The sequence below is a fragment of the Actinoplanes hulinensis genome (assembly GCF_019429605.1).
Taxonomy (GTDB): Bacteria; Actinomycetota; Actinomycetes; order Mycobacteriales; family Micromonosporaceae; genus Actinoplanes; species Actinoplanes campanulatus.
Map to the genome: position 1 here is coordinate 1 of NZ_JAHXZI010000003.1, position 112,393 is coordinate 112,393.

Annotated in this window: 111 protein-coding genes and 4 pseudogenes (1 of these 115 cut by a window edge); 54 read left to right on the plus strand and 61 right to left on the minus strand. The window is 69.3% G+C overall.

Annotation, left to right across the window (positions count from 1 at the left end):
• Nucleotides 1–17 precede the first annotated feature (17 nt).
• On the minus strand, nt 18–1,181 hold the full coding sequence (locus tag KZ829_RS06365) for an IS110 family RNA-guided transposase (protein ID WP_220142910.1): 1,164 nt from the start codon (nt 1,179–1,181) through the stop codon (nt 18–20).
• Nucleotides 1,182–1,494: 313 nt separating this feature from the next.
• Between KZ829_RS06365 and KZ829_RS06370 the strand changes: the two genes are divergently transcribed.
• Entirely contained in the window at nt 1,495–2,133 is a 639-nt protein-coding gene (locus KZ829_RS06370; RefSeq protein WP_220142911.1) for a hypothetical protein, read from the plus strand.
• A 126-nt stretch (nt 2,134–2,259) separates the two neighbouring features.
• On the opposite strand, the gene KZ829_RS42725 is transcribed toward KZ829_RS06370, so the two are convergent.
• A complete protein-coding gene (locus KZ829_RS42725) occupies nt 2,260–2,415 on the minus strand; it encodes an Imm8 family immunity protein (protein ID WP_246635207.1) in 156 nt (51 codons plus the stop codon).
• A 106-nt stretch (nt 2,416–2,521) separates the two neighbouring features.
• On the opposite strand from KZ829_RS42725, the gene KZ829_RS06380 reads away from it, so the two are divergent.
• The gene (locus KZ829_RS06380) at nt 2,522–2,917 is read left to right on the plus strand and encodes a YaaC family protein (RefSeq protein ID WP_220142913.1); all 396 of its coding nucleotides are present in this window, start codon (nt 2,522–2,524) and stop codon (nt 2,915–2,917) included.
• 90 nt (nt 2,918–3,007) lie between these two features.
• Here KZ829_RS06380 and KZ829_RS06385 read toward each other — a convergent pair whose 3' ends face one another.
• Nucleotides 3,008–3,502, minus strand: coding sequence for an HIT family protein (locus tag KZ829_RS06385; protein ID WP_220142914.1), 495 nt, complete (start codon nt 3,500–3,502; stop codon nt 3,008–3,010).
• 248 nt (nt 3,503–3,750) lie between these two features.
• Between KZ829_RS06385 and KZ829_RS06390 the strand changes: the two are divergent.
• Together KZ829_RS06390 and KZ829_RS06395 are read left to right on the plus strand one after the other, a co-directional pair.
• A pseudogene (locus KZ829_RS06390) lies at nt 3,751–4,032 on the plus strand (NsdA family TPR-like regulatory protein); the annotation flags it as partial.
• A gap of 172 nt (nt 4,033–4,204) precedes the next feature.
• A pseudogene (locus KZ829_RS06395) lies at nt 4,205–4,666 on the plus strand (NUDIX domain-containing protein); the annotation flags it as partial.
• A 357-nt stretch (nt 4,667–5,023) separates the two neighbouring features.
• On the opposite strand, the gene KZ829_RS06400 reads toward KZ829_RS06395, so the two are convergent.
• Nucleotides 5,024–5,164: a hypothetical protein gene (locus KZ829_RS06400; RefSeq protein ID WP_220142916.1), complete on the minus strand. Its 141-nt coding sequence runs from the start codon at nt 5,162–5,164 to the stop codon at nt 5,024–5,026.
• 143 nt (nt 5,165–5,307) lie between these two features.
• On the opposite strand from KZ829_RS06400, the gene KZ829_RS06405 reads away from it, so the two are divergent.
• The gene (locus KZ829_RS06405; protein ID WP_220142917.1) at nt 5,308–5,661 is read left to right on the plus strand and encodes a helix-turn-helix domain-containing protein; all 354 of its coding nucleotides are present in this window, start codon (nt 5,308–5,310) and stop codon (nt 5,659–5,661) included.
• On the opposite strand, the gene KZ829_RS06410 is transcribed toward KZ829_RS06405, so the two are convergent.
• Nucleotides 5,662–6,276, minus strand: coding sequence for a ClpP family protease (locus KZ829_RS06410; RefSeq protein WP_220142918.1), 615 nt, complete (start codon nt 6,274–6,276; stop codon nt 5,662–5,664). It lies immediately after the preceding gene.
• Nucleotides 6,273–6,899 carry a ClpP family protease gene (locus tag KZ829_RS06415; RefSeq protein ID WP_220142919.1) on the minus strand — a complete coding sequence of 209 codons (627 nt, stop codon included), beginning with the start codon at nt 6,897–6,899 and terminating at the stop codon, nt 6,273–6,275. The genes KZ829_RS06410 and KZ829_RS06415 overlap by 4 nt, the downstream gene beginning before the upstream one ends.
• Before the next feature lie 326 nt (nt 6,900–7,225).
• On the opposite strand from KZ829_RS06415, the gene KZ829_RS06420 reads away from it, so the two are divergent.
• From KZ829_RS06420 to KZ829_RS06430, 3 genes are read left to right on the plus strand one after another with little or no spacing between them, the layout of a single operon-like run.
• A complete protein-coding gene (locus tag KZ829_RS06420) occupies nt 7,226–7,555 on the plus strand; it encodes a PadR family transcriptional regulator (RefSeq protein WP_220142920.1) in 330 nt (109 codons plus the stop codon).
• Nucleotides 7,556–7,584: 29 nt separating this feature from the next.
• A complete protein-coding gene (locus tag KZ829_RS06425) occupies nt 7,585–8,859 on the plus strand; it encodes a hypothetical protein (RefSeq protein ID WP_220142921.1) in 1,275 nt (424 codons plus the stop codon).
• Nucleotides 8,856–9,377: an aldo/keto reductase gene (locus KZ829_RS06430; RefSeq protein WP_246635208.1), complete on the plus strand. Its 522-nt coding sequence runs from the start codon at nt 8,856–8,858 to the stop codon at nt 9,375–9,377. The genes KZ829_RS06425 and KZ829_RS06430 overlap by 4 nt, the downstream gene beginning before the upstream one ends.
• Nucleotides 9,378–9,499: 122 nt before the next feature.
• Here the strand turns inward: KZ829_RS06430 and KZ829_RS06435 are convergent, their stop codons facing one another.
• A complete protein-coding gene (locus tag KZ829_RS06435) occupies nt 9,500–10,621 on the minus strand; it encodes a GlxA family transcriptional regulator (protein WP_220142922.1) in 1,122 nt (373 codons plus the stop codon).
• Here KZ829_RS06435 and KZ829_RS06440 point away from each other — a divergent pair.
• Together KZ829_RS06440 and KZ829_RS06445 are read left to right on the plus strand one after the other, a co-directional pair.
• Complete coding sequence (locus KZ829_RS06440) at nt 10,620–11,474, plus strand: SDR family NAD(P)-dependent oxidoreductase (protein ID WP_246635209.1); 855 nt, start codon at nt 10,620–10,622, stop codon at nt 11,472–11,474. The two genes, KZ829_RS06435 and KZ829_RS06440, sit on opposite strands and share 2 nt — an antisense overlap.
• A 49-nt stretch (nt 11,475–11,523) precedes the next feature.
• Nucleotides 11,524–11,721, plus strand: coding sequence for a hypothetical protein (locus KZ829_RS06445; protein ID WP_220142923.1), 198 nt, complete (start codon nt 11,524–11,526; stop codon nt 11,719–11,721).
• Nucleotides 11,722–12,170: 449 nt separating this feature from the next.
• Here the strand turns inward: KZ829_RS06445 and KZ829_RS06450 are convergent, their stop codons facing one another.
• Nucleotides 12,171–12,566, minus strand: a complete 396-nt coding sequence (locus KZ829_RS06450; RefSeq protein ID WP_220142924.1) for a MerR family transcriptional regulator — start codon at nt 12,564–12,566, stop codon at nt 12,171–12,173.
• A gap of 115 nt (nt 12,567–12,681) precedes the next feature.
• On the opposite strand from KZ829_RS06450, the gene KZ829_RS06455 reads away from it, so the two are divergent.
• Nucleotides 12,682–13,755 (plus strand): alkene reductase, encoded by a 1,074-nt coding sequence (locus KZ829_RS06455; protein WP_220142925.1) that lies wholly within the window; start codon nt 12,682–12,684, stop codon nt 13,753–13,755.
• Nucleotides 13,756–13,812: 57 nt separating this feature from the next.
• Complete coding sequence (locus KZ829_RS06460; RefSeq protein ID WP_220142926.1) at nt 13,813–15,936, plus strand: tetratricopeptide repeat-containing protein; 2,124 nt, start codon at nt 13,813–13,815, stop codon at nt 15,934–15,936.
• Nucleotides 15,937–16,008: 72 nt separating this feature from the next.
• Here KZ829_RS06460 and KZ829_RS06465 read toward each other — a convergent pair whose 3' ends face one another.
• Both KZ829_RS06465 and bglS read right to left on the minus strand, forming a co-directional pair.
• Nucleotides 16,009–17,022, minus strand: a complete 1,014-nt coding sequence (locus KZ829_RS06465; protein ID WP_220142927.1) for a LacI family DNA-binding transcriptional regulator — start codon at nt 17,020–17,022, stop codon at nt 16,009–16,011.
• Nucleotides 17,023–17,213: 191 nt separating this feature from the next.
• Nucleotides 17,214–18,017 carry a beta-glucanase gene (gene bglS, locus KZ829_RS06470; protein WP_220142928.1) on the minus strand — a complete coding sequence of 268 codons (804 nt, stop codon included), beginning with the start codon at nt 18,015–18,017 and terminating at the stop codon, nt 17,214–17,216.
• A gap of 390 nt (nt 18,018–18,407) precedes the next feature.
• Here bglS and KZ829_RS06475 point away from each other — a divergent pair, with 390 nt between their 5' ends.
• The 3 genes from KZ829_RS06475 to KZ829_RS43845 all read left to right on the plus strand — a co-directional run bounded on the left by KZ829_RS06475 (nt 18,408) and on the right by KZ829_RS43845 (nt 20,215).
• Nucleotides 18,408–19,466, plus strand: a complete 1,059-nt coding sequence (locus KZ829_RS06475) for a glycoside hydrolase family 26 protein (RefSeq protein WP_220142929.1) — start codon at nt 18,408–18,410, stop codon at nt 19,464–19,466.
• 415 nt (nt 19,467–19,881) lie between these two features.
• Nucleotides 19,882–20,070, plus strand: coding sequence for a hypothetical protein (locus KZ829_RS44815; RefSeq protein WP_246635210.1), 189 nt, complete (start codon nt 19,882–19,884; stop codon nt 20,068–20,070).
• A 16-nt stretch (nt 20,071–20,086) separates the two neighbouring features.
• Entirely contained in the window at nt 20,087–20,215 is a 129-nt protein-coding gene (locus KZ829_RS43845; protein ID WP_281428048.1) for a hypothetical protein, read from the plus strand.
• Nucleotides 20,216–20,272: 57 nt separating this feature from the next.
• On the opposite strand, the gene KZ829_RS06485 is transcribed toward KZ829_RS43845, so the two are convergent.
• Complete coding sequence (locus KZ829_RS06485; RefSeq protein ID WP_220142931.1) at nt 20,273–20,653, minus strand: winged helix-turn-helix transcriptional regulator; 381 nt, start codon at nt 20,651–20,653, stop codon at nt 20,273–20,275.
• Between the two features lie 129 nt (nt 20,654–20,782).
• Between KZ829_RS06485 and KZ829_RS06490 the strand changes: the two genes are divergently transcribed.
• Nucleotides 20,783–21,190 (plus strand): RidA family protein, encoded by a 408-nt coding sequence (locus KZ829_RS06490; RefSeq protein WP_220142932.1) that lies wholly within the window; start codon nt 20,783–20,785, stop codon nt 21,188–21,190.
• A gap of 284 nt (nt 21,191–21,474) precedes the next feature.
• On the opposite strand, the gene KZ829_RS06495 is transcribed toward KZ829_RS06490, so the two are convergent.
• Genes KZ829_RS06495 through KZ829_RS06505 form a run of 3 tightly spaced genes read right to left on the minus strand, consistent with a single transcriptional unit; the run spans nt 21,475 to nt 23,911 of the window.
• On the minus strand, nt 21,475–21,942 hold the full coding sequence (locus KZ829_RS06495; protein ID WP_220142933.1) for a hypothetical protein: 468 nt from the start codon (nt 21,940–21,942) through the stop codon (nt 21,475–21,477).
• Nucleotides 21,939–23,567 carry an alpha/beta hydrolase gene (locus tag KZ829_RS44415; protein ID WP_308285361.1) on the minus strand — a complete coding sequence of 543 codons (1,629 nt, stop codon included), beginning with the start codon at nt 23,565–23,567 and terminating at the stop codon, nt 21,939–21,941. Before KZ829_RS44415 ends, KZ829_RS06495 begins: the two co-directional genes overlap by 4 nt.
• Complete coding sequence (locus KZ829_RS06505; protein ID WP_220142934.1) at nt 23,564–23,911, minus strand: WXG100 family type VII secretion target; 348 nt, start codon at nt 23,909–23,911, stop codon at nt 23,564–23,566. The genes KZ829_RS44415 and KZ829_RS06505 overlap by 4 nt, the downstream gene beginning before the upstream one ends.
• 215 nt (nt 23,912–24,126) lie before the next feature.
• Here KZ829_RS06505 and KZ829_RS06510 point away from each other — a divergent pair, with 215 nt between their 5' ends.
• Nucleotides 24,127–26,310 (plus strand): hypothetical protein, encoded by a 2,184-nt coding sequence (locus KZ829_RS06510; protein ID WP_220142935.1) that lies wholly within the window; start codon nt 24,127–24,129, stop codon nt 26,308–26,310.
• 43 nt (nt 26,311–26,353) lie between these two features.
• Here KZ829_RS06510 and KZ829_RS06515 read toward each other — a convergent pair whose 3' ends face one another.
• Complete coding sequence (locus tag KZ829_RS06515) at nt 26,354–26,791, minus strand: MarR family winged helix-turn-helix transcriptional regulator (RefSeq protein ID WP_220142936.1); 438 nt, start codon at nt 26,789–26,791, stop codon at nt 26,354–26,356.
• A 132-nt stretch (nt 26,792–26,923) separates the two neighbouring features.
• On the opposite strand from KZ829_RS06515, the gene KZ829_RS06520 reads away from it, so the two are divergent.
• The 3 genes from KZ829_RS06520 to KZ829_RS06530 all read left to right on the plus strand — a co-directional run bounded on the left by KZ829_RS06520 (nt 26,924) and on the right by KZ829_RS06530 (nt 29,891).
• A complete protein-coding gene (locus KZ829_RS06520) occupies nt 26,924–28,111 on the plus strand; it encodes an MFS transporter (protein ID WP_220142937.1) in 1,188 nt (395 codons plus the stop codon).
• 26 nt (nt 28,112–28,137) lie between these two features.
• Complete coding sequence (locus KZ829_RS06525; RefSeq protein ID WP_220142938.1) at nt 28,138–28,965, plus strand: aldo/keto reductase; 828 nt, start codon at nt 28,138–28,140, stop codon at nt 28,963–28,965.
• A 287-nt stretch (nt 28,966–29,252) separates the two neighbouring features.
• Entirely contained in the window at nt 29,253–29,891 is a 639-nt protein-coding gene (locus tag KZ829_RS06530) for a DUF4360 domain-containing protein (protein ID WP_220142939.1), read from the plus strand.
• A 414-nt stretch (nt 29,892–30,305) separates the two neighbouring features.
• Here KZ829_RS06530 and KZ829_RS06535 read toward each other — a convergent pair whose 3' ends face one another.
• The gene (locus tag KZ829_RS06535; protein ID WP_220142940.1) at nt 30,306–31,172 is read right to left on the minus strand and encodes a TIGR03620 family F420-dependent LLM class oxidoreductase; all 867 of its coding nucleotides are present in this window, start codon (nt 31,170–31,172) and stop codon (nt 30,306–30,308) included.
• Nucleotides 31,173–31,361: 189 nt separating this feature from the next.
• On the opposite strand from KZ829_RS06535, the gene KZ829_RS06540 reads away from it, so the two are divergent.
• Nucleotides 31,362–31,703: an ArsR/SmtB family transcription factor gene (locus tag KZ829_RS06540; RefSeq protein WP_220142941.1), complete on the plus strand. Its 342-nt coding sequence runs from the start codon at nt 31,362–31,364 to the stop codon at nt 31,701–31,703.
• An 83-nt stretch (nt 31,704–31,786) separates the two neighbouring features.
• Here the strand turns inward: KZ829_RS06540 and KZ829_RS06545 are convergent, their stop codons facing one another.
• Nucleotides 31,787–32,746, minus strand: coding sequence for an SMP-30/gluconolactonase/LRE family protein (locus KZ829_RS06545; RefSeq protein ID WP_246635211.1), 960 nt, complete (start codon nt 32,744–32,746; stop codon nt 31,787–31,789).
• A gap of 106 nt (nt 32,747–32,852) precedes the next feature.
• Here KZ829_RS06545 and KZ829_RS06550 point away from each other — a divergent pair, with 106 nt between their 5' ends.
• From KZ829_RS06550 to KZ829_RS06580, 7 genes are all read left to right on the plus strand, one after another.
• Nucleotides 32,853–33,293, plus strand: a complete 441-nt coding sequence (locus tag KZ829_RS06550) for an Lrp/AsnC family transcriptional regulator (RefSeq protein ID WP_308285362.1) — start codon at nt 32,853–32,855, stop codon at nt 33,291–33,293.
• A gap of 307 nt (nt 33,294–33,600) precedes the next feature.
• Nucleotides 33,601–34,347 (plus strand): class I SAM-dependent methyltransferase, encoded by a 747-nt coding sequence (locus KZ829_RS06555; protein WP_220142943.1) that lies wholly within the window; start codon nt 33,601–33,603, stop codon nt 34,345–34,347.
• Nucleotides 34,344–35,465 carry an NUDIX domain-containing protein gene (locus KZ829_RS42735; RefSeq protein WP_308285363.1) on the plus strand — a complete coding sequence of 374 codons (1,122 nt, stop codon included), beginning with the start codon at nt 34,344–34,346 and terminating at the stop codon, nt 35,463–35,465. Before KZ829_RS06555 ends, KZ829_RS42735 begins: the two co-directional genes overlap by 4 nt.
• 314 nt (nt 35,466–35,779) lie before the next feature.
• The gene (locus KZ829_RS06565) at nt 35,780–36,220 is read left to right on the plus strand and encodes a hypothetical protein (RefSeq protein WP_220142944.1); all 441 of its coding nucleotides are present in this window, start codon (nt 35,780–35,782) and stop codon (nt 36,218–36,220) included.
• A 398-nt stretch (nt 36,221–36,618) separates the two neighbouring features.
• Entirely contained in the window at nt 36,619–37,728 is a 1,110-nt protein-coding gene (locus KZ829_RS06570) for a CapA family protein (RefSeq protein WP_220142945.1), read from the plus strand.
• A gap of 450 nt (nt 37,729–38,178) precedes the next feature.
• A complete protein-coding gene (locus tag KZ829_RS06575) occupies nt 38,179–38,736 on the plus strand; it encodes a dihydrofolate reductase family protein (protein WP_220142946.1) in 558 nt (185 codons plus the stop codon).
• 267 nt (nt 38,737–39,003) lie between these two features.
• Complete coding sequence (locus KZ829_RS06580) at nt 39,004–39,627, plus strand: SLATT domain-containing protein (RefSeq protein WP_220142947.1); 624 nt, start codon at nt 39,004–39,006, stop codon at nt 39,625–39,627.
• Nucleotides 39,628–39,826: 199 nt separating this feature from the next.
• Here the strand turns inward: KZ829_RS06580 and KZ829_RS06585 are convergent, their stop codons facing one another.
• Nucleotides 39,827–40,399: a transposase gene (locus KZ829_RS06585; protein WP_220142948.1), complete on the minus strand. Its 573-nt coding sequence runs from the start codon at nt 40,397–40,399 to the stop codon at nt 39,827–39,829.
• A 475-nt stretch (nt 40,400–40,874) separates the two neighbouring features.
• Nucleotides 40,875–41,906, minus strand: a complete 1,032-nt coding sequence (locus KZ829_RS06590; protein WP_220142949.1) for a LacI family DNA-binding transcriptional regulator — start codon at nt 41,904–41,906, stop codon at nt 40,875–40,877.
• Nucleotides 41,907–42,107: 201 nt separating this feature from the next.
• On the opposite strand from KZ829_RS06590, the gene KZ829_RS06595 reads away from it, so the two are divergent.
• The 4 genes from KZ829_RS06595 to KZ829_RS06610 all read left to right on the plus strand — a co-directional run bounded on the left by KZ829_RS06595 (nt 42,108) and on the right by KZ829_RS06610 (nt 47,749).
• Nucleotides 42,108–43,481, plus strand: coding sequence for an ABC transporter substrate-binding protein (locus KZ829_RS06595; protein WP_220142950.1), 1,374 nt, complete (start codon nt 42,108–42,110; stop codon nt 43,479–43,481).
• A gap of 71 nt (nt 43,482–43,552) precedes the next feature.
• Nucleotides 43,553–44,494 (plus strand): carbohydrate ABC transporter permease, encoded by a 942-nt coding sequence (locus tag KZ829_RS06600; protein WP_220142951.1) that lies wholly within the window; start codon nt 43,553–43,555, stop codon nt 44,492–44,494.
• Nucleotides 44,494–45,315 (plus strand): carbohydrate ABC transporter permease, encoded by an 822-nt coding sequence (locus KZ829_RS06605; RefSeq protein WP_220142952.1) that lies wholly within the window; start codon nt 44,494–44,496, stop codon nt 45,313–45,315. The genes KZ829_RS06600 and KZ829_RS06605 overlap by 1 nt, the downstream gene beginning before the upstream one ends.
• A 22-nt stretch (nt 45,316–45,337) precedes the next feature.
• Entirely contained in the window at nt 45,338–47,749 is a 2,412-nt protein-coding gene (locus KZ829_RS06610; RefSeq protein ID WP_220142953.1) for a glycoside hydrolase family 31 protein, read from the plus strand.
• Nucleotides 47,750–47,838: 89 nt separating this feature from the next.
• Here the strand turns inward: KZ829_RS06610 and KZ829_RS06615 are convergent, their stop codons facing one another.
• Together KZ829_RS06615 and KZ829_RS06620 are read right to left on the minus strand one after the other, a co-directional pair.
• Nucleotides 47,839–48,672, minus strand: coding sequence for an alpha/beta fold hydrolase (locus tag KZ829_RS06615; RefSeq protein WP_220142954.1), 834 nt, complete (start codon nt 48,670–48,672; stop codon nt 47,839–47,841).
• Complete coding sequence (locus KZ829_RS06620; RefSeq protein WP_220143321.1) at nt 48,669–49,970, minus strand: MFS transporter; 1,302 nt, start codon at nt 49,968–49,970, stop codon at nt 48,669–48,671. Before KZ829_RS06620 ends, KZ829_RS06615 begins: the two co-directional genes overlap by 4 nt.
• 121 nt (nt 49,971–50,091) lie before the next feature.
• On the opposite strand from KZ829_RS06620, the gene KZ829_RS06625 reads away from it, so the two are divergent.
• Together KZ829_RS06625 and KZ829_RS06630 are read left to right on the plus strand one after the other, a co-directional pair.
• Nucleotides 50,092–51,048 (plus strand): LysR family transcriptional regulator, encoded by a 957-nt coding sequence (locus tag KZ829_RS06625; RefSeq protein WP_220142955.1) that lies wholly within the window; start codon nt 50,092–50,094, stop codon nt 51,046–51,048.
• 65 nt (nt 51,049–51,113) lie between these two features.
• Entirely contained in the window at nt 51,114–51,326 is a 213-nt protein-coding gene (locus tag KZ829_RS06630; protein WP_220142956.1) for a hypothetical protein, read from the plus strand.
• A gap of 42 nt (nt 51,327–51,368) precedes the next feature.
• Here KZ829_RS06630 and KZ829_RS44820 read toward each other — a convergent pair.
• Nucleotides 51,369–51,461 (minus strand): annotated as a pseudogene (locus KZ829_RS44820) (IS200/IS605 family transposase); the annotation flags it as partial.
• 353 nt (nt 51,462–51,814) lie between these two features.
• Here KZ829_RS44820 and KZ829_RS06640 point away from each other — a divergent pair.
• Nucleotides 51,815–52,030, plus strand: coding sequence for a helix-turn-helix transcriptional regulator (locus tag KZ829_RS06640; protein ID WP_220142957.1), 216 nt, complete (start codon nt 51,815–51,817; stop codon nt 52,028–52,030).
• Nucleotides 52,031–52,138: 108 nt separating this feature from the next.
• Here the strand turns inward: KZ829_RS06640 and KZ829_RS06645 are convergent, their stop codons facing one another.
• Nucleotides 52,139–52,351: a DUF397 domain-containing protein gene (locus tag KZ829_RS06645; RefSeq protein WP_220142958.1), complete on the minus strand. Its 213-nt coding sequence runs from the start codon at nt 52,349–52,351 to the stop codon at nt 52,139–52,141.
• A gap of 390 nt (nt 52,352–52,741) precedes the next feature.
• Here KZ829_RS06645 and KZ829_RS06650 point away from each other — a divergent pair, with 390 nt between their 5' ends.
• Complete coding sequence (locus KZ829_RS06650; protein ID WP_246635212.1) at nt 52,742–53,029, plus strand: hypothetical protein; 288 nt, start codon at nt 52,742–52,744, stop codon at nt 53,027–53,029.
• Between the two features lie 519 nt (nt 53,030–53,548).
• Here the strand turns inward: KZ829_RS06650 and KZ829_RS06655 are convergent.
• The 7 genes from KZ829_RS06655 to KZ829_RS06685 form a co-directional block, all read right to left on the minus strand.
• Complete coding sequence (locus KZ829_RS06655; RefSeq protein ID WP_220142959.1) at nt 53,549–56,332, minus strand: AfsR/SARP family transcriptional regulator; 2,784 nt, start codon at nt 56,330–56,332, stop codon at nt 53,549–53,551.
• Between the two features lie 129 nt (nt 56,333–56,461).
• Nucleotides 56,462–56,845 (minus strand): hypothetical protein, encoded by a 384-nt coding sequence (locus tag KZ829_RS06660; RefSeq protein ID WP_220142960.1) that lies wholly within the window; start codon nt 56,843–56,845, stop codon nt 56,462–56,464.
• Nucleotides 56,846–57,485: 640 nt separating this feature from the next.
• The gene (locus tag KZ829_RS06665; protein WP_220142961.1) at nt 57,486–59,972 is read right to left on the minus strand and encodes an FtsX-like permease family protein; all 2,487 of its coding nucleotides are present in this window, start codon (nt 59,970–59,972) and stop codon (nt 57,486–57,488) included.
• Nucleotides 59,969–60,661, minus strand: coding sequence for an ABC transporter ATP-binding protein (locus KZ829_RS06670; RefSeq protein WP_220142962.1), 693 nt, complete (start codon nt 60,659–60,661; stop codon nt 59,969–59,971). Before KZ829_RS06670 ends, KZ829_RS06665 begins: the two co-directional genes overlap by 4 nt.
• A complete protein-coding gene (locus KZ829_RS06675) occupies nt 60,661–61,062 on the minus strand; it encodes a hypothetical protein (protein WP_220142963.1) in 402 nt (133 codons plus the stop codon). The genes KZ829_RS06670 and KZ829_RS06675 overlap by 1 nt, the downstream gene beginning before the upstream one ends.
• 82 nt (nt 61,063–61,144) lie before the next feature.
• Nucleotides 61,145–61,804: a response regulator gene (locus tag KZ829_RS06680; RefSeq protein ID WP_220142964.1), complete on the minus strand. Its 660-nt coding sequence runs from the start codon at nt 61,802–61,804 to the stop codon at nt 61,145–61,147.
• On the minus strand, nt 61,801–62,970 hold the full coding sequence (locus KZ829_RS06685) for a sensor histidine kinase (RefSeq protein WP_220142965.1): 1,170 nt from the start codon (nt 62,968–62,970) through the stop codon (nt 61,801–61,803). The genes KZ829_RS06680 and KZ829_RS06685 overlap by 4 nt, the downstream gene beginning before the upstream one ends.
• A gap of 132 nt (nt 62,971–63,102) precedes the next feature.
• Here KZ829_RS06685 and KZ829_RS06690 point away from each other — a divergent pair, with 132 nt between their 5' ends.
• Entirely contained in the window at nt 63,103–63,360 is a 258-nt protein-coding gene (locus KZ829_RS06690) for an NADAR domain-containing protein (protein ID WP_281428060.1), read from the plus strand.
• Nucleotides 63,361–63,459: 99 nt separating this feature from the next.
• Here KZ829_RS06690 and KZ829_RS06695 read toward each other — a convergent pair whose 3' ends face one another.
• The 5 genes from KZ829_RS06695 to KZ829_RS06715 form a co-directional block, all read right to left on the minus strand.
• On the minus strand, nt 63,460–64,326 hold the full coding sequence (locus KZ829_RS06695; RefSeq protein ID WP_220142967.1) for an ABC transporter permease: 867 nt from the start codon (nt 64,324–64,326) through the stop codon (nt 63,460–63,462).
• A 270-nt stretch (nt 64,327–64,596) separates the two neighbouring features.
• Nucleotides 64,597–65,607 carry an ABC transporter permease subunit gene (locus KZ829_RS06700; protein WP_220142968.1) on the minus strand — a complete coding sequence of 337 codons (1,011 nt, stop codon included), beginning with the start codon at nt 65,605–65,607 and terminating at the stop codon, nt 64,597–64,599.
• Nucleotides 65,604–66,593, minus strand: a complete 990-nt coding sequence (locus tag KZ829_RS06705; RefSeq protein WP_220142969.1) for an ATP-binding cassette domain-containing protein — start codon at nt 66,591–66,593, stop codon at nt 65,604–65,606. Before KZ829_RS06705 ends, KZ829_RS06700 begins: the two co-directional genes overlap by 4 nt.
• A gap of 44 nt (nt 66,594–66,637) precedes the next feature.
• Nucleotides 66,638–66,841, minus strand: a complete 204-nt coding sequence (locus KZ829_RS06710) for a hypothetical protein (protein ID WP_220142970.1) — start codon at nt 66,839–66,841, stop codon at nt 66,638–66,640.
• Between the two features lie 142 nt (nt 66,842–66,983).
• On the minus strand, nt 66,984–67,409 hold the full coding sequence (locus tag KZ829_RS06715) for a hypothetical protein (RefSeq protein WP_220142971.1): 426 nt from the start codon (nt 67,407–67,409) through the stop codon (nt 66,984–66,986).
• Nucleotides 67,410–67,907: 498 nt separating this feature from the next.
• On the opposite strand from KZ829_RS06715, the gene KZ829_RS06720 reads away from it, so the two are divergent.
• Nucleotides 67,908–68,627: a DUF8817 family protein gene (locus KZ829_RS06720; protein WP_220142972.1), complete on the plus strand. Its 720-nt coding sequence runs from the start codon at nt 67,908–67,910 to the stop codon at nt 68,625–68,627.
• A gap of 166 nt (nt 68,628–68,793) precedes the next feature.
• Nucleotides 68,794–69,243: a hypothetical protein gene (locus tag KZ829_RS06725; RefSeq protein ID WP_220142973.1), complete on the plus strand. Its 450-nt coding sequence runs from the start codon at nt 68,794–68,796 to the stop codon at nt 69,241–69,243.
• A 112-nt stretch (nt 69,244–69,355) separates the two neighbouring features.
• Here KZ829_RS06725 and KZ829_RS06730 read toward each other — a convergent pair whose 3' ends face one another.
• The 7 genes from KZ829_RS06730 to KZ829_RS06760 all read right to left on the minus strand — a co-directional run bounded on the left by KZ829_RS06730 (nt 69,356) and on the right by KZ829_RS06760 (nt 77,782).
• Nucleotides 69,356–69,892, minus strand: a complete 537-nt coding sequence (locus KZ829_RS06730; RefSeq protein ID WP_220142974.1) for an RNA polymerase sigma factor — start codon at nt 69,890–69,892, stop codon at nt 69,356–69,358.
• Nucleotides 69,889–71,334, minus strand: a complete 1,446-nt coding sequence (locus KZ829_RS06735; RefSeq protein ID WP_220142975.1) for a dynamin family protein — start codon at nt 71,332–71,334, stop codon at nt 69,889–69,891. Before KZ829_RS06735 ends, KZ829_RS06730 begins: the two co-directional genes overlap by 4 nt.
• Complete coding sequence (locus KZ829_RS06740) at nt 71,334–73,565, minus strand: Hsp70 family protein (protein ID WP_220142976.1); 2,232 nt, start codon at nt 73,563–73,565, stop codon at nt 71,334–71,336. The genes KZ829_RS06735 and KZ829_RS06740 overlap by 1 nt, the downstream gene beginning before the upstream one ends.
• Nucleotide 73,566: 1 nt before the next feature.
• Nucleotides 73,567–73,866: a hypothetical protein gene (locus KZ829_RS06745; RefSeq protein WP_220142977.1), complete on the minus strand. Its 300-nt coding sequence runs from the start codon at nt 73,864–73,866 to the stop codon at nt 73,567–73,569.
• Nucleotides 73,863–74,687, minus strand: coding sequence for a C39 family peptidase (locus KZ829_RS06750; protein WP_220142978.1), 825 nt, complete (start codon nt 74,685–74,687; stop codon nt 73,863–73,865). Before KZ829_RS06750 ends, KZ829_RS06745 begins: the two co-directional genes overlap by 4 nt.
• A complete protein-coding gene (locus tag KZ829_RS06755) occupies nt 74,680–76,557 on the minus strand; it encodes a dynamin family protein (protein ID WP_220142979.1) in 1,878 nt (625 codons plus the stop codon). Before KZ829_RS06755 ends, KZ829_RS06750 begins: the two co-directional genes overlap by 8 nt.
• Before the next feature lie 94 nt (nt 76,558–76,651).
• The gene (locus KZ829_RS06760; RefSeq protein WP_220142980.1) at nt 76,652–77,782 is read right to left on the minus strand and encodes a tetratricopeptide repeat protein; all 1,131 of its coding nucleotides are present in this window, start codon (nt 77,780–77,782) and stop codon (nt 76,652–76,654) included.
• A 351-nt stretch (nt 77,783–78,133) separates the two neighbouring features.
• Between KZ829_RS06760 and KZ829_RS06765 the strand changes: the two genes are divergently transcribed.
• Nucleotides 78,134–78,757, plus strand: a complete 624-nt coding sequence (locus tag KZ829_RS06765) for a hypothetical protein (protein ID WP_220142981.1) — start codon at nt 78,134–78,136, stop codon at nt 78,755–78,757.
• 119 nt (nt 78,758–78,876) lie between these two features.
• Here the strand turns inward: KZ829_RS06765 and KZ829_RS06770 are convergent, their stop codons facing one another.
• A complete protein-coding gene (locus KZ829_RS06770) occupies nt 78,877–79,851 on the minus strand; it encodes a hypothetical protein (RefSeq protein ID WP_220142982.1) in 975 nt (324 codons plus the stop codon).
• Nucleotides 79,852–80,146: 295 nt separating this feature from the next.
• Here KZ829_RS06770 and KZ829_RS06775 point away from each other — a divergent pair, with 295 nt between their 5' ends.
• The gene (locus tag KZ829_RS06775) at nt 80,147–80,614 is read left to right on the plus strand and encodes a DUF4440 domain-containing protein (RefSeq protein ID WP_220142983.1); all 468 of its coding nucleotides are present in this window, start codon (nt 80,147–80,149) and stop codon (nt 80,612–80,614) included.
• Between the two features lie 278 nt (nt 80,615–80,892).
• On the opposite strand, the gene KZ829_RS06780 is transcribed toward KZ829_RS06775, so the two are convergent.
• The 6 genes from KZ829_RS06780 to KZ829_RS06805 all read right to left on the minus strand — a co-directional run bounded on the left by KZ829_RS06780 (nt 80,893) and on the right by KZ829_RS06805 (nt 86,223).
• On the minus strand, nt 80,893–81,123 hold the full coding sequence (locus KZ829_RS06780; protein WP_372453841.1) for a DUF397 domain-containing protein: 231 nt from the start codon (nt 81,121–81,123) through the stop codon (nt 80,893–80,895).
• 213 nt (nt 81,124–81,336) lie between these two features.
• On the minus strand, nt 81,337–81,555 hold the full coding sequence (locus tag KZ829_RS06785; RefSeq protein WP_220142984.1) for a hypothetical protein: 219 nt from the start codon (nt 81,553–81,555) through the stop codon (nt 81,337–81,339).
• Nucleotides 81,548–81,850 (minus strand): hypothetical protein, encoded by a 303-nt coding sequence (locus tag KZ829_RS06790; RefSeq protein ID WP_220142985.1) that lies wholly within the window; start codon nt 81,848–81,850, stop codon nt 81,548–81,550. Before KZ829_RS06790 ends, KZ829_RS06785 begins: the two co-directional genes overlap by 8 nt.
• Nucleotides 81,847–82,023 (minus strand): hypothetical protein, encoded by a 177-nt coding sequence (locus KZ829_RS06795; protein ID WP_220142986.1) that lies wholly within the window; start codon nt 82,021–82,023, stop codon nt 81,847–81,849. Before KZ829_RS06795 ends, KZ829_RS06790 begins: the two co-directional genes overlap by 4 nt.
• Before the next feature lie 181 nt (nt 82,024–82,204).
• Entirely contained in the window at nt 82,205–83,452 is a 1,248-nt protein-coding gene (locus KZ829_RS06800) for a helix-turn-helix domain-containing protein (RefSeq protein ID WP_220142987.1), read from the minus strand.
• A gap of 128 nt (nt 83,453–83,580) precedes the next feature.
• Entirely contained in the window at nt 83,581–86,223 is a 2,643-nt protein-coding gene (locus tag KZ829_RS06805; protein ID WP_308285365.1) for a transglycosylase domain-containing protein, read from the minus strand.
• A 509-nt stretch (nt 86,224–86,732) separates the two neighbouring features.
• On the opposite strand from KZ829_RS06805, the gene KZ829_RS06810 reads away from it, so the two are divergent.
• From KZ829_RS06810 to KZ829_RS44825, 4 genes and pseudogenes are all read left to right on the plus strand, one after another.
• Nucleotides 86,733–87,284: a phospholipase gene (locus KZ829_RS06810; protein WP_220142989.1), complete on the plus strand. Its 552-nt coding sequence runs from the start codon at nt 86,733–86,735 to the stop codon at nt 87,282–87,284.
• Between the two features lie 143 nt (nt 87,285–87,427).
• A complete protein-coding gene (locus KZ829_RS06815; RefSeq protein WP_220142990.1) occupies nt 87,428–89,146 on the plus strand; it encodes a hypothetical protein in 1,719 nt (572 codons plus the stop codon).
• A gap of 143 nt (nt 89,147–89,289) precedes the next feature.
• Entirely contained in the window at nt 89,290–89,967 is a 678-nt protein-coding gene (locus KZ829_RS06820) for a lysophospholipid acyltransferase family protein (protein ID WP_220142991.1), read from the plus strand.
• A pseudogene (locus KZ829_RS44825) lies at nt 89,934–90,038 on the plus strand (zinc-binding dehydrogenase); the annotation flags it as partial. The gene KZ829_RS06820 and the pseudogene KZ829_RS44825, both read left to right, overlap by 34 nt.
• 26 nt (nt 90,039–90,064) lie before the next feature.
• Here KZ829_RS44825 and KZ829_RS06830 read toward each other — a convergent pair.
• Entirely contained in the window at nt 90,065–91,780 is a 1,716-nt protein-coding gene (locus KZ829_RS06830) for an IlvD/Edd family dehydratase (RefSeq protein ID WP_220142992.1), read from the minus strand.
• Nucleotides 91,781–91,823: 43 nt separating this feature from the next.
• On the opposite strand from KZ829_RS06830, the gene KZ829_RS06835 reads away from it, so the two are divergent.
• Nucleotides 91,824–92,684: an SMP-30/gluconolactonase/LRE family protein gene (locus KZ829_RS06835; protein ID WP_220142993.1), complete on the plus strand. Its 861-nt coding sequence runs from the start codon at nt 91,824–91,826 to the stop codon at nt 92,682–92,684.
• A 2-nt stretch (nt 92,685–92,686) separates the two neighbouring features.
• Here the strand turns inward: KZ829_RS06835 and KZ829_RS06840 are convergent, their stop codons facing one another.
• The 3 genes from KZ829_RS06840 to KZ829_RS06850 form a co-directional block, all read right to left on the minus strand.
• On the minus strand, nt 92,687–94,687 hold the full coding sequence (locus tag KZ829_RS06840) for an ABC transporter permease (protein WP_220142994.1): 2,001 nt from the start codon (nt 94,685–94,687) through the stop codon (nt 92,687–92,689).
• Nucleotides 94,684–96,111 (minus strand): extracellular solute-binding protein, encoded by a 1,428-nt coding sequence (locus KZ829_RS06845; RefSeq protein ID WP_220142995.1) that lies wholly within the window; start codon nt 96,109–96,111, stop codon nt 94,684–94,686. Before KZ829_RS06845 ends, KZ829_RS06840 begins: the two co-directional genes overlap by 4 nt.
• Nucleotides 96,112–96,224: 113 nt before the next feature.
• Entirely contained in the window at nt 96,225–96,995 is a 771-nt protein-coding gene (locus tag KZ829_RS06850; RefSeq protein ID WP_220142996.1) for an IclR family transcriptional regulator, read from the minus strand.
• Between the two features lie 136 nt (nt 96,996–97,131).
• Between KZ829_RS06850 and KZ829_RS06855 the strand changes: the two genes are divergently transcribed.
• Both KZ829_RS06855 and KZ829_RS06860 read left to right on the plus strand, forming a co-directional pair.
• A complete protein-coding gene (locus tag KZ829_RS06855) occupies nt 97,132–98,361 on the plus strand; it encodes a PQQ-dependent sugar dehydrogenase (protein ID WP_220142997.1) in 1,230 nt (409 codons plus the stop codon).
• Nucleotides 98,362–98,656: 295 nt separating this feature from the next.
• Nucleotides 98,657–99,223 carry an NADPH-dependent FMN reductase gene (locus KZ829_RS06860; protein ID WP_220142998.1) on the plus strand — a complete coding sequence of 189 codons (567 nt, stop codon included), beginning with the start codon at nt 98,657–98,659 and terminating at the stop codon, nt 99,221–99,223.
• 65 nt (nt 99,224–99,288) lie between these two features.
• Here KZ829_RS06860 and KZ829_RS06865 read toward each other — a convergent pair whose 3' ends face one another.
• The 3 genes from KZ829_RS06865 to KZ829_RS06875 form a co-directional block, all read right to left on the minus strand.
• Nucleotides 99,289–100,359 (minus strand): cellulose-binding domain-containing protein, encoded by a 1,071-nt coding sequence (locus KZ829_RS06865; RefSeq protein WP_220142999.1) that lies wholly within the window; start codon nt 100,357–100,359, stop codon nt 99,289–99,291.
• A 225-nt stretch (nt 100,360–100,584) separates the two neighbouring features.
• The gene (locus KZ829_RS06870) at nt 100,585–101,178 is read right to left on the minus strand and encodes a hypothetical protein (protein WP_220143000.1); all 594 of its coding nucleotides are present in this window, start codon (nt 101,176–101,178) and stop codon (nt 100,585–100,587) included.
• Between the two features lie 69 nt (nt 101,179–101,247).
• Complete coding sequence (locus KZ829_RS06875) at nt 101,248–102,558, minus strand: amidase (RefSeq protein ID WP_220143001.1); 1,311 nt, start codon at nt 102,556–102,558, stop codon at nt 101,248–101,250.
• Nucleotides 102,559–102,642: 84 nt separating this feature from the next.
• Between KZ829_RS06875 and KZ829_RS06880 the strand changes: the two genes are divergently transcribed.
• Nucleotides 102,643–103,014 (plus strand): iron chaperone, encoded by a 372-nt coding sequence (locus tag KZ829_RS06880; RefSeq protein ID WP_220143002.1) that lies wholly within the window; start codon nt 102,643–102,645, stop codon nt 103,012–103,014.
• A gap of 177 nt (nt 103,015–103,191) precedes the next feature.
• Here KZ829_RS06880 and KZ829_RS06885 read toward each other — a convergent pair whose 3' ends face one another.
• Both KZ829_RS06885 and KZ829_RS06890 read right to left on the minus strand, forming a co-directional pair.
• Nucleotides 103,192–104,025, minus strand: a complete 834-nt coding sequence (locus KZ829_RS06885; protein ID WP_220143003.1) for a hypothetical protein — start codon at nt 104,023–104,025, stop codon at nt 103,192–103,194.
• Between the two features lie 183 nt (nt 104,026–104,208).
• The gene (locus KZ829_RS06890; protein ID WP_220142910.1) at nt 104,209–105,372 is read right to left on the minus strand and encodes an IS110 family RNA-guided transposase; all 1,164 of its coding nucleotides are present in this window, start codon (nt 105,370–105,372) and stop codon (nt 104,209–104,211) included.
• A gap of 404 nt (nt 105,373–105,776) precedes the next feature.
• On the opposite strand from KZ829_RS06890, the gene KZ829_RS06895 reads away from it, so the two are divergent.
• The 5 genes from KZ829_RS06895 to KZ829_RS06910 all read left to right on the plus strand — a co-directional run bounded on the left by KZ829_RS06895 (nt 105,777) and on the right by KZ829_RS06910 (nt 110,365).
• Nucleotides 105,777–106,550, plus strand: coding sequence for a maleylpyruvate isomerase family mycothiol-dependent enzyme (locus tag KZ829_RS06895; protein WP_220143004.1), 774 nt, complete (start codon nt 105,777–105,779; stop codon nt 106,548–106,550).
• Between the two features lie 197 nt (nt 106,551–106,747).
• Nucleotides 106,748–108,199: a Fic family protein gene (locus KZ829_RS06900; protein ID WP_220143005.1), complete on the plus strand. Its 1,452-nt coding sequence runs from the start codon at nt 106,748–106,750 to the stop codon at nt 108,197–108,199.
• Between the two features lie 102 nt (nt 108,200–108,301).
• On the plus strand, nt 108,302–108,613 hold the full coding sequence (locus KZ829_RS06905) for a hypothetical protein (RefSeq protein ID WP_220143006.1): 312 nt from the start codon (nt 108,302–108,304) through the stop codon (nt 108,611–108,613).
• 422 nt (nt 108,614–109,035) lie between these two features.
• Nucleotides 109,036–109,170, plus strand: a complete 135-nt coding sequence (locus tag KZ829_RS43850; RefSeq protein WP_281428050.1) for a hypothetical protein — start codon at nt 109,036–109,038, stop codon at nt 109,168–109,170.
• A 94-nt stretch (nt 109,171–109,264) separates the two neighbouring features.
• Entirely contained in the window at nt 109,265–110,365 is a 1,101-nt protein-coding gene (locus KZ829_RS06910) for a hypothetical protein (protein ID WP_220143007.1), read from the plus strand.
• A 323-nt stretch (nt 110,366–110,688) separates the two neighbouring features.
• Here KZ829_RS06910 and KZ829_RS06915 read toward each other — a convergent pair whose 3' ends face one another.
• The 3 genes from KZ829_RS06915 to KZ829_RS06925 form a co-directional block, all read right to left on the minus strand.
• On the minus strand, nt 110,689–111,210 hold the full coding sequence (locus KZ829_RS06915) for a hypothetical protein (protein ID WP_220143008.1): 522 nt from the start codon (nt 111,208–111,210) through the stop codon (nt 110,689–110,691).
• Nucleotides 111,211–111,386: 176 nt separating this feature from the next.
• A complete protein-coding gene (locus KZ829_RS06920; RefSeq protein ID WP_220143009.1) occupies nt 111,387–111,938 on the minus strand; it encodes a GNAT family N-acetyltransferase in 552 nt (183 codons plus the stop codon).
• 163 nt (nt 111,939–112,101) lie between these two features.
• A protein-coding gene (locus tag KZ829_RS06925) for an immunity 26/phosphotriesterase HocA family protein (protein WP_220143010.1) crosses the window boundary here: on the minus strand, nt 112,102–112,393 show its end. Its footprint extends 623 nt past the window's final position; only the last 292 of its 915 coding nucleotides appear in the window; its start codon lies off the right edge, out of view; the stop codon is at nt 112,102–112,104.

Consider the following 112,393-nt stretch of genomic DNA (forward strand, 5'->3'; position numbering starts at 1 on the left):
CATGGCACCCCTCTGTGTCAAGAGGCGGCGGAGAGGTCTGCTCTAAGGTGGGTTTCGGCGGGTCCGGGTAGTGACTTCTCCGAAGTGTCGATCATGGGGTTGAGGTCGGCCGCGCTGGATTGCAGAGTCGCCCCCACGTGTCCGCCCGGGCCCGTCTCCAGCCGTCTGGCGTCGGCGACCATCCGCTTGTAGACGATGTCGGACAGGCGGCGTTTCAGTGCTCGCATCGCCTCCATCGAGGTCTTCCCGGCAGCGAGTTTGCGCCGGTAATAGCGGCGGCCTTCGGTGTCACGGCGCAGCTGGACGACGGCCATGATGTGCAGGACGCGGTTGATGCGCCGGTTCCCGGCTCGTGACAGCCGGTGGCGGTTCTGGTCGCCGGAGGAGGCGTCCAGCGGTGCGGTGCCGTTCCAGGAGGCGAAGTGGGCGCGGCTGGCGAAGCGGGTGATGTCGCCGATGTCGCCGATCAGCCGGGCGGCGCCGGACGGGCCGATCCCGGTCAGTTCCTGCAGCGTGCTGCCAGTGGAATCGATCAGGTCGGTAAGTTCGGTGTTGGCAATCTTGATCTTCTTGTCGATGACTGTCAGCTCGTGGATCAGCTCGGACGCTAGCCAGCGGCGGGTCTTGCCGACCACGTCCCTCGGCCGGACCGTGTTCAGCAGAGCGCGGGCCTGCTGGGCCGACAGGAACTTCTTCGCTCCGCCGGGGATGAGTTCGAGCAGCAGGTGGTGCAGCCGGGACACGATCTCGGTGCGGCCGCGGCCGAGCTGGTCGCGGCGGTCGACCAGCAGCCGCAACGCGACCGTGGTGTCATCGGCCTGGACCTGCCGCAGACCGGGCGTGCGTAGAGCAGCTACGGCGACGCTGTGAGCGTCGACCGGGTCGGTCTTGCGGCCCTGGCCGGTAGCGAATACCCGTGCTCGCGCGGACAGCTTCGTCGGCACGTCCACGACGGTCTCGCCGTCGGCGAGCAACCGCTGGGCGACGTGCCGGCCGATGCCGTTGCAGCCCTCGACGGCCCAGATCCGATCGCTGTGCTTGCGGCCAGCGGCGAGCATCGCCTTGTAGCCGTCGTGATCAGTGCTGAATCGGTCGCCTGCGAGCACGCGTTCGCGCTGGTCGATGACCTCGATCGTTGCTGATCGCTTGTGCGGGTCCACTCCGATGACGACGTTGGGCATCTGTCTCGTCCTCCCTGCTCCGACCTGGTGTCGGCGGGAGGGCAGCGCTACTTTGAGCTGGGCATACCCCTCTGGAGCCTCTCCGCGCCGCGGTGACCGGCAGGGCGCATGCCAAATGAGAGCCACACCAATTACTTACGGTGGGCAGCCGATGTGAGAGCGTCACCGCCGGTCACCTCGACCATGCCTGGCCGGGCAGCGGTCGTACCACCAGTAGATAAGTAGCCGAGAAGAGCGCGTTCGCCCAGGCAAAAGTAGCGCAGAGAAGCCGTTGCAGTACCTCGAGGCCCTGGCCGGGCGATATCGTCGCCCGATGCATGCGATCGAGATCACCTCGGAGCCGGCAGTCGCGGGGGATCGGAACACCGTGGGTGGCTGGCCGATCCTGGAATCGAAGCAATCCTGGCCGGATTGTTCCTGTGGCAAGCGGATGGTGCTCTTTTTCCAGCTTGACGTCCCGGACGACATCGCCGACTTCGGAGGCGAGCATCTGCTGGTGTTTCAGTGTCCGGTTCACAACGAGGCCTGTTTCGGCCCGGCGCAGCTTCCGGAGCTGTACTGGGAGAAGCCGACGAGCGACTACGAGATGGCGCACTGGCGGATCCTGCGGCACCGCGGCGGCGTCGTTGTTGAGTCAGCGGACGCGTTTTTGCAGCCACGCCGGTTGCTGCTGCGCGACGCCGGCCCGGACGACAAGTGGGCGTTCCGGGTCGGAGGGAAGCCGGCGTGGATTCAGGATGCGGAGGTCTATACCTGTGCCTGCGGCGCGGGCTTGGAGTTTTTGGCCCAGATTCCAGAGAACCTTGGCTTCCCGAAACGGCCCGAGGTGCCGGAGCAGGATGGCGCGTTCAGCGAGGACGAGTACGGCCTGCTCCTGGGAAACATGACCTACCTACTCGCTTGCCCGAATCACTGCGATCCAGCAGCGGCGTGGCCAGTGAATCAGCACTGAATTTCTTTCTCGAAAGGGCTGGTCATCGACGTCCTCTTCTAGCCGCTGTCCGCGCTTGGGCGACCGCCGTCACGACCAGTGGCCGGCAGTGACGGCCTGGCGTCCTGTAGTGCCGATGAGCGGGTGTCAGGAGCGGTAGTCCTCGAACTCCCAGTAGCCCACCTTGCCCAGGCGCCCGCCGATCTCCGACCAGGTGTCGGCCTCTACCTCCTGCACCCTTGCTGTAAGCCAGGCTCGGAGCGCGCGGTCGGGAGGCGGGCTCGGGCTCGCTTGGCGTGGCAAGGTTCAGGACTGTCAGGGCTCGGCGGCTTCCCCAGCGATAGGCGCGAGTGGTCATGCGAGCTATTGCGGTGGACCATGGACGCTGACTTATCCGGCCCTGCGCGGGTTGTCCTGGGCGGTCGGCCAGAAGGTGGCCTGGAACATCAACGGCTTCGCTACTAGCCTCGATGTCCACTTCGAGCTGGTCGACGGCGAACGCCCGCCCGTAATTAAGCCCGGCTCCCGGCTCGGCGCCCGCTACTGCGGCCAGGTTTCCGCGGAGGTGTTCATCACCCCAGCCGTCGGGTCCATGCCAGGGCCGCTGCATCCGATTCTGGCGTGGTGGTCGACCCTGCTGGCTCTGTCGTCGCTGGCTCGCTACGAACCTGCGAACTGGGCCAAGATGATCGACGTCAACGTTTCGCCTCACGCGACAGCAGTAGAGCATTTGCTCGACGACGCCATCGTGCGGATCCCGAGGATGCTGCTGAGCATGCTCACTCACATCGACGACCCCGGTTAGCTCGGAGATCCGCTTCACGCACTGAACATGACGCCGTCGGCGGATCGATAGACCACAATTCGCGTGGCCGACCTGACGGCAGCCCTCTGTCTATAGGTTGCCTCGGATCCGATCGGCAAGGTCGGCCTGGGCGGTCGAGTCGATAGGCAGAACACCGTTCTCGGCCATGACGGCGTGGAACTGCTGCTGTTCGTACGGCACTCCGGGCGGTAGTGGGGCCAGATGCCAGTGCAGATGCGCGTTGCCCTGTTTACTGCCGAGGCTCATCGAGTACATGCGCTCCGTGGGCACGGTGGCCGCGATGGCGCGGGCGACCGTTCGTACGGTGCGCTGAAAGCCGAGGAACTCCTCCTCGGAGAGGTCCTCGTGCCAGTTCTCGACATGTCGCTTCGGAGCGACCACGCAATAGCCGAGCAGAGTAGGAAACCGGGTCAGGAAGGCTATCGAGTCATCATCCTCGTAGACAAGGTGGTGCCGATAGCCGGGATGCCCGGCCAGGTAGGCGCAGACGAAACAGGGACCCTGATGGACACGCCAGGAGTACGCCGCGAAATCGAACGTACCGACTCTTCTCTGATAGCTCACGGTCGCGAAGGGTAGGTCCCACCGTCAACACCGCACCCCGCATCCGAGGATTTGCCGGCGAGAGACTCGCGGCTGGTCGAGCTGCGATCGTTCGTGCCGGTTGTGAGTGCACGTCGGTTCAACTCACATGCCGCGGTCAGCGGCGTCTTCGGTGCGGGGCAGTGTCACGACCTTCACGTCGGTGGGCTGCACCGGGTGCGGGGTGTCCTGCGTGATGAGGACAACCTCATGGCCCTGGCCAGCCGGCGACGTTGACCCAGAAGCTCGCTCAGTCCCTGCACCTACCACACGACAGCCCTCGCACCCGTGCCTTGCACACCGCACTGCTGGCCACGATCCACGCCGCGAAGGGCGATCCCGACGAGGCCTGCCGTTACGGCGACCAGGCCGTCACGCATCTACGCACCGTAGAATCCCGGCGCGTGCGGCGGCACCTCACCGAATTGACCGATCGGCTGAGCCCGCACCGGCGGGTACCGGTCGCCGCCGAATTCTTCGACCACCACCACGGCCTGCTCGTCGTGGCATGAACGGCAGTCGCTCCAGCGGTGGACTACCGTCAATCCGGTGAGTACCTGGATCGAACCGGACCACTGGTATGCGCAGCTCCCCAGCTTCTACGCGACCACCGCGGCGCTGATCACCGAAGCCGGCACCGGCCGGGTGCTGCTGGTGTAACCGAGCTACCGCGACCACTGGGCATTCCCCGGCGGCTACCTCGAATCCGACGAGGACCCGCAGGATGGCTGCGCCCGCGAACTGTACGAGGAACTCGGCCTGCACCTGAAGGTGGGTGCCTTACTCGTGGTCGATTGGGCGCCGCCCGCCGGGCCCCGGCCACGAGCGCTCATCAGCATGGCCTTCGACGCCGACGAGATCCCCCTTCCACAGTGTTGCGGCTGCCCGCCGACGAGTTGTCCGCGTACGCATTCCTCGAACCGGCCGAGGCCGCCGCCCGCCTGCCTGCCGACGCGTCCCGTGTCGAGGCGGCTCCTGCAGCACGCCGTACGGGCAGGGCGGTGTACCTCGCCGCGCGAGAGTAAATGCCTTGTCTTCGAACTCCTTTGCACAGCTCAACCCGCATCAGTGTTGACCTTGCGAGGTGAACCGCGTTCGTTTCGGCATCACCGTGATGCGGAAACGAACGCGGTCGGGATCCATTAGCTCGTCTACAGGGAGAGCGTGCGGACCATGGCGGACGAGACACAGGTTGCGGCGCTGGCACAAGCAGGCATTCGGCGCGGCTGGCCACCTCCACGGCCAGCCGCTGACCTGCGCGAGCTTCGGACGGCCGGCACTTAACCAGGTCGCGGAGATCATTGCGCGCCAGAGCCGTTCCTGACAGACCCCAGCAGGCCGGTCTGGCCAGGTCTTCAACGCTGAGATTCACCGGAAGTGGCCGGCGTGATGGTCATTCCGGCAGGGTGACGGTGTCGCCGTAGAAGTAGAAGTGGTTGATCTGCTGGACGGCCGTCTCGCATCGACATGGTCTTCCCCGGCACGAACGGCACCTTCACTCACCTATCGGCGCAGCTCCCGGGTGACCCGGGCGACGGGTGAACCGACGATCGCGTCCGGGGGCGAGTTGTCGTCGCACGCCGTGGTGGAGAGCGCCGACACCGTGGCCAGTGTGACCCATCGTCGTCGCCTGCTCGTCGTCACACGAGATCCTTTCCGCATTGCCGGAGCCTTCGGGCGGATGATCCGGAGGCTGTGGCCGGACTTCTGCGTGCGGCTCCTACGCTGCTGGCAGAACCGGGCTCGATCGGGTGTCGGCGAGGGCGACGGCTCACTACCGTCGGCGCATGGCAGACGTGACGTACCGACCGCGGCCTCTGTTGCGCACCCTGCTCGGTGAGGTGCTGCGGCGCCGCCGGCTGGAGCAGGAGCGGACCCTTGCCGAGGTCGCCCGGGACGCGTGCGTCTCGGTGCAGTATCTGTCCGAGGTGGAGCGCGGCCGCAAGGAGGCGAGCTCGGAGATCGTGGCCGCTGTCTGCGACTCGCTGGGCATCGGGCTGGCCGACCTGTTGGCCGAGGTGGGGCGTGACCTTACGGCGCATCGCGCCCCGGTTCTCCGGCTGGAGACGGCCCGGCTGCGCCGCGCGGCGCCTGCGCCGCGCGGCTCCCGGTCCGGCGATGTCGTCCTGCTGGCCGCCTGATCAGGCGGCGGTGAGCCGGTAGCCGCGCGGTTCGCGCCGGGTGATGACCCGATCGGCGATGCCGTAGGCGACGGCGTCGGGGGCCGCCAGGGTCATCCGGCGGTCGGTGTCCTCCCGGATTTTGGCGATCGAATGACCGGTGTGCTCGGCCAGGATCTGATCCATCTCGGCCCGGACCTTGGCCACCTCCTTGGCCTCCACGGCGAGGTCCGGCAGCGTGCCCCGGGCGTGGCCGGACGGCTGGTGCAGGGTCACCTTCGCGTGCCGCAGCACCGACCGTTTGCCCGGTGTGCCGGCAGCGAGCAGCGCCGCGGACGCCGACGCGGCCTGGCCGACGCAGGTGGTGGCGATGTCGCATCGTACGAAATGCATGGTGTCGTAGATCGCCGTCAGCGCGCTGAAGGAGCCGCCCGGGGAGTTGATGTAAAGCCCGATCTCCTGTTCCCCGGTCGATTCCAGATGGATCAGCTGGGCGATCACCACATTGGCGACCCCGTCGTCGATCTCGGTGCCGAGGAAGATGATCCGGTCCGACAGCAGCCGGGAGTAGATGTCGAAAGCGCGTTCCCCGCTTGGCGTCTTCTCCACGACGGTCGGGATCGTGTAATGGCTCATGCGTTCAGTCCCATCGGCTGGCGGGTGGTCTCGGGGCGTACGTCGTCGACGCTGTCGAGAACCCGGTCGATGAGGCCGTACTCGAGCGCCTCCTCGGCGGTGAACCAGCGATCACGCCGGCTGTCGCGCTCGACCGTGTCGAACGGCTGCCCGGTGTGCTCGGCGGTCAGGCGCAGCAGCGTCTGACCGAGCCGCTCCAGCTGATTGGCGTAGATCTCCACGTCCGCCGCGGTGCCGCCGAACCCGGCCGAGCCCTGGTGCATCAGGATCTGGGCGTGGGGCAGTGCGTACCGTTTGCCGGGGGTGCCTGCGGTGAGCAGGAACTGCCCCATGCTCCCGGCGAGCCCGAGGGCCAGCGTACTGACGTCGTTGGGGATCAGCCGCATGGTGTCGTAGATCGCCAGTCCGGCGGTGACCGAACCGCCCGGTGAGTTGATGTACAGGTTGATGGTGCTCAGCGGGTTCTCCGCGGACAACAGCAGCAGTTGCCCGCAGATCCGGTTGGCGATCGGGTCGTCGACCTCGGCCCCGAGCACGATGATGCGCTGGTGCAGCAGCTGGACGGACAGTTGGTCGTCGACGGACCCGGTTCCGCCTGGCGTCGCGGCAGTGACTGGATGCATGGCTCTTCTCCTCCGGCTCGGCTCTGCGTGCCGACTCCACCTTCAATGCGATGACGCCCGCCGGCCAAGCCGATCTGCGGTCAGCAGATGAGGTAGAACTGCGCGTTTCGATCATCTGCCGAGTTGGTCGGGCACCCGGGCATGTGCCGCGCCGGAATATCTGGACCGTGGGCGTGGGAGTGTCGTTCGGCCACGGGCCGCACTTGGTGCCATGCCGCGCCGGCACGATGGGCGGCACGGTCACGCGGACGGGGTGGTGCGGGCCTTCGGCAGGCGTACGCGGAAGGGGTGTTGCACAAAACTCTACCTAGGTAGATATTTGAGCCATGGTTCGCGACCGACGTCCCTCACCGCAGACCACGGCCGTGCTCACCGCGCTCGCCGCGTCCGGCGAGGACTGGAGCCACGGCTACGACCTGTGCCGCAACCTCGGCCTGAAAGCCGGCACCGTCTACCCGATCCTCATTCGCCTCACCGAGCGCGGGCTGGTGGAGACATCCTGGGAGACCGACCCGCCGCGCGGCCGGCCGGCCCGTCATCTCTATCGGCTCAGCACCGCCGGCGCTGAATTCGCCCGAACCGCCGCCGCGACGGCTCGCACCGAGCGGAGCGCACCCGCCTCAGGCGCGACCCGGCTCGCGCCCAGGACCACCTGACAGCACGACCTCGGCGTTCGGAGGCCCCGATGCTCGAAACCCTCTTCCTTGTGGTGGTGATGCCGCTGCCGCTGCTTGCGCTCATGGTGCTCGTTGTCGAACTGGGTGGCGCCGTGCGCGCGGATGGATTGCGCGGGCTCGCCGCCCGCATCGGCGCCGCGCTGCGTGCCGGCGTCCGGCGCCCCGTGTGGCGAGGGCTGCTCGCCGTCGTTGTCGTGGCCGGCCTGCTGACCGCAGGTCTGGAGCAGTGTCACCTCGCCGTGGTGGCCAACGGATCGCGGTGGGGCTTCGACGTGGCGCTGCTGGCCGTCGTGCTCGGCCTGCTTCTCTCGGTCCTGACCGGAGGGCTCGTCATGCTGACAGCAGCCGCCGTGGGCAAGGCTCGCGGAGTCGGGGCGGGCACCGTCGCCGGGCTGCTCACGCTGCTGGGTGTCGCGGCCGGCACCGCGGCCGCGCACCTCCCGCTGCGCGCGGCTTACCTGGCTGATCCGAGCGGGTTCCCCGTGGTGGACAACCTCGGCGCAGGCGACCTGCTGATCCCGGCCGATGCATTCCTCGTCGCGCTGCTCTGGGCTCTACCCTGGCCCGTCCTCGGGGCCGCGCTCGGCGCCTGCCGTGTCGCCACACAGACCCCAGCGCCGGTACGCGACGTCTGGCATCACCTGCTGAACCTGGCGACGACCGACCTGCCGGAAGACCGGGCCACGTGGGGTGCCGCGCTGCGGGCCGAACTCGCGTCGATCGACCCGCGGGCCGAGCGCCGCAGGTTCGCCCTCGGGGGTGTGTGGGCCGCGCTGCGCTCCGGCCCGCCGCAGGGCGCCTGGGTGCTGGCCGCCGGGGTAGGGGTGGTCGTGGCGGCCGGATCGTTCGCCGCATCGCGCTGGTCGCTGGCGCACGAGCAAGGCGGCATCCTCGGCTTCTCGATGTCCGTCCCGACGATCCTGCTGTTCGCTGTCGCGCTTTTCACGGCGTACCGCACCCGCTCCTTCGGCGCGGCGCTGCGCGCTTCGGCGCTGGCCGGAGCGGCCGCCATGGTTGCCGTGATCGGCATCGGCATCCCCGAGGCGGTGATCTGGGCGAACCGGCGGGCCGGTTATCTCAGCACGGGCGACGCCGTGCCGCCGGACTGGCAGTCTGCGGTCGGTGACGTGCTGCGCCCGGAGTTCCTCGTCGCCATGGCCGTCTTCTGGATCATCGGCGCGACCGGTGGCGCGGCCGTGGGCACGGCGTTCGGACGGCTGCGCACCGGAACCTCGGCCGGCTCACCGCCGGCGGCACCCGCCGCTGACCACAAAGCACGATGAAGTCTTCTCCCCGTCACGGGCGAGACGACAGTTGGACACGAACCACTCTCGAGCAGCTGACCGCGCTGAGGCGGGCTCACCACAGACGCACGCCGAAGTTCGGAAAAGCGTTCCTTTCGTACGAAGCGGACCGGCGCGCCAACGCCGTACACCCGGTTACCGCCCTGCAGTCGGAATACTCGATCTGGACCCTGCGCACACCCGCCGACCTGGACAAGCTCGACGACAGCGACTTCCGCAAGAACCACCCGCGCTTCACCGGCGAGAACTTCCAGCGCAACCTGCGCATCGCCGACCAGACGGGCGCGACCCCGGCCCAAGTGGCCCTGGCCTGGGTCCTCGCTCAAGGCAACGACATCGTCCCGATCCCCGGCACCAAACGGGTCAGCCGCGCCGAGGAAAACACCGCCGCCGACGCCGTCAAGCTCACGTCCGAGCAGGTCGCCGCGCTGACCGCACTACCTCCGGCGGAGGGCGGCCACCACACCGACGACCAGATGAACCTGATCGAACGCTGAATTCGCCACACCTCGTGTAGCCGCCGTCCGTGCTCGCGGGCGGCGGCACGCGCCGTCAAGCCAACCATCTCATCCGTCTGGAGTAAACGATGAGCACCACCGGAGAGCCCTCGACCGCCCGTCTATTCAACCGTCCCCCGTTCCGCCGCCGAAACGACGGTGAACGGGGCAGAGCCTCGCTTTCTGTGGTCGCTCGGAGGAGCGGTCGCCGGGCTGGTGCGGGCCATCGTGGAGTGCTGACCGGTGGCGTGTTCGGGGTTGCTGAGTAGTGGGGCGAACGCCCGGCGGTACTGCTGTGGTGGCACGCCGACGTGGATGCTGAAGTGGCGGCGCAGGTTGGCCGCTGAGCCCAGCCCGCACCGCTCACTGATGGCATCGATCGGCAAGCCCGTAGTCTCCAGCAGAACCTGCGCGTGGGCGAGGCGCTGATGCAGTAGCCACTGCAGCGGCGTCGTGCCGGTCGCGGCCTGCACCCGCCGGAAGAAGGTACGCGGGCTGAGTCTGGCTCGGCGGGCCAACCCTTCGACGGTGTGCGGCCGGTCGAGATGGGCGGTTGCCCACTGCAGGACGCCGCCGATGCCATCGTGGTCACGGGCCGGCACCGCGCGGTCGATGAACTGCGCCTGCCCGCCGGGGCGGTGCGCCGGTACGACGAGCCGGCGGGCCAGCTGATTGGCGACGTGCGCGCCGAAGTCGGTGCGCACCACGTGCAGGCACAGGTCAAGCCCGGCGGTCATGCCGGCGCTGGTGAGCACCGGACCGTCGTCGACGTACAGCACCGCGTCGTCGACGGTCACTTGCGGGAACCGGTCGGCGAGGATCGCGGTGTGCGCCCAGTGGGCGGTCGCGCGCCGTCCGTTGAGCAGGCCGGCCTCGGCGAGGGCGAACGCGCCGGTGCACAGCGACATGAGCCGAACCCCGGCAGCCGCGGCGCGCCGCAACGTGTCCAACAGCTTGTCGTCGAAGTCCTGGGCACCCGTCACGCAGGCTTCGGGAACCGCGGTGACGATGGCCAGGTCCGCCTCGAGGATCTCGCTGAGCCGGTGCGACGAGGTGAGGCTCACCCCGTTGCGCGGCTCCGACGTCTGGTCGCTGCCGGGGCACAGGCGCAGGTCGTACCAGGGGTCGGCGAGGTCGGGCTGGGCGACGCCGAACACTGCGGAGGCGATGGCGACCTCGTACATGTCCCAGGGGTGCATGTCGGTGTGGTCGACGACCACGACCGCGACGGAGGGGGCTGTCATGTCGGCCATGGTGGCACGAATTTTGCGGATGACGTCGGTGCTGCCACTCGTGAGCGGGGGCGCCGATTGGCAGCATCGGTTCCGGCGTTGCCGACATCGACAAAGGAGCATGATGGGTACGTACACGGGGAAGAAGGCTGTGGTCATCGGCGGGACCCACGGCATGGGCCGCGCCGTGGTGGACGCTCTGCTGGCCGGCGGGGCGCAGGTGTTGCTGACCGGCCGGACCGAGGTTGCGGTGCAGCCGGGTGTACATGCCGTGCGGTCCGATGTGACCAGCACGCGGGACATCGACGCGTTGGGGGAGACGGTCGCCGCCCGCTTCGGGTCCTTCGACTTTCTGCACGTCAACGTGGGTGTCGCCGAGGTTCAGCCGTTCGAGCAGGTGACCGCGGCCACCTACGACCGAATGTTCGACGTCAACGCCCGGGGTGTGTTCTTCACCGTGCAGCGGCTGGCGCCGATGATCCGCGACGGCGGGTCGATCGTGTTCACCACGGCGGTGACCAACGGTCTTGGTTCGCCGACGATGAGCGTGTACTCCGGGACCAAGGCGGCCGTGCGGGCGTTCGCGAAGGTGCTGGCCGCGGAACTTCTGCCGCGCGGGGTCCGGGTGAACACGGTCGCGCCGGGGTTCATCGACACGCCGACGATGGGGTTCGCGGGTGCGGGGGCTGAGGAGCGTGCGGCGCTGATGAAGGTCGGCGACCAGATCACGCCGATGCGTCGGCACGGCACGGTGCAGGAAATCGCCCAGGCGGTGCTGTTCCTCGGCTTCGCGGCGACCTTCACAACCGGCGTCGAGCTGCCTGTCGACGGCGGTCTCGGCCACGTCGAGACTGGGCTCTCCTGACCTCCTGAGGTCGAGGCCTCTCTGATGTCCACATAGCCGTCTTGCGGACATGCCGAGTGCGAGCAGTCGCAGCACGTCGTGGAACTCCGGCTTCGGCGCCCGGTACCGCGCGGCGGCCTGCCAGACCGTCTCGCAGTACGCGGCGGTGAGCGCCCGGATCGCCGGATCGTGGACGATCATGATGCTGGGCGGCGGGTCCTCGCCCCAGGCCACCGGCAGCGCGCACAGCACCTCGGGGTCGGAGTAGAGCCAGCTCTCCACCCGGCGGGCCAGCCGGACGCGCAGGCCCGCCCGGATCAGCACGTCGATCACGGCCCGGTCGTCGTCGGTCACCACGGCCGCGGCGGGCAGCACGGCGCGGGCGTGCCGCATGCCCTCGGGGTACGGGCCGACGACGTCGGCGAGGCTCGGGATGATCACGTCGCGCAGGACGTCGAGCGACGGGTAGAGGTTGATCGGGGCGCGCGGCGGGGTCTGCGCGGCGTGCCGGGCCCGGATCAACTCGTCGAGCGGGCCGTCGTCGAGACCGAGGGAGGGTAGGTCGGAACGGCGGGCAGGACGGGCCTGCAGGAGGGAAACCAGCAGGCGCAGGGCCGGTTCGGTCACAGCGTCGGTACTTCAGCCGTTCCCGCCCCGGCGCGCGAGAGTCACCGCGCACGGCCCACGCACCCGGATCACGCCGGCGGTCGACGTCCTCTACTGCCGCGGACCGAATGCCTCGGCTGATCGGGCAGCGAGCCGGGACCGGTGCTCCCGGTTGATGGCGATCAGCTCATCGAGCGCGTCGCGGGCCTGGGCGAGTTCTTCGATGTGTTGCGTGATGCGGTCCCGTTCCTGGTGCAACTGCGTCCAGGCGGCGTCGGCGTTCTGGGCGGTCGGCGAGTCGACGCACGGCAGCAGTTCGGCGATCGTGCGGCTGGCGAGCCCTGCGGCGTACAGCCGCTGGATGAACCGCACCCGGCCGACCTCCTTGTCGGTGTACTGGCGTTGGCCGCCCGGGCTGCGGGTGCTGACGAGCAGCCCTTGCTCCTCGTAGTAGCGCAGGGAACGCACGCTCACCCCGGCCCGCGCCGCGAGATCACCGATCCGCATGCCGGCCTCCTCGCTGTGATCTGCTTCGCAAACCTTGCATCTGACGTCAATGTCAGGTCTTAGCGTAGCGGCGCGTCCGGTCGGCGGGCGCCATGCTCCTGGAAGGCAGTGCGTGATGACGACCCTGTTCGACCGGTACCAACTCGGCGAAATGGTTCTGCCGAACCGCGTGGTGATGGCCCCGCTGACCCGGGTCCGGGCCGCCGCGGGCGGTCTGGCGACGCCGTCGATGGCGACCTACTACGCCCAGCGGGCCACCGCGGGACTCATCGTGACCGAGGGCGTGCAGCCCAGCATCGTGGGGCAGTCGAACCCCGGCACCCCGGGCCTGCACACCGATGAGCAGGCCAAGTCGTGGCAGCAGGTCACCGACGCGGTGCACGTCAACGGCGGGCGTGTCTTCGCCCAGCTCATGCACGGCGGCCGGGTGTCGCATCCGGAGACGATCGGCATGCAGCCGGTCGGCCCGTCGGCCGTCCCGGCAGCCGGTGAACTCTTCACCCCGACCGGCCGCAAACCCGCGCCGGTGCCCCGGGCGCTGGACACCGCCGAGGTGCCCGAACACGCACGCTCCTACGCCGGCGCGGCCCGGTACGCGGTCGACGCCGGCTTCGACGGTGTGGAACTGCACGGCGCGAACGGCTACCTGATCTCGCAGTTCCTCTCCAGCACGGCCAACGTGCGTACCGACCGCTACGGCGGATCGATCACGAACCGGATCCGGTTCGCCGTCGAAGCGGTGACCGCGACGGTCGAGGCGGTGGGCGGCCACCGTACCGGGATCCGGCTCTCACCGGGAGCCGGCATCTGGGGCGCCACGGAGACCGACGTGCCCGAGATGTACGCCGCGCTGCTCGCCGAACTGGCACCGCTCGGACTGGCATACGTCCACCTGGAACTCACCACCGCCGAGGAGGTGCTGGTCGGGCTGCGCCGCGCCTGGCCCGGCAGTCTCATCGTCAACCCGGCGTTCCCGATGGGCCCGAAGAAGGCGGACGGAGCGGCCGCGCAGCGGTGGCTGGAGCGGGGTGCCGACCTGATCAGCTTCGGTCGCGCCTTCATCGCCAACCCCGACCTCGTGGAACGGCTGCGGCAGAATCTCCCGCTCGCCGACGACGACCAGGCGACCTGGTACGCGGGCGGCGACCAGGGCTACCTCACCTATCCCGCATACCGGCACGAGGCCTGACCGCCCTCACCTTCCAGCGCCGCCGGTCAGGCTGGTGGCGGTGGCGTACGCCGTGTCGTGTGCCCTCCGCCTGTCGCCGGGGCGCACCCCCGGTGCGGCAGACGCCACGCCGACACCATTAGAAACGTTGAACCAGGGGGCGCCGGGCGTCAGGATCGGGGTGCGGGAGGACCGATGCCGGATGTGTACGACGATGGGGTCGCGAACTGCCTGCGGCTTCTGCGCCAGGCGATGGCGCGGAACGACCGCGCCGCTGTGGCCACGGCCGTCGATGGACTTCGCTTCGTCACGGTCCGTGCCGGGAGTTCTCACCCGCATCGGGGCATCTTCCTGACCAATGTCAGCAGTGGGCTGGTTCTGCGTTACCGGTTGTCGCAGGACGTCTCGGATCTCGATGAGGCGATCGGTGCGGGGCTGGGCGCATTGGCGACGAACGCCGTTCCGGAGCCGCAACGTGGCGCGCTCGTGGCGCAACTCAACCGGGTCCAGACTCAACGGATCGAGCTGCACGGACTGCCGGACGACCTGACCGGCGCGGTGCGCGTGTTCCGGGCTGCCGTCGACGGCGTACGAGACCCGGCCACACACCTCGCACGTTATCTCGTCGCCAAGGCACTGATCATCCAGCACGAGCAGACCGGCCCGGACAGTCGCGGCCTGGACGATGCGATCGACCTGATGGACGGCATCGTGGCGGCGACCGGCGCCGACGAGATGATCCGCGTGGCGGCCCTCACCGGTTCGACAAACGGCCGTCGGATGCGGTTCGAAACCCGCGGCGACCGTGCCGATCTGAGCCGGGCCATCGAGACCGCGCGCGAGGCAGCACATGCGAGAGGGCAGACCGCCGAGAACCAGGTGACTGGGCTCAGCAACCTCAGCACCATCCTGCGGCTGAACGCGCTGTACGGAGCAGAGGCCGACATCACGGAAGCGGTCGACGCCGGCCGCCGGGCCGCGGCACTGTCACCCGACCCGTCGAGAAGGGTGGAGGTGATCGCCAATCTCGGCATCGTCCTGCGCACCCACTTCGAACTCCGGGCCGACGCCGCGTCGTTGAACGAAGCGATCAAGCTCCTGCGGGGTGCGGACCGGACGGCACCGCCGGACCATTCGGACCGGCCGAGATGGCTGTGTCACCTGGCCATCGCCCTGCTGCAACGCTTCCTCCAACTGGGCGAACCGGCCGATCTGGACGACGCGATCGGCTGCGGCGACGACGCGCTCGCGAAGGGGCCGGAGGGTCATCACGATCGCCTCGCCATGCTCGATCTCCTGAGCTGTGCGTACCTCGTCAGGTTCCGCGACTCGGGCGTCCCCGGGGATCTCGGCGAGTCGGTCCGCCGGGCGACCGAGGCAGTCGACAGCAGCCCGCGGAATCATCCGCAGCGCCCCGGCTACGTCGGCAACCTGTCGATCGTGGCGCGTTCACAGTTCACCGTGACCCGCCACCGGCCGGATCTGGACACCGCCATCCGGTACGGGCGCGAGGCCTACGCGACCATCCGGCCCGGACATGCCGCCCGGCCGGCAGTCCTGGTCAACCTCTGTGAAGGACTGCTGGCGCGCTTCGACGACACGCTCCATGGACCTGACATCGACGAATCGGTCCAGGTCGGCGAGGAGGCCGTCCGGATCACCGCGCGGGATCACCCGTCTCGGGCGGGGGCTCTGGACAGTCTGGCCTCCGCTCGGCAGCGGCGGTTCCGGCACCGTGCGGCCCGGGCGGATGCCGACCGCGCGTGCGAGGCCTGGGACGAGGCCGCCGGCTCGCCGACGGGCAACGCACGCACCCGGATCCTTGCCGCGTACGAAGCCGCCGAACTGTGCGCCTCGTCGGACTGGCGCTCGTGGCCGCAGGTGCTCACACGGTTCGCCAGCGCAGTGCACCTGCTCCCGCTCCTCGGCTGGCGTGGCGTCAGCCGGGCCGGGCAGGACCGGGCGCTCGCCGCCTGGCCGTCGGTGGGCCGTGACGCCGCTGCCTGCGCTGTCCTGGTAGCGGATCCGGCGCGCAGCGTGGCGCTGCTGGAGCAGGGACGTACCGTCCGATGGACGCAGCTGCTGGAGTTGCGTACCGATCTGGACGCTCTGAGCCGGACCGTCCCGCGGGTCGCGTCCCGGCTCGATGAGATCCGCAGGGAATTGGACCGGCCACCCGTTCAGGTCCCTCAGGGCCACTGATACGCCCGAAACCCATCGCGCCGGCCGTCCACCCGTCCTGTGAAGGCGGCGCGCCGGGCCCACGGCCGGCCCTCAGGCCGACTCTCGCACGATCACCTTCGTGGGCAGGATGAACGGTTCCGGCTGCGCGCCGTCGAGCAGTTCGATCAGCATGCGGGCGGCCTCGCGGCCCAGAGCCTGCACCGGCTGATGGATCGTGGTCAGTGTCGGATCGGTGTGCGACGCGATCGGCAGATCGTCGAAACCGATCACGGCGACGTCGTCGGGAACCGTGCGGCCGGCGTCGCGCAACACCCACAGCGCGCCCGCCGCCATGTTGTCGTTCGCCGCGAGCACGGCGTCGAGGTCCGGGTGCTCGTTCAGCAGCGTGCGCATCGCCGCGGCGCCGCCGGCCTCCATGAAATCCCCGGGCGCGGTGGCGTACGGCCGGAGTCCCGCCAGCATCAGCGCCTCGGCATAGCCGCGCCGGCGCTCCCGGCCGACCGCGGTGTCGTCCGGTCCGGTGATCATGGCGATGCGGCGGCGCCCGGCGCGTAGCAGGTACTCGGTGGCCGCCCGTGCCCCGCCCGCGTTGTCGGCCTCGACGTAGAACGGTGGCGTTCCGTGCATCGGCAGCCCGATGAAGACGGTGGGCAGTCCTGATCGCGCGGCGATGTCGATCAGCGGATCGTCACCGCGCAGCGCCACCAGCATCACCCCGTCGGCTCCCCGGGTCTGCAGGAAGCTCTCCAGCCGCCGCTGGCCGTGACCGGTCGTGGCCAGGCTGAGCACCAGGTGCAGGTCGGTCTTCTCCAGCGCGGTGGACGCGCCCATCATGATCTGGCCGAAGAACGGATCCGCGAACACTCCCGGCCCGTCGCCGGAAACCGCGAGCACCACCACACCGGTCTGGCGAGTCGCCAGGGCGCGCGCGGCCCGATTCGGCGTGAACCCGAGGTCCCGGATCGCCTGCTCCACCGCGTCGCGTTTCGCGCGGCTCACATTCGGCCCGTTGTTGATCACTCGGGACGCCACCGTGCGCGACACCCGGGCCCGTTCGGCGACTTCGTCGAGCGTCGGCGGACGCGACGGGACCGGCGACGACATACACGGCCCCCTCCGCTCGAAATCATCACCAGGCTAGCGGGTCTTTTCAGCCGATTCGAGGTCCGGCCCGGCCTCATCGTCGCGGCGGTCGGCACACCGGGCAATGAGCCCGGCAAGACACTGCAAACCAGAGGTACGGGTGAGCCGACGTGGCCTGGCCGCTGGACCGGACGGCGCCAACTCCGCGACGATCAGTACTTCGTGTACTTGGCCCAGTCATAGGTGGCGGTCAGCTTGGTGCCGGGGTAGGTGAAGGGCCCCAGCCAGCTGTCGACTCCGATGCCGGGCCAGAGGTTCATCATGATGCGCTGGGGGTGCGTGGGAAGCGGTCCACGGGAGCCGTTCTCCTGGTGGACGAGCACTCCGTCGACGAACCAGTTGATGGTGCCGCCGTTCCACCACTCGAAGGCGTAGTTGTGGTAGCCGCTCGCGGCGTCGAAGCCCAGGTTGATGACGGTCTCGTGGCCGCCGACGCCGTTGGTGAAGTAGTTGACCTGCATCTGGGTGGTGTTCTTGCCAAGAATCTCCACGTCGATTTCGTCCCAGGGCTGGCCGTCGCTGGGCCCGGTGTAGGTGAAGAACGAGGTCACGGTGCCGGGGTTCTTGACGGCCTTCATGCGCACCTCGAACCGGCCGTACGAGTAGAGGTCGGTGGTGCGGTATTCGCCGGCGGCGTACGGCTTGCCGGAGCAGCCGCCCGGGCAGGACTGGGTGTCCAGGTTGAGGCCCATCACGCCGCCGTTGAACCAGACGTGGTCGGCGCGCCAGCCGGCGTTGAAGACGCCGCCGTTGCTGTACCCGTCGGCCTTGTACCAGCGGGCGGTGTCGAATCCGTTGAAGTTGTCGACGAAGCTGGGGCCGATGGCGGCCGCGGCCGGCTCGGCACCGGGCGCCGTGAGGGCGGCGACGGTGCAGAGGATCGCGGCGGCCAGCGCTTTCGGGGCGCGTGATCGAGTGATGGTCACTGACGTCTCCAGTTCTACGGGTTTCGTCATGCCGGGATGTCGCGTCGTGCACGACGAACGGGGATGGGGCGATACCGGATCGCGGGGTGCCGGCGGCTCGGGTTGAGGGCGCCCGAGTCACAGCCGTGTGGGTCCCATCGCCTGGATCGGGGAGAATACTGGAAGCGCTTCCAGGTCATCGATCCAGCGATGTCTATGACGATTTTGTAACCTTGAGGTTAACGTTTGTCAAGCACGGGACCGGATCGTCGCCGATCTAGCTGCGGTAACTCAGCCCCCACTGTCCGCCTACCTCGCCGCCCGGCCTTGCGTGCACGGCTCCGGAAACCCGTCCTTTACATCGACGAGCGTGAGTCATTATCTTCTGACAGGAAGCGCTTCCAGTCAGTGAGGAGCGCCCTCACACCCCTGGGAGGCAACATGCGAAGGCGGGCACTCCTCGGCACGGCGGCGGCCGCGGTGGCACTGGCGACGACCGGCGCCGCCGGGCCGGCCGCAGCGGCGGCCCGCAAGGACCGGGGCCCCAACCGTTACCTGGGCATGTTCCGGCAAGAGGACCCCACAGCGATCGCGGCGAGCGTCAAGAACCTCTACGGCGCCACCCCGGCCAGCGTGATGTGGTTCGACAGCTGGGCGAGCGGACGAGCCTTCCCGTCGGACGAAGCCAGGACGCTCTGGCGGCGCGGCGTCATGCCGCACTACACCTGGGAACCGTGGAATACCGCGCTCGGCCCCAACGACCCCGGGCAGATCCACCTGACCGACGTCATCGACGGCACCTGGGACAGCTACATCAGGGCGCGCGCCGAAGAGTTCGCCGCCGTGCGGCTGCCGATCCTGGTTCGCTGGGGGCACGAGTTCAACGGCAACTGGTACCCGTGGGGCATCGCGAACAACAACGCCGACCCGTCGCTGTACGTGCGGGCGTACCGGTATGTCCATGACCTCGTCACGGGGGCCGGGGCACGGAACGTGCAATGGGTGTGGGCGTACAACAACGGGTCCTCGCCGGACGCACCCTTCAACGACCCGGCCGGCGCGTACCCCGGCGACAGGTATGTGGACTGGGTCGGCATCGACGGATACAACTGGGGCTTCGGTCCGTCGTGGGACCCGGCCGGCGACCACTGGACGACCTTCGAGGCGACCTTCGCCACCGCGTACGCCAAGGCCCGCGCCGTCGCACCGAACCGGCCGGTGATGATCGGCGAGTTCGCCTCCACCGAGGACGGCGGCGACAAGGCCCGATGGATCGAGGACATGGACGCGAAGCTGAGCTCGGGCGCGTACCCCGATCTCAAACTGCTCACCTACTTCGACGTCACCAAGGAGGAGCCCTGGTCGCCGACCTCGTCGCCGGCCGCACTCGCCACATTCACGTCCTGGACGCGACGAAGGTACATGAAGGGGCGCGGCCACGAGCTGGCGCGCGTCGCCGGGGACTACGCCTGTTCCCGCGTTCCCACAGCGAGTTTCTAGCTGACCGCGAAGGTTTACCGGCTCTGGCTGCTCGAACGGCCGGCCACGGGCGCTTCTCCCGCTGAGATCACCACAGTGGGCCGGTCCGTCGTTGCCGTCCAACGAATCTCGGCCCAGCCGGAACTCGGGAACCCGTTGCTCCGTCGAAGCCGCGTCGAGGACCAACGGGGAAGGAACGGACGCGATGAAGCGGATACTCGGAACGGTATTGGCGTGTGCGACGCTGGCGGCGTGCGGCGGACCGGATCCCTCACCGCGGCCGACCGCCCCCACGACCGCTCCAAGCGCCACCGTCGGGCTGACCGATTGCGGGACGTTCAACCCGCCGCAGGGCGACGGCTTGCCGGAATCCGCGGCCCGCTGCCTGATCGAGGCAGTGCGGGCCGGACGTCCCGCCCAGTTGAAGGTGACCAGGTTGACCGTCGAAGGCGACCCGATCCCGGTCACCTATGCCGCCGGAGCCGATGGCCGCGTGGAGATCACCACGGATTCGAGGAAGGACGGATTCGGCACGCAGGTGGTCACCCGTCGTACCTGCACCGATCCGGTCGCCGCACCGGAGCTGGAGTTCGCTCATTGTTCCGAGCCCACACCGATCGAGTAGAGCAGCCGGTGGCGCCATGGCCCGCCGGCGACGGCACGGCGTAACGTATTTCGGCCGCAACGACCCGCCGGCCGCCCGGCGGCTCATCGAGGCGATCGCGATCGCCACGGGCCACGGCGGCGGGCTGAGATTCGCCGACAGCTGACCACGGGCGGGTCGCGTGCCGGGCTCATCGCGGCGTCGGTACCGTCGTGATCAGTCGTCAGGTGTCGAAGCGGTGGCGGGCGGCCTCGATGTGCCCGAGGTAGCGGTGCGTCCAGTCGCACATTCCGTCGACGGTTGCGCGCAGGCCCCGGCCCGGCTCGTTGAGGGTGTATTCGACACGCGGCGGGATCGTTGGGTGCACGTTTCTCTCGACCAGGCCGTTGCGCTCCAGCATGCGCAGGTTCTGGGTGAGCATCTTGTGGCTGATGCCCTCGATCTCGTTCCGCAGCTCGGTGAAACGCAGGGTGCGTTCACCGAGAGTCTCGATGATCAGCAGCGCCCACTTGTTGGCGACGTCGGAGAAGATCTCTCGCGCCAAGGAGTCCGCGCGCCTGAGGTCCGCATCCTCGGATGGGCCCTTCATCTGTTTGGTCACCATCGGGTTCCCCAGTCACCGGAAAGTGCGTTCTTCCATGCCGGGAGCCACTCTCCTACGGTTCCTGAGTAACCACAAGAGACTGTCGGGGGACACGAGCCCACCGGCACTCAGGACAAGGAGGCGGGCGACATGGCCATCAACCTGGTGAACCCGAGTGGATTGCCCAAGATCGATGCTTACCGGCAGGTGTCGATCGCGACGGGGTCGAAGCTGGTCTTCATCGCCGGCCAGGTCGCCTGGGATGCCGAGGGGATCACGGTCGGCGAAGGCGACCTCGCCGCGCAGGTCGAGCAGTGCTACCTCAACATCGGCACCGCTCTGTCCGAGGCCGGCGGCTGCTTCGACGACGTGGCGAAACTGACCGTCTACGTCGTCGACTGGACCCCCGACAAGATGACCCCACTGCTGGAGGGCATCTCCCGGGCGTCCGCGAAGCTGGGCATCACCCCGGTCCCGCCAGCCACGCTGCTGGGTGTTGCGGCCCTGGACGTCCCCGACCATCTGGTCGAGATCGAAGCCACCGCGATCCTCGACTGAACAGATGCCGGATCGACGGTCGGGCCTCTGCTCCGAGGGTCTCGCGGGTGAGGGTCGCCGCGGTGAACGGCAGAAGCAGGATCTCCCGCGGGTGGCGGCGCAGGTGCGAGTAACTGCGGATGCCCCGGCCGAGCAACGACCAGATCAGGATGAGCACGCTCAAGTGAGCGGGCAGTTCGACCCGGCTGAAGAGCAGGTAGCCCAGCGCCATGCTCACCGTGAACGGGGTGAGCAGGATCTGCGGCACGGTGATCTTGGTGACCGCGGGCGTTTTCCCGCGATGGTTACGGGCGCGTGAAGCACGGTGAGAACACGAATACCGCGAATCCCTCCGCCGCCGGGCTCTCCACACTCAGGCTGAACCCGTCGGGCGTCTTCGCCTCGATGATGCCCCGATTCGGCTCCAGGTCACGGTCGTCGGTGATCGTGTACCCCTGGGCCTGCCAGTCGGCCCGCACCCGGGCGATCCCGTCCCGCGGTGTCTCCCCGGCCGGCGTCGAGATGTTGTAGGAGCCCTGGATGCTGTAGATGTCGCTGCCGCTTTCACCCCGCTTGCCGGTGCACGGCATCGGCCCCGTCGAGGGGTTCTCCAGCGGCCCACCGACCAGCTTCGCGATCTTGTCGGCCTGCGCCTGCACGAGCGCGGTGGTGTCGGCTTCGGACTTGGTTTCCACGGATTCCCCCGAGCAGGCGGTGACGATCAGCAATGTTGCGGCGGCGGCCGCCAGCGACAGGACGCGAGTGGCGGTCACCGGAGGTTCCCCGGTGCTGTGCCGCTGTTGAGAGTCACTTCGTCGTACACCCCTGCCAACACGCGAGCCTGGTTCTTCAGGCTCTGACTGTCCGGTTCCCAATAGCTGGTGTGCCCACCCGTGTCGGCCACCCAGTTGTTCCCGCCGAAGCCGTCGGAGGTCGGCGCATCCCCGTGTGTGCTGTCGGCCGCCGTCTCGACCGCCCAGATCCCCGGCGCCATGCCCGGCACCAGCACCTTGTCCCACGGCTCGGCGAACTTCGCGTCCGCGACGGGGTCGGTCGAGCTGGCACCCGCCCACACGTGACCGGCGTCGCCCAACTGGCTCGCGTTGTCCACGTGCATGCCCGGGCTGCCCGCGACCACGATGTCGTCGACGGGCAGGCCACCGGTCTTCGCGGCCTCACCGACGACTGTCGACCCGTACGAATGGCCCATTGCCACCAGATGCCCGGCGTCGCCCTCATGGGTGGCCCGCAATCCGGTCACGAAATTCAGGTAGGGGTCACGGCCTGCCTCCGACCGCGAGTTCATCAGCACCGAGGCGTTGTCCAGGTCGGGCGCGTCGTAGCCGAGCCAGTAGACGGTCGAGACGTCACCGCCGCGCCCCAGGGTCAACTTGTCCGCGGTGTCGTTCATCCGGACGATGCGATCGATGTTGTCGTCCATCGACCCGTAGAGGGTGGTGCTCAATCCCGGCACCCACACCCCGGTGTGGCGGGCCGTGTCCGGATTGCCCGCGGCGATGATGACCTTGCCGTGCCCGGCGTGGGCCTCGGTGTCCACGCCCAGCAGGAACCCGCGATCACCGAGTTTGCTCAGCGCGTCCTCGACCTTGTTGATGCGTTCGAGCTGTTCCCGCAGTTCCGCCGGATCACCCTGGTGCGATGCCAGCTGATCCAGGACGTTCCGCTTCTGGTTCGCGAGCGCCGTCCGGTTCGCCTCGTCCCGGTCCTCGGCCGGGATACCGTCCATCCAGCCGATCCGCCCCGGGAAGTCACGGATCAGCTGATCCTGCTGTGCGCGGCTCAGCGAATCCCACCACTGCCGAACCTCGGCCGGTGTCTTGCCGTCGGTCGCGTCCAACGGCGTACACGTGCCGAAGTCAGGTCCCGCACCCGGCGCGCCGGCGCCCGGAAGACAGGCCTTGAGCACCGCCTTCGTCTCCTTGTCGAGCCGGGTCGCCCGCGCCGCGAGGTCCTGCAACTGCACGTTGTAGCCCTGGATCAGCCCCGGAATCCGGGCCGCCTGCGCGGTGTCCGTGACACTACCCGGCGCCGCCCACGCCGTCGCCGACAGCAGATCGACGTTGAGCCCGTTGCCGGCGCACTCGGCGACGATCGCCTCCAGCATGCCCTTGAGCTGGTAGATCGTGTCCGCGTGCGTTCGCAGCGCCTGGCTGATCCGGTGACACGGCTGGTAGGTGCCCGCGATCTCCGCCCGCAGTGCCGCCGCCCGCTCATCGGCCTGCGTCCCCGACGGCCACACCGACGGCAGATCCGCCGCATCGGAGACGAATTCGTCGAGCTTGTCGTCGAGCGCTTTCGCGAGCAGCCCCCACGCTTCCGCGGCCTCCCCGAAAGCGGCCGAATTGGTCTCCCGCAACAGTTGCAGCGTGACCGTCACTTCCCGGACACCGGAATCGGAACGTTGTAGCTGGGAGCCGGCGGGGGAGCGGGAATGTTGAACGAGGAGGCCGCCGCCCTGTCCGCGGCCTCGAACTCGTCCGCGCTGGCGACCAGATCCGCACCGAACCTCGTCACCCGCTGCGACAGTTCGTTCAGGTGGTTGCGCCAGGCGTTCGACGCGTCCGCCAGCGCCGGCGCCGATTCCCAGCCGGCGGCCGGCCCACTCACCGTCAGATGGGTGACCTGCTGGTTGATCGCACCCTCGACCGTCACCAGAGGCGTCGCGATCCGGATCCCGGTCCTGCGGAGCCCTTCAATGTCTATGTGCACATTCGGCTGCACCGTCGACCTCCCCCGTACTCGACGAACGTCTTGAGAGACTACGGTCCACCAGCAAATCGGCGGCAGGCGATCCCCTCGCCGCCCGCCGGGCGCCAGGCGCCTTCGCCGGTGTACGGGTACGGCCCGGCGGGGCAGCAGCCGGGTGCCGCCGAGTGGTTCAGCCGGCTCCGATAGTTACATTTGACCGATTTGCCCCATAAACCGATAATCGGTGGGTGGCGGTGACCGAGTTGCGGGTGCACGGCGTGGGCGGGGCAAGGCCGGACGTGCTGCTCGGCACCCCGAGCCACCGGCAGGTGTGGGGTGATCGGCTTGCCGGGTTCTACGCCGCGGAAACCGAGCAGCGGGGCCGGCGGATCGAGGCGTACTGCTGGGGTGGAATGACCTCACGGAGCAGCACCCGGGTGCTGTGGCTGCTGCTGTTCCCCTTCATGCTCGCGAATCTCGCGGGCTGGACCTGCTCAGCGCGGACCCGCGCGGACCGGTGGGCGTTCGCCGCACACCGCGCCTGCGGGCGGTTGGCCGCGCTGGGCATCACCCTCAACCTGCTGCTGATCGTCGCGATCGCCGCCATGGACTGCTGGGCCTTCCAGTTCGGTGGGCGCCCCGGCGACGACTCGGCGCCGCAGTGGCGGAAGATCGCTCACGGCATGGTCGACCGGCCCGAGGCCGGTCAGCGGGTGGTCCTCGGGGCGGCCGTCGTCGCGGCGGTCCTGCTCATCCTCTGGCTGCTGTCCCAGCGAGCCCGCAACCGGTACGAGGAGGTCGCCCCGGCCACCGACGGAGGCGGCTACGCCGCAGCCCTGCCGGGCGGTGTGACCGACCCGCGGTTCTTCGACGGCGCCGACACCGTACGCCGGTTGAGTCTGCTGCACGTCGGCGCCGGGCTGTCGTGGCTGGCGTTCCTGTTGAGCCGGGCGCCCTGGTCGGCGGCCGCTGCGGGACTGCTGCTGGGGTGCTCGATCGTGCTGCTGGTGTGCGAGACGGCCGGGGACCGCGCCGTGATGCCGCTGGTCGTGGCGGCCACGCTGGCGGTGTGTGCCGCCGCCGGGCAGACCTGGACCACGAATCTCACCGGCGACGGACACCTGCCGAACATGGAGACCACAGCGATCGGCACCCTTGCCCTGGTCGTCGTCCTGGTCCTCGTCAGAGCACCGATCCTGGCCGGCATCGCCCTGCTCCGCATGTTGGGGATTCGCCGCGGTGCCGCCACCGCAACCGTGCCGCGCCCGATCCGGCCCTGGCCGGGAGCCCCGCTCGTGGTGTCCCTGCTCGCCCTGCTCAGCGCCAACGTCGCCGGCGTGGGCATCCTCGTCGGCGCGGTGAACGCGCTCGGCCCCGGGGTCGAGATGTTCCCGCTGATCGAGGCCGTGCTGCCGATGCTCACCCTGGCGCCGGTGGCGCTGTTCATCGCGTTTCCGCTGGCCCAGCTGATCCGGTACGCGGCCGCGGGCTACGGCCCGGGTCCGGCGGCGGTCCGCGCCGAGTACGCCGGACGGGCGGACGCGACTCCGCCCGTACCGCAGCCGTGGGACGCCTGGCGGTGCAGCGCGCTGCCGACCGGGGACCTCGGCGCCGGGGAACGGCTTCGCCGCATGCGGTGGGTCCGGTCGGTCGCCCGCGGCCGCGAGCTGGCGGAGTACGCCTTCGACGTCCGCCACCTGCTCGACGGTCTCGTGGCGATCGCGGTCCTGGCCCTGGTGTCCGCCGGGCTGTCCCTGGGCGACATGGTCGTGCGGTACGCGTTCACCGACCGGCTCGCCGTCGTGGTGGCCGGGCTGATCCCGGTGGCGGGCGTGGCGCTGCTGCGGTGGGGCTGGGGACGCCGGGACGCGCGCCGGTGGCTGGGCGTGCTGTGGGATGTCGGCACGTTCTGGCCGCGGTCCTTCCACCCGTTCGCGCCGCCCTGCTACTCCGAGCGGGCGGTGCCCGACATCCATCGCCGTATCCGGTGGCTGAACGACAGCGGCGACCAGGTTCTGCTGGTCGCGCACAGCCAGGGCAGCGTCCTGGCCGCCGTGGCCCTCGCCCAGCTGCCGCCCGGCCGCGCGGTCCTGGCGACCTTCGGTTCGCCGCTCATGAAGCTGTACGGGTGGGCGTTCCCGGCGTACATCAATGATCGGGTGTTGGCCGGCCTGCGGGACTGGCGCAACTTCTCCTACCCGACCGACTACATCGGCGGCCCGGTCGGGCGTGCGGACGTCGACGTGCCGCTGCCGGACCCGGAGTCAGCCTTCTACACCGCCGGTGAGCCGATGCCGCGGATGAGGCGGCACACCGGCTACTGGTCGGACGAGGCGATGTGGCAGCAGATCGACCAGCACAGCGCGACGGCCGGCGGGCAGCGCGCAGACGCGGAACGGCCGGCGCCGAAACCGAGCACACGACCATCGTGACGCCCACGGCCGGTGGCGGCGACGCCGCCGACCAGGATGATGCTCAGGTCGCGTGCAGCGCCGCGACGAGGCTCTCCAGCTCGGGCAGTTTCTCGGCGTGGGTCAGCGACTCCTCGAGCACCCGGTCGTGGGTGGGGCGGGCCTGGTCGAGCAGCTGTCGGCCGGCCGGGGTGAGCTCGGTGTAGATCCCGCGCCGGTCGTCGGCGCACAGGACGCGGGTGAGCAGCCCGCGATCCTCCAGGCGGGTGACCAGGCGGGTGGTCGCGCTGCTGGACAGCGCGGCTGCCCGGGCGAGCTGCTGCATGCGCATGTGCCAGCCGTCCTGGCGGCTCAGCGCGTCGAGCACGGTGTACTCCACCACCGAGAGCCGGTGCGCGGCCTGGAGTTCCTTCTCCAGGGCCATCTCGATGAGCCCGTGCAGCGCGGCCAGTCGGCGCCAGCCCTGGGCGCGGATCTCGACCGCGTCGTTGCCAATCCCCATGCCGGTCCCTTCCCGCAGAGATGCTGCTCACCCTACACGGCCTTGCGCCGATATAGCGCGCCTGCAACTATTCACTCGTTGCACATGCAACTAGTGCACGCGCTTGTTATTGCACGCCAAAAGGAGTTCCCCGTGCCCCTCGCTCTGTACGCGCTCGCCATCGGCGGGTTCGGCATCGGCCTGACCGAATTCGTGATCGCCGGCCTGCTACCCGAGGTCGCCACCGACTTCCAGGTGACGGAGGCGGCCGCCGGAGGTCTCATCTCCGGGTACGCCCTGGCCGTCGCGGTCGGGGCGATCGGGCTCACCGCCGCGCTGGGCCGCGTCGACCGCCGGCGCGCCCTGCTGGGGCTGATGGTGCTGTTCATCGCCGGCAACCTGCTCTCCGCGATCGCCCCCGACTACGGCCTGATGATGCTCGGCCGCGTCCTCGCCGCGCTGTGCCACGGCGCGTTCTTCGGCATCGGCTCGGTCGTGGCGGCCGACCTCGTGCCGGCCGAGAAGAGGGCCGCGGCCATCTCGATCATGTTCGCCGGGCTGACCGTCGCCAACGTGCTCGGCGTTCCGCTCGGCACATTCCTCGGGCAGGCCGCGGGCTGGCGCTCCACGTTCTGGGCGATCGCGGTCATCGGCGTGTTCGCTCTCGCCGGCATCGCCGCCCTGATCCCGGCCACCCCCGCCCCGGCCGGCGGCAGCCTGCTCCGCGAGTTCCGGGTCTTCACCAACGGCCAGGTCTGGCTGTCGATCCTGGTGACGATCCTCGGGTACGGCGGCATGTTCGGCGCGTTCAGCTACATGGCCTACACCCTGACCGCGGTCGGCGGCTTCCCCACCACCGCCGTTCCGTGGCTGCTCATCGTGTTCGGGCTCGGCCTGTTCGCCGGCAACATCGCCGGCGGCCGGGCAGCCGACCGCAACCTCCCGGTCACCCTGATCGTGCTGCTCGCCGGGCTCGCCGCCGTCCTCGGCGGATTCGCCCTGACCGCCGGCAACCAGGTCACCACCGTCCTCGCCCTGCTGCTGATGGGCGGATTCGGCTTCGCCACCGTGCCGGGCCTGCAAATGCGCATCCTCGGCCACGCCGCCCAGGCGCCGGCCCTGGCCTCCGGCGCGAACATCGCCGCCTTCAACGTCGGCAACGCCTTCGGCGCCTGGCTGGGCGGCAGCACCATCGCCGCGGGCCTGGGCTACACCTCACCGCTGTGGGCCGGCGCCGCCGTCACCACCGCCGCCCTGCTCGTCTACCTGCTGGCGACCCGCCTGCCCGGCGGCGAATTCGCCGACCGCACCACCCTCGTGCCGGCAACCGCCGCGCGCTGACCACACCCGTACCGAACGAGGAAACGATGACCCACATCCCCGCCGTCACTCTCAACAACGGCGTCACCGTCCCGCGGGTCGGCTTCGGCGTCTGGCAGATCCCCGACGCGCAGACCCAGGCCGCCGTCACCACCGCCCTGGAGACCGGCTACCGCAGCATCGACACCGCCGCCGTCTACGGCAACGAGACCGGCGTCGGCCGGGCGATCGCCACCTCCGGCCTGCCCCGCGACGACCTGTTCGTCACCACCAAGCTGTGGATCGCCGACCTGGGCCGTACCTCCGCCCGGGACGCTCTGCACGCCAGCCTGGAGCGGCTCGCCCTGGACCGGGTCGACCTGTACCTGATCCACTGGCCCGCCCCCGCCACCGATGCCTACCTGGACGCCTGGCAGGGCCTGGAAGACCTGTACACCGAAGGCCTGACCCGCGCGATCGGCGTCTCCAACTTCCTCCCGGAACACCTGGACCGCGTGATCGCGCTGGGCGGCACCGTTCCCGCCGTCAACCAGATCGAACTGCACCCGGCCCTGCAGAACCGCGCGACGGCCGCCGCCGGCCACGCCCGCGGCGTCGCCACCGAGGCGTGGAGCCCGCTCGCGCAGGGCGCCGTCCTCACCGAGGCCCCGGTCGTCGCGGCCGCGCGGGCACACGGCGTCACCCCGGCCCAGGTCATCCTGCGGTGGCACGTGCAGCAGGGCCGCATCGTGATCCCCAAGTCGGTGACACCCGCACGCATCGCCGCCAACCTCGACGTCTTCGGCTTCGAGCTCACCACCGGCGAACTGGCCGCGATCGACGCCCTCGACCGTGACGGGCGCACCGGGCCCCACCCGGCAACCTTCAACGGCTGACCCCGATGCGTACGCCCGGACCCGCGGCCCGTCCACCGGGTTCGTGGGTCCGGGTGCGCGGTGCTGGCCGTTCGGCAGCTGGATCGGCCGTCCGTCGGAAAGACGGGACCGACCGGCCTATGGGTTGATCAACCGCTTGGCCGTAAAGCACCCGAAAGTCACCTGTAAGTGATCATGGTGGGGTGCGGCGTCATTGCGGACATAAAGTGACGAAACGTACGTTACGGCGGCAGGTCGAATCGGCTCGCACCCAAGACCAACTCGCACCCACTTCGAAAGAGGTCGTCATGCGCAACGCCGTCGTCACCGCAACCACCCTGCTCGCCGCACTCGCGGCGACCGTCGTACCGGCGGCCGCGGCCCCCGCGCCGTTCCCGGTCGACGAGATGGTCATCGACGTGGTCGCCGCCAACGGCTCCGGCTGCCCGCTCGGCACCGCAGACGTGACCGTGTCGCCGGACAACAAGGCCTTCACCGTCACCTACAGCGAATTCACCGCCCAGGTCGGTGCCGGCGCCAAACCGCTGGACTTCCGCAAGAACTGCCAACTCGCCCTGAACGTCGACGTCCCGCAGGGCTTCACCTACGCCATCGCCAGCACCGACCACCGCGGTTACGCCCGCCTGGAGAAGGGCGCGTCGGCGACCCAGTCGTCGTTCTACTACTTCCAGGGCGAAGCGCGAACCCACCGGTCGCGTCACCAGTTCACCGGGCCGACCGACGGCGACTGGCAGCGCACCGACAGCTTCGGCATCAACTCGGTGTCGTTCCTACCGTGCGGGGAGCAGCGCTACCTCAACGTCAACACCGAACTGCGCGTCAACGCCGGCTGGTCCGACAAGAGCAGGGCCACCAGCTTCCTCACCATGGACTCCACCGACGGCAACCTCGACACCGTCTACCACGTCACCTGGAAGAAGTGCTGACAGGCGACCCTCGCCGAGGCCCGGTCGCGCAAGCGCCCCGGGCCCGCGGCGCTCCTTGTGGGCGTGCGCGGCGGCTGTCGAAACCGCGGTCACAGCAAGCTCGCATTCAGACCCTGACTCCTGCGCTTCGGGGATCCTCTCGCATTCCGATCCGGCTGTCGCGGCGGCCGATATCTTCAAGGGTGCGGTCAAGGTACACCTGGTCACCGACCCGCTCGTGGCGGCGCGGCGGGTGCTGGGCCAGCCCGGCGACCCGGTCGAGAACTATCGCAGCGTGGACGAGGCCGCTCGCCAGCTGCGCCCCGGCGGCGTCCGATCCGGATCAGTGTTCCTAGCGGCATCCCGCCGCGCGCGTCCCGGTGAGAGACGTGGGCCCGGGACCGTCGAGTGCCGGTCCCGGGCTGGGGTGAAGGCTCAGGCCTGATCGAGTCCGAGCAGGACGGCCAGCCGCCGCCACTCGGCGAGAGGCAGTTCACGTGGGGAGCCGGCCTCGGTGAGGACCTGAACCGCCACGTGGTCGGCGCCCGCGTCCAGGTGGGCGTCGATGCCGGCGCGGACCCGGTCGTCGTCACCCCAGACGACGGCCGAGTCGATGAACCGGTCGCTGCCCTCGCCGGCCAGATCGGGCTCGTCCAGCCCGTACCGGATCAGCTGACGGGTGTAGTTGGGCAACGGCAGATAGATTCGCAGCGCCCGCCGGCCCGCCTGGCGGGCCACGGCGGCGTCCGTGCCGAGGAAGACCTTCTGTTCCGGTACGAGCAGCGGCCCGTCCCCGAGGATGCGGCGCGCCTCGGCGGTGTGCGCGGGCGGCATCAGGTACGGCAGTGCGCCGGCGGTCAGCTCACCCGCTGTCTGCAGGGTCTTCGGGCCGAGCGCGGCGATCATCCGCTCCTTCGCCGGCACCTCGGCCAACGGTCCGGTGAGGAACTCCCGCAGCCTGGTCAGCGGGCGCGTGTAGGACTGGCCGCGCGACTCGGCGGTCGGGGCGTGCCCCGAGCCCACCCCGAGATAGAACCGGCCCGGGTACGCCTGCCGGAGCCGTGCGTGTGAGGCCGCCAGCCGGTCGCCGTCGCTGGTCCAGATGTCGACGATGCTGGTGCCGACGGTGAGCGTGCTGGTGGCGGCGAGGATCGCGTCGGCCAGGGCCAGGTCGTCGGGAGGGCTGCCGCCGATCCAGAACGCCCCGAACCCCAGCCGTTCGATCTCGCGGGCGGCATCCGCGACCGCGTCCGGGTCGGCCGGCCAGATTCCTGCGGGCGCCCATAGACCGTACCGTTGCATGGTTTTCCTCCCGATTTGAAGGGTCAGGGGATGAGGAGCACGCGGCCGAAGGCGGCCCGGGACTCGATGTAGCGGTCCAGCTCCGCGCCGAATAGAGGCCGTTCAGGGATAGTACGACGGTGTTCGTACAACGGGTGACATTAGTACGATGACCGGCGTACTTCAAGCACGAGCCGCGGAGAGCCATCGATGCGTACCCTGGAGCATCCCAGCCCACAGGACTTCCACCTGGACACGATCCTGTCCGCGCTCGCCGACCCGATCCGCCGCATGATCGTGTGCCGGCTGGCCGACGGCTACCACCAGCAGGCCTGCCTGTCGTTCGGGCTGCCGGTCGGCAAGTCGACCTCCACCCACCACTTCCGGGTACTGCGCGAGGCCGGCATCATCGAGCAGCGCTACCAGGGCACCGCGATCCTCAACTCGCTGCGCACCGCCGACCTCGAATCCCGATTCCCCGGCCTGCTGCCGGCCATCCTCGCCAGCGCCCGCCGCGACGCCGAGGCCGGCGGCGGACCGTCACGCGGATGACGCGAGTCGCTGGGGTGGAGCTATCTGTGGCCAGATCCGGACGTATGACTGGGACGGAGCCGTGTTGATCGGCTCAGCCGCCTTCACCGGGACTGCGCGTCCAGCCAGGGCCGGCGTCCTGGTCCGGTCGGGTGTGTTCCCGTGATGCCCATGACTACCGAGTAGAGGCTGGTCTCGGCGGCGATGAAGAGGCGGTTGCGCTTGGCGCCGCCCCAGGAGATGTTGGCCACCGACTGGGGGATGTTCAGCCGCCCGAGCAGCGTGCCGTCAGGGTCGTAGCAGTGCACACCGTCGTCCATCGCAGCGGCCCATAGCCGGTTGGCGTCGTCGAAGCGGAGGTTGTCGAAGCGGGCGTTCTCGCGGGCACCCGCTTCGGCGAAGATCCGGCCCTCGGACAGGGTGCCGTCATCGCGTACGTCGAAGACCCGGATGAAGCCCGCCCGGGTGTCGGAGACGAACAGTTGCCGCTCGTCGTTGGAGAAGACCAAGCCGTTCGGTGCGCCGAAGCAGTCCGCGACGAGCTGCACGGTGCCGGTGGCCGGATCGATGCGGTAGACGTTGTTGGAGCCGATCTCGCTGTGCGCGCGGTAGCCCTCGTAGTCGCTGGTGATGCCGAAATCCGGGTCGGAGAACCAGATCGAACCATCGGATTTCACCGCCGCATCGTTCGGGCTGTTCAGGCGCTTGCCCTGCCATCGGTCAGCTAGCACGGTGATGGTGCCGTCGTGTTCGGTTCGTGTCACTCGGCGGTTGCCCTGTTCGCAAGTGATCAGGCGGCCCTGCTGGTCGACGGTGTTGCCGTTGGTGTGCCCGGCGGAGCGGCGAAAGACGCTGACCGTGCCGGTTTCTTCCTCCCAGCGCAGCATCCGGTCGTTCGGGATGTCGCTCCAGATCACCTGTCGCCAGGCCGGCAGGTAGATCGGCCCCTCTGCCCAGCGGCAGCCGGTATACAGCACCTCCAGCCGGTCGTCACCGTTCATGCACCGCCCGGTACGGAACCTGTCGTCGAACATCTCATACAGTGCCGAGCCATCGCCGTTCATGGAACCGTCCCTTCCCGCCCCCATGGGTTTCCGAACCTCGTTCGGTCTAAAGCCGATACTGTCGTATGCAGTATGGTGTCATCAAGAAATACATGAATGGAGTTCCGTGGATCACATCGATAGAGCGCTGCTGGCGAAGCTCCAAGAGGACGCCACCCAGTCCTACGCCGGGCTGGGGCAGGCGGTCGGTCTCTCCGCCGGCGCGGCCCATGAGCGCGTACGGAAGCTGCGGGAGCGCGGCGTTATCCGGCGGACCACGGTTGAGGTGGACCCGGCCGTGGTGGGCGGCGGCGTCCTGGCTTTCGTCATGATCGACTCGACGTCTTGGATGGGCGACGCGGCGGAGGACTTCGCGGCGCTGCCCGAGATCGTGGAGGCGCACATCATCGCCGGCAGCGCCTCGGTCCTGGTGAAAATCAGGACGGCGACGACCGAACTGCTACAGGACGTGTTGCGCCGGATCTACGCGATCGACGGCGTCAGCGGGACACAGGCCACGGTGGTGCTGGAAACCTTCTTCGAGCGACCTGTCTCGCCGCAGGCGTGACGGGGCTTCACTCCGAACCTTCTCCAGCTGACGAGGCCGAGACCGGTTCGCGAGATGCGGGCAGGCCATTGCCCCGCCCCGGAAACACGCGGGCGAGGGGCGCTTCACTGCTGTATCTTCCCCGTGTCTCGTCGTCTAGCGGCCTAGGATTTCGCTCTCCCCTCGGGGAAGCGAGACGTGGGTTCAAATCCCACCGAGACACCGTGGGGCCGACACCGGCGGCGCACAGACCTTCCCCTTCACCGGCTGGTGCCGCCATGGTGTTCCATGAAGGACCTGCCGAAGCCGCTGCCCCCGGAGGCCCTCGATGAGCGATGCGTTCTACACGCACGCCCGGCTGTACGACCTGATGTTCCCCGGCAGTGGCCCCGGAGCCGACTTCTACCGCGACGCCGCCAACCAGCAGGGCGGCAGCGTACTGGAACTCGGATGCGGCACCGGCCACAAGCTGATCCCGATCGCCGCCGACGGGCACCCGTGCACCGGCCTGGACCTCTCCACCGACATGCTGGCCGAAGCCCGGCGTAAGGCCGGCGACCGCGGCGTGACCGTGCGATGGCTGCGGGGCGACATGCGCGCCTTCGACCTCGGCCGCACCTTCGACTTCGTGTTCATCGCAGCCAACTCGCTGCTGCACCTGCACGAGGCCGGCGACCTGGTGACCTGCTTCCGCACGATCCGCCGGCACCTGGCACCGGGAGGGCGATTCGTCTTCGACGTCTTCAACCCGAACGTACGCCTGCTCGCCCGAGCCGACGGCGTCCGCCGTACCCGGGAGACATTCCCGGACCCCGACCGCGGCATCGTCACCGTCGATGTCGCCGAGACCTACGACGCACACGCACAGGTCACCCGCGGAACGTGGCACCTCTCGACCGACGCCGAACCCGACTTCGTCGTCGCGCCACTCGACATCCGAAGCATCTTCCCGCAGGAACTGCCGCTACTCCTCACCCTCGGCGGCCTACGCCTCATCGAACGCCTCGGCGACTGGTCCGGCCGGCCGTTCGCCGCCGACACCCCGCTCCAACTCTGCGTCTGCGAGGCCGCGTGACCGACACACCGAAGGCCCCCATCGTCACGGCACTGCTGCGCGACGGCAACCGGATCCTGCTCGTGCACCGATCACCCCGGAAACGCTGGTACCCCGACCTCTGGGACATGCCCGGCGGCCACGTGGAACCGGGGGAGCGGCCCACCGCGGCACTCGTACGGGAAATCCACGAGGAACGGCCGGGCAGACACCCACCAGCCGCGGACGGCCCGCCGGCCGGGGCCATCGGACACCCCGCATCGATGATCGGAGATACTTCGGTCGTGGAAGACGACCTCGACCGGATCGAAGCCGCATTCGCCGGCACACCGCTGGCCGGCCTGCCGATCGGGCACGGCCCCTCGGGCACCGTCCTGGTCACCGACATCGACCCCGGCAGCCTGCACGAGGCCTGGCAGGCCGCCGACGCACTCGTACCGGTCCTCGGACGCCTGCCCTTTCTGGTCACCGACGACTTCGACGACACCATCCGGATCCAGCCCGAACCCGCGCCGAGCCCGCCGGAGCCGGAACTGCGGGCGTTCGCCGAGGCCGCCGCGACGTCCGAACCCTGGGCCGCCTACCGGGACCACAACGAAGACGACCAGGTCGGCGAAGGCGAGATCGAGTTCTACACACACGGTACGGGCGGCATCGACCTGACGAACCTGGTCTCCGACGTGCCGCTGCCGGCGCCCGTCCCGGCACTGGAACGAGCCCTGTACGACCGGCTGCTCACCGACGCCGACCTGCACGCCCGCGTACACGACCGGGTGCGGGTCATCGCCCAGACCGAATACTGGTACACCCCCGACAGCGTCATGCTGCTGCTCACACCCACCACCGACGTGCGCACCTCGGCGTACTGGGTGGACTTCTACGGCGCGCTCACCCGCGAATACCAGCAGAAACTCGCCGAAATACTGGCACAGTGGCGGGACCGTTGGGACGCCCGCCTGGTCGCGGCCTGGGGCACCATGCTCCAGTTCCAGGTCGGCTGTCGCCCGTCACCCGGCGATGACGCGTGGACCGCCGCCGGCCAGCTCAAGGCGCTCGCCCCCAACCTCCCACTCAGCCGGTGGGAAGTCGCCGTCGCACTGTCCTCGGGTGACGCCTGGTTCGTACACAACCGTCCGTGAACGGCTGCCGCTCAGATCGGCAACTCGTCGAACGGGACGGCGAGCACGCCGATCCAGTCGCCGGGGGAGGTCACACCGGTGATCGACGGCGCGAACGGCATTTCCAGCACGAGCCGACCAGCGTACGTCCGTGGTCTCGCAGCTCGACGGAACGGCGACGGGTTCGTCCCCGGACATACCCGATTCCGCCTCGCTGCGCGTTCTCGCCGGGTATGCCGGCAGGGTGGCTACCGGTCGATACGATGATCGACTGCCCTGATTCATCGATCGAGAGGGGACGCCACATGGGAGGGACGGTCGAGGGGATCGTCATCATGAGCACCACGCCGCCCGAAGGGCCGCTGCCCTCGGGAGCCGCGGCGGTGCCGCTGGACGTCGAGGGGATCTGGTTCGTCGATCTCACCAACGAGACACGCGCCGCGCTGGGGCTGGATGGCGGCGACCGGCGGGTCGGCGACGGATTCCTGCGGCTGAGCGTGGGCGTCGAGCGTTGGGCCCGCGAGCTGTCCGCCGACGGCGATGTGATGTACGTGTACTCCGAGTTCTTCGGCGGCTGCGGCACGCACGACGTCATCGCCTGGCGCGACGGTGAGATCCTCTTCGGGCCGTGGCTGACCAGCACCGAGGACGACGGGCCACCCCACGTCTGGGTCGATCCCGAGAACATGGCGATCAACCACGGGCTGCGTACCCTCGGCGTGCAGGCCACCGACAAGGTCGACGAGTTCGCGCAGGTGGGGCTCGACCGGTACTGACCGGGGCGCCGCATCAGCCGGCGAGCACCTCCAGCGGGTCGCCGGCTTGCCGGTCCCGTCCGGATGCCTGGTTGAGCCGCTGAACGATGCCGATCCGTACAGTGTTCTCTCCGGTACCGGGAAGGAACGGGATCGACCCATCCGACGACACCGCTGGCGGTCGATGTGCCGGCATTGATCACCTGCGGCGGCAAGACCACCACCGCAGCGGAGACACTGCGGCAGCCGAGTTCCACCTGGCCCCACCGAGCGACCGGACCGGCTGGGCCACCGCGGCCATCCTGGCCGACGTGGCGGCCAACGACGTGATATGGACCACACGATCGGGCGGGTCCGACCTCTCCGTCACAACGGGGATCCGCCCGCCGGGACCGGCTTCGGTGACTACCGTGTAAGGCGTGCCCGATCATCTGGTGACGGTGCTCCTCGGCGGCGACGTGATGACCGGCCGCGGCGTCGACCAGATCCTGGCGCACCCTGGCGACCCGCGACTATGGGAGCGGCATGTCCGGGACGCGCGGACCTACATCGAGTTGGCGGAGGCGGTGAACGGTCCGATCCCGCTCCCGGTCGACGCCGCCTGGCCCTGGGGCGACGCCCTGCCGTTGCTCGACGACATCGCCCCCGATGCGCGGGTGATCAACTTGGAGACGAGCATCACCTGCTGCGACGAACCCGACCCCGTCAAGGGTGTTCACTACCGAATGGCTCCCGCCAACATCGCCTGCCTGACCGCGGTCCGGCCCGATGCCTGCGCCCTGGCCAACAACCATGTACTCGACTTCGGCCTCCCGGGACTCGCCGAGACGCTGACTGCCCTGGTCGCGGCGGAGATCCCGGCGGTGGGCGCGGGCCGTGACGCGGACCTGGCGGAACGATCCACGATGGTCCCGGTGGCTGGTGGCGGCCGAGTCGTGGTCTTCTCCTTCGGCACCCGGTCCAGCGGCATCCCGCAGGACTGGGCCGCCACCGCGGATCGGGCGGGCGTCAACCTCCTGGCAGAGTTGTCCGATGTCGTCGCCAGTGCGGTCGCCGACCAGGTGCAGCGGGTCAAGCGCCCCGGCGACCTCGTCGTGGCCTCGATCCACTGGGGATCCAATTGGGGCTACGAGGTTACTGCCGACCAGGTCGGCTTCGCGCACCGGCTCATCGACGGCGGGGTGGACGTCGTACACGGGCACTCCTCGCACCATCCACGGCCGATCGAGGTCCACCACGGCAAGCTGATCTTGTACGGCTGCGGCGACCTCATCGACGACTACGAGGGCATCAGCGGCTACGAGGAATACCGTGACGATCTACGCCTGCTGTACTTCGCGTCGATCGACCAGGACACCGGCCGCCTGGTCCGGCTGCGCATGGCGCCGATGCAGGCCCGCCGAATGCGCCTGCACCACGCCACCCCTGCTGACGCGGAGCGCCTGCGCTGTGCCCTCGGTCGGATCAGCCGCCCTTTCGGGATGCAGGTGACGCACGCCGATGACGGCATGCTCCACCTGCAGCCGTGACTCACCAGTGACCAACTCACGCCGGAGAGCATCTGGGCCCGGTCAACTCGCCGCGAAACCTGCAATGGGTTCGCGAGATCTCAACCGTCGCGATCTTGGCGGCCTGCGCCCCATTTCAACTTCCTCCCACTCCCGTAGGCGATCCGCTGTGCCATGGACTTCGGCAGCGCTGCGGAGCTTTTGGTTGAGGCGCAGCGCCTGCAACCCTTGATTCGTGGCGGGCACCCGCTCACCCGCCGGGAGGGTTCATCGGGCGAGCGTCGGGGACCCGACCTGGTCGTGAGTGTTTCGCCTTATGACCATGGGTCGTGCAGCAGTCGGCAGCGAGCCATGATCGACGGATGGAGGATGCGAGCGCAGGCTCGTCCCGACCGACGACTTCAGCGAGACGGGGCGCGTATACCTCGAGCTCGCGGATGCAGCGCCGTAGTAGCGTTAGAGTCGCCGGGCATGGGACTCCTTACCTTCAGCCTCAACCTCACCCTGGATGGTTGCGTTGACCATCAAGAGGGGATCGCTGACGACGAGACGCACGCCCTCTTCACCCGCCTCATGGACGAGGCCGGGGCCATGCTGTGGGGTCGCGTCACCTACGAGATGATGGAGAGCTATTGGCCGGCCGTCGCCCGCGGCGACGAGGAGGCTCCGCCGGCCATGCGCGAGTGGGCGGCCAAGCTGGAGGCCAAACCCAAGTACGTGGTGTCGGCGACGCGCAAGGACTTCCCGTGGACCAACAGCCACCACATCGCCGGCGATCTGCGCGAGGGTGTGCAGAGGCTCAAGGACGCGACCCCGGCCGGGGTCCTCCTCGGAAGCGGCAAGCTCGCGACCGAACTCGACCGGCTGGACCTGATCGACGAGTACCAGCTGCTCGTCCATCCCAGGATCGCCGGCCACGGCCCGACGCTTTACCAGGGCGGGCTGCCCGGCACGCGCCAGCTCGAGCTGCTATCGGCGAAGCCGCTCCGCAACGGCGTGGTGGCCATGCACTACCGCCGCGCGCGCTGAATCACCGGCAGCACGGCTGGTTGATCGACATGCTTGAGCTCACCCGCCGACGTCTCCAGGGCGGGACCCGAACTCCTGCACATTGATCATGGAAAACACTCCGTCCCGGCCTCAGGGGAGGCGCCTGTCTGGGCCACGTTTCCGGCTCTGGGCCGAACTGTGTGAATGATCTTGAATGGCGCCCAGACGTCGCGTTGGCCCGAGGAGGCAGGTTGCGCCAAGATCAAGTGGCGGGACGACTTCGCCTAAATTCAATGTGAGGGAAAGATGGCCGGAATTGTAAATGATGATATTTCACCGGCTGTAGAGCGGCTGGAGAGAAGAAGCTACAGAACCTACCTGAGTCGACTCAACGCTTGTCGCCGCCTGGCGCATGCCAACATGGCGTGGAACATCGCTCTTGTTGCATTGTCGACCTCGACGGCTATCGCCTCAGTTGGAATTCTGACCGAGAGAGACATGTACGGCAAGGGTGGCGACGCGCTAATGGTCGCGCTGGCGGTATTCTCTCTGGCGGTGTCGCTCGTGGTTTCCGGTGTTGGGTATGGAACCAGGGCGAAGGCAATGGAAGAAAATTACAAGCGGATCCAGCAAATTTCATTAGCGGCAGAGAACCTTAAGGAGCACGCAGGACCGGATAGACTCGAAAGATACCAAAAATTGCAGGGGGAATATGATGCCGCGATGGCGTCCTCCGAGAACCATAACCAGCAAGACTTTCGGAAAACTCAACCGCCTCCGGTATACTCTGGCGTGGCCCTTTGGGATCGGACTCGCAATTTTTTCACCTGGCTCGGGTCTTTTGTGTTGATGGCATTTCCCTATCTCACTCTGGCCGTCCCTGTCGCGCTTCTGGTGCCGTTCGGCGTCTGGTTCGCCGAAGGTTTCTGACGATGGCCGATGTAATCCAGACGGATGGTTTCGGCTCTTGGCCTCGATCCGTCAGAGGGCACTGCTCCCTGCCTGACCGTTTCGGCTTGAGCGTTTTGTCTGCCTGTGGCGGGTGTGGATCTGCCACGTGACGCTGTGGACGCGCGAGGTCTCCGAAGCTCGGACACGGCCTCTCTGCTGGTAGGTGCAGGGGAGAGGGTCAGGTTGGCAGGGGTAACAGGCTGAGGCGTTGCCGGCAGCGGGTGAACGCCTCGGCCCAGGGCCAGGTATCGGGGACCGACAGGACACGGCGGCGGGCGTGGGCAGCCAGATTCGCGGGTAGGTGCAGCAGCCGGTAGCGCAGCGTGTCGGGTTCGGCGTGAGCGAGATCCGGCTGGTCGTGCAGGGCGACCAGCCTCGTCCAGACGGCCAGATCAGTGGCGATGTTGCAGGCCAGGACCCAGTCGCGGTTGGCCGTCCAGGCTTTCGAAGGCAGCTTGCGCAGGCCCATCGCCTTTCCACAACGGACTTGACCGTAGCGCCAGCCGGTCGGTTTCTCCAGGTCGGTGAGGTTCTTGGCGTGCCGGGCCGAGGGTTTCGTGCGCCGTACCAGCAGCCGCAGCGTGCCGGTCCACGCGTGCAGCCGGTGGTTTAGGCCGGTCAGTTCGGCCACATGCGCACTGTTGGTGGCGGTGCCGTCCTGGTTCAGGCTGTCGGACCACGCCCCGGCGGGCAGCAGCTCGATCGCGGCCTCGTCCGTGTCGGTGATGGTCCAGCCGACGGTGAACTTCACGGTCCGGTCCGCACATTTACGCAGCAGGACCGCACCGGCGTGACCGACCAGACCCTTCCCGCCCGAGCCGACGACCAGCCGCTGATCCCACCCGCTACCCTTTCTCGCCAGAAAGGTGCACCCGATTCTGCTGTGGACATGGTCTAGACGCCCACATCCTTGCAGGTCAGGCACACCTTTCCCTTATCGCCCTCGATGCCGCGCATTCAGCCTGAACAGCCGAGGTTGGCTTGCGAACATCGCCAAATGCGGTGCTCACGGCCAGACGCGGGCACCCCGGCTTCGAAGACGTCGCGGTCACTGTGGACCGGGATGACGCACAGCAGGTGCCCGCCGCCGCCGGACCGCGGCGCGCGGCGTGAGCAGGTAGGCGGCCTTCGTAAGGCCCTTGGCAATCCAAATTTATCGGTAAAGCTGGACTTAGCGTTCCTGGGGCTCTCGCGGCGGCGTTCCCGGCGGGTGGCGCGGTAAGGGCTCAGGGCACGGATGCCGGCGGCGGCCCGACGGATTCGCGCTCGACGAGGGTGACACCCAACACCCGCCGCTCGGAACGCACCGTGGGCCATTGCGCGAGTTGAGCCAGCAGAACCTCCACCGCCGCCCTGGCCTTACCCGGAATATCCTGGTGCAGGGTGGTGATTTCGGGAGTGACGTGCCGGGCCACCTCCAAGTCGTCGAACCCGATGATCGACATCTGGTCCGGCACCGCGCATCCGGCCCGGACGAAGCCCTTGAGCAGGCCCGCGGCGATGATGTCCGCGGTGGCGAAGACCGCCGTGGGTCGCTGCGGTGCCGCCAGTACCTGCTGCGCCACGGCGACGGCCGCGTCGAAGCTTGCATTGCACCGCACCACGTGCTCCGGTCGCAGATCGAGGCCGGCCTCCGCCAGTGCCTGCACGAAACCGGCGTGCCGCTCACGGACCACGCCGGGCTCGTCGAACCGCGGCCCGACGAAGCCGATCCGCCGATGCCCGGCCTCGATCAGGCGGCGGCCGGCGAGGTGCCCTCCGAGCCGGTCTTCGATGCCGACGTTGCTGATGTGCGGCGAGGTGCCGTGGTTGTCGATGAACACCATCGGTGCGTCGTAGGCCGCCTGCAGCGCGGCGACCTCGTCCGCCCGCGTACCCAGGAAGATCGCCCCGTCGACATTCCAGGACCGCAGGCTGTCGGCCGTGGACTCCACGCTCGTCACCGAGTGCGCCATCAGGTAGAGGCCGGCCCTGGTGACATGCGACTCGACCACGCCGAGGAACACCGAGTCGTGCGGGTCCATCAGGGGCTCGGCCCCGCCGGAGTCGCAGCCGGGAAAGGCCAGGGCGACGATGTTCGACCGGCGTGCGCTCAGTGATCGGGCCGTGGCGTTGGGAACGTAACCGAGACGGCCGACGACCTCCATGACCCGGGCGATGGTGGCGGGGGAGACCCGGTCCCGGCGCCCGTTGAGCACGTTGGAGACCGTCATCTTCGAGACCCCGGCCTCCCGGGCGACGTCCTGCAGCGTCGGCATCTCTGGTCCTCTCCGCGCCCTGGTGGCGCTCACCCAGACATCGAACCATCTTGACGTCTGCCGGTCGCTGGGACTAGGTTGCCCAAGTATACCGGTAAATCTATTCGCATTCGAATGACCTTCGGGCATTCCTTCGGGCCGTTGATCCCGCCTTCCAGCAGCGGCTGTAGAGGGCGATGACTCAATTCCTGCGGAGGTTCCATGAAAACCACGCGCACACTGGCCGCTGTCCTGACAACCGCCGTCCTGATGTTGACGGCATGCTCCAGCGAGTCCTCCGACGGTGACGGGGTGAAGGACACCACGGCGGCCAAAGGCCTGCCGATCGTCGGCGAGAATCTGAAGTACGACCCGAACACCCTGGTCAACGACGGGAAACCGATCCATCTCGACTGGTGGGCCTGGGGAAACATCCCGCAGATGCAGGCGTTCGCCGACGCGTACCAGAAGATCCACCCGAACGTCGACATCACCGTCGTCAACCAGCCGTGGGAGGACTACTGGACGAAACTGCCGCTGCAATTACAGGGCAGCAAGGGGCCCGCAATCTTCAATGTCCACAACAGCGAGCACGACAACATCATCAAATACATGGCACCGTACGACGTCCCCCTCGACCAGCTGACGGCGGACTACACCAACGTCAAGCCCCACGTGATCGACGGCAAGGTCTACTACATCGATCTTGGGCTGATGAGCGGGGCCATCTACTACAACAGGGACATGTGGACCAAGGCGGGCCTGACGGACGCCGACATCCCGGCCACCTGGGATCAGTTCCGCGAGGTGGCGAAGAAGCTCACCCTGCGCGACGGTTCGAAGCTCAAGCAGGCCGGGTTCAACTTCAACGCCTCGTTCAGCGCCTTCCAGTCCGGCATGGCCTACCAACTGGGGCAGAACATGTTCGCCGCCGACGGCAAGACACCGACCGTCGACAACCCCGCGAACCTGCAGGTCATCCAGCGCTTCCTGCAGATGTACGCGGACGGCAGCGGTTCGAAGGACTTCGGCACCGAGGCCACCACCAGCTTCGGGCAGGGGCAGACCGCCATGGTCTACGCCTGGGGCTGGTACGAGGGCACGCTGCGCAACGACTTCCCGAAGATCAAGTTCGGAGTCTTCCGCACCCCGGTACCCACCGCGGGCACGACGCCGTACGCCTTCGACCGCTACAACGGCGAGTCGACCCTGGGGATCAACAAGAACGCATCGGCCGACCAGCAGGCGGCCGCCCAGGACTTCCTGAAGTTCTACCTCACCGACAAGACCAACATGAAAGCGCTCAACCTGAGTTACGGCGTCTTTCCGGCGTACAAGCCGCTGGCCGACGACCCCGACATCAAGGCCGACCCCGCGCTGCAGGCCTACGGCGACATCACGCGCTACATCTGGCCGGGCACCATCCCGTCGACCTTCGAGGACAACTTCACGAAGATGTGGCAGGACATCCTCTACAACAAGGTCGACCCGGCCAAGGCGCTCACCGCGGCGCAACAGAAGATCACCACCGATCTGGCGGGCAAGAACTTCCAGTCCGCCGAGCAGTCGTACGCCGCGTACGCGCCCTCGAACTGAGGCCGGTCCCCGAGAGGAGGTGGCCGGACGGCCGGCACGCGCCCCGCGCGGCCCCGTCCGGCCCGGGCCTGATGACCACCACCGAAACCGCGCCCGCTGTGGCACCGCCTGCCGCTGCGCCGCGACGCCGCCGGAGCACCTCGACCGCCCGCGGGGAGCGCCCGCTGCGCCTGGTCGTAGTCACGACGATCATCGTGGCGATCCTCACCCTGGTGGCCTGGCCGATCGTGGCCGCGCTCCTGGGCAGCCTGCACGACTGGAATCCGCTCAACGACACCTACCAGTGGGTCGGCCTGGCGAACTACCGGCGCCTGTTCGCTGACCCGGTGTTCTGGACCTCGTCGGTCAACACCGTCGTCTTCATGACGGGCGCGATCGTCGGCCGGGTCGTCCTCGGCCTGGCCCTCGCCTACGCCGTCCACTCCCGGCTGACCCGCACCAAGACATTGTTCCGCACCCTGTTCTACCTGCCCACCGTCACCCCACTGGTCGCAGTGGCGTACGTGTGGCGGCTGATGTACAACCCGCAGTTCGGCGCGGTGAACTCGTTCCTCGGCCTCGACGTCAACTGGCTCTACGACAGCCGGTTCGCGCTGCCCGCCGTCATGGTGATGACCATCTGGAAGGACTTCGGGTTCGCGGTCATCCTCTACCTCGCCGGGTTGTACGCCCTGCCCGCGGACGTGCTGGAGGCGGCCGACGTGGACGGCGCCGGGGCCTGGGCCCGGTTCCGCCGGGTGATCTGGCCGATGCTGCGCCCGACGACCCTGTTCGTCGTCGTCACGTCGATCATCGGGTACCTGCAGGCGTTCGTCCAGGTCTTCGTCCTGACAGCCGGCGGTCCGGGCGATGCGACCAGCCTGATCTCGTACCTCATCTATCAGGAGGCATTCGAGAACTACAACTTCGGGTACGCCTCGGCGGCCGCGTTCGTGCTGTTCGTCGGCACCGCGGTGCTGACCATGCTGTGGTACCGGGCGCAGACCGGCCCGCTACGCGGAAAGGCACACTGATGCGTCTCAGGATCACCGCCATCTGCCTGAACGTGGGACTGCTGGCCATCGCCGCCGTCACGATCTTCCCGTTCGTGTGGATGCTGTTGTCGAGCTTCAAGCACGCCGACGAGATCGCCGCGGTCGATCAGCACCTGATGCCGCGCGTCTGGACACTGGCGAACTACCGGTCGATACAGGAGCACTTCGACGTGGTTCGGCTGTTCGGCAACTCGCTGCTGCTCGCGGTGGTGATCACCGCGATCGCCGTCTACACCAGCCTGCTCGGTGGGTACGTGTTCGGGAAGTACCGTTTCCGGGGGCGCGGCCTGCTGTTCTCGGTGGTCCTGGCGACCACGATGATCCCCTGGGCCGTCGTCCTGATTCCCCGTTACACGATGTTCACCGACGCCGGACTGCAGGACAGCTACGCGTCGATCATCATTCCGGCCGCGATCAGTTCCTTCGGCATCTTCATGATGCGCCAGAGCATGGACAACGTGCCGGACGAGATCCTCGAGGCCGCCCGGATCGACGGCGCCTCCGAGCTGTACGTCTTCCACCGCATCGTCGCCCCGTTGAGCGTCAATGCGATCTCGGCGCTGGCCATCTTCCAGTTCCTGTGGGTCTGGGAGGACTACCTGTGGCCGTACCTGATGATCAGTTCGCCGTCCAAACAGGTGCTCGCGGTAGGCCTGACCACGTTCAGCGGGCAGTACAGCACCGATTACGGCGGTCTGTTCGCGGCGACGACGGTGTCGATCATTCCCGTCGTCATCGTCTACGTGATCTTCCAGAGGCGTTTTGTCGCGGGGGCGGCCAGCGCCGCCGTCAAGGGTTGAGTCCACCGTCGAAAGGCCAGGCGTGTCCGACGCTCAGTACTTCCGCAATTTCACGCGTGTCGACTCCGTCGAGAAGACCGCACAGGGATTGTCGGCCGAATTGCACGGAGAGCGACTGCGGGTCGACGTCGTGCGTGCGGACGTCGTGCGGTTCGCGATCAGCCGGGGCGGCGTCTTCGACGATGATCTCTCCCACGCGGTGTGCGTGGATCCGTTGGCGGCCGAGGTGCCGTTCACGGTGGAGGAGACGACCGGGGCCGATGGCCGTGTCGTGCGGTTGCGAACGTCGGGGTTGGTGGTCACGCTGGGAACGGCGCCGTTCCGGTTGGACGTGCACCGCCCGGACGGTTCGCCGGTAGCGGTCGGTGCCGACGGGGCGTACGCGATGTTGAACGACGCATTCGTCATACGCCGCAGGTGCCGCGGTGCTGACGCGATCTACGGTCTGGGGGAGAAGACCGGCCGGCTGAACCGGCGCGGGCGTGATTTCGTTCTGTGGAACGTCGACGTACTGGATCCGCGTGCCTCGGGTGAGTTCGCCGCGGCGCGGGTGGAGAGGGATCCGCGGGCGGACCCGACGAGTACGGAGTTCGACCCGTATTACGTCTCCATTCCGTTCTTCTATCACCTGGACGCCGCTTCGGGGGCGATGGCCGGCTCGTTCATCGACAATCCTCATCGTGCCCACTACGACTTCTCCGTTTCGGGGGAGTATTCGATCCGGTTCGACGGCGGCCAGTATGTGGAGTACGTCTTCGCCGGTCCTCGAATGCCGGACATCCTGGCGGCCTACACGTGGTTGACCGGACGGATCCCGATCCCCCCGGTGTGGTCGCTGGGATATCAGCAGTGCCGGTGGTTCGCCTACACCCAGGCCGACGTCGAGGCTCTGGCTCGCCGGCACCGCCAGGAGGAGATCCCCTGCGACGGCTTGTGGCTGGACATCGAGCACATGGATGGTTATCGGGTGTTCACCTGGGATCCGAAGCGGTTCCCCGACCCGGCGGCGATGTTGAGCAGGCTGGCGGAGGCCGGGTACCGCTTGGTCACCATCGTGGACCCGGGAATCAAGCACGATCCCGGGTACCGGGTCTTCGACGAGGCGGCGGAGGCTGACCTGTTGTGCCGGACCGAGGGAGGAGGGTTGTTCCTCGGCCAGGTGTGGCCCGGCGACACGGCGTTCCCCGACTTCACTCTGCCGGAGACCAGGAAGTGGTGGGGACGGCTGAACGCCGAGCATGTCCGTTCGGGAGTGGCGGGGATCTGGAACGACATGAACGAGCCGGCCACCGGGGCGATCGACCCGCGGGCGATGCGGTTCGGTCGTGGTCGGCACTCGCATGAGCGGTTCCACAACCAGTACGCGCTGTTGATGGCGATGGCGACCGTGGAGGGCATACGTGCGGCATGCCCGGACCGGCGTCCGTTCGTGTTGTCGCGGGCCGGGTCGGCCGGGATTCAGCGGTACGCCGCGAACTGGATGGGTGACAACCTGTCCCGGTGGGATCATCTGGCGATGAGCATGCCGATGGCCGCGGGGTTGGGGTTGAGCGGCCAGGCGTTCGTCGGGGCCGACGTCGGCGGGTTCATGGGCGACGCGAACGCCGAACTGTTCCTGCGGTGGATGCAGTACGGAGTGTTGACGCCGTTCTGCCGCAACCATTCGGCGATCGTGCATGTCGATCAGTACGCCTGGTCGTTCGGGCCGATGGTGGCGAACCTGGTCGGCGAGGCGATCCGGTTGCGGTACCGGCTGATCCCGTACCTGTACACGGCGTTCGTGGAGTCGAGCCGGACGGGCGCGCCGGTACAGCGACCATTGGTGTTCGACCATCAGGACGACCCACTGGCCCGGGATGTGGACGACGAGTACCTGTTCGGTCCGGACCTGCTGGTCGCGCCGGTCACGGCCGCCGGGGCGACCGCACGGCGGGTGTACCTGCCGGCGGGTACGTGGGTCGAATGGTATGACGGGACAGTCCTGACGGGGCCGGGGTTCGTGACCGCGGCGACACCGATGGAGCGGATCCCGCTGTACGCGCGGGGCGGCGCGGTGATCCCGATGTGGCCGCAGGCCCCCGACCACGCCGACGGGTACCAGCCTCGCAGCACTGACCTGCACGTGGTGGTACCGGCCGAAGACGGCACGCACACCTCGCTGCTGGTCGAGGATGACGGCGTCACCACCGCGGCCGAGAGCGGGGCCTTCCGGCGTACGGTCCTCACTCTGACTCGGACCGGATGCACAGTGACCGTGGCGGCTCGCACCAGCGGGGACGGCTACCCGGAGTTCGTCCGCGACGAATTCGTCCTGGTGATCCGCGGCGCGCACCCGCACGAGGTCCGGGTCGACGGCGTCGACCACCGTGTGACCGACGCACGGGTGCGGTTCAGCAACCAGGGCGGCGACTTCGATGCCACATTCACGGTCTGACCGATCGCGCGGAGCCAGTTCGTCGGCACGTCGCCGGGGCCCCCAACGCCTGGGGTAGAGCTATCGGGTGGTCGCGCAGACCGCGCTGCTCACGATGAACCGCGAGTCCACGGCCGTCGGTCCAGCTCCGCGTGCAACGCCTCGGCGAACGCGGCCGGGTGGTCGAGGAAGCCGGTGTGTTCGCCGGGGTAGTCGGCCGGCGTGGCCCCGAGCTCCTCGGCCAGCGCCACGGACGTGCGGCAGGTCAACAACTTGTGCGACTCGACGCCGAGCCCGATCACGACTCGGACCGGACCGGCGGCGAGGGCCGCGATGTCCAGCAGGTAGCTCGTGGTGTGCCACAGCTCGTGGCCGAAGAACCGGGTGCCGTCGGCGAGATCCTGCTCCGACGGTTCGTACTCGCCGGCATCCTCGCCGGGGTGCTCGGCGTCGTAACCGGCCTGCTCCATGAACCGCTGCCACGCCGCACCCAGCCCGTCGCGGTGGAACGCCTCGACCGCGTCCTCGACCGCGGCCAGCTGCGCCGTCGCGTCCGGCAGCAGCCGCAGCAGGGGCGGCTCGTGCGCCACCAGGGTCCGCAGCCGTCCCGGTTGCCGCACGGCCAGTGCCAGCCCGGTCAGCGCTCCGCCGCTGGTGCCGAACATGTCGGCCGAGTCGGCCTCGAGTTCGTCCAGCAGCGCGGCTACGTCGTCGGCGCGCAGGTCGGGCGTGGAGTCTTGGGCCGGGTCGTCCAGCCGGCTGCGCCCGATGCCGCGCGGGTCATGGGTGACGACGGTGTACCGGTTCGCCAGCGCGTCGGCCATTGGCGCGAACACGTCGGCGCCCATCGGCGAGGCCGCCAGCAGCAGCAGTGGTCCGGTGCCGCGCACCTCGTAGTACAGCCGTCCACCGGGCACGGCCAGGGTTCGAGTTGTGGTGGTCATTGTGCGGATCCCTTCGTATCGACGAGCTGTTCCTGCAGGACCGGTCGGGTTCGCGGGTCTCGTTGGGTGTGCGGGACTGGTCGGTGTGGCAGGACCGGCCGGCGCCGTGTGCCCGCGGGCGGCCGGTGGCCTGGCATGGTCGCGGCGAGCACCGCGGGCGCGCCGACGGAGATCGCGACCACCAGTGCGGCCGGAATGAGCAGCGCGACCGGCAGGGACGCGCGGGCGGCGACGAACCCCAGAAGGGCCGGTGCGACCAGCCCGCCGCCGTAGCTGATCGTGGTGACGGTCGACAGCTGCCGCGCCGGACCGCCGCCGGCGCCGAGAACGCTGGCGACCACCGGCCATACGACCGCGACCCCGGCGCCGGTCAGCGCCCAGCCGGCCAGTGCGCAGCCGGCCTGCGCCGACCCGTCGATGTGGAGCTCGCCGGTCAGGAGCACCAGGCCGAATCCGGCGGTGGCGGTGCAGCCGGCAAGCCGGATCGTGCGGCCGACGCCGAGCCGCGACCGGGCCGCGTCACCGACGAAGCGGACGGCGGTCATCGCGGCGAGGAACAGCGTGTACGCGAGTGAACCGGTGGCGGCGTCGGCGCTGAGCACCCGGGTGGCGTGGAATCCGGCCCAGTCCGTGGCGGCCGCCTCGGCGACGAACGCGGCGGCACCGAGCAGCCCGAGCGCGACGAGGAGCGCCGGCCGGATCGGCACGGGATCCGCCTTACCGGCGTGAGTGCCCGCCTCCGGAGTCCGCGACGTCGACGCCTCAACGAGCCCACGGCCGGCCGCGGCCATCCCCGTTGCCAGCGTCACCGCTCCAGCCACCAGGAGTACCCGCACGCCCGCACCGGCCCACTGCCCGGTGGCCACGGCCCCACCACCGGCGACCGCACCGAGCGTCCAGATCCCGTGCATCGTGGCCATCACCGGCCGGCCGGCTGCGCGCTCCACTGCCACCGCCTGCACGGTCAACGCGACGTTGAGCACGCCGAGCAGCATGCCCAGGCCGATGGCGGAGATCGCGAGCGTCCCGGCCGAGCCGGCCAGCGCCGGACCCGCCAGTGCCAGCGCCGCGGCAGGTGCGCTCAGCCGAAGCAGCCGCCGCCCGGTCCACCGGTCGGCCAGCCTGCCGGCGACCGGCATGGCCACGAGCGCACCGACGGCGAGGGCCATGAGGATCGCGCCGAGCCGGGCCGCGCCGAGGTCGAGCCGGGCGTCGAACGCGGGCAGCGACGCGCCCCAGAACGCGGTCAGCGCACCCGCCGCCGCATACTGCAGCGCCACCGCGCCTCGTGCGCCCATCGCGAACCACCTCGATCGCCGTAGTCGGTGATCCGATCGTGGCCCCGCCTGCGGTCCGAACTCCAACACCTGTTGGGGGCCCATTGACGCGCTGTGTGTGTGAATCGAGTACAACGGACGTGTGCCCGAGGATCTCGACATCCGGCTGTTGCGCCACTTCATCGTGGTGGCGGAGGAACTGCACTTCGGCCGCGCAGCGCAGCGGCTTTTCCTGGCGCAGCAGGCGCTCAGCCGCGACGTCCGGCGGCTGGAGGACCGGGCCGGGGTGCGCCTGCTGGATCGGACCACCCGGCGGGTCGTGCTGACTCCGGCCGGGCAGACGCTGCTGCGCCGGGCGCGGGAACTGCTCGCGCTGCACGACACCACGCTGCGCGAACTGCACCGTGAGCCGCGCTCGTTGACCGTCGATGTCGTCGGCGCCGGACTCACCCCGGCCCTCGTCCTGGCGGCGGCCCGGCGCCGCCACCCGCAGGTGGAGTACTTCGCCCGCTTCCACACCGGCACCGACGACGCGGTGCCCCTGCTGCTCGCCGAGCGCCTCGACGTCACCTTCGGTCGGATCCCGCACCACACCGACGGGCTGAGGCACCGGCCGGTCCGCCACGAGCCGCTCGCTGTGCTGCTGCCCGCGGACCATCCGCTCACCGCGCACGACGCCGTCCCGCTCCGCGCACTGCGCGGCGCCGGCGTGTGCTTCCGCGCCGGCAGCCACGCCACTCCCGGCTGGGAACACGCGATGCTGCAGTTGCTCGCCCCGTTCGGCATCGACGCGGCCGGCGCCCACCCGCACGTCCACGGCATCGATGAGCTGGCCCAGCATCTGGTCGGCCGTAACGGCCCGATCCTGGTGATGAGCACCCAACCCGCCGTGCCCGGCGGGGTGCTGCGCCCGATCATCGATCCGGTCCCGCTGTTCCCGTGGGCGATGATCTGGCGCGCCGACGCCGACCACCCCGGGCTGCACGCCCTGCACGCGGCGGTGGACGAACTGACCCCCGGCTGGCCCACCGTGCCGGCGGATCCGGACACGACCTGGCTGCCGGCGCCGGAGTCGGGGTCGGGGTCGGGGTCGACCTGACCCTCGTCGAGCCGGGCGGGGCGCGCACCGAGTTCCGTTACGGCAGCGCCCCGACGGCCCAGCTCATGACCGAGTACGACCACACCCCGGCGTACGCCTTCCAGCCGATGCTGGACCCGGCGAACGGCCTCGCGCCCGGTCGGCCCGCTACCGGAATGCGGGCCAGTGCTCCGGCCTTTCAGGCCGGGGGTGAAGGCCCGCGCTGGGAGGGCCGCCAAGGCCCGGGCAGTGCCTCGACCGGGACGGTTCTGCTGCTCGATGTACTGCAGCCGTCGTGAGGAGACACCTTTGAGGCTGTTGACCAGCCGGGCGACGGTCGTCTTGGGCGGGAGGTCGACCAGGAGGCGGGCGTGGTTGTTCTCGCTGTTGAACTCGATCACCTCGGGCTCGAAGTCGGCGCACACGTCCCGCATGATCTGTTCCGTCCGGGTCAGGTGCCGGTCAGTGAACACGTTGTGCCGGAACCGAACATCGTGCAATACAGCTGAGCCGTCGCCGCCGCTGCCCTAATCGCGGCCCAAGGCCAAGGTGGCTTCCCCGTCGACTCCGGTCACGGCCCGCTCACACCCATGCCCCACACAAGCCGCGGCTCCAAGCCCGCCATCATCGGAACAACATGGACTATTGGCAACGGACTGCAGGTGCTCGGGGAGATCCACTTCAAGGACGTGGTCGAGCCGGCCTTGACATCACCATCGCTCGTGCCTAGACCCGGTGCGGGTGACCTTGTCGCTAGCAATCTTGTCCAGTGCCTACTCTCTTATGCATGGGAACTCGAAAGCCGAAGCTGGTCGGCAGTCATGAAATTCGGGTGCGGCTGGGTTGGCTCAGCCGTCAGCGGGTGTATCAGATCACGAACCGGGCCGATTTCCCGCGCCCGGTCGCCGAACTCGGTCAGGGCAAGATCTGGCTGGCCGCCGAGGTCGAGGCATGGTGCGCCCAACGAGAGGCCTCCGGAGTTCGGCAGAAGAAACGAACGTGAAGATCACCGCTCGGGGAGGCGGGAAACAACGGTTCAGCCCGCTGGGGAAGCGCATGCGCCTCCCCAGCACGCTGATCGGCCAAGAGGGACGGCGATGATCCAAAACGATCAGACTTCGGGTACGGGGAACTCGCCCTTGGTGACGCCGTCGAGGAAGCAGTCCCACTCGTCGGCGCCGAAGATCGGCGGTTTCCGGCCCGGGTCCCGTGAATCGCGGATGGCCACGTAGCCGCCGACTTGAGCGAACTCGACGCACCCGCCGTTGTTGCCCGGCTTTGTAGACTCCCGCCACTGTGCGTCGATGGCCAGGTCGGCGCGCATGTGGTCGGCGATCGCCCAGCCGGCGAGGCGGCGGGAGTGCAGATCGACGGCCGGCTGTTGGCCACGGCGGCTTTGGCCGATTTCACCGCCGTCTGCGTCCTGGTTCGCGGCACCGCGGTCGGCAGGTCGGCGACAGCACGCCAATTCCGGACCGTGTCGTGAAGGTGGCATGGTCCGGTGAAACCCGTCGCCAGCGACGCTGTGGATGTCCTTGATGTTAGGAACCCGTAAGGTCTGACGAATGGGGTGGGAGGCACTCGGGCAGTGGGGTGAGGACGCCGTTCGTATCGAGCCGCTCGCTGGGGGAGTCGCCAACGATGTGTGGAGCGTGCGCGTCGGCGGGCACCTCGCGGTCGGTCGTCTCGGCGGCCGGAGCGACGCCGATCTCGCATGGGAGACGGCGCTTCTTCAACACCTCGACCGTGCAGGCCTGACCGTGCCGGCGCCGACCCCAACCCCGGCAACATCCGGATTACCGCGGATCACGTCGGGCTGATCGACTGGGATGAGGCACACGTCGACGTGCCCGACCTCGACCTCGTGCTGCCGGGTAACGCCGCCGGCCTCGACGACGACGCGTACGACATCGCCGCGCAAGCCGAGGCCGCCTGGGAGGCCGCCGTCTGCTGGGAGGACGATTACTCGGTCAAGCGGCTCGCCGAAGTTCGACCGGTCTGACGACGCATTCGAAGAGCATTGGGCGAGATGAGTACGGCGAACCGGAACCGGATCTCCGCCGCTACCCGCCCTGCGCGCCGTCCCCGCGCCCATGACCGGTCTCCGCGCCGCATTCGTCCCGCACATTCCGCTCACGGACCGCTATCCGGGCAGCAGCATGCGTCCCTCATCGTCGTGTTCGACCGGGATGACCTTGCCGACCGCGCTGGCCGGCACCCGCCCTGTAGATGCGTGGGCATTTCTCGGCACCCGGCACCGGGGATTCGTACTCGACGGGCGCCGAGGCATTCGCTGCCGATGACCAGCACCATCATGTCGTGTTGACCGAGCGGGCAATAGGGCGTCCTGGGGCCCGTCGCTCTGACACCAGCGTCAGATACTGCGAGTTCCCCCCATTGGGTGAGGTGCGGGGTCGCGTCGAGGGCCAGGACGCGACCCCGCCACCCGGCCGGACGGCCGACGCCGTTCGGCCGGGCATTCGACCAGCCCCGCAACGGATCGTGGCTCAGTAGTATGCCGTCAGAGCGTCGCTGGGAGCCGGTGGAGCCGCTCGCGCAGCGCGTCGGCACGGGCCTGGTCCAGCTCGTCGAGGATCTCCGACGCCGCCCGCCACGCTCGGCGGGTCTCCTCGAGATTCTCGCTGGCCAGGTAGCTTTCACCGAGGCAGATCAGGGTCCCCGCGACAGCGCTCTGGTGGCCGAAACTCCGCATCATCTCCACGCTGCGCTGGAAACACTCGATCGCCTGAGGATAGTCACCGAGCTGGTGGTGGATGTAGCCGACGCTGTCCCAGCTGGACGCCTCGCCGTGCCGGTCCCCGCACTGCTGAAGCAGGCGCAACGCCTGCCGGCAGTGTGCCAACGCCTCGTGGTAGTTGCCGAGTTGGGCGTATTCCCAGCCCAGTCCGCCGAAGCTGCGGGCCTGTCCGCGAATGTGGCCGGCGTCGCGGAAGAGGTTCAGGGCGATCTTCGCCTTCTCCAGGGCGGCGTCGTGGCGGCGCATCAGATCGAAGTGCCGGGAGATGTCCAGGTGGATGTACCCCTGGCCGACCACGTCACCCAGCGCGCTGACGAAGTCGAGTGCCTGCTGGTACTGCGCATCCGCCTCGGCGTAGCGGCCGAGCCTGTCGTAGGCGTCGGCCAGGTATCGGTGGGCCGTGGCCCGCGCGCCCAGGTCACCGCACCGGGCCGTCGCGGCGACCGCTGTGCGCTGGGCTGCCAGGTGATCGTGGCGATACCCCTGTCGGCTCAGCCAGGGCTTGATCGCCCAAGCGAGTTGCCAGGCGTGCACGACAAGCCCCTCGGTCGCCGCGTGATCGATGGCAGCGAGCAGCGCCGCGCGTTCGGCCGCGAGCCAGGCCAGTGCCTGCGGCGGGTCGGCCGGCATCGCCAGGTGAACCCCGGCCGCGGCGGCCGCGAGCTGGATCGGATCACGGACCGTTTCCAGCTGGAGGTCCGCCTGTCGCGCGCCGTGCAGGTAGTGGTCCAGCAGGCGAACCATCGCGGCACGGCGTTCGTCCACGGAGTCCGCCTCCTGCGCCAGTTCCCGCGCGTACGTCCTGAGCAGGTCGTGGAAGGCGTACCGGCCCGGGGAACACTCGTCGATCAGTCGGGCCCGGGTCAGCTCGGCGATCAGGGTGCGTACCCGGCCGATCGGCTGGCCGGCGAGGCTCGCCGCCGCGCTCAGGCTCAGGTCGGGACCGAGATGCTGGCCGAGCAGCCGGAAGAGGCGGGCGGCGTCCGGGCCGAGGGCCTGATAGGAGCACGAGAAGACGGCTCGCAGATCGGTGACGGGGTCGCCGTTCGCGAAGACGTCCAGGCCGTTTCGGCCCTCCCTCAGTTCGGCCGCGAGCGCTGCGAGCGGAAAGCCGGGGTTGGTGACGGCGCGGGCGGCCACCACGGCGAGCGCCAGTGGAAGCCGTCCGCAGTACTCGACGATTTCGTCGGCTGCGGCCTGCTCGCCCGCGATTCGTTGCGCCCCCAGACGGCTGGTCAGGAAGGTGCGTGCGTCCGCCGCCGACGGCCGGTCCAGCACGAGCGGGATCGCCCCGTGCCCGGCTACCAGACCGGCCATCTGGTCGCGGCTGTTGACCACGACGAAGCAATCGGGTGTGCCGGGCAGCAGCGGGCGTACCTGCGCCGCGTCGCGGGCGTTGTCGAGTACGAGCAGGATCCGTTTCCCGGCGATCGTGCTTCGGAACAGGTCGGCCTGGGCGTCGAGGACGGCCGGGACCAGCCGTGCCGGCACCTCCAGGGCGGCCAGCAGCCGGGACAGCGCCTCGGCCGGCGCCATCACCGTGCCGGTCGGGTCGAAGCCGCGCAGATTCAGAAATATCTGCCCATCGGGAAAGCGGTCCGCGACCTGGTGGGCCCAGTGCAGGGTGAGGGCGGTCTTGCCCACACCGGCTGCCCCACCGATCAGCACGGGCGCCGTTTCGGCCCGCGGCGGCAGGAGTTCGTTGAGCGCGGTCAGTTGCCGCCGCCGACCGGTGAAGTACGGCACGTCAGCCGGTAGTTGCCGCAGGACGCCGACCGTCGCGGAGCGCTGATCCGGGCGAGCCGGCGCCGGGCCGTCGGCGGTCAGGATCTGCCGGTGCGTGCGCTGTAGAGCCTCGCCGGGCTCGACGCCGAGATCTTCGGCCAGCCGGCGCCGGGTGTCCCGGAACAGCTCGAGGGCGTCGCTGCGCCGGCCGTCACGGTGCAGCGCTTCCATCAGCAGGCGGATCGCCCGTTCGCGGAGCGGATGCCGACCGACGAATCCGGAGAGCTGTGCCGCGACTTCGGCATGCCGGCCCGCACCGAGGTCGGCCTCGGCGAGGTCCTCCACGGCGTGCAGCCGTTCCTGCTCGAGCGACTCACCGGCCGTCGCGGACAGCCAGTCGCCGGCCACGTCGGCGAAGGCGGGACCACGCCACAGCGACAGCGCCGAGCGCAGTAGTTCGCCGGCCTCGGCGGCCGGATCGGTTCGGGCCCGGCCGACGAGGAGACGGAACCGGTGCATGTCCACCAGTTGCCGCTCGATCTCGAGGCGATAGCCTTGACCCACGGTGTGCAATGCGGCTTCGGGTACGGCGCTCAGCATGCGGCGGACCTTTGACACGTGGCCCTGCACCGCGTTGCGGGCCGAGGCCGGCGGCTGTTCGCCCCAGAGCGCTGTGACGAGTTGATCGAAGGCGATCACCGTCCCGGGCTCCAACAGGAACATGCCCAGCAGCGTTCGCTGCTGGGCATTCAACTGCCGGAGCTGACAGTCGTTCCTCCACGCGCCGACGGGTCCCAGCACACGGAACGTCAGGTCGTCCAAGCTTCCACCGTCCTATGTCGATCCTCGTCGGCGTGTCAGCCTACTGAGTGGATCAAAACGGGACGTCGTGATGCCGGATGGACGGCTCCTGATCGTTCGCGTGCTACGCCGGGTGCGGGCGGCGCATGCTCAGTTCGACAACTCGTTCCAGTCGCAGTAGTCGATTTCGGCCCAGTCGTCCCTCATCAGGCAGACGCCGATGTGAGCGTTCTGGTTCTCGGGAAGGTTGAAGGTGGCTCCCTCCGAGGCCTTCCGGTCGGCGCAGTTTCCGTTGCCGCCGACGTAGAACTGGTAGTCGAAGGCGAGCGTGCCGTTGGTCTGCCGGTGATAGACGAAGGCCGCCACGGCCCAGCCGTCCGGCTCGATGTCGCAGATCTTGACGATGTCGTTGTCCGCGGTCCAGTAGGCGATGCCACCGGGGTCGCCGTCGTCGGTCCTCCAGCTCTCGTTGTAGGCCAGTGCCGGGCCGGCGACGGCGAACGACGTCACCACGGCGGCTGCGGACATCGCCATGGTGGACAAGACCTTCTTCAATGCCACAAGAACTCCCGTGCTAGATCCAGATGGATGCGGAGAACCTATTCAGCGGCGCTGATCAGGCGAACAAGATTCGCTGAAATTCGAGTTATCGCGGCGGGCCGGCCCGGCTGTGGCCGCGAGGACCGGCGGATGTCGGGCGGTCCTCGCGAGCCTGGGCTGCACACCACCCGGCGGATCCCGACTGGTCGGGATCCGCCGGGTGGTGTGCAGGGCGCAACCGCGTGGGCTCTCTCTGCTCGCGGTTTCGAGGGCGTGCGCCAGCAGGTTTGCCCGGCTGTGCTCCAGTCGTCGGCAGCGCCGTGGCGAGGTCGCGCGCTACAGTCCGATCTGCCGACATCCTGGCCCGCACCCGCATCCGCCCCGGCATCGCCCGCCTCGCCGTCGACCTCGAAATCGAATACCGCACCGCCCGCGATGTCATCGCCCTACTGCGCCGCCTCGGCCTCATCCGCCTCGTCGCCGCCAGCGCCGGCCGTGGCCGCGCCGACGAATACCGGTCCACCCTGCCCACCGACCTGCTCGACCGTGACGACCTCCAGGTGTGGACACCCGCCCCGCGACGGCCGACCCGCCTGCGCCCTCTGCCGCAGAACCGTGCCGGGCCACGCGACGGTCAGTCGATCGCCAGGGCCGCCACCGGGCTGACCCTCGCCGCCCGCCGGGCCGGCAGCAGTCCCGCCAGCACGGTGATCCCGGCGATTGCCGCCACGATCGTGACGAGCCAACCGGCCGGGAACGTCAGCGGCAGGTCCAGGCGCAGCGATTCCAGGGTGAGCCAGGCCATCGGCACGCCCAGCACGATGCCGAGGACCGCCCCGATCAGGCCGTACAGTCCGGCCTCCAACCCGACCATCATTCGCAGCCGGGCCCTGGTCAGACCGAGCGCCCGGGCCAGCCCGAACTCCTGGGTGCGCTCCAGCACCGACAACCCGGTCGTGGTGCCGACACCGACCACGGCGATCAGCACGGTCAGTCCGAGTAGGCCCAGCGCCGCCGCGAACAGCGACGACACCTCGCCGTCGGCCTTGTCTCGTTCGTCGGCGAGCACTGCCACCTCCGCGCCGGCCGGGCCGCTCAGGCGCCGGAACTCGGCCAGAGCCTCGTTCCGGGTCCCGGTGGCGACGTCGGCGAGGAAACCGGCCGACGGGTTGCCGAGAGCATCCAGGTCCGCGCTGGTCAGCACCGCTCCCATCCGCAGCGGCGCCTCCCCGGTCAGGATCGCCACCACCTCGACGCGGGCCGCACCGTCCGATCGCAGCGTCACCACGTCACCGACCCGGGCGCCGAAGTCGGAGGCGGCGACCGCCGACAGGATCACCGTCCCCGGGCCGAGCGCCGCGATGTTTCCGGTGGCCGCCTCCAGTCTCCGCAGAGCCGGTATCGCCGCCATGTCGATCGCGATGGCGCCGTGCGAGAAATTCCCGGAAGGCGCGGTGAAGTCCGCCATCCGGAACGGGGTGACGTCCCGGAACCGCGGGTCGGCGCGCACGCCCGCCATCACCTCGTCCAACTCGTCCGGTGACTCGGCGAACATGGCGAGGTCGGCCGGGGTACGGGCGGCCATCTCCCGGTCCGTCCACAACCGCAGACTGCTGATCCCGACGACGGTGCCGGCCAGCATGGTCACACCCAGCGCCACCACCACCGACACCGCCGCGGCACGTCGGGGAGTACCCCCGATGCCGCTGACCGCGAGGTTGCCCGTCGAGCCGAGCCGCCGCAGCGGCCAGCCGGCCACCGCCAGGATCGGGCGGATCAACACCGGCCCGAGTACGATCAGCGCACCGAACCCGAGCGCGCCGACACCGACGAGATGTAGCAGCGCGTCGGACGAACCCATCTGGCCGGCGGTCCGCCACCCCAGGCCGCCAGTCGCCGCGACCAGCAGCAGGCCCGCCACCAGCCGTGGCGCGGCGACACCCCGTTCGGCGGCCAGCGTGCTCGCGGCGCGCAGGGCCTGCAGCGGGGCGACACCGGCCGCGGCGAAGGCCGGGGCGAGAACGGCGCCCGCGGTCAGCAGTCCGGCGCCGGCCACCACGGCGACGGCCGCGGCAAGCGGCACACCAGGACCGGTCAGCGTACGGCCGGAAGCCGCGGCCATCGCAGGGGCGGCCAGCCCCGCGAGCTGGGCAAGCACGACGCCGACCGCCCCGGTGACCAGGCCCGTCACAGCGCCCTCGACGGCCAGTGCCAGGATCAGCTGGTTGCGCTGGGCGCCAATCGTCCGCAGCAGCGCCAACTGCCGCAGACGCTGCGCGAACACGATCCGGAACGTCGACGTGGCCACCAGTGCCGCGGCCACCACCGCGATCGCTACGAACATCGCCACCAGGGCGAAGATCTGATCGAGCTGGCGTACGGCGTCGTGCGCCTCCCGGACCCGCATGGCCTCGCCGGTGGTGACGCTGATGTACGCCTGAGGATCGTCCAGCAGCCGCTCGGACCACCCGTTCATCATCGACTGCACGTCCGCGCCGTCCGCGGCAAGCACGTCGACCCGCGGGAACCCCGGGTTCCCGCTGATCCTCGCGACGGCCTCGTCGTGCGCGTACGCCCGCTCGGCGGCGTCCCGCGGCCCGTCGACCACACCCGTCACGGTCACCGTCACGGGCTTTCCGCTGCGGTCTCCGGTGTGCAGCCGTAGCGTGCCGCCCACGGTCGTGCCGAGCCGTGCGGCGGCCCGCCGGTCCATCGCGATCTCCCGGTCGTTGCGCGGGTAGCCGCCGGAGAGCAGCGTGATCCGCGACAGGGGCCCGGAGCCCGGGTCGGCGATCAGCTCCAGCTCGTTGCCGGACGAGGCGTCGCCGACCGTGAACGTCGCCGTCACCCGGCCCACCGCCTGCCGCACCCCGGCCGTGCCACGGACCTCGGCGACCTGCCCCGGATTCAGCGAGTCGCCGCCGGCCGCGTACACCACCAGGCTGACGGCTTCCGGCGTCTCGCTGAACGTGTCGAGCGTTGTCCGCGTGACGATCACGTACGCGAGCACCGTGCCGAACACCACGAACGCTGCCACCAGCACCGACAGCCCGGTCGTCAACAGCCGCCCGGGCCGGCGCGACACCCCGCTGAGCTGAGTGCGCAAGACGCTCGCGGTCATCGGGCGACGTCCTGGAGCGAGGTGTCCTTCACGATGCGGCCGTCGGCGAGCGTCAGCACTCGGTCGGCGTATCCGGCGGCGTTGGGGTCGTGGGTGACCATGACGACGGTCTGGCCGAGTCGGTGCACCGAATCGCGCAGGAAGCCGAGCACCTCGGCCCCGGACCGCGAGTCGAGGTTGCCGGTCGGCTCGTCGGCGAAGATGACGTCCGGCCGGGTGCTCAAGGCCCGGGCCAGGGCGACGCGCTGTTGCTGGCCGCCGGACAGCTCGGAGGGGCGGTGCCCGAGCCGGTCGCCGATGCCGAGGACGCCGACGACGTGGTCGAACAGGTCGCGGTCCACGGCCTGGCCGGCCAGCTCGGCCGGGAGAGTGATGTTCTGCCGGGCGGTGAGCTGTGGCAGAAGGTTGAACGCCTGAAAGACGAACCCGATCTGGTCCCGGCGTACGGCGGTCAGTGCCTTGTCGGACAGGCCGGTGAGTTCGGTGTCGCCGATCGTGATCCGGCCGCTGGTGACGGTGTCGAGCCCGGCAAGGCAGTGCATGAAGGTCGACTTGCCGGAGCCGGACGGCCCCATGATCGCGGTGAACCGGCCGCGGGTGAAGGTGGCCGACACCCCGTCGAGGGCTCGGACCGCACGGTCGCCGGTGCCGTAGACCTTGACCAGGTCGGTGGCGGTGACGGCGGCCATCAGAAGGCGAGCTTCGGAATGCGCAGGTCCACGCCGCTGTCCTCACAGTGGCCGACGGCCAGCTCGGTGATCTCGTCGAGTTCACCGGCCCGCGGCCGCTCGGCGGCGCCGGTCGCTTTGACCCGTGACCAGTACACGTAGCGGCCGACCTCGGTGCTGATCCCGTCGTTCTCGAACCGTGTGTAGCGGACCTGCCGGATCTGCTGCTCCCAGCTCTCGGCCTCGGTGGCGTCGGCGGGTGGCGTCTGCGCCTTGTCGATCAGTTCCTGGGCGAGGGCGCAGTCGGTGCCGGAGGCGGCCGTCGGGCCGAATCGCTTGTCCCACAGGTAGTTCACGCCGAAGCCGACACCGGCCAGGATGATCGCGGTCAGGATCCCGAAGGTGAGGTGTTTGCTGTTCACGGCCGCCATTCTGTGGCGTGGGGCGGCCCCGGCGCATTGACGGCAGATCTGATCCGGCGGGGCCCGGTGTACGACTCAGGTATTACACCCCCGGCTTGACCAGGCCGATCTCATACGCGAACACCACGGCCTGCACCCGGTCACGAAGTTCCAGTTTCGCCAATATTCGCCCGAAATGAGTCTTCACCGTGCCCTCCGCGACGAAAAGCCGGCCGGCGATCTCCACGTTCGACAGCCCGGCCGCGACCAGCTCCAGGACCTCCCGTTCCCGTTCGGTCAGCATGGCCAGCCGCTCGTCGGCGCGCCCCGGCAGGGTCAGCTGACCCGCGAACCGGTCCAGCAGCGCCCGGGTCACCCGGGGCGCCACCACCGACTCACCCGCCGCGACAACCCGGATCGCCGCGAGCAGCTGTTCCGGCGGCGCGTTCTTCAGCAGGAACCCGCTCGCCCCGGCCTGCAACGCGGCGAACGCGTCCTCATCGGTGTCGAAGGTGGTCAGAACCAGCACACGCGGCCCGTCCGGTCCGGCGCAGATCCGCCGGGTCGCCTCCACCCCGTCCATCACCGGCATCCGGATGTCCATCACCACCACGTCCGCCGGCACCCGGACGAGCAACGCGAGAGCCTCCGCGCCGTCACCCGCCTCGCCCACCACCTCCATGTCGGCCTGCGCGGACAGCACCATCGCGAACCCGGCCCGTACCAACGCCTGATCGTCGACGATCAGGACCCGAATGCTCATGCCGCCTCCTTGACCGGGATCATGGCACGGACCAGCCAACCGCCGTCCGCACCCGGCCCCGCGGAGAACTCACCGCCGTGCACCGCCACCCGCTCGCGCATCCCGAGCAGACCGTTGCCGCCGCCGCTGGTCATCGACCGCAGCGCACCGTCGTCACCGACCTCCAGCACCGCACGGCCCCGGTCCACGGACAACGTCACCACCACCCGCGTGCCCGTCCCGGCGTGCCGCAACACGTTCGTCAGCGACTCCTGCACGATCCGGAACACGGTCAGCTCGTCGGCCGCGGACAGCCTCCCGACGTCACCGTTGAACCGCGTCTCCACATCGAGGCCCGCCGACCGCGCCCGCTCCACCACCGTGCCGAGCTGCCCGAGACCTCTCCGCCGACGGTCCTCCGGATCCTCCTCCTCGCCACCGGCTCCCCGCAGCACCGCCACGATCCGGTGCATGTCGTCCAGAGCCTCCCGGCCGGTGTCCGCGACCGTGCGCATCGCCTCGCGCGCCCGCTCGGTGTCCGAGTCGATCACATAGCGGGCCCCGTCGGTCTGCGCGATCATCACCGCAAGGCTGTGCGCCACCACGTCGTGCAGTTCCCGGGCGATGAACGCCCGCTCGTCCGCGGCGGCCAGCCGGGCCAGATGGTCGCGTTCCCGCTCCGCGGTCGCCGCCCGCTCGGCCAGCACCACACCGCGCTCCCGGTTCGTCCGCAACACGTAGGCGATCAGCCACAGCGCGCCGCAGCCGGCCAGGGCCGCGACATGCTCGGCCAGGTATGGGTAGTCGAACACGGAACCGGACCACGAGTCGTCGATCCGCACCAGGGCGACGACGAACACACCGAACGCGACCACCACACCGGACAGGTGCACCGCCCGCTGGTCACGGGAGTGGGTCACCACCGCCAGCATCGCCACGAGCAACGCCACGTCGTACGCCGCCGGAACCGCCGAAGCCAACAGCACCTGCACCGAGGCGAGGACCGTGACCACCGTGAAGACCCGCACCGGCGCGTAGCGCCGGAGGATGAGGGCCGCCGCCATGCTGACCCCGATGACCGCGTCCCATATCGAGTGGCCGCGGTACTGCACGGCGACGGTCGCCACCACCGTCGCGATGATCAGATCCCACAGGATGCCCAGCTGCGAGGCCCACCGACCAAACATCCCGCCACCATAGACGGCGCCACGAGCTGGCCAGGCGGCGTCGGCTGTTCGGTCGGAGTGCGCCGCCCATGACATGATTCGCCGTGCTGGGGCACCCGACGACGCCGAGCCCTGCTTGCGCGGTCCCGGCCGCTGCGCCGTGACCGGGACCGGGTCAAGGACGACGTGATGCGCCGGGCAGTCGCGGCCAAGTTCGCCGCCCATGCCGACATCCGCGTGATCCTGCTGGGCACCGGTGACGAGGAGATCGTCGAAGACACCGACACCGGCCATTACTGGGGACGTGGCCGGTCCGGGGCCGGCAGGAACATGCTCGGCCGGATCCTGATACGCACCCGTACCCGGCTTCACTCCGACGCGCGGATCGCGGCCAGATCCACAACATGCTGATGTCGTTGACCGCCACCACGTTGCCGTACCAGCGCGAGACGTCGGTCAGCTCCACCACGCCGGTGCGGGTGGCCGACCAGGGAGCGAGAGCCGGGGTGGTCACAGCGAGGCCACCTTCCGGTAACGGGCGAGCAGGAGCAGGAAGCACGCGGCGACCAGGCACGCCGCCTCGATGCCGTAGATCGAGCCGAACTCGCCCACGCCCACGTCGAGCTGGCTCTCCCTCTCGGTGAGCCACTCGCCGACGCCTCCGATCAGGAACGTCGGGCTGGCCAGCCCGGACAGCCTGTTGGCGGTGGTGTTCGGCAGCGAGGCGAGCACGCCGACGACCGGGACGGTCATCATGAAGACCGCCACGATGCCACCGGCGGCGAACGCCTGCTTTCCGGTGAGCGACGCGATCAACAGGCTGATACCGGCGAACATCACCGCCCAGAGCAGGCTGTAGGCCCAACCGGGCAACAGATCCCAGAGCTCGTTGAACACCCCGCTGACGCCGGTCTTGGTGGTGAACGCGGCGCCGAGGAACATGATGAGCTGCGGCACGCCGAGCAGCAGCCAGATCGCGGCCGTCATGGCGGCGAACTTGGCGATCACGTAGTCGGCGGCCCGCAACGGACGGCTGAAGTAGAGCGGCAGCACCCCGGCCCGCAAGTCGCGGGAGACCAGCTGCGGCGCGACGATCGCCGCGAAGAAGATGATCAGCAGGCTCATCTGGTCGGCGTACTGGAAGTAGCTGAAGAACACCTCGCCGGTGATCGACCGGGCGGCCGCCACGATGACGGCGACCACCAGCATGATGCCGGCCACGAGCCAGGGGAAGGTCTTCGCCTTGGCGGAGCGGCCGAACCCGAAGGCGGCGCGCAACCCGTGCACGAAGAGGGCCTGCTGCATCGCGACGCGGCCCAGCCGGGGACCGGAGTACCGCTGGTACCCGATGTCATGGATGACGCCGGTCTCAGACATCGGTGGTCTCCTTCGTGGTGAAGAGGCAGCCGTCGTTCGTATAGGCGTCACCCAGACGGAAGTACGAACGCGGGGGACCCCGCCCCGTCGGCCACTACTCACCCTATGCCGTAGCAGCGCCTTCGCCAGCTTTGGCTCCGCTCGCGCCGGAAAGGCACCGGAGGCAACATCGAGGTGAAATCGACCGTCAACGGCATCGACCTGTGACGACAGTGCCCGTTCCTCCGGTAAGAGGAGCGGGCACACTCATCGTGTCCTGGCCCGGTCGCCTCAGTTGACGTCGCGAACCCGCATCGCCCACATCGCCGCGCCCACCACGACGGCCAGCACGACCGCCGAGCCCGCGCCGGCCATCTGCCACGTCATCGTGAAGGTCTCGGCCGCGCAGTCGCCGCCGCCCGTCATGCCGTCGCAGGACCAGTCCTCCAGGACCTCCCGCTGGTAAAGCCAGACATAACCCCACAACGGTACGAGGTACGCCTCCGGGAACTTGAGCCCGCTGAAGCCGGCCAGCACGTAGACGCCGATCTGCACCGCCGTGAGGCCGATCAGCGCGCCCAGCGCCATACCGGTGTGCCGGCCCAGCGACGCCAGCGCGAACCCGATCGCGCCGGCCGCCAGAACCAGGCCCAGACCCCGCAGCCCCATCAGCCCGAACGACTGCCAGACGCCGGAGGTCATCGGTCCCGTGTCCCCGCGGAACTCGGCGATCAGCCGGAACGCTCCCGCCCACGCCGCACCCAGCAGCACGGTGACACCGGCCAGCCAGCCGAGGAAGACGCCCAGCTTGGTGCCGAGCACCACCAGCCGCTGGGGCCGCCAGAGCAGCAGGTTCATCATCGCCCCGGAGTGCCACTCCGCGCCCACGAACGTCGCCCCGATCAGGTACGCCGCCGCGGCCATCAACACCGCGAACAGGCTGATCATGTCGGGGAACTCGTCGCGCAGGTCGAACGTCTCCGGCAGGTACCAGACGTACTCGAACTCACTCGGCCGCGGGGTGTAGATGTCGGCGCAGTTCGGCGGGTACTTCTCGGCCTCCGCGGTGCCCGGGGCAGCGGTCAGGCACCGCTGCTTCTCCGCCTCGGCGTCGGCCGCCGCCTCCTGGTACTGCCGCTCGGCCTGCTGCTTCGCCGCGGCGACCTGGGCCGGGCTGGCCTTCTCATTGCTGACGAACGTGCTGGCGGCGATCGCGGCCAGCACCAGTACCACGCCGATCAGCAGCACCGAGGTGAGCCGGCGCCGGAACAGCCTCCGGGTCTCCGCACGAACCAGGCTCATCGACCCCACCCATTCTGACCCGCGGCGAGCGCGTTCTCGTCCACCTGCCGGTGGTGACCCTCGACCGGTGCGGTCCCGGTCAGTTCGAGGAACGCGTCCTCCAGATCGGCGGCGATCGGTGTCAGCTCGCACAGATAGATCTCATGCTGCGCCAGCAGCCTGGTGATCTGCGCCGGGCCGGTGACGTCACGGACGGTCAGATGGCCGGCGGTCTCCACGGTGACCTGGGCGCCGGCTTCCCGCAGGATCCGTGCCGCCTCCTCCCGGTCGGTGTCGGGTTCCAGGCTTACCCGGACGGCGCCGGAGGTGTGCTGGGCGAGCACCTCGGTGACCGATCCGGCGGTGATCCGCCGGCCGGCCGAGATGATCGTCACCGAGTCGCAGATCAGCTGGATCTCGGCGAGGATGTGGCTGGACAGCAGCACCGTCATCCCGGACGCGGACAGGTCCCGCATCAGGGTGCGCATCTCCCGGATGCCGCCCGGGTCGAGGCCGTTGGCCGGCTCGTCCAGGATCAGCAGTGTCGGCTCCTTGAGCAGGGCGGACGCCACCGCCAGGCGCTGCTTCATGCCGAGAGAGTAGGTCTTGACCTTCTCCTTGGCGCGGTCACGCAGGCCCACCAGGTCGAGCACCGCCGGCACTCGGCCGCGGTCCACACCGCCGGCGTCGGCGAGCAGCGACAGGGTGGTCTCGGCGGTGAAACGGCCGAAGAACTGCGGGCTCTCCACGATGGCGCCGACCCGGCCGGCGACCTCCGGCAGGTGCCGGGGCACCTCCCGGCCGAGCAGCGTCATCCGGCCGCCGTCGGGCTGGATGAGGCCTAGCAGCGTACGCAAGGTGGTGGTCTTGCCCGAGCCGTTCGGGCCGAGGAAGCCGTGCACCTGCCCGGCCTCGACGACCATGTCGAAACCATCGAGCGCGTTACGCGCGCCCTTGCGGCTGCGATAGGTTTTCCGCAGCCCCGATATTTCCAGTACGGGAGTCACGCGCGGAACCTTAGAGCAGCCCCGCCACCCCGGGAAGCGGCGGCTCAGCCTCCTTCGGCGGCTCCCAGGGCAGCCGGGCGGTGAAGAGCGCGACCATGGCGCTGCGCGGCGGGCAGTGTGGCCGCCTCGCCGCCGGTCAGCGCGCCCTGGACCAGCAGGCATCCCGCCGGGGCCGTCCCGCCGGTGGTCGACTCGACGGCGCCGTTCAGCCAGGCGCGGACGATCGCGCCGGCGGTCGGCTCGCGCATCGCCGCGGCCGAGTAGATGACGACGTCGTCGATGTAGTGGCGACGGCGACGACTCCGACCGGCTCGCCGTCGAGGACCAGCAGGGCCCGCCACGCGCCTGGGCGGGCAGAGCCGTTACTCACCAGCATTCGGCCGGGTCTGATCAGTAGTAGCCCTTGACCGTGTTGCTTCGCACCGAGTGCGATTTGGCGCCGGATGGGAAGACGGTGACCTTGGCGTAGTTCTCGTCCTGACCCTCCCAGTCCTCGTTGAGCAGGGCGCCCGTGCAGGTGTACTGGTGCCAGTAGTTCCCGTTCGCGTCGGTGGTCAACGGCCACGCGTCGCAAACCGGTGTGTCGTCGAACCAGCCGTCCTCACCGATGATCTTGATGGAATAGCTCGTCGCCACCGCCTGTGGCAGATTGAAATGACCGGTCACGGTGAGCGAGTAATTGCCGCCGCCCTGCGAACGGATCGTAAGAAAGGCCGACTCTGCCACGGCCGCGGCCGGCCGCGCCTCGGCGAGCCCGATTGTTGTGGCCGCAGCGCCCGTTAAGAAGAGCGCCACCAGTCTTCGCTTGTGGTTCATGTTGTCCTCCGCTTTCGGTCTTTTCTCGCGCCGTTGGCGCGGGACACGCTGCCGTTTCCTGAGACGGCGCAGAACCGATCGTGGGAATGAACCGTCCCCGGTTGACGGCAGCGATTTGACGGCGCCTCGCCGAGGCGGGAGGTCGGTGGCCTGGCACAGCCCCTCGACGCGTCTGCGGGATCACTCCCACCCGGGTGAATGCGCCTCCGTAGCGTCGTGTCCGTTTCACCCATAAATAATTAGGCTTGAACAGCCTACAGCGACCCGCGCGGCGGGGTCGTCCAGAACGGTCACAGGTCCTCGCAGGAAGTTCGCGTTCATGCCGCGCCTTGGGGTGTATTGATGTATTCGCCGTCAACCCCTGCGGTGGTTACGTTTTCGGCCGCAAGTCGCTGAGCTGAACGCCGACTGCGGTCGCATCGGCCGATCGGACGGGGTCAGGCGACAATCGGCTATTTCCATGTGCGAAGGACGGTCCGCGACGCCTAGGAAAGAGCCATGACCAACGAGGTGACCGTCCCCCTGCTGCCCTGCGCGTCGATTGACGACATCGTCACCTTCTATGAGGTTCTCGGCTTCAGAACCACGTATAAGCAGCGCAAGCCCTACCCCTGTGTGGGACTGCAACGTGAAGACCTGAACCTGCAGTTCTTCGAGATTGCCGGGTTCGACCCGGAGCAGTCCTACGGCTCCTGTCTCGTGCTCACCTCGGACATCGCGGAACTGCATAGGGCTTTCGCCGCCGGCATGCGGGCCGCGTACGGCAAAGTCCTGGTGTCCGGAATACCGCGGATGACCCGGCCCAGGGCTCGCAAGAACGCCGACGGGCTGGGCGGATTCAGCGTCATCGACCCGGGCGGCAACTGGATCCGCGTCTTCCAGAACCCCGCCACGATGCCCACGCCGGCGCCCGCACCCACCGGGCGCCTCGCCAAAGCACTGGCGAACGCCGTCGTGCTAGCCGACTCCAAGGGTGACCTCGGCCAGGCAGCCCGCATTCTCGACAGCGCGTTGGCTCGCCCGCAGGCCGACGATGACCCTGTCACACACGTCGAGGTTCTGGTGTACCGCGCAGAACTGGCGATGGCGCTCCATGACCGGGAAACCGCAGCCGAAATGCTGGCCCGCATCGAGCACATCGCGCTGAACGCGGACGAGACCGGAAGGGCGGCACCGGCCTTCGAGATCGCTGCCGACCTCGCAGCGGCGCTGCGATGAGTTCGAGGGTGCAGTAGCCGTCAGGACCACGGAATGGCCGCACCCGCGAGCGTCACGCCGTCGCGCGTACGGGCGAGATCCCGCTTTCGAAAAAAGTTCGGGGACCCGGGAACATCCGAGCCCGCGCGCTTCTCTGATCATCAACAACGGAGCAGGGAGGCAACAGATGACCGAGTACATGGACAACGACGCCGACGGCTACTACGAGACGCTGGTCGCTGACACCGACGCCGACGGCCACTACGAGACCGTGGTCGCCGACATGAACGCGGACGGCACCTACGACGTGGCCGCTGTGGACACCAACGCTGACGACATGGTCGACCGTGTGGCCGCCGACCTCGACGGCGACAACGTGGTGGAGAGCTTCTTCGCCGACCGTGACCTCGACGGCCGGTTCGACGCGGCCGGTGTCGACACCGACGGCAACGGGGTTGTCGACTACACCGTCCTGGATGACGACGCTGATGGCATCGCCGACATGGAGATCGTCGACGCTGACGAGAACGGTGTCGACGACGCGGCCGAGGCGGCCCCGGCCGCCGAATACGCGACCGTCGGCGGCACGCCGGGCGACGACGATGTCCCGGGCGTGATCCTCGAGATCACCGAATAGTCCGGCCAGGACAACGACGCCGCGCCCGCCGGCGCACAACGAGCCTGACCCCGCACGCCTCGACCAGCCGGCACCGGTGGAGAACCCGGCCCGGCTGGCGTGAGCGTGCGGCTCAGCCGGACTCGGCGCGCAGCAACGCGGCCATGCTGGCCCGGGCCCGGTACAGGCGGCTCTTGACCGTCTGCACACCGACGTCCTGGTGGGCGGCGATCTCCTCGTAGCTCAGCTCACCGTACTCGCGCAGCACCAGCGCGGTCCGGAACGGTTCGGGCACCTGTGACAGGGCCGCCTGGACCCGGTCCCGTTCGGCGTGCTGGTCGGTGTGGTCGTCGACCACGATCAGGTAATCGTGCTCGTCGACGGCGAACGGGGTGTCCCGGCGGCGGCGGACGACGGCGAGCGCCGCGTTCGCGGCGATCCGGTACAGCCAGGTGCTGAACCGGGCGTCCTCCCGGAAGCTGCCGAGATGCTGCCAGGCGGCCATGAGCGCGTCCTGGAGGGCGTCCTCCGCGTCCGCATGGTTGCCGGTCAGCCGCAGGCAGATGGCCCACACGCGGGTACGGCACGCGCCGGCCAGCGCCGCGAAGGCGGCGCTGTCGCCGGCGCGTGCCCGCGCGACGAGCGCGGCGTCACTGTCCGGCTGGGTCATGACTCGGCCCGCCGGGCGATCAGCTGGTACGACCGGGCCAGCACCCGGCCGGCCTCCGCCTCGGCGGGCAGCAGCGCGAACGCGGCCTGGGACTGCGCGGCGCCGGCCCGGCGGCGCGCCTCGCCCGCGATGTCGCCGGTGGCCGCCGTCTCGGCCAGCCCGAGTCTGGCGGGATCGGACGAGTCCGCGGCGACCTGCTCCAGTTCCACCCGCAACGGCGAGGTGGGCGCCTCGGCGACCAGATTGCGCAGGGCACGCAGCTCGCGGACCGGATGCAGGGCGGGATCCAGCCGAGCCTGTTCGATCAGAGCGAGCACCGCGCCGGTATCCGCTTCCGAGGCGTCCGCGGCGCGGGTCAGCACGGCCATCGCCCGCATCGCTTTCAGCGCGTGCGCGCGGCACAGCAGGCTGCGCCGCAGCAGGTCCTCGACCCGGCCGAGCCCGGACACGGTCTCCAGCCAGTTCACGAGCTGGTGTGCGCCGGTGGCGCAGTGGCGCCGTCCCTCGTGCACACCGTGGACGCCCAGCGCGGTGTAGAGCCGCTCCAGCGCGGCGACGTCGATCCCGTCGGGCAGCGGCAGCCGGTGGCGCAGCCGCAGCCGCTGGTCCGGCACGCCGGTGGTGGCCGCGAGGACCCGGGCGTCCCCTTCGCGGATCAGGCCGGTGCGTGCGGTCTCGGCGAGCAGGCCGGCAGCCGCGATGACCGCCGAAACGTCCGCGGCACGTGCGCCGGCGAGCCGGGCGGCCGCCGCGTCAGCCGCCGCGAACGGGTCCGTGCCACCGTCGCCGAACAGGTCGGCCTGCGACAGCACCCCGATGGCGTTGACCGCGCTGGCACCCAGCTCACCGGTGGCGCTCCGGAACTGGCGGAGGAACTCGACCTCGTCCTGCCGTTCTGCCTCACGGAACACGAAGAGCACGGCATCCGCCTGGCCCGCGGCGTACCGGGACGCCGCTTCGGACCCGTCCGGGGAGACGCCGAGCACCGCCTCCCGGGTGGCATCCTCGTTCTCGCCGGTCAGGGTGGCCAGGCCGGGTGTGTCGATGAGGGTCTTGTCGCGCAGCGCGGCGGCCTGGAGGTGCACGACGATCCGGGCGACGTCCTCGGCCGGCGTCCCGAGTGTCTCCGGCAGCCGCCCGTCGTGCAGCGGCAGGTCACGCCGGGTGCCGTCGTGCAGGTGGAGTTCGGCGCGTTCGGGGGCGCCGTAGCGGTACCAGGTGACCGTCCGGGTGCACTCGCCCGCCGCGGTCGGTGCGATCCGGCGCCCGACGAGCGCGTTGACCAGTGTCGACTTGCCGGCCTTGACCCGTCCGACGACGGCGACCCGCAGCGGCTCGCCCACGGTGTCGCGGATGGTGGCGGCCGTCTGCCGGCCCACCTCGTCGAGCAGCGGGGCGACCTCGTCGCACAGTTGCGCGATCCGCGCCGGGACGGGATGCATCAGGGCCTGCCCAGGTGGGTGCGGATCAGGTTCGCGACCTCGGTGATCTGGTCGGTGCGCAGCTGTACGTCCGCGCCGGGTGGCGGGCAGTCGGCCCCGGGCCGGTAGGTGGTGCCGACGACGATCCGTCGCTGCACGTTGCCCCAGTCCACCCTCATTCGTACGCCGGTGACCACGTCGGGGGTGAGGATCACCGGAACGCCGTTCCAGCCGATCCGGCCGCTGGTCAGTTCGAGCAGCGTGCCGGCGATGGGGATCACCACAGCGGGCGGCCTGGCCCCGGCCGCGGGGTAGAACAGCAGTTGGCTGGGCCAGCCGGTCATGCCCACGCCCATCACCGAGACCTGGTGGGTGTGCTTCGGCGCACCGAGACCGGTGAGGATGAGCTGGGTCAGGTCCGGCGGCCGGGCGGTGACCGCGGCCAGCCCGGCGCCGCCGGAAGGCGTGTAAAGATCGGCGAGGTCGTGCAGGTACGCCTGCTGTTGCGGCGTGGGATGCGCGGGGCGAACAGTCGCGGGCCGCGACGGCGCGGCGGCCTCGGCCGGTTCGGTGGCGGCCGACAGCCAGATCCGGTCGGGTTCGGGCGGGTCACCGTGGGTGAACGCGTCCAGGTAGTGGTCGCCGGGCGCCCAGGTGGACCAGTCCGGCCGCCGCAGGATCTCCTGCCGCTCCGACTCGGTGGCGGTGCACCAGGTCCGCATGACACGTACGGCCCAGACGTCACCGGGTCCGTGCTCGTCGTTCCAGCGCTTGCGGGCCGCCGGTTTCCAGTGGGCGGCGAGCCACGGCGGCGAGTCCCCGAAGAAGATCTTGACCGGCAGCGGCACACCGGACGCCGCCGGCTGCGGAATCTCCAGACCCGCGTTGTCACGGCGCATCCGGGCGATCAGGCCCGGATCGGCGATCACCCGTTCGATCAGACCGGGTACGCACATCAGGGCGGCCAGGACCACCAGGTCGTCGATGAGCGCCGGGCCCTGCGGCGTGCCCGCCAGCGCGGCCGCGAGCGCGGGGTTGACCTGGAGAACCCGCTGCGCCGCCGCGCTGAGACCGGCCCCGGGCGCGGTCGGCGACGGGTTCGTGACGACGGTGGGCACGGCCACCGGCGTCTCCGCCGTCCGGGGCGCCGCCGGCGCGGGCACGGTGGCTGCGGCGGCCGCGACGGCGTGGTGTGCCCCCAGCGCCACGACGAGTTTCGGATCCTCGAGCGTGGCCGGTGGACGGCCCAGAAGTGCGGTCAGGTCCCGCTGGACAGCGCGCAGGTGTGCCGAGCCGCCGGTGAGGTAGAGCGCGTGCAGGTCCCCGGCAACCAGACCGGCCTGTGCCAGGGTCTGTGCGGTCAGCTCGGTGGCCCGCCGGACCTGCGGTGCGACCATCTCGTCGAACTCGGCCGCAGTGATCGTCACCACCTCTTCGGCGTCGCCGGCCACGACCGGGATGCTGGCGTGCTCGTGCTCGCTCAGCTCGTGTTTGGCCTCGCGGACGTCGTTGCGCAACGCCAGCAGTGCCCTGGCGTTGGCCGGGTCGCGTACCGCGCTCACCAGGTCGCCGCGGTCCCGCTCCTCCAGCCGGGCCAGCACGGCCGTCAGCAACAGATGATCGACGACGTCGCCGCCCAGCGGGTCGGCGCCGGCCGACGCGAGCACCCGCATCCCGGCGGCGCCGCCGTCGGTGCGCAGCAGGGCCACGTCGCAGGTGCCGCCGCCGAAGTCGAAGACCGCGACCGTGCTGCCGGCCGGCGGTGGCGTCGTGTTCGCGTAGTGCGCGACGGCCGCGATCGGCTCCGGCACCAGGCGCAGGATCTCGTCGGGGAAGCCCGCCTCGACCGCCGCGGCCCGCAGCACCCGCCGGCGCGGTTCGGCCCAGTCCTGTGGGTGGGTGAGCAGTACCGCGTCCGGCCGGTCGTCGCCGCCGACCCGGGCGGCCCGGACCGCGACGACTCGCAGCACGGCGGCGACCAGCGTCACCACCGGGATGTCGCGGCCGCCCAGCAGGACGGTGTCCTGCCCGATCAGGCGTTTCGGTGAGCGCTCGAACCCGTCCGGGTGCAGCCGCGCGGAGCGGACGGCGGCGGTGCCGACCTGAATGTCCTGCGGGGTGGCCAGCACCGCGGACGGCATCTGTTCCGCCGAGTCCGACAGCCGGACAGCCGTCGGCGTCGCGTCGCCGCGCCGGTAGGCGGCAGCGGTGTTGGAGGTGCCGAAGTCGATCGACAGGGACCAGCCGGGCAAGTCAGTATGTCTCCGGTTCAGGCCCTGGTAGCCAGGGGTCGGGTGAGAGCGGCTGCGCGACATCGTGATCTTCGACCACGTCTTCGGTCAACTGCCCGGACGGGTCGTGCCACCAGTCCGTGTCGTCAGCCGCCGGGTCCACCGGGGTGACGAGATCCGCCTGGTCGGGCACCAGATCCGCGGATTCGATCCGCTCCGCGTCCGGGTCGAGCGCCCGCGCCAGCGCCGCGGACCACACCGCCCGCGGGGGTGCCGGCGGCTCACCGAGCACCCCCTGTTCCGGCTCCAGCGGATCGCTCACGAGCGGTGCCCCAGCAGTGCCCGGCCGACGAGCAGGACCGGCAGGACGACGTACGGCCGCTCGACGAGCCACGACACGACGTCCGGGAGCCGGCCCGAAACCGGAAGCGGCGCCGGCTCCGCGCCGGGCATCTGAGCGGGTGGTCGGTCGCAGACGAGGGCCGCGTTACCGGAGTCCGCCCAGGCGTCGGCCAGGACGTCCAGCGGAACCTCCATCCGGTTGCCGTCGCCGGTTCCGGGGTCGGAGAGGATCGCCACGCCGCGGTCGACGTCGATGCCGGTCAGGACCACGGCGTGATCGGCGCCGGCCTCGTCCTCCCGGCCGTACCAGATCTCGTCGCCGTCCACCGCCAGCATCACCCGCCGTCCCTCCGCGAGGTAGTCCGCCAGTGCCTCGACCCCGATGCCGATCTGGATCTCGGCCGGTACGCCCGCATCCTCCAGCAGCGCATGCGCGCCCTCGATGCCCATACCGGGCACCCCGTCCGGCCCGACCTCGAACAGGCGAAGCTCATTGGCGCGAGCCACGAACGCGGATTCGTCCGCATGATGTACGCCGGTGTACTCCGACACGATCTGCGCGATGCTGGCCGGCACGCAGTAGCCGTTGGCGGACTGCTCGAACCAGTGCTCGGCGTCCCCGGCCGGGTCGCCGACGAGGCTGCCCTCCACCACCCAGCCGGCACCGCCGGCGGGCGCCACCCCGGCTGCCTCCTCGCCGTACGGCTCCCCGGACAGGTCGGGCAGCAGCCGTACCTCGTCGATGTCATCGTCGGGCAGTGACGGCAGCAGCGTGTCCGCCCAGCTGTGGTCGTCAGTCATCGGTGGCTCCCTGCGTGTTCTCCGGTCGTCGCGAGTCTGATGCGCCGAATCCCGCCGATGTTCCCGGCGCCGCCAGCGAATCGAGTTCGCGCTCGACGAGGTCCCGTTGGTCGGTCACGGCCTCGAGGTCACGCTCCAGCGCGGCCAGGCGGTTCCTGCGGTCGGCGGCGGAAGCCCCGGCCGCGTTCTCGGCATCGGCCACGATCACCTCGATCCGCGCGATCTCCGCCTCCAGGTGGTCCTCGACGGCGATCATCAGTTCCGGACGGCACTCGCGGATCGCGGAGTCCACCGCGGCGACGAGGTCGCCGCGCAGCGCCGAGACGGACTCGGTGAGGGCGATGTCGAGCTTCTGCCGGCCGACGCGCAGCTTGCGGGCGCCCAGGGTCAGCAGGAACCAGGCGCCCCCGAGCACCAGGCCCACCGGCCCGCCCATCGCGGACGTCCCGGCCAGGCCGAACTTGCCGGCGAGGCCCGCTCCCATGAGTGCCGAGTTGGCGATAGCCGGATCGAACCCGCCCCCACGCGGATCCAGGTTCCGGCGGCCGGGGGTCAGGACGACCTCGACCCCGGCGGTCACCGGTTGCAGCGTCGCGACCGCGGCGTCGACGCTGCCGAACAGCTCCGCGGCGGCCGCCACCAGGTCGTCGCGTAACCGGTCGGCGACGTGTGCCGCGATCAGGAGGAACTCGCTGTTCAGCTCCGCGAGCACGGTGGCGGCGCCGGCCTCGGTGACACCGCTCCACTCCCGGCTGATCCGCAGCCGCCAGCGGTCGCGCAGCTCGTCGACGAGCCGGGTGATGTCGCGGACGGCGGATTGACGCACCCGGCCGAGGTCGCGTTCCAGGTCGAGGCGCCAGCGGCGTTTGCGGGCGCGCAGTAGCTCCAGCGCCGCGCGTTCGGCGTGGACCGGATCGCCGTTGCCGGGCATCGCGGTGAGCGCGCGGCGGTGACCGTCCAGCTGCCCGGTGAGCCGGTGCAGCCCGGACACCGCGGTGCGCAGCACGTTGGCCAGCCCGATCGTGCGGGCATCCGACTCCCGTCCGCGGAGCACCTCGGCCAGTGCCGCGATGTTCGACTCCTGCTCCAGCAGCGGCTGGATCTCCGGGTCCTCGACCTCGCGTGACTCGGCCGCCAGCGTCGCCGAAACGGCGAGCATCGGCGTGTCGGCGAACCGGGGGGCGTGCCGGCGCAGCAGCGCCTGGTTCGCCGCCACGATCTGCCGCCCCGAGTCGGCGTAGCGGTCGGCCTTGGTGACCGCGAACACCACCGTCTCCACCTGCTCGGCCGCCTCCGCCAGGAACCGCAGCTCCGGAGCGGTGAGAACCTGCCCGGCGTCGGTGACCATGAGAAGCACACCCGCGCGTGCGGCCGCCCACCGGGCGAGGCGGCTGTGCGCCGACTCGATGCCGCCGACGCCCGGGGTGTCCACCAGCGTGATGCCGGGCAGCCAGCGGCTGACCGCCGCCACCTCGGCATGAACTGGCGCATCGGGGGAGTCGCCGGGGCCGGCACCCAGAAGAGCCACGGCCTCCTCGCGCGGCACCTGCCGCCGCCCGGCCGGACCGGTCAGTGCCCAGCCCTCATCCGGCAGCTCCTGCGACGGCGGCACCACGTGCAGAAACGTTCCGGCCGGGACGTCCGCGCCGATCGGGGACACGTCGCGGCCGGTCAGCGCGTTGACCAGCGAACTCTTGCCACGCCTCACCTCACCGACGACGACGATCACGAGCCGGTCGCTCGTCGCCTCGGCCAGTGCGGCGTCCAGGCGCGCCAGATAGTCGTCCAGCTTGTGCTGTTTGAACAGTTTTCGGGCGCCGATGATCGCGCTGTGCTGGTTCCGGGTCACGGCGAGGCGGGACGACTGCACACACGCTCCCTGGCTGGTGGCGGAGATGCTGGTCAGGCCCCGCGGTGGAAAGGATGGTGCCACGAGCACCGCTGCCGGTCGAAGGCGGATCCGGTCAGCGTCCGGCCCACCGCACCCGCAGCCGGAACCAGGACCGCCGCAGCAGGAAGTAGAACTCGGCGGCGAACCAGTTCCGCACCCGCAGCGCCAGCAGCAGCAGCGGGACCGTCGTCAGCGGCGTAGCCACCGCCCGCAGCCCGGAGCCCGATCCCGGTGCCGGATCAACGACGATCAACAACCCACTCAGCGCGATCGCGGCCAACCGCAGCACCGCGACCCCGAACGTCACCCGCCACAGATTACGGCGGATCAGCGTACGGGCCGCCGGTGCCAGCCGGCGCAACCGCCACCGCAGGAACACCACGGCCGCGGCCACCCCGAGCAGCACCGGCGCCACGGCGAGCAGCACACCCGCGGTCCCGGCCACCTGCTCCCGGCACGCGGCAGCCACGACGACCGCGACGACCAACGGCACCGTCGCCGCATCGGTCAGCAGCCACAGGGCCCGGCGGGCACCCGACGTGGCGGTGCGCAACACGTCCGTGTCGTGCGGGGCGGCACGCAGGGTGTCGCCGAGCAGCGCCGACGAACGCAGCGCCCGGCCCCGGTCGGAATCGACGGCGCCCAGCCGGTGCAACGCGACGGTGCTCTCCGGATCCAGCGCCAGGGCCGCACGGTAGGCCTGCCGGGCACCACGGAAGTCGGCCATCCGCCGTAACACATCGCCCGTCACCAAATGCACGATCGGTTCCTGCGGAGCCATCCGCCGGGCGCGGTCCGCGGCCGCCCCCGCTGCCACGATCCGGGCTGTCCCACCGGCCGCGAGCAGCGCCTCCGCCAGCGTGACGTCGTTGCGGAAGTCGTGCGGGTCGAGCCGCCGCGCTTCGGTGGCGGCGTCGATGGCCGCACGGGTACGGCGCAGCTCCAGCAACGCCATGGCCCGCTGGCGATGGACGGCGGGATCGGCCGGGACGAGCGCGGCCGCCTGCTCGGCGACGCTGAGCATCTCGTCGTACCGGCCGGCCTGGTGCAGGCAGTAGGCGAGCGCCCGCAACGCCGCGACATCGCCGGGATCCTCGGCGAGCAGCCGCCGCAGCACCGGCACGGCGGCGCTCGCCCGCCCGATCTGAGCCAGGTGCAGAGCCTGGCGGATCTGGACGGCCGATTCCGGGTGAGCACCCGTCACCGCTGTTCGGCCTTTTCGCCGTACGCGACCGGCCCGGCCTCGATCCCCGCGGCCGGGCTGGAAACCAAAACGTCCTCAGTCATGATCGGCGCAGGGTACCCGGAGGCCGGTGCTGCGCTGGCCTTTGCCAACGAAGTCTGTCCGAGTGCCACTCGACCTTTTCCACAGCGAAGCGAACCGGTGACGGCACCGCTTTCCGGCGCGGAGGCACCACGCCGACTCCGACGGCCTGTTGCGAGCCTCTCCGCCATTTCGACTGCAGTAGCGACTGCGCGGCGATGTGCGCGGATGGACCGGGCCCCTGACTTATCTGTGGGACGTCCGCCAGCCGTCGTCTAAGGTTCGCTGTTTATGGGAACGACCTACGAAACTCTGCTGGTCGCCGCGGATTTTGACGCGACCTTGGATGCGCTGTGCGACCTCGGGGTCGTCGGGTTCCTGGTGCCGCTGACCGAGAATCGGGTGGCGGTGCTGCCTCCACCGGGCGAGAACTCGGACACCGCTCCGGTCCGTCGGATCGGCGCGGAGCTGAGCGTGGCCCTCAACTGCATGACGCTGGCCATGTCCGTCTTCGACTCAGACCTCGTCAGCTGTTACGTGATCCGTGACGGCGAGGAGATCCACTCCTACTTCTCCCGCACGGACATGCTGGTGAAGTGGTACGAGGAGAACGGCGAGCTGGTTGCGGAGCTGGACGGCATCGTCTACCCGGCCGACCACGAGTTCGCGAAGGGCCCGAGAGGCGACGATCCCGAAATGTTTGCCCCGTTCGCGGTCGGCCCGCCTGACCTGGACGCCATCGCCGCTGCCCTGCGCGACCAAGGCTCCTACGCGTTCACCATGGTCGAGGACCAACACTACGAGATCCTCGAGGCTCTTGGGCTTCCGGCTGGGGCGCTGACCACCTCGTACTGGGGCTTCTTCCCCGACGAACACCCGGGCGCTATCGAGCTGGTGCTCGACGAACTGGACTGATCAGTGAAACCGGTCGACGGCTTGTCACAATGCCGTTCGACCAGTGAGTCGACCGCCACCTCACCCGGCTGGCACACGCGGAAAGGCGGCAAATTCGGATACCCGGCCAGCGTTTCGCATCAGGTGCCGAGAATCAGCCTCGCTCGGGCTGTGGCGAGAAGCCGCAGGCCGGGTAGCGCGGCCTGTTCAGCCCGTCGAGCGGCGGCGCGGTCGGCCGCAAAAGCCTTTCGGTGTGCCAGCTCGTCACCCCGCAGCGTGTCACGCGCGGAGCCGCCGGCAGGAAACAGCACCCTGCGTCCGATCTCGAGAGCCCGCCCGGAAACCCAGTACTCCTGTACCCGTTCCGCCAGTTCGGTCAGCGCTGGACCAAGATCCGGAGTGGGCAGACCGGCGAGGTAACGGTCTTCGTGGAACGACAGCTCCCAGCCGGGCCAGAGCTGTGGCCACCGTTCCCGGGTGCCGCAGAGCGGCCTGATCGTCCAGAGCTGCGCGAGGCGGCGCGAGGTGTCCAGATGTAGGCCACCGAGCGGCACATGGTCGGGGGCGGTGATCGGCTCCCGGCTCGTAAGCAGGTCGATCAGCCGTACACCGTGTTTCCATGGTGCGTCGGCGTAACCCGGCAGCGCCCAGAGGACGCCGTCAACGGTGACCAGATAGCCCGCGTCGTCGGGATCGATGGGCGGCTCCTCGGGCGGGTCTAGATCGTGCAGGGTTTCCGGATTGACGCCGACATAACGCGCAAGGTCAGCCAGGCCGTCGTAGGCCCACTCGATCCGCCAGCCCGGCCAGGTTCGCGACCAGCCATCGAGCATCGCCAGCCGCCACTCATACGCCGCCTTCGTTGAACTCAGCCACGGCAGCTCGGTAAAGACGAGCATTACCTGCCTGTCGACGTCGAGCACCACACCGCCCTCGCACAGAGTGTCACCCAGCCACTCCTGCCCCTCATCCGGGTCAGACTTTCGCGCGTGCTCGTCCAGCCACGCCAACACCAACTCCGGCCCGACAGCGACGTGGTAGTCCAGCCCGTAGCCGTAACCGCCCCCGAAGATGGAGTTACGGACTTGGCCGTCTCGTACCACTATGTAGTGCACCCTGCTACCCACAACCGATGATCATAGTTGCCATGCCTTACCGCTATTTGGACGACGAGGAGTGGATCGGCGGCAGAGGAGACGTCTAGAAATTGCGAGGATGACGCACTCTCATCGGCACGATCGGACGTCCACGGCCCGCGGCTCCGGTGACTCACGTAGTGTCCGATCGGCGGCAGGACTCAATGCCTGCTGTGCGCTGTCCGATCCATCGTCCTGACGACTGCTTGACCTCAACACGGGTTGAGTTCTTAGCGTCAGTGGCATGCACGGGACCGATAGCGAGGAGCGGCCAATGGAAGAGATCACGCAACGGGTGGCGCTGGACGACTCGACCTTTCGTACGACTGCGACGAAAGTCGCTGCGGATCTGGCGGCGCAGTTGCAACGAGGCGGAGACGCCTTGGACGCCGACGTCTACGACGCCTGGTTCGCCGCCGACATACTCTGGGGCAGTCCTTACGGAGCGACTCTGACAGGGTTCGAGGGGTTGAACGCGATTCACCACCGATTGATGAGCCAGTCGGCGCCGCTGACCGCGCCCCCGGCGCCGGCCTCACGGTTCGAAGTCGTGTCGGTCCTGGCGCCCGCGCCCGGCGTCGTTGTGGCGCATATCCGCCGTCAGGCACTCGCTGTGGACGGCTTTTCCGAGATGGCCCTCTACGTGCTGATCGAACGCGAAGGCCGGTGGTGGCTGGCCGCCGCTCAAAACACGCCGGTCAGGCGAACGGACAGCACGCTGCCCGCGTCTCCCGCCAGCTGAACCATCGGTGTCGGTAGTTGTGGCAACGCACTCACATCGGCGAAGCCGGGTGGCGGACGCCCGGACCCACCACCACCGGGAGTGACCGCTGGCGAGGCAGTGCCGCAGTCCGAACACTAACGCTGTTACATGTTCGCTTGGCCTGTGCCGCTCAGGTGCCCTGTCGGCGGAGAACGCCGAACCGGCGAAGGGATCATCCACCTTCAACCGAGTCCGAGGGCGAATAGGCCAGCGGCCGGGGTCACCTTGCGCGTGGTCCCGGCCGCCGGCTCCTCGGATCAGCCCAGGTCGAACTCGCCGTCCTTCGCGCCGCCCACGAACGCATTCCACTCCGCCGTGGTGAAGATCAGCGGCTCCCTGTCCGGGTTCTTCGAGTCGCGGACCGCGATCGCCTGCCCGACGACCGCGACCTCTACACAATGTCCGGCGGAGCCAGACCGGCTGCTCTTGCGCCAGCCGGCGCCGGCCAGGTCAGCCTCGTCGACCTGCATCCCCTTGACCTCGATCACGATGTACTCCTCTCCTGCCCGGCCGGTGCGGCCGGGAAGCTCAGCCGCCGCCCGGCAGTGCCCAGAGCTCGGATTACCCGGACCACGGCGGCGCACTCTGCGGACCAGCCACATGGGTGAGGGTCAAGTCGACGGATACGCCAGCGGGGGAGCATGAACCGCCACCTGTCGAGGCTTCGGTGTCCGCCGCGCACGGGGATCGGGTCGCGCGGATCAGTCACGGGCCGCCGCCGACGCGAGATGGAGGCGGTAAATGGCGTTCTCGCCCTCACCGTCGTCGAGCGGCGCGAGGGCGAGCTGGTCGGTGGGGACCCGTCGCACGTACCCGAAGCCGGATCCGCTGTCTATCCACACCTCGGCCCAGCCATCGGTCGGCAGAATGCGCGGGCCCACGGCCAGGAGCGGCGGGGGCACCGTGTGCGGCTCAGGCATGGCGAATCAGCAGCCCCGGTGCGGGGTTGCCGTGCGTGCCCCGGCAGATGCCGCACAGGGCGCGGGTGGCGTCTCGTGGCGGTGGGCTGGACATCGGCGTGTAGAGGTGCGGGCCGTATTCGACCTGCTCCACCACCACGTGCGGCGTGTCGTCGACGTTGCCGCACGGACACCAGCGGTGGCTCGGGTAGTCCGTGATCGCCCGGAGCACCGGTAGGGCCGCCCGGTTGCCGTCGCCGGCCTCGCGGCAGTGCGGGGCGTGCAGTACGACGCCGGGTGGGTAGTCGCGTCTCATGTCGCCCGTCTCGTCTGCGCCCGCACCGGGTCGGGTACGGCCTGGCCGTCGTCGAGGATGCGCCGGACCGCGGCGGACCGCTCGGCGGCCTCACGCCGAGCGGCGTCACGCTCGGCGTGTGCGGCGGCGACACGGCCTCGCCAGCACGCACGGCGGATGATCTCTGCTATCACGCTCGCCTCCCCGGGGTTCAGGGAGCGGTGGGCCGGACAGCCTTCATGTGGAGACGGCCCGCCGCTCACGGGCAGCGGCGGGTGATCACGAACGTCTCACCGTCATGCAACAACCCGCCGCCGCTGCGATCGAAGCTAAGGGCGGGCAGTTAGGAGCAGGGGCACAATTTGTGCCCCTCGCTCATGCGGCCAGCAGGCCGATCTTGACGGCGAGTTCGGATGCACGCCGACGCCGGGCCGGGCTCTTGGACTCGGCCTCTTCGAGGACGATTCGTTTGGCGAAGCCGTTGTACTTGATCGTCTCGGGCGCAGCCTCGTGCGCCTTCTCCAGGGTGGCCAATGCGACGTCGGGCTGTCTGTCGAGTTGGTACCCCCGCGCCTCCTCGACCCGGTGCCGGGCGCGCCGCGGACGAGACGGGATGATCACCGCGTCTGCCGCCGCAGACTGCCGAACCGACTCGCCGCCCTGGCGCAGTTCCACGGCCACCGTCACCGCGTGCGCCCCCATGATCGCCCGCGAGTACGAGGTGACCGGATGGTAGTACGCCTCCGGCAGCCGGTCAGCCATGGCGCGGGCGGTTTCCCAGTATCGCCACGCGGTGCCGGTCGCCCCGCGTCGAGCAGCCGTGTACCCGGCCTCAAAGGTGAGAGCCCCCGTAATCGCCAGGACATCGGGTGACGCGTCCTGGAGTAGAGGCTCAAGGTATCTGAGCGTCTCCAGGTTCACCGCGTCGGCGGCATCGAAGTGCGCCGGCCCCGCGTCGCGGTGCGCCTGGGTGGTCAGCCACGCGGCCACGCCGATCGCGTGCGGGTCCTCGGACTCCTGGGCCGCGATCAGGCCGCGCTCAACCATCCGCCACAGCAGGGCGGCGTCTGGCTGGTAGGCCACGAAGAATTGGCTCAGCGAGTAGACCTCAGCCAGCACGGCCTGCGCCGCCCGACGTGCCGGGCCCGTGTCGGCCTGCCGGACGGCGATCTGTGCGTCCCGGATCAGTTCCGGCAGCAACGCCCCGACCACCTCACGGTGGTTGGGAGCCGAGTGCCGTGCCGACCACGCGCGCGCCAGCCGAGCCCGAATGTGGGCGATCGATGACGCCTTTTGAACGGTGGCGACCGGAAAAGCATCCACGGCCGCTTTGACGGCCGCGAGGCGCGGATGACCGGGGCCAGCGAACAGATCTACGTGGAGCGACTGGTCGCCAGTGAGGTCGGCCAGATCGCGCACCCGAAGCGACTCGGCGAGGGCGAGGATGGTTTCCAGCTTCGGCGTTCCAAGGCGGCCAGTCTCCACTCCCTTGACCCACGACCCGGACTTGCCAACCAGACCGCCGAGCTGGTCTCGGGTGAGACCCTTGCGCGTGCGAAGGATCTGAAGTCGCTGCCCGAATGCCAGCGGATCGATGTAGGGGTCCGGAATGTATTTGTCCATTGGGCGCTCCCTGGTAGAGGACAGGGTGCGGCGGCCGGCCTCTACACCGACCGCCAACATCGACGGTACGCCATGACCAACGATCTGCCGGGCTGGTCGCGACGTAGCCGTTCGGATCGTCCTTGGGCCTACCCGCCCGCCGCGCCTCCTCGGCCGCTGTCTGCCGGTTTCACCGATTTGGACGGGCCCGGATCCGGTGCTGCCGACGGGGAAGGCGACGGTGACGTGGAACCCGATGGGGTGGGTTTCACCGGCGCAGTGGGTAGCGGCTGTGACTGCACCGTGCGTTCGGGGAGATCGAACGTCCAGCCCTGTTTCTTCAGCTTCGGGATCAGCCGGGTCAGCGCCGCGACGGTCTGGTCCCGCTCGCCGCCGCCGTCGTGTATGAGCACGACCGCGCGGGGTTGCAGCTGTTTCTCGATCCGGTCGGCGATCACGTCGGCGCCGGGCAGCAGCCAGTCGTCCGGGTCGACGACCCAGCCCAGCGGAGTGTGCCCGAGGTCGGTGCCGGCCATGGCCGATTTACCCCACGAACCGAACGGCGCACGGAAGAACGGCACCGTGACACCCGGTACGGCCGCGGCGATGGCGGCGTCGGTGCGGGCGATGTCGGCACTGGCCGCGGCCGCGGAAAGCTGACCGAGGTCGTCGTGCTTCCAGGAGTGGTTGCACAGCACGTGACCTTCGGCGACGATCCGGCGTACCAGCTCCGGGTATTTCTGCACCTCCTCGCCGACCACGCAGAACGTCGCCCGCACGTGATGCTCGGCGAGCAGGTCGAGCACCTGGGCCGTGTAGGGGGAGGGCCCGTCGTCGAAGGTCAACGCGAGCCGCTGGCCCTTGCCGGCGGTGCGGACGACCGGGATGCCGCGGCCGGGTTTGTTGTCGGAGTCCTTGTCCTTGTCCGTCGGCTTCTTGCTCTCCTTCGACCGCCCCGCGTCGCCGACATCGGTACGCCCGACATGGACCGGCTTCGGAAGCGCGGTCTTCGGAAGGTCGTTCAGGGCGACCTGGGTGAAGTCCCGCCAGAGCTGGGCCGGCAGGGTCCGTCCCTCGATCGCTCTACCCACACGGTCGCGGATCGGCCCCGGCCGGGCCTTGCCGATCCACACCGCCGATGCGAGCTCGGGCGTGTAGCCGACCATCCACGCGACCTGATTGTCCTTGGTGTCGCCCCACTGCTGAACACCGGACTTGCCTGCCGCGGGCCGGTTCGGCACCGCGCCGTCGCCGCGCATCACGGCACCGAGCACGGCGGACACGTCGGCGGCGGCACTGCTGTCCAGGACCCGCTTCGAGGCGGCGGTGACAGTCCAGACCTGGCGCCCGTCGGGTGCGGAGACGTTCTCGACGAAATGCCGGTCGTGCCGGACACCACCGGAGGCGAAGGTCGCGTACACGCTCGCCAGATCGTCCGGAGCGACCGCGTACCGCCCGATGGCGATGTCCGAGCGGGTCTTGCCGGGAGTCGGCTCGCCCTCGGCGTCCACCAGGGACCGGGCGCCCGCGTACTTTCGCTGGACACCGAGGTCGTACGCCATCGCACGGACCTTGTCCGCCCCGATCTTCTCCGTGACCGCATAGAACGGGGTGTTGAGGGATTTCACCATCGCCTGTTCCAGCGTGCAGACCGGACACTGCTGGTTCGCGGGGTTCTCCAGCGGCACGCCGAGACGGCCGGTGAACGTTCGCGGCGACGTGCCGTCCCACCGCGACAGGTACCCGATGCCCTCACGCAGCGCCGCGGCCAGCACGATCGGCTTGAACGTGGACGCCGCGGGGTACGCCGCCGAGGCGTAGTCGAAGAAGCCCCGCCCCTCGGCGCCGCCGTAGTATGCGCGGACCCCTCCGGAACCGGGGTCGACCGCGACCAGCGCGACCTGCAGGTCCTTCGGCTGCCCCGCCAGATGGCCCGTGACCTGGGAGACGGCCGCGTTCTGGGCGACCGGATCCAGCGTGGTGACGACCGACAGGCCCTGTGTGTGCAACGCCCGCGAGGTGATGCCGTGTGCGGCCAGTTCCTGCTCGACCCGGTCGATGACCAGGCCGTTGGCTCCGGTGTCGCGCGCCGGGCCCGGGCTCACCACGGGATAGTCGGGTACGGCGTCGAGCCAGCCCAGCTCACGCTCCGACTTGATCACCCAGTTCCACCTGGCCCGTGCCGCCTCGCCGTCGTTCGCCGGGTCGAGGTTGTACGGATCCCTGATCACCGAGGCCAGCACCGCACCCTGCGCGGCGGTGAGCCGTTCCGGGGCGATCCCGAAGTAGGCGTAGGCGGCCGCCGCGATCCCGTACGCGCCTCGACCGTAGTAGATGGTGTTGAGGTACCGCTCGAGGATCTCGTCCTTGGAATACTCGCGCTCCAACTGGACGGCGAGCGCGAACTCCTTGCCCTTGCGCTCCACCGAGACCTCCTGGGTCAGGAACGCGTTACGGGCGTACTGCTGGGTGATGGTCGACGCACCCTGGTGGCCACCGCTCACGTTGGCGACGACGGCACGCAGCACACCGCGGACCGAGACGCCGTGATGCTCGTAGAAGTCGCGGTCCTCGGCGGCGAGCACCGCGGAACGGACCTCCGCGGGCACAGCCGACAGCGGCACGTCATTGCGGTTGGTGGTCCCGACCCGGGCCAGGATGGTACGGCCGTCGCGGTAGTACAGCGTCGACGCCTGCGGCTCGGACGGATCGGTGGGCAGCGGGACCGACCGCACGTACGCCTCAGCGGCCCCGGCCGTCGCGGCGCAGAAGAGAACCACGACGATGACCACCCTCGTCACTATCCGTCGCCATCTGCTTCCCCCGCCTGCAGTTTGTACATTCTCCACGCCCACTGGACGCGGCCAGCACCATGATCCGTGGTATCGATTTATCAACTACTTTGCGTGCTCGAATCACCACATTCACATCTATTGGCGGCGACCTGGTGTTTCGTAAAGGTTGCCTGATCAGCTTATGAATCTTGTCACTTTCCGCCCAGTGACCTCGAAAGGCCGACATGTACAGACCGTGAGCAGGTCGGCACCGCTGTCGGCGCCGGCCGCCTCCGTGACCTACGGCGCCATGGTTCCCGAGGACGTTCCGCCGATGGCCGGGGCCGCATCGGGGTTGTGCGTTTCCCCTTATATTCAAAAATTGCCATGTAACGATGGCCTTGGGGTCGGGTGGGACGCCGAAGCTTAATGAACGTTCGAGTGGCCCATGACTGGCTCCCCGGTCGCTCGGGCGCCCACCGGCAGCCCGCCCTCCACCGGGGCGGGCCGTTCGATAGGAGCCCCGGATGTCCACATCCACCGTCCTGACGAGTGCCCGCCGTGTTGTTCTCCGACTGCTGCTCGCCGCGGCACTCGCCGCCCTGACCATCCTCGGCCCGGCCGGTCCGGCGTTCGCCGTGACCACCGCCGAGAAACTCGCCGTCCTGTCGTCGTTCACCCAGACCAACGTCACCAGCTACAACAGCTGGAACGCCGCCCGGCAGAACCAGGGCGCCTGGTCGGCGTACGCCTTCGACTGGGGCACCGACTACTGCTCCGCCAGCCCGGACAACCCTCTGGGCTTCAACTTCAAGCTCGCCTGCTGGCGACACGACTTCGGCTACCGCAACCACAAGGCGATGGGGATCTTCGACGCCGGCAAGAGCCGCCTGGACTCGATGTTCTACGCGGACCTCAAACGCAAGTGCGCCACCTACGCGGCGGCCGTCCGCCCGGCCTGCTACAGCCTGGCCTGGACCTACTACCAAGCCGTCTCGATCTTCGGCTCCCTGGCGGCGGTCACCGAGCAGGACCTGGAAGCTGCCGCCGAACTCAAGGCCACAGCCACCGCTGGATGACCCTTCCCGCCGAGCGACACCGACCGGCCGCGAGCGGACCAGGAAGGTCCGCCCGCGGCCGGCAGTTCGGGCAGGAAGGCGTCCGCGTCGCTGACCCCCGTCGCCGGCGGTACGAGCAGGTACATTTTTCGACGTGGTTCAGGGTGGCCATGCACGCGGAGTACGCCCACCACCTGTCCGTGGCCCGCGACCGGAACCGGACCCGGGTCGAACGAGACATCGCCCTGGCCGACGTGCTGCTGGCGCCGGATCCGACGACCCCGGCCGCGCTCGACGTGGGCATCACCCTGCATGAACGTGCGGCCACTGCCCGGTCCACGGTGTCGCTGATCAGGCTCGGCATCGCCTACCGGGAACGAGGCTCCCGCCAAAAACGCCCCGACGACCTCCGCCGCGCCGTCGAGGTGACCCGGCTGGCGCTGACCGACCCCGCCATGCCGCCGCGACCGCGAGCCGACGCCCTGTCGATGCTGGCCCTGGCCCTCACCTCCCGCTTCGAACTCACCGGCGAACAGGGCGACGTGACCGAGGCACTGACCGTCGCCCGCGAGGCCGCCCACACGGACATCGAGCCGGGACGTCACCTTCGGCTCAACAACCTTGGATTCGTCCTCATCATGTTCCTGCACCACGTCGGCGGCCGGTCGCTCCGGACCGAACTCGTCGAGGTGGCCCAGGCCGCGGTGGCCACCGCCGCCGATCAGCACGAGCGGGGCTTCGCCGCCGGCCTGCTCGCGGCGGCACTGTCCGAACGGGCCGCCGCGACCGGCGACATCGGCGACCGCACCGCGGCGATCACCGCGTCGAGACACGCCGTCGACGCCCTGACCGGGCACCCCGAGCAGGCCAACCATCTCGCCAACCTGGCCAAATACCACTTCGACCGGTACGGGGACGTGCACAGCCTCGACGACCTGGACCAGGCCGTGACCAGCGCACAGGCCGCGCGAGCCGGAATGGACGCCGACGACCCACGCCGCGGCGACCTGCTGTCCACCCTCACCGGCGCCCTGGAACACCGGTTCACCCTCCGCGGCGACATCGACGACCTGCTCGCCGCCGTCGCCGCCGCCGAGGAAACCGTACAAGGCTCGCCGCCGTCCTCCGCCCGGCACGCGGCCATGCTGTCCAACCTGGCCACGGTCCGCCGCGCGCTGGCGGAACAGACCGCGGACCCCGGCGACGCGAACGAGGCGATCCGGGTGGCACAACGTGCGGCCGCGATCGACGGCGACCGGAATCCGATCCGCCTGCTCACCCTGGCCTCCTGCTACGGCACACGGTTCCGCGTCACCGGCGACGCCACCGACCTCGACCGCGCCGCCAGGCCACTACGACAAGCCCTCACGATCGTCCCCGCCGAACACCCGTTCCGTGCCACCCTGCTGTCCGAACTCGGTCAGCGCCTGATCGAACGGTACGCGCACACACCGGACACCCCGAGCCTGCTCACCGAGGCGATCGACCTGTTCCGCCGGGCGGCCGGCCTGACGACCGCCCCCAGCACCGACCGCATCCGGGCGGCCGGCCGCTGGGGCGCCGCCGCCGGCCGCCACGGCCGCCTCGCCGACGCGGCCCGGGGCAACGCCACCGCGGTCCGGCTGCTGCCGCTGGCCGCCTGGCACGGACTCGACCGGCACAGCCAGGAGACCCAACTGCGCACCTGGAACCCCGTGGTCACCACCGCCGCCGCCCAGGCGATCGACCTCGACCACCCCGGTGACGCCGTCGAACAACTGGAACACGGCCGCAACGTCCTGTGGTCGCACGACCTCGGACGCCGAGCCGACCTGACCGGCCTGCACGCGGTGAACCCGGACCTCGCCGGCCGCCTGGACACGGTCCGCCGCACCCTGAACTGATCGTTGCGCCGAACTCCGCCGGCGGAGACAGGCACACCTTCCCGGCGTCGAACGGCCGTCCACAGGGGTGCCGGTGTCCATGCGTGAACAACCGGCTAGCGTCGCCGGTGAACGGCCCCTGGCCCGAACAGCGAGAGTGAGACATGGAACGCGACAGCTCTGCCGCCCCCGGCCGGATTCCGCCGGTCTATCGAGCAGTCATGACGGCGGCGTGGCCTGTCGTCCGCTGGTGGGGCCGTCTCGAAGTGGTGGGCTTGCACAACCTGTCGACGCACGGCGCGACGATCGTCGCGGCCAACCACGACAGTGCGTGGGACCCCGTGGTCATCGCGTTCGCCGGCCGCCGGCGCCGGCAGATCCGGGCGCTCGCCAAAGCATCCCTCTGGAAGAATTCACTGCTCCGCCGGGTGCTCGACGGAATGGGACAGATCCCCGTACGGCGCGGGCAGGCCGACACGGACGCACTGGACGCCGCGAGGCAGTGCCTCTCTACGGGCGGCTGTCTCGGGATCTTCCCCGAAGGCAGCCGTTCGCAAGGCCGGAACCTGCCTGCCCGCAGCGGCGTCGGGCGTCTCGCCCAGGCCGTGCCGCAGGCCCGCATCGTCTGCGCGGCGGTCTCCGGGACCGTGGACATCGCACGCTTCCCCCGGCGGCCCCGTCTCAAGGTGACCTTCTTCGAACCCACACCGCCGCCGCCGTCGGAATCCGCACAGGACCTGGCCAGGAGGCTGACCGCTGAACTCCGCGCCATCGCGCCCGTGGCACCGGCGGGACGGCGCCCCCGGAGCTCCGGATCCCGGTCGCGGCGACCTTCCCGCTGAGTGAAGTGGCGGCGGCCCACGAGCTGAGCGAGTCACGCCATGAGCCCGGGCGCATCGTGCTGCTCACCTGACAGGGCCCGGCGCCGGTTTCCGGGACTCAGTGGGATTCGCGGGAGACGCGGTCGCCGCTGGAGCCGCGCAGGAAGTCACAGTCGGCGCCGGTGTCGGCCTGGCCGACGGTGTCGACGTAGAGGCGCTCCCAGCCGCGTGACGGCGCGGCGTAGGCCTTCGCCGCCTCCGGGGACGGGTCGCGGGCGGCCCACTGTTCGGCGGGGACGTCGGCGTCGAGGCGCCGGTTCGCGACGTCGAGGACGATCATGTCGCCGGTGCGGACCTTGGCGAGCGGCCCGCCGGCCGCGGCTTCGGGGGCGACGTGCAGGACCACGGTGCCGTACGCCGTACCCGACATCCGCCCGTCACAGACGCGCACCATGTCGCGTACCCCCTGCTCGAGAAGTTTCGCCGGCAACGGCATGTTGGACACCTCCGGCATGCCCGGGTAGCCCTTGGGCCCGCAGCCGCGCAGGACCAGCACCGAGTCGGCGGTGACGTCCAGATCCGGGTCGTCGAGCCGGGCGTGCAGGTCCTCGACGGAGTCGAAGACCACGGCCGGCCCCCGGTGGCGCAGCAGGTGCGCGGACGCGGCGGCCGGTTTGACGACCGCCCCGTCCGGCGCCAGGTTGCCGTAGAGGACCGCGATCCCGGCGTGCGGTCGCAGCGGCTCGGCCCGCGGCCGGATCACCTCCCGGTCGTAGACGCGGGCGTCGCCGAGGTGGTCGGTCAGCGGCCGGCCGGTGACCGTGATCGCGGCCGGATCCAGCAGATCCCGGACCTCGGCGAGGACGGCGTGCAAACCGCCGGCCCGATACAGGTCGTCCATCAGGAAACGGCCGGCCGGCAGCAGGTCGACGAGCAGCGGCACGTCGGCGCCCGTACGATCGAAATCGTCTTGGGAAAGGTCGACGCCGAGCCGGCCGGCGATGGCGAGCAGGTGCACGACGGCGTTGGTGGAGCCGCCCAGGGCGGCGAGGGCGACGATCGCGTTGAGGAACGAGCCGCGGGTCATCACCTCGCTGGGGCGGCGGTCCGCGTCGACCAGTTCGACGGCGAGCACACCGGTCGCGTGGGCGGCCTCCAGCAGGCGGCTGTCCGGGGCCGGGGTGCCGGCCACCCCGGGCAGGGTCATGCCCAGCACCTCGGCGAGCAGCCCCATGGTGGAGGCGGTGCCCATCGTGTTGCAGTGGCCCCGGCTGCGGATCATCGACGACTCGGAGCGCTGGAACTCGGCCGCGCCCAGCGTGCCCGCGCGCACCTCCTCGGACAGTTTCCACACGTCGGTGCCGCAGCCGAGCGGCACGCCGCGGAAGGTGCCGGTCAGCATCGGGCCGCCGGGCATCACCACGGCCGGCAGGTCGACCGAGGCGGCGCCCATCAACAGCGCGGGGATGGTCTTGTCGCAGCCGCCGAGCAGGACGACGCCGTCGATGGGGTTGGCGCGCAGCATCTCCTCGATCGCCATCGCGGCCATGTTGCGCCACAGCATCGCGGTCGGCCGGACCTGGGTCTCGCCGATCGACACGACGGGCAGGTTCAGCGGGATGCCACCGGCGCGGTGGATGCCGTCGGCGACGCTGCGGGCGACCTCGTCGAGGTGGGCGTTGCACGGGGTCAGGTCGGAGGCGGTGTTGGCGATGGCGATGTGCGGGCGCCCGTCGAAGGCGTCGGCCGGCAGACCCCGCCGCATCCAGGCACGGTGGATGTAGCTGTTCCGGTCGTCACCGGCGTACCACTGCGCACTGCGTCGCTGATGCATCGCCCACCTCCGCCATCACTACAATTTCACTGTTGTGAATGAGATGACTACAGGACACACCGCCCGACCGGCGACCGACGCCGCCTATTTCCTCGGGGAGGGGCCGGTCTGGGACGCCGGCCGGCAGCGTCTGCTGTGGGTCGACATCATGGCGGGCGACGTGCACGAGGGCCGGCTCGGCGACCATGACCGTGTCGAACCGGTCCGTACCTGGTCCTTCGAGCAGAGCGTGGGCGCCGTCGCGGTCGCGGAGAACGGCGGCCTGCTGGTGGCCGAGCGGGAGACGCTGACCCGGGTGGATGCCGACGGCGGGCGTACGCACCTGGCACGGGTGCTGCCGCCGGGATCGCCGGGCCGGCTCAACGACGGCGCGGTCGACCCTTCCGGCCGGTTCCTGGTCGGCAGTCTCGGCGGTGACCGGGAGGTGCTGGTCCGCTTCGAGGACGGCGGCTGCACCACCGTCGACGACGACCTGACCCTCTCCAACGGGCTGGCGTGGAGTCCGTCCGGTGACCGGTTCTACAGCGTGGACACGCTTACGCGCACCATTTACGTGCGCGACTACCCGGTGGGGGAGCGGTCCGTGCTGTTCACCGTCGACGACGGGTACCCGGACGGCCTGTGTGCGGACGCCGACGGCAATCTGTGGCTGGCCGTCTGGGGCGGGGGCCGGGTCGAGTGCCGGTCGCCGGCCGGTGAGCTGCTCGCGGTGGTCGAGGTGGACGCCCCGCACACCTCCAGCGTCGCGTTCGCCGGCCCTGAACTGGACGTCCTGGTGATCACCACGGCCACCCAGGACCTCACCGCCGCCGACCTGGCGGCCCATCCGTCGTCCGGCCGGCTGTTCACCGCCCGCGTCGGTGTCGCGGGACTGCTCACGCCGTACTGGAATCCGGGTCTTTGATCTCATCCTTTCACCGCGCCCGCGGTGAGCCCCTCGGTGAGGAAACGCTGCCCGAACGCATACATGACCACAACGGGAATGCTGACCAGCAGCGACGCGGCGGCGAGCTGTCCCTGCGGCACGACGTCACCGGCGATCATCGACTGCATCCCGACGGGCAGCGTCTTGTACTCGTCCTTGGTGATGAACACGAAGGCGAAGAGGAACTCGTTCCAGGCGTTGGTCAGGGTGAACAGCGCGACCGCCAGCAGGCCCGGTTTGGCCAGCGGCAGCACCACCCGGCGGAACGCCTGGATCCGGGTGCCGCCGTCGACCAGGGCCGCCTCCTCCAGGTCGACCGGGATCGACGCGAAGTAGCCGGTCAGCAGCCAGGTGGCGAACGGCAGCGTGAACGTCGGGTAGGTGAGCGCCAGCGACCACAGCGAGTCGGTGAGCCGCGTCTCGATGAGCAGCTGGTAGAGGGGGATGAAGAGCAGCGCGCCGGGCATCACGTAGGTGAGCAGCACCGTGACGGTGAAACCCTGCGCCCCGCGGAACCGCAGCCGGGCCAGCGCGTACCCGGCCAGGGCGGCGCAGAGCAGAGCGATCGTGGTGGACGCCGCCGACACCATCAGGGTGTTGAGGTACCAGCGGCCGAACTGCTGGTTGGTGAACAGCGCGCCGAACTGCTCCAGGGTCCACGGCGTCGGCCACAGGTCGTTGTCGCGCATGACGACCTGTGTCTCGGACTTGAACGCGGTGACCGCTATCCAGTACATCGGGCCGAGCACGAAGGCGAGCAGGCCGGCCAGCGCGATCCCGGAGGCGACCCGGGACACCACCGCGGACGCCCGGCGCCCGCCCCGGTCGGCCAGCGCCGCGATCAGCCGGCCGATCCCGGCCACGATCAGCAGGATGATCCCGAGGACGACCGCCGCCTTCCAGAAGATCTCCGGCGACGCCCAGAACAGCAGGCCGGTGACCACGGCGGTGACGGCCCATCCGAACGCCGTGCGGGTCGGCCCGGTCCACCGTGGCGGCCTGGTGCCGAAATCCTGGCGCAGTAGCCGGACCAGGACGAACACCAGGCCGGCGATGATCGGCAGCATGACCAGGGTGACGGCCGCGCCCGCGCCGTACTGGAGTTGCAGGATCGCCTTGGAATAGGCGACGAGGACGTACGGGGCGGTCACGTCGCCCGGTCCGCCCTGGGTCAGCAGCCAGATCAGGTCGAAGTTGTTGAACGTCCAGATCGACGACAGGGTAACCGTCACCGTGATCACGTGGCGCAGTCCGGGCAGCGTGACGTGCCGGAACCGCTGCCAGGGCGTCGCGCCGTCGATGGTGGCGGCCTCGAAGTGCTCGGCGGGGATCGCCTTCAGTCCGGCGAGGAAGCAGACGGTGAAGAACGGCACCCCCTTCCACACGTTGACCAGGACCACCGACGGCATCGCCAATGACGGGTCGGACAGCCAGCCGGCCGGCCAGCTGTCGACCAGGTGCAGACTCGCCAGCAGCGGGCCGATGCCGGAGCTGGTGAGCAGCGTGTTGACGCTGCCGAAGATCGGGTCGAGCAGGGACCGCCAACTGAACGCGGTGACCACCGTCGGCACCACCCACGGCACCAGCAGCAGTCCGGTCAGCAGGGCGCGCCCGCGGCGCAGGCGGTGCAGGAGCAGGGCCGCGGCCAGGCCCAGCACCACCTTGAACACCTCGGCGTACGCCGTGAAGACGAACGAGTTCACCACGCCGGTACGGAACTGCCGGTCACCGGCGAGCGCACGGTAGTTGTCCAGGCCGACGAACACGCTGTCCGCCCCGTGCCGTTCGGTGGTGCTGGTGATGAACGACTGGACGATCGGCACCAGCACGAGTACGCCGACGAGCACGGCGGTGGGCGTGAGAAACAGCGCCGCGAGCCGCCAGTCGCGTCCCAGCCGACGCTGGGCCGCCGTGAGGGAGCCGGGCCCCGGTGGCGATGTCGCCTTCACCACCGGGGCCGGCGCCGTGCGGAGCGACCTCACTGCGGCAGCCCCTGCTGGGAGAAGATCTGCACCATCTTGGCGTGGGCGTCCTTGACCGCCTGCGCGGGCGCCGCGCCCTGCACGACCTGCTGCATCATGTCGGTGAGGACGTAGGCCGCGACGACGGCCTGCTGTCCGGCGCTGGCCTTCTGCGGGAAGGACAGACCGTTCTTCGTCTTCAGTGGCAGTGGCTGCTGGGACATGGTGCGCAGCATCGGGAACGCCGGGTCGCCGCCGGCGAAGAACGGGTCGGCGTCCCAGACCCTCTCCCAGGCGGGCAACGCCAGGCCGGGCGCCTCCTTCGCCACCCCGACCAGGGCGGGCGCGGTGATCAGGTACTGCGCGAGGAGCCGGGCGAGGTCGCCGTTCTTGGCGCCCTTGAACACCACGAATCCCTGGGACTGGCCGAGCAGCAACGACTTGTCGGTGGCCGGGCCGATGCAGTCGGAGAAGACGTGCGTGTTGTCGTACACCGGATTCTTCTTGGTCTTGGAGTCGGCGTAGACGCTGAAGCTGTTGCGGGTGTAGCCCAGGACGCCGGCCAGCCAGTTCTCGTTGTTGCTGGTGTCGGTCCAGCTGTCCACACCGGGTGGCAGCATCGGTTTGTACCTGGGGTTGGTGTAGATGTCGCCGAGGAAGGTGACCGCCTGCACCGTCTCGGGGGAGTCGAAGGTGACCTTCTTGCCGTCGTTGCTGGCGATCGCCCCGCCGTAGGAGTTGATCAGCGCCTCGATCATGCCGTTGCCGTCCCCGGAGCGGTTGACGGTCATGCCCCAGCCGAAGCGCCGTTTGCCCGGGTCGGAGATCGCCAGGCAGACATCGCGCAACTCCTCCCAGCTGTAGAGGTCCTTGGGCGTGATCCCCTTCTCCCGCATCCAGTCCTTGCGCAGGAAGGATCCGATGCCGATGAAGTGGTACGGGATCGCGTACCATCTACCGTCGAAGACGCAGAAGTTCTTGGCCTCGGCGCAGGGCTCGCCGTAGTCGGCGCTCAGGGCCGTGACGACGTCGGTCACATCCTCCAGGTCGCCCAGCGCGTGGAACTGCGCGATGAACCGCGAGTCGGTCATGAACGCCAGGTCGCGGGCCACGCCGCCCTTGACCTCGGCGTCGATCTTGGCGACGACGTCGCCCGCGTCGGCCTGGACCAGGCTGTTCTCGATCTTCGTCCCGGTGGCCTCGGCGAACTTCCTGATCGAGGCGTCGAGCGCCTCGTTGGCCGCTGTCGAGTACAGCTTCTGCGACAGCATGCCCATCGTGGAGCCCTTCAGCGCCGCGGCGGCGTCGAGCAGCTCCTTCGGCACCTCCGCCTGGGCCTTGGGCGGCGACTCGGAGCCGCCGCCACACGCGGCCAGGCCGGCCGCGCCGAGCACTCCCACGCCCATTCCCAGAAAGCCGCGCCGGGACCACATCGTGTTCTCCATGGCCGCTCACCCCTTTGTTCGAAATCTCGAACGTGGTTCGATATACCGTATCGGGTGGACGCGACGCTAGGACAGACCCATGAGGGGTGTCAATGTCTCGGGGTGGTTGCCGACTACCGCGATGCGGCGCGGTACCCCATGCGGGCGGAGAGCGCGGCCGCACCCTCGCACACCAGGCCGGTCCACTTCTCCGGCGACTGCGGGGTCCAGCGGATGATCGGCGCCGACACGCTCATCGCGGCGACGACCGCGCCGGAATGGTCCCGGACCGCCGCGGCCACACAGCGCATCGCGGTGTCGGACTCACCGAGGTCGGCCGCGACCCCCTCGACGCGGACCTGCTCGAGATGTGCCCGCAGCAGGTTCGGATCGGTGATGCTGGCCGGTGTCATGCCCGCCAGGGGACCCTTCGCCAGGACGCCGTCCAGTCCCGCCCGGTCGAGATCCGCCAGCAGGATCTTGCCGACCGCCGTGCAGTGGGCGGGCAGCCGCCGTCCCACCGCGGAGACCATCCGGACCGGGTGCGTGCTGTCCACTTTGACGAGATAGACGACGTCGGCGCCGTCCAGCACGGCCACATGGACCGCCTCGTCACAGGCGGCCGCCACGTCCCGCGCGATGCTCTGCGCCTCGCGGACCAGGTCGAGCCGCCCGGCGAACGCCGAGCCGAGCTGGAACAACGGCATGCCGAGCCGGTACCGCACCGGCTGGCCCGGGACGGCGATCAGGTACGCCCGCTCCACCAGCGTGACCAGCAGTTCGTGGACGGTGGTCCGGGGCAGGTCGAGCCGCTCGGTCACCTCGCGGGCCGACAGCTCCGCCCGGTCCAGGAACAGCTCGAGGATGTCGAGCGCGCGGATGACCGCCGGTACCACACGGGCCACGTCGATAGTCCTTTCGAGTCCGCAACAGGTTAACGGAGGGTCACCTGCCGATCGGTAATGGCCACACATCGTCGAGCTTCGATGTAGTGTGGGAGCGCTCCCGTAACGCATCCCCACTCTGTTCAAGGAGCTGAACATGTCGCGACGTCGTCGTCGCCCGGCCACCATGCTGGCCGGCCTGCTCGTTCTGGCCCTGTCCGCGACCCTGTCGACCTCGGTGCCGGCGGCCGGCACACCCCGCACCCCCGCGGTGCCGCTCAGCGAACTGACCGTGGTGACCGAGCAGGTGGCCTCCGGCCTCCAGCGTCCGATCGCGATCACCGGGCTGCCGGACGGCCGGATGCTGATCGCGGAGAAGAACGGCACCGTCCGCGCCTACCACCCCGACACCGGCCTGGCGGCCGAGCCGGTGCTCGACCTGACCGCCCGCATCGACGCCTCGGACAACGAGCGAGGCCTGCTCGGCATCACGCCCGCGCCGAACTTCGCACGGACCGGGATCATCTACGTCGCCTACACGAGCCTGCCGGCCGGCGCGCTGACCCTGGCGCGACTGCCCATCGGCGCCCCGGAGCGGCTACAGGTGCTGCTCACCCAGGAGCACGCCGAGTACGGCAACCACAACGGTGGACAGGTGGCGTTCGGCCGCGACGGCTACCTCTACTGGTCCACCGGCGACGGCGGCCACGCGAACGACCCGTTCAAGGCCGGCCAGGACCTCGGCACCCTGCTCGGCAAGATCGTGCGGATCGACGTCAACCGCGCCTGCGGGGCGAAGCCCTACTGCGTACCCTCCACCAACCCGTTCGTCCGGACGCCGGGCGCGCGGCCGGAGATCTGGCTCTACGGACTGCGCAACCCGTGGCGGTTCTCCGTCGACCCGGTCGACAACTCGCTGTGGATCGGTGACGTCGGCCAGGGCCTGGTCGAAGAGATCAACCACATCCGCCCCTGGCAGGGCGGGGCGAACCTCGGCTGGTCCTGCAAGGAGGGCACCCCGGTGTTCGACCCGGCGCAATGCCGGCCGGGCGTGCAGTACGTCGACCCGGTCTTCGAGTACGAACACTTCCTCACGGAGAGCTGCTCGGTGATCGGCGGCGTGGTGTACCGAGGGTCCCGGACCCCCGAGGCGTGGGGGACATACGTCGCGAGCGACTACTGCGCGCCCCGCGTCTACGCCGTGCGCCCCAGGCGCGACGGCACCTACGAGACCGCCACGATCGGCAACTTCCCCACCCAGCCGACCGCTATCGGCGCCGACGTGCACGGCGAGCTGTACGTGCTCAGCGACTACCCGGGATGGTTGAGCCGGGTGCGGTTCGAGCGAGTCCAGCCGGTCTCCGAGGGCGGGGTGACGACCCGCTGAACCCCGGCTGAGGACGCGGCCTCTCCTGCGGCGACCGCGCCGGAGGCGCGCACGAACGCGGCGACGGCCGGTGAGCGCGCCCCCGGAGATGCCGAGGGCGCGCTCCGGTCACGTTCGTGCGTTACCCCGGTCCGGGCGGCGGGCGAGGTTTAGCCTGGTCATGAGCGCCCTCGTCCTTTCGCCGCGGGCAGGACGCCGGAGGCGTACGGCCATGGCCTCCGCCCAGGCGGGGCGAAGTGGCGGCAAGCGCTTGGCCGCCGCGACACCCAAACCGTCTACCAAGGAGCACAGCGCGATGGCCAGCTACAAGGTCGGATACTTCGTCGGCAGCCTGTCGTCCACGTCGATCAACCGGGAGCTGTCGAAGGCGCTCATCCGGCTGGCGCCCGACGACCTCGAGTTCACCGAGATCCCGATCCGGGATCTGCCGCTCTACAGCCCGGACTACGACACGAACTATCCACCCGAAGGGCTTGCGCTCAAGGAAGCGATCAGCCGGTCGCAGGCCATCCTGTTCGTGACGCCGGAGTACAACCGTTCCATCCCCGGCGCCCTGAAGAACGCCATCGACTGGGCGTCCCGGCCGTGGGGCCGGAACTCCTTCGACCACGTACCTGTCGCGGTGGTCGGCGCGTCGATCGGCGACATCCGCACCGCACTGTCGCAGCAGAGCCTGCGCGCGGTGCTCAGCTTCTGCAACACCCGGCAGATGACCTCACCCGAGGCGTACATCAAGTTCACCCCGGACCTGTTCCCCGGCAACGGAGAGGTCACCGACAAGACCACCGAGGACTTCCTCGCCACGTACATGCAGGAGTTTCGCGACCACATCGTCCGGGTCCTCACGGTGCTGCCCCGGTAGAGCGGCCCTGGGGAGTGGCCGCCGCCGGTCTCCTCGCGGATCGGCGGCGGCCGTCGAGTGCGGTGTCAGGACAGGAAACTGCCGTACGGGCCGTTCAGGATGGCCTGCTTCTGTGCCTGGCTGAAGTGCGTGTTCGGGTAGCTGTAGAAGGAGGCGGACATCGGGGTGCCGTCGGTCGAGGTCGAGTCCGGCAGGCCGAACGCGTGCCCGAGTTCGTGGACCATGCCGCCGTACCATCGGTTCATCGGGCCGTTGACGCCTGCCGCGCCGTCGGCGTCGTGGCCGCTGAGGATGACCCACCCGCCGCCTCCTCCACCGCCGGAGCACGACGCCTCGGCGCTGATCTCGCCGACGTTGACCCAGCGGCTGTCCGGCGCGCGCAGGGAGAGTTTGCGCAGTAGCTCCTGCTGCATGTTGAAGACGACCCACCAGTAGCACTCGTTGCCGTTCGGCGTGTTCTCGTACCACGAGCGGGGGTGGTCGCCGTTGACGACCTCGACGACCGGGTTGTTGAGGGTGAACGTCTTGCCGAGTTCCTGCCGGTAGTAGCTCTGGGCCTCGCGCATCACGTTGGCGATGCCGTCGACGTACCGCTGGTCGTACGCGACGTCGGTGGGCCGCAGCCAGTAGGCGCGCACGGTGCGCTCCGGCGGTGTGGACGTCGGCGGCTGCGAGGTGGGCGAGGTGCTCGGCGAGGCGGTGGGTCCCGGCGTGGTGGCGCCGGTGCAGACGACTCCGTTCAGGGTGAAGCTCGCCGGCACGGGGTTGCCGCTGTTGTTCCACGAGCCGTTGAAACCGAACGTCGTCGTGCCGTTCGTGGCGAGGTTCGCGTTCCAGCCGGCGTTGACGGCCGTGACCGCGGAGCCGCTCTGCGTGGTCACCGCGTTCCATGCCTGTGTCACCACCTGACCGGCGGCGAACGACCAGCGAAGGGTCCAGCCCGTGAGGGGGTCGCCGAGGTTGGTCACGGCGACGTCGGCGGTGAATCCTCCGCCCCACTGGCTGCCGAGGGTGTAGCTCACCCGGCAGCCCGACGCGGCGGCCTGTGCGGACGTCACCCCGCCGATCGCCGCTCCGGCGGCGACGGTGGCGAGCGCGGCCGCGACCACGACTGTACGGCGTACCCGTTGAAGCATCCTGGTCTCCTTCCGGACTCCGGCCGGGTGGACGTCATGGCGCCGCCCCGAGGCGGCCTAAATCGACGACCATCCATCTGTTGTGCCCCACTCTGGCGAACGAAAACGGTTTCGGCAAGTTTCGGTCGTGCCCCGCGAGCGCCGAAACCTCATCCACTCTGTCCGCCGCGAACCGGTTCGGCTGAACCCGCACCCGCCGGACCGGCTTCGCGTCGCACGGGGCCGCTACCCTCGAACGTCTACTCGGGAGGTGCGTTGGCGCAGCGGATCGTCGTGGACCTCGACGGTGTGGCCCGGCCGCTCGGCGACGACGTGCCCGGCGAGTTGCGGTGGTACCTGGAGGAGTATCTGAGCAGGCCCTATGCGGTCTACGCCGACCGCGGCGAACGGGTCGGGTCGGCCCTCGCCGGCTGGGGCGAGCGACTGTTCGAGACACTCCTGCCCCACGGCCTGCCCGGCACACGCGGCGACCGGCGAACGTGCGATCTCGTCCTCCGGTCGGGTGATCCGCAGGCACTCGGCATGCCGTGGGAGCTCATGCACGAACCCGGCAGCGACGTCCCGCTCGTGTGCGACGGGGCCACGCTCACCCGTACCCTGCCCGGTTTTGGCCCTCTCGGTGTCCGCGACGTCCCGGTGACCCGGTTGCGGGTCCTCATGGTGATCTCCCGCCCGGCCGGTGCCGCCGACGTCGACTACCGGATGGTCGCCCGGCCACTGCTGGACCGGCTCGCCTCCGTCGCCGCCGTCGCGGGCCATGCACCACATCGCGGGCGCAGCGGCGCCATGGCCGGCCCGCTGCTCCGCGCCGTCGGGCACCTGCCCACGGTGGCAAGGTTCGCCGATCCAGCGAAGGTTGACGGGCATCCGCTGGATCGGCGAGGCGATTCATCGCCGGGCCGGGGTCAGTGCCTCTTCGATCGCGAGTCCGGTCGCGCAGAGCAGGTCCTCGCCGTACATCGGGCCGACGAGTTGCAGGCTGACCGGCACGGGGAAGCCCGGGGACGGTATCGGCATGGAGAGGGCGGGGACGCCGGCGAGATTGAACGGCGCGGTGAGCTGGGTCAGTGGGAAGCCCGCATGATCGGCCAGCAGCGGCGGAGCCGCGATCAGCGTCGGTAGCGCCAGAACGTCGACGTCACCGAGTGCCGCGGTCACCTCCGCCTGCCACGCCGCGCGGGCGGACATGGCATTCGCCGATCGTTGTGCGGTGACGGTGCGGCCCGCATGCAGGCCGTCGTTGATGAAGGCACCCACCCCGTCGGCGTCGAGCAGTGCGTGGTGCGCGTTCCAGAGTTCGCCGAGGATGATCGCATCGAGGGCGTCCCAGGTCTGATCCCATCCGGGCAGCCGCACCTCGTGTACGGCGAGTCCGGACACCCGCAGAGTGGCGTCGACGAGGTCTTCGACGGCAGCGTCGACACCGTCGATGCGCACTCGACCGATCAGTCCAGCCGGACGCGACGCGACCGTCCAATCCGGCTCCAGCAGGCGCATTCCCGTGGCGACGCCGGCCACGTCGCGGGCCAGCGGGCCGACAGTGTCCAAGCTGGGCGCCAGCGGCCAGACACCGTGGGTCGGCACCCGCCCCCAGGTCGTCTTCAAACCGACGACCCCGCAGCAGGCGGCGGGGATGCGTACCGATCCGCCGGTGTCGGTGCCCAGTCCGATGTCCGCTTCACCGGTGGCGACCGCTACCGCGCTGCCGCTGGACGAGCCGCCCGGGATGCGGTCGGGTGCCACCGGGTTGACCGGGGTGCCGAAGAGCGGGTTGTCGCCCACCGGGCTGACGCAGAGCTCGGTCAGTGTGGTCTTGCCGACGATGACCGCGCCGGCCGAACGCAGCCCGACCAGGCACTGGGCATCGGAGGTGGCGGGGACCGCCCGATCACGTACCGCAGCGCACCCGGCGGTCGTGATCGTGCCGGCCACGTCGATGGCGTCCTTGACGGCGACGCGGATGAGTCCGTGAGCACCGGAGGGCGGATCGATCCGGCTGATCCACACTGACATCGGGGCACCATACGGTACGTGCCGGCTCTGGCCGTTGGCGTGCCCGACGATGCCGAGCCGGGTGAGCACCGTGGAGAGTTGTTCCTCGACGAACGTCTCGGTGGCGGCCAGCGCCGACGAGGTCCCGAGCCATTGCTGCGCGATCCAATCATCTGCCGAGATCCGGATGTCTGTCGAGACCGTCAACCGGTGAGCTGAAACAGCATGTGAACCCGGCACGCCTCACTCACTGCGGGCGCTGAGCCGGGCAGGGCGTGCCACACTGGCGCCATGGCCAGACCTCAGACGGTCGACGAGTACATCGACGGCTTCACCGGACCGGGCCGCGAGCTGCTTGAGCAGCTGCGGGCACTGGCCCACGAGGCGGTTCCGGAGGCGAGCGAGGCGATCAAGTGGGGTTATCCGGCGTGGGTGCACCCCTCCGGAACGATCCTCTTCATGGTCAGTGGTCACGCTAGACACGCAAGCGTCGCGTTCACGCCCAGCACTCGCGAGGGTTTCGATGCCCAGCTCGCCGGTTTTGTAACCGGTAAGGGCACGGTCAAACTCCCATACGGCCAACCTGTGCCGGGCGATCTGTTGCGCCGGATGATCGCGTTTCGCGTACGCGAGCACGAGGACGATGGCGTGCTGTGGATGTGACCGTGTCGTGTATTGGTGAGATCGCTTCCACCTGTCGAAACCGAACGTGCAGGAGCCGTACGACGCACAGATTCGCCGCCGGGCCGCACATCAACCCCAAGGTCAGGGAGGCGCACGCATCTGCCGCAGAGAACGCGTGCTTGGCCCTCTATCTATGCTTGCCGGCCCCCGCTGTAGTCACCTGCGATGGGCCACGAGTTCGCCGTGTTCGATCGTGACCGCTACGCCGGTTCTCGCGGTTAGGGCCCGGGTGAGCGCGGTGTCCGCGGCCGCGGTGCCTTCGGCCGGCGGATGAATGTATTGGCCTATCACGGTGACGCCGTCGAAGTCGATGCTGAAGGAGGCGGCTCCGCTGATCTTGAAGTTGTGGAACTCGCCGGTACCCGACTCGATGGCGAAGATCTGGTCGGCGGCCCGTTCGAGGTCAGCCATGCTGTGTTTGCGCTGCTGGACGGAGATGGGGATGTGCCGGCGCCTGGCCTCGTCGATGATCTGCCGTTGTACCGGGTCGGGCGGCCCGTGCCACACCAGGACGACGGAGCCGTCGACCGGCTCGTTGTTGATACTGGTGACGTAGCCGCTGGTCTTGATACCCGGCAGGCCTTCGGTCCAGCCCCTCAGATCGACGAGCTGGTCCTGGAGGTGCCAGAACGCCGCGTCGAAGCTCGTCGCGGCGGCATCGGGCTGCTCGAGAGTCGGCTCGCTGACCGCGGCCGTCGCGGCGTGCGCCGCGGTAACACCGGTGATGGCCGTGAGGACAACACCTGCGGATATCAGGAATCGACGGCGCATCGTCAGGCCGGCACCGGGCTGCATGCCGGCCGGTGACTCGTCCGGGCTCGCCGGCTCAGGACGTGCCGGGCCCGCATTGTGGAAAGTCATGTCGTTCCTTTGATCGGCCCGGCACGGTTGATCGGGATGGTAGCGCGGGTTGCGTTGATCCGTTACGGCGCGTTTAGTGCGCCGATGCCGTAACCGGACGTCAATGCATTCGCGCCGTTGTAGATCCACCTGACCGGCTTACAGGTGTAGGCGAACAGCCGATAGCGGCAACCGCTCACTCTGCCATCGAGAAGGCATATCCGACGGATCGTGCACCTCAAGACCGCCTCAACTCATTGCCGCGATCCGTTCGCTACACAGCGTCACGGCTACTGAGGACCAACCGAGGGCCGCTCATGGCACCCCTCTGTGTCAAGAGGCGGCGGAGAGGTCTGCTCTAAGGTGGGTTTCGGCGGGTCCGGGTAGTGACTTCTCCGAAGTGTCGATCATGGGGTTGAGGTCGGCCGCGCTGGATTGCAGAGTCGCCCCCACGTGTCCGCCCGGGCCCGTCTCCAGCCGTCTGGCGTCGGCGACCATCCGCTTGTAGACGATGTCGGACAGGCGGCGTTTCAGTGCTCGCATCGCCTCCATCGAGGTCTTCCCGGCAGCGAGTTTGCGCCGGTAATAGCGGCGGCCTTCGGTGTCACGGCGCAGCTGGACGACGGCCATGATGTGCAGGACGCGGTTGATGCGCCGGTTCCCGGCTCGTGACAGCCGGTGGCGGTTCTGGTCGCCGGAGGAGGCGTCCAGCGGTGCGGTGCCGTTCCAGGAGGCGAAGTGGGCGCGGCTGGCGAAGCGGGTGATGTCGCCGATGTCGCCGATCAGCCGGGCGGCGCCGGACGGGCCGATCCCGGTCAGTTCCTGCAGCGTGCTGCCAGTGGAATCGATCAGGTCGGTAAGTTCGGTGTTGGCAATCTTGATCTTCTTGTCGATGACTGTCAGCTCGTGGATCAGCTCGGACGCTAGCCAGCGGCGGGTCTTGCCGACCACGTCCCTCGGCCGGACCGTGTTCAGCAGAGCGCGGGCCTGCTGGGCCGACAGGAACTTCTTCGCTCCGCCGGGGATGAGTTCGAGCAGCAGGTGGTGCAGCCGGGACACGATCTCGGTGCGGCCGCGGCCGAGCTGGTCGCGGCGGTCGACCAGCAGCCGCAACGCGACCGTGGTGTCATCGGCCTGGACCTGCCGCAGACCGGGCGTGCGTAGAGCAGCTACGGCGACGCTGTGAGCGTCGACCGGGTCGGTCTTGCGGCCCTGGCCGGTAGCGAATACCCGTGCTCGCGCGGACAGCTTCGTCGGCACGTCCACGACGGTCTCGCCGTCGGCGAGCAACCGCTGGGCGACGTGCCGGCCGATGCCGTTGCAGCCCTCGACGGCCCAGATCCGATCGCTGTGCTTGCGGCCAGCGGCGAGCATCGCCTTGTAGCCGTCGTGATCAGTGCTGAATCGGTCGCCTGCGAGCACGCGTTCGCGCTGGTCGATGACCTCGATCGTTGCTGATCGCTTGTGCGGGTCCACTCCGATGACGACGTTGGGCATCTGTCTCGTCCTCCCTGCTCCGACCTGGTGTCGGCGGGAGGGCAGCGCTACTTTGAGCTGGGCATACCCCTCTGGAGCCTCTCCGCGCCGCGGTGACCGGCAGGGCGCATGCCAAATGAGAGCCACACCAATTACTTACGGTGGGCAGCCGATGTGAGAGCGTCACCGCCGGTCACCTCGACCATGCCTGGCCGGGCAGCGGTCGTACCACCAGTAGATAAGTAGCCGATGAGAGTGCGTTGGTTTGAAAAGAAGAGAGCGGCTCTCAACGGGGGCGCCGACTTGCGAAAGGGCTGCAGCCTCCACCGTTCAGGCCACCTTCATCGTAGTCGATGAGGCGATGGGCCGCACTCGACCAGAAAGCCCATGTGAGCTGCGCGTTCCTCAGCATAAAGTCGGTTCTCGTGCTTGAGTTGAACCGATACTTCCTGGAGCTCGAATCCGAGACGGTCAGATTGGCCAATTTGGCGCACGAGGCGGACGGCCAGCTTCCGATTCCCACCTGCCCGGACTGGACATTGGAGCAGATGGTCGAGCATGTCGGCCGCGGGCACCGGTGGGCGGCCGAGATCATCCGGCGGCGCTTGCCGGAGCCAATCGCCATGCAGGAGGTAGTCGTGCCTGCGGACCCGGATGAGCGAAGCGAGTGGCTGACGGCGGGCGCGCGGATGCTCGCTGATGCGGTGCGGGTGGTGGGAGCGCAGCAGCCGGTATGGACATGGCAGCGGGACCGGTCGGCGGGCTTCTGGCTGCGGAGGTTACTCCACGACGAGGTAGTGCATCGCTTCGACGCCGAACTGGCTCTGGGCGCCACAGGCGACCTGGCCGCGGACCTCGCGGCTGATGGCGTATCCGACGTGCTGGACACGGCCGCGGCACTTTCCCGGCCGGACATCGGTGTGCCGAGCCCTTTCGCTGGCTTGGTAGGAGCGGGCGAGTCGCTGCAGTTCATCGCGACAGATACCGACCTCGGGTCGAGCGGCGAGTGGTCGATCATCCGCAGCCCGGCCGGTGTCACTTGGCGGCACGGCCATGAGACGGCGCACGTCACGGTACGTGGGCCGGCCCTGCAACTGTTGCTCTTGCTCAATCGGCGGCTTCCGGTGGAAACGGCTGACGTTGAGATCAGCGGCGATCGGAAGATCTTCGCGCATTGGTGGTCGAATAGCAGATTCTAACCGCCGACTGCGCCAAGTAGGCCGCCTGTTCAGGCATTCGACGACGTGTGTCAGGACCTCACCGCGCTCAACGTACCGCGCATGGAGCGCTGATCGCTGCCTTGATCCGATGCACGGATCGGTGATGAGATCGCGTCGCCTTCGGCCCGATAAATAGGTCACCATCCTTGCCGGGGCCGTGGCGTCGATTGCCGACGATGACGATCGAGCCTTACCACCCGCGGCTGCGCATCGATGCTCTCACCTGGGCGGACGTCGACCCCGATCGGCATCCGTTCGATCCGGACACCGTGCTCGACGTCGTGCGAGCGGTGGCTCCGGCGGGCGGCGTGCCGGCGCCCTTCCGATACGACCCGACCCGGGGCTTCGATCACGTCGCGGACCAGGCGCGCTGGGAATGGCAGCGGGCGATGACCGTTGCCCTTGTCGAGCACTACGGCTTCTGGGCCTGCGGCTGGCTCGCCGAGATGGCCGGCCTGACGGCCGACGGCGCGATGATGCTGCGGTGGAGCGGCGCTCGGGATTCGATCACGACGCCGGAGGAGACGCTCGATGCCGTCGCCGGGGCGCTGCTGCACTGGCGGATATTCCTGGAAGACCTGGCCGAGCTGTTCACGCGGCATCTGCCGCTGCCCGCCGAACCTCGCGCGGCCTTCGTCGCATGGGAGGCAACGGTTGCCTCCCTGGTCGCCACGGTGGCGGCGCGGTCCGGCGCGGACGAGCTCTGGCACCCGGTCTGCGTTTTGGCCCTGAAGTGGTTCCTGGCGGTTGCGGAGGTGCCGGGCGAGGACCACGAGGCGCTCGTCGACGCGGCGATCGGCGGGCGGTTCTGGAGCTTCGTCTCCCCGCTGGGTGCTGAGGTGGCCGACGCCGCAGAGTCCTTGGCGGCGATGCTCACCGGCGTCACAGCGCCACCGGACGACGTGTGGCCCGACACTTGGCCGCGAGACTGGCCCAGCTGGCGTAGCACGGAGCTGCCCACCGCCGCCCGGGCGCCGCGGGTCACGCCACCGGCGGTGCCCGACGCTCTCGAGGTCTGGCGCCAGGTTCGGCAGGCGGCTCGATGGGAGCACGCGGTTGAGCACGTCTCCGGTCCGGTGTGCGCCGCACGCGACGGCATCGCTGAGCACCTGGCGCGACGGAAGTACGGTGCCGGAAGCGCTCTGGCCGCGTTGGAACTGGTGCGCGCGGATGCCGCCGAGGGCGGCCCGCTTACGTTTGCGCGTCTCGAGACGTGGCAGTGCGAGGTGCTCGCGGTGGCCGCCGCACCGTTTCGCACGACATCCGCCTGGGCGCGGGCCGGCCGGGAGCGGTACGCATACCGCGATGAGCTACCGGACGCGTTCGAGGCGTGTCTCGCCGAAGCGACCGCCCCGACGGTACCGCTGCCTTCTCGAGCCGCGCGGGTGTACCTCGACGTGCTGCACTTCCACCCCTTCGCCGACGGCAACGCGCGATCGGCGGCGCTCGCACTGTACTTCGTGCTCGCGCGCGAAGAAGTGGTACTGGACCGGGCCGCGTCGCTGCTGATGACCCGCTGGCCGGCATCCGACCCACGCGCCGGTGAAGGGCTGGCCAGGTTCGTCGCCCTGCTCATCAAGCAGACCCGTCGGTCACAAGCTATCCGTGCACAGCCGGGACCGTGCTGAAGAGCTCTGTTCGCCGGACCCGAGAAACAAGCCTTGTCCTGAACTGTCGGATAGACGGCGTTACCCTCGTGAATCAACTTGTGGAACGGAGTGCTATCTCGCATGCCAGGCGACCGCGTCGCGGCCGTGATCGAACTATGGAAGACGCACAGGGAAGCTGCTTTTCCTAGCCGGCTGAGAGGAGAAGACGTTGTCGGCGTCGAGATGGTGATGCTGGATTCCGATGTGGCGGGCTGCATCATGATCTGGCTGAACAACGACGGAGACATCGATGATCGGCGGTGGAATATTCTCGCGGCGTGCGAGCAAGACCTGAACCGAGTGATCCCGGAGCTTGCCGATTATGAGGCCAGCTACTATCAGCGGCTGCTGGACATGGCAGTGCTCGTGCTTGACCCAGACGTCCATTCCTGATGGCCCATTGCCCGGATGGGCAGTGTGCGTACTCATGCCGCTGATCGGGCGCCTGGTAACGGTGGTTTGTGCTCAACCAGACGGTGTCCCAAAGTCCAAGAATGCGTAAGCAGGCCGTCTTGTGGCGCGCCCGGCGCTGGCAGGGGTTGCCCCTGGCCCTCGACGAAGCCCGGTCTTCGGGTTGGTCACCGGTTCTAGCCGGAAACCACCCCCAGATATACGGGGAGGCAGCCGTTGCTTTCCGGTGCGTGCTGGGTCCCTCGGATGCCGGGCGCACCCACGTCAAGCTCAAACGGGACGGTGTTCGTGGCGGCAGGGCCATGGTGCAATCTCGTGCCGTAGTCCGTGCGCGCCAGACACCGTGCCAGCCCGTCACTGACCGTAGCCGACCTTCGATATTCTCGGCGTCCGACCGTGCCGATATGAGTGTGTTGGGAGGCGTGGGCCGCTCATCGCATTTCGACATCGCTCCTGCGGTCGACGAGCAACTGGTAGAGCTTTTCGAAAGTGATGAAGGCCGGCGTTGGGACTGGCTGTTGCCCATGGAACGGCTGTGACCGGCAGGTTCGGAACCGCGGGTCAGGGCTCAGGGCGGAGGCCGGTACAGATGATGCCTGTACGCGGCCGGGCACGCTCCGGCACGATCAGGTCATGATCGTGTTGTTCGACGCTGACGTGCCGGTGCACTACGGGTTCATGTTCCTGACTTGGGGTGACGAGTATCCGGACCTGGGTAACACGTGGGCGGGTCAGCAGAACGGGCTCGCTGGCGCTGCGACACCCGGCGTCCTGTCGATGATCACCGGGTTGCATACCGGCCGGGTGCCGCTACGTATCGAGTGGCACGCCACGCCATCGGAACCCGGCGCCGACTGGGAGGAGATCGTCGACGTGCCGTTCACCCCGCCGTCGGTGGACATGTGCGTCCGATCGTTTCAGGACTCGTTCGACGTCCGGCTACCCGGCACCGGCCTGCTGCGCGCGCGGTACTGCGCCGCCGGGATGGACGCCGCCCGGGACGCTGACACGGTGATGTCCGAGGAACCGACCGTGGACCGGTATCTGCTGCAGCTGTGGCCCGACGAGGAAGCGGCGGAGACTATCGTGCGGCAGACCAGCGCCATCGCCGCGTACTGGCACGGTGTCGCCCGGGAAACATCACCGGCGGCCGAGCACGCCGGCGACACCGGCGAGAACGGCGACGACGACGGTCAGGACGGCTGGGGCGAAGACGGCCAGGAAGACTGGTACGACGCTTGGGCGTGGGGCGACCGGCCGCCGTCGGATCGGCTGCGGCAGCTGCGCGGGAACGTGCTGGGTGTGGCGCAGGATCATCGGGACCTGCTGGACGTGTTCGACGGATGGGATCCCGCGGTGCAGCGGGCCGCAGCCCGGTGGCTGGCCCGCCGAGCTTTCGAGGTCGCCGGAATGGACGATATCGGCTGGGTCCGTCCGGCGCTGACCGCCATGGACCTCGGTGAGCCGCTACCGGAACCGTTCACTTCCCCGGAAGCGCTGTTCCCGCTGCTGTGGACCGGATTCAACGGGTCCGGTCCGGTGCCGTTCGATGCGTCGCAAGGAGCCAGGCACCGGCCGTCGTTCGCCGTTCCGGCACTCTTCGCCGCAGTGAACGACGATCCGCTGGAGGCCGTCGTGGACGCGTTCAGCCACGCGGAGGCGACCTGCGACGGTCAGGCACACGACCTGCTCACCGGCCTTCGCAGCCGGTTTCCGTTCCCGGCCGGACGGTGACGTGGTCGCAGTTCGGCGAGCAGGCGCGGCCCAGACGATGGCCGAGATCCCGCAGGAAGCTTCCCAGTCGCTCGACCTCATCAGTGGTCGGCAAGGCTATTGGCGAGCCGGCTGCAACACGCTCACCGACCTCATACAACATCGCGTAGAGGTCCTCTGCGGAACCCCCGGTCGAGCCGCAGCGTGATGTCGTCCGTCACGCGCCGAAGTTACTCTCATGCCGCTGACAACATGCAGCTCAGGGGGTGTTACCGGCGCGGCTCGTCGTCATCCGGCGACCAGTAGACCGTCGCGGACCACCACGAACCGTCCGCCGTCATCTCCTAGAAAACCGTCAGATCGAGGATGTCCATGGGGTGCGGCCATCCGGATCTGCCGCCGACCGTGCTGTCAGCGGCTGTATTCCATCGAAGATGATCTCGGAACTCCCGATGCCAGGTTCGCCGGTGGTCTGCGACTGGCCGGGACGGCCAGGCGTCGCTGGGGAGCACTACGGTGTGCGCCTGGCCATTCCCCAACCTGGCACGGACCTGCTTCCATCTCGACGGCGGGAATGCGAGGCGGTGGTGCAACAGCACCAGATCGAGCGTGCGACCGCCGACATGCTGGTCGGGAAGTTCCGCATGGCGCAGCGGCAGATAGACGATCGTATGCGGCGATCGGGCAGCCAGGCCCCAAGCCTGGGCGAACAACATCGCCGTTGCCTTGTCGAGGCAGAACTGAGCGCCGAGACGACCCTCATAGAGTCCGGCGAACTTCGGCGCCCTGGCAGGGCGGACGACGCGGTACTGGTCGCCGCCGAGTTGGACGGTACTGACCATCACCGGCCATTTGTTCCAGCCCACCCGTTGGCCCGCTCCGGTACCTCTCGAATATTCGTCGTCTCGGCATCCGCATTGTCGCCGACTCCAGCCTGAGTCGCCGACGAGTTTTCGACCTGAACCATGCGTCCGATGTACGTATGGCGACGCCTTGTTCTGCCGCCGAGGGGTGCGGGGCCGGGTGGCAACCAGTTGCGGGCTCAGGCCGTAGCGTCGGTGGCCAGGAGGCTGTACATGTACATGTCTCGGCGTTCGTGCCCTACGGGCTGCCAGCTGCGAAGGAGGCCCTCACGCCGAAAGTCGGCGCGCTCGGCCGTTTGCCAGGAGGCCTCGTTCCAGGGCTCGACGTAGAGTTCGAGGCGCGCGATGTCGGGAAGGGTGCGGGCCCATCGGGTCAAGGCGCGTAACGCAGCCGACGCGTAGCCATGTCCGCGATGCTGCGGTGCGAGCCAGTAGCCGATGCTGGCTCGGCCGTGTCGATAGTCGTGCAGCCACAGGCCAATCTGGCCAACAGCCTCGTCCCGGGCGGTTTCGGCTATCGCGAACGAGTACCCGATGCCCGAGGGAAGGCGTTCCTGCTGGCGCTTGATGAAGGCTAGGGCATCGGTCCGACGGCCGCTGTCCGGGACCGTGGTGATCAAGGGAATCAGCGGATCGGTGGCCGCCGACATGACGACCTCGGCATCCGTCTCCCGAAATGGGCGCAGCTGAATTGGCCCGAGGGGCAGGGTGGGTATTTCGGTGGGCAGCATGAGGGTTCATGATCCCGAAGGCGGCAACGTCGATCAACAGCATTGTGCTCAGATGGACTCGCCTCATCCGACATCCTCTACTGCCGCCGATCGGGCGTTGGCGCTAGCGGAGGCTTTGGGTAGGGCGGCTGGGATTCGGTCGCGCTGAGGAGAGCGCAGTTGATCAGGACGTTTGGTGGTGTTCCGGGTTTCGCTGGTCGAGGAACTTCACATAGCTCGCGGGGTACCAGCATTGGGAGTACGAGCCGTCCAAGATGCCGACTGTGCGTGCTTCCTCTGCGTCGAGAACGAGCCGCGTAGTGTTGCCCGGCGGTTCGCCGGCGCTCGCGAAAGATCCGGGCTCGGGCTCGTGCCAGTTGTAGTAGACCTCCGTCACAGCAGGCCACAACGCGCGTAAGTCATCTCGCCTCCCCACGATCGGCCAGGTCTCATTCGAGATCAGATCCTGGTCGATG

Excerpts from the sequence above, each read along its gene's own strand:
- KZ829_RS06365 (WP_220142910.1), bottom strand. The coding sequence starts at position 1,181 with ATGCCCAACGTCGTCATCGGAGTGGACCCGCACAAGCGATCAGCAACG.
- KZ829_RS06370 (WP_220142911.1), top strand. The coding sequence starts at position 1,495 with ATGCATGCGATCGAGATCACCTCGGAGCCGGCAGTCGCGGGGGATCGG.
- KZ829_RS06405 (WP_220142917.1), top strand. The coding sequence starts at position 5,308 with ATGGCAGACGTGACGTACCGACCGCGGCCTCTGTTGCGCACCCTGCTC.
- KZ829_RS06410 (WP_220142918.1), bottom strand. The coding sequence starts at position 6,276 with ATGAGCCATTACACGATCCCGACCGTCGTGGAGAAGACGCCAAGCGGG.
- KZ829_RS06415 (WP_220142919.1), bottom strand. The coding sequence starts at position 6,899 with ATGCATCCAGTCACTGCCGCGACGCCAGGCGGAACCGGGTCCGTCGAC.
- KZ829_RS06420 (WP_220142920.1), top strand. The coding sequence starts at position 7,226 with ATGGTTCGCGACCGACGTCCCTCACCGCAGACCACGGCCGTGCTCACC.
- KZ829_RS06425 (WP_220142921.1), top strand. The coding sequence starts at position 7,585 with ATGCTCGAAACCCTCTTCCTTGTGGTGGTGATGCCGCTGCCGCTGCTT.
- KZ829_RS06430 (WP_246635208.1), top strand. The coding sequence starts at position 8,856 with ATGAAGTCTTCTCCCCGTCACGGGCGAGACGACAGTTGGACACGAACC.
- KZ829_RS06440 (WP_246635209.1), top strand. The coding sequence starts at position 10,620 with ATGTCGGCCATGGTGGCACGAATTTTGCGGATGACGTCGGTGCTGCCA.
- KZ829_RS06435 (WP_220142922.1), bottom strand. The coding sequence starts at position 10,621 with ATGACAGCCCCCTCCGTCGCGGTCGTGGTCGTCGACCACACCGACATG.
- KZ829_RS06445 (WP_220142923.1), top strand. The coding sequence starts at position 11,524 with ATGCCGAGTGCGAGCAGTCGCAGCACGTCGTGGAACTCCGGCTTCGGC.
- KZ829_RS06450 (WP_220142924.1), bottom strand. The coding sequence starts at position 12,566 with ATGCGGATCGGTGATCTCGCGGCGCGGGCCGGGGTGAGCGTGCGTTCC.
- KZ829_RS06455 (WP_220142925.1), top strand. The coding sequence starts at position 12,682 with ATGACGACCCTGTTCGACCGGTACCAACTCGGCGAAATGGTTCTGCCG.
- KZ829_RS06465 (WP_220142927.1), bottom strand. The coding sequence starts at position 17,022 with ATGTCGTCGCCGGTCCCGTCGCGTCCGCCGACGCTCGACGAAGTCGCC.
- bglS (WP_220142928.1), bottom strand. The coding sequence starts at position 18,017 with ATGACGAAACCCGTAGAACTGGAGACGTCAGTGACCATCACTCGATCA.
- KZ829_RS06475 (WP_220142929.1), top strand. The coding sequence starts at position 18,408 with ATGCGAAGGCGGGCACTCCTCGGCACGGCGGCGGCCGCGGTGGCACTG.
- KZ829_RS43845 (WP_281428048.1), top strand. The coding sequence starts at position 20,087 with ATGGCCCGCCGGCGACGGCACGGCGTAACGTATTTCGGCCGCAACGAC.
- KZ829_RS06485 (WP_220142931.1), bottom strand. The coding sequence starts at position 20,653 with ATGGTGACCAAACAGATGAAGGGCCCATCCGAGGATGCGGACCTCAGG.
- KZ829_RS06490 (WP_220142932.1), top strand. The coding sequence starts at position 20,783 with ATGGCCATCAACCTGGTGAACCCGAGTGGATTGCCCAAGATCGATGCT.
- KZ829_RS06515 (WP_220142936.1), bottom strand. The coding sequence starts at position 26,791 with ATGGGGATTGGCAACGACGCGGTCGAGATCCGCGCCCAGGGCTGGCGC.
- KZ829_RS06525 (WP_220142938.1), top strand. The coding sequence starts at position 28,138 with ATGACCCACATCCCCGCCGTCACTCTCAACAACGGCGTCACCGTCCCG.
- KZ829_RS06530 (WP_220142939.1), top strand. The coding sequence starts at position 29,253 with ATGCGCAACGCCGTCGTCACCGCAACCACCCTGCTCGCCGCACTCGCG.
- KZ829_RS06535 (WP_220142940.1), bottom strand. The coding sequence starts at position 31,172 with ATGCAACGGTACGGTCTATGGGCGCCCGCAGGAATCTGGCCGGCCGAC.
- KZ829_RS06540 (WP_220142941.1), top strand. The coding sequence starts at position 31,362 with ATGCGTACCCTGGAGCATCCCAGCCCACAGGACTTCCACCTGGACACG.
- KZ829_RS06545 (WP_246635211.1), bottom strand. The coding sequence starts at position 32,746 with ATGAACGGCGATGGCTCGGCACTGTATGAGATGTTCGACGACAGGTTC.
- KZ829_RS06555 (WP_220142943.1), top strand. The coding sequence starts at position 33,601 with ATGAGCGATGCGTTCTACACGCACGCCCGGCTGTACGACCTGATGTTC.
- KZ829_RS06565 (WP_220142944.1), top strand. The coding sequence starts at position 35,780 with ATGAGCACCACGCCGCCCGAAGGGCCGCTGCCCTCGGGAGCCGCGGCG.
- KZ829_RS06575 (WP_220142946.1), top strand. The coding sequence starts at position 38,179 with ATGGGACTCCTTACCTTCAGCCTCAACCTCACCCTGGATGGTTGCGTT.
- KZ829_RS06580 (WP_220142947.1), top strand. The coding sequence starts at position 39,004 with ATGGCCGGAATTGTAAATGATGATATTTCACCGGCTGTAGAGCGGCTG.
- KZ829_RS06590 (WP_220142949.1), bottom strand. The coding sequence starts at position 41,906 with ATGCCGACGCTGCAGGACGTCGCCCGGGAGGCCGGGGTCTCGAAGATG.
- KZ829_RS06595 (WP_220142950.1), top strand. The coding sequence starts at position 42,108 with ATGAAAACCACGCGCACACTGGCCGCTGTCCTGACAACCGCCGTCCTG.
- KZ829_RS06600 (WP_220142951.1), top strand. The coding sequence starts at position 43,553 with ATGACCACCACCGAAACCGCGCCCGCTGTGGCACCGCCTGCCGCTGCG.
- KZ829_RS06605 (WP_220142952.1), top strand. The coding sequence starts at position 44,494 with ATGCGTCTCAGGATCACCGCCATCTGCCTGAACGTGGGACTGCTGGCC.
- KZ829_RS06615 (WP_220142954.1), bottom strand. The coding sequence starts at position 48,672 with ATGACCACCACAACTCGAACCCTGGCCGTGCCCGGTGGACGGCTGTAC.
- KZ829_RS06620 (WP_220143321.1), bottom strand. The coding sequence starts at position 49,970 with ATGGGCGCACGAGGCGCGGTGGCGCTGCAGTATGCGGCGGCGGGTGCG.
- KZ829_RS06630 (WP_220142956.1), top strand. The coding sequence starts at position 51,114 with ATGACCGAGTACGACCACACCCCGGCGTACGCCTTCCAGCCGATGCTG.
- KZ829_RS06640 (WP_220142957.1), top strand. The coding sequence starts at position 51,815 with ATGGGAACTCGAAAGCCGAAGCTGGTCGGCAGTCATGAAATTCGGGTG.
- KZ829_RS06645 (WP_220142958.1), bottom strand. The coding sequence starts at position 52,351 with ATGCGCGCCGACCTGGCCATCGACGCACAGTGGCGGGAGTCTACAAAG.
- KZ829_RS06650 (WP_246635212.1), top strand. The coding sequence starts at position 52,742 with ATGGGAGACGGCGCTTCTTCAACACCTCGACCGTGCAGGCCTGACCGT.
- KZ829_RS06660 (WP_220142960.1), bottom strand. The coding sequence starts at position 56,845 with ATGGCGATGTCCGCAGCCGCCGTGGTGACGTCGTTCGCCGTCGCCGGC.
- KZ829_RS06665 (WP_220142961.1), bottom strand. The coding sequence starts at position 59,972 with ATGACCGCGAGCGTCTTGCGCACTCAGCTCAGCGGGGTGTCGCGCCGG.
- KZ829_RS06670 (WP_220142962.1), bottom strand. The coding sequence starts at position 60,661 with ATGGCCGCCGTCACCGCCACCGACCTGGTCAAGGTCTACGGCACCGGC.
- KZ829_RS06680 (WP_220142964.1), bottom strand. The coding sequence starts at position 61,804 with ATGAGCATTCGGGTCCTGATCGTCGACGATCAGGCGTTGGTACGGGCC.
- KZ829_RS06685 (WP_220142965.1), bottom strand. The coding sequence starts at position 62,970 with ATGTTTGGTCGGTGGGCCTCGCAGCTGGGCATCCTGTGGGATCTGATC.
- KZ829_RS06695 (WP_220142967.1), bottom strand. The coding sequence starts at position 64,326 with ATGTCTGAGACCGGCGTCATCCATGACATCGGGTACCAGCGGTACTCC.
- KZ829_RS06700 (WP_220142968.1), bottom strand. The coding sequence starts at position 65,607 with ATGAGCCTGGTTCGTGCGGAGACCCGGAGGCTGTTCCGGCGCCGGCTC.
- KZ829_RS06710 (WP_220142970.1), bottom strand. The coding sequence starts at position 66,841 with ATGCGCGAGCCGACCGCCGGCGCGATCGTCCGCGCCTGGCTGAACGGC.
- KZ829_RS06715 (WP_220142971.1), bottom strand. The coding sequence starts at position 67,409 with ATGAACCACAAGCGAAGACTGGTGGCGCTCTTCTTAACGGGCGCTGCG.
- KZ829_RS06720 (WP_220142972.1), top strand. The coding sequence starts at position 67,908 with ATGACCAACGAGGTGACCGTCCCCCTGCTGCCCTGCGCGTCGATTGAC.
- KZ829_RS06725 (WP_220142973.1), top strand. The coding sequence starts at position 68,794 with ATGACCGAGTACATGGACAACGACGCCGACGGCTACTACGAGACGCTG.
- KZ829_RS06730 (WP_220142974.1), bottom strand. The coding sequence starts at position 69,892 with ATGACCCAGCCGGACAGTGACGCCGCGCTCGTCGCGCGGGCACGCGCC.
- KZ829_RS06735 (WP_220142975.1), bottom strand. The coding sequence starts at position 71,334 with ATGCATCCCGTCCCGGCGCGGATCGCGCAACTGTGCGACGAGGTCGCC.
- KZ829_RS06750 (WP_220142978.1), bottom strand. The coding sequence starts at position 74,687 with ATGACTGACGACCACAGCTGGGCGGACACGCTGCTGCCGTCACTGCCC.
- KZ829_RS06765 (WP_220142981.1), top strand. The coding sequence starts at position 78,134 with ATGGGAACGACCTACGAAACTCTGCTGGTCGCCGCGGATTTTGACGCG.
- KZ829_RS06775 (WP_220142983.1), top strand. The coding sequence starts at position 80,147 with ATGGAAGAGATCACGCAACGGGTGGCGCTGGACGACTCGACCTTTCGT.
- KZ829_RS06785 (WP_220142984.1), bottom strand. The coding sequence starts at position 81,555 with ATGCCTGAGCCGCACACGGTGCCCCCGCCGCTCCTGGCCGTGGGCCCG.
- KZ829_RS06790 (WP_220142985.1), bottom strand. The coding sequence starts at position 81,850 with ATGAGACGCGACTACCCACCCGGCGTCGTACTGCACGCCCCGCACTGC.
- KZ829_RS06800 (WP_220142987.1), bottom strand. The coding sequence starts at position 83,452 with ATGGACAAATACATTCCGGACCCCTACATCGATCCGCTGGCATTCGGG.
- KZ829_RS06810 (WP_220142989.1), top strand. The coding sequence starts at position 86,733 with ATGTCCACATCCACCGTCCTGACGAGTGCCCGCCGTGTTGTTCTCCGA.
- KZ829_RS06820 (WP_220142991.1), top strand. The coding sequence starts at position 89,290 with ATGGAACGCGACAGCTCTGCCGCCCCCGGCCGGATTCCGCCGGTCTAT.
- KZ829_RS06830 (WP_220142992.1), bottom strand. The coding sequence starts at position 91,780 with ATGCATCAGCGACGCAGTGCGCAGTGGTACGCCGGTGACGACCGGAAC.
- KZ829_RS06835 (WP_220142993.1), top strand. The coding sequence starts at position 91,824 with ATGACTACAGGACACACCGCCCGACCGGCGACCGACGCCGCCTATTTC.
- KZ829_RS06845 (WP_220142995.1), bottom strand. The coding sequence starts at position 96,111 with ATGGAGAACACGATGTGGTCCCGGCGCGGCTTTCTGGGAATGGGCGTG.
- KZ829_RS06855 (WP_220142997.1), top strand. The coding sequence starts at position 97,132 with ATGTCGCGACGTCGTCGTCGCCCGGCCACCATGCTGGCCGGCCTGCTC.
- KZ829_RS06860 (WP_220142998.1), top strand. The coding sequence starts at position 98,657 with ATGGCCAGCTACAAGGTCGGATACTTCGTCGGCAGCCTGTCGTCCACG.
- KZ829_RS06865 (WP_220142999.1), bottom strand. The coding sequence starts at position 100,359 with ATGCTTCAACGGGTACGCCGTACAGTCGTGGTCGCGGCCGCGCTCGCC.
- KZ829_RS06880 (WP_220143002.1), top strand. The coding sequence starts at position 102,643 with ATGGCCAGACCTCAGACGGTCGACGAGTACATCGACGGCTTCACCGGA.
- KZ829_RS06890 (WP_220142910.1), bottom strand. The coding sequence starts at position 105,372 with ATGCCCAACGTCGTCATCGGAGTGGACCCGCACAAGCGATCAGCAACG.
- KZ829_RS06900 (WP_220143005.1), top strand. The coding sequence starts at position 106,748 with ATGACGATCGAGCCTTACCACCCGCGGCTGCGCATCGATGCTCTCACC.
- KZ829_RS06905 (WP_220143006.1), top strand. The coding sequence starts at position 108,302 with ATGCCAGGCGACCGCGTCGCGGCCGTGATCGAACTATGGAAGACGCAC.
- KZ829_RS43850 (WP_281428050.1), top strand. The coding sequence starts at position 109,036 with ATGAGTGTGTTGGGAGGCGTGGGCCGCTCATCGCATTTCGACATCGCT.
- KZ829_RS06910 (WP_220143007.1), top strand. The coding sequence starts at position 109,265 with ATGATCGTGTTGTTCGACGCTGACGTGCCGGTGCACTACGGGTTCATG.
- KZ829_RS06920 (WP_220143009.1), bottom strand. The coding sequence starts at position 111,938 with ATGCTGCCCACCGAAATACCCACCCTGCCCCTCGGGCCAATTCAGCTG.